The 110,356-nt window shown below is 72.0% G+C and carries 104 protein-coding genes, 1 tRNA gene and 1 pseudogene (1 of these 106 running past the window's edge); 48 read left to right on the forward strand and 58 right to left on the reverse strand.

Annotation, left to right across the window (positions count from 1 at the left end; translation table 11 throughout):
- The 4 genes from ACH4LD_RS03075 to ACH4LD_RS03090 form a co-directional block, all read right to left on the reverse strand.
- Positions 1 to 921: carboxyl transferase domain-containing protein (locus tag ACH4LD_RS03075; protein WP_398053409.1), on the reverse strand; the 921-nt coding region annotated here is incomplete at its 3' end.
- On the reverse strand, positions 914 to 2,398 hold the full coding sequence (locus ACH4LD_RS03080; protein ID WP_398053410.1) for an acyl-CoA synthetase: 1,485 nt from the start codon (positions 2,396 to 2,398) through the stop codon (positions 914 to 916). The genes ACH4LD_RS03080 and ACH4LD_RS03075, both read right to left, overlap by 8 nt.
- Positions 2,399 to 2,475: 77 nt before the next feature.
- Positions 2,476 to 3,081, reverse strand: coding sequence for an O-methyltransferase (locus ACH4LD_RS03085; RefSeq protein WP_398053411.1), 606 nt, complete (start codon positions 3,079 to 3,081; stop codon positions 2,476 to 2,478).
- A 10-nt stretch (positions 3,082 to 3,091) separates the two neighbouring features.
- Entirely contained in the window at positions 3,092 to 4,192 is a 1,101-nt protein-coding gene (locus tag ACH4LD_RS03090; protein WP_398053604.1) for a MerR family transcriptional regulator, read from the reverse strand.
- A gap of 145 nt (positions 4,193 to 4,337) precedes the next feature.
- Here ACH4LD_RS03090 and ACH4LD_RS03095 point away from each other — a divergent pair, with 145 nt between their 5' ends.
- Positions 4,338 to 5,240, forward strand: coding sequence for a RimK family alpha-L-glutamate ligase (locus tag ACH4LD_RS03095; protein WP_398053412.1), 903 nt, complete (start codon positions 4,338 to 4,340; stop codon positions 5,238 to 5,240).
- On the opposite strand, the gene ACH4LD_RS03100 is transcribed toward ACH4LD_RS03095, so the two are convergent.
- From ACH4LD_RS03100 to ACH4LD_RS03115, 4 genes are all read right to left on the reverse strand, one after another.
- A complete protein-coding gene (locus ACH4LD_RS03100; protein WP_398053413.1) occupies positions 5,227 to 6,279 on the reverse strand; it encodes a M12 family metallopeptidase in 1,053 nt (350 codons plus the stop codon). The genes ACH4LD_RS03095 and ACH4LD_RS03100 overlap by 14 nt on opposite strands.
- A 47-nt stretch (positions 6,280 to 6,326) precedes the next feature.
- On the reverse strand, positions 6,327 to 6,668 hold the full coding sequence (locus ACH4LD_RS03105) for a hypothetical protein (RefSeq protein ID WP_398053414.1): 342 nt from the start codon (positions 6,666 to 6,668) through the stop codon (positions 6,327 to 6,329).
- A 2-nt stretch (positions 6,669 to 6,670) separates the two neighbouring features.
- Complete coding sequence (locus tag ACH4LD_RS03110; RefSeq protein ID WP_398053415.1) at positions 6,671 to 6,934, reverse strand: hypothetical protein; 264 nt, start codon at positions 6,932 to 6,934, stop codon at positions 6,671 to 6,673.
- A 197-nt stretch (positions 6,935 to 7,131) separates the two neighbouring features.
- Entirely contained in the window at positions 7,132 to 7,689 is a 558-nt protein-coding gene (locus tag ACH4LD_RS03115; protein WP_398053416.1) for a hypothetical protein, read from the reverse strand.
- 140 nt (positions 7,690 to 7,829) lie between these two features.
- On the opposite strand from ACH4LD_RS03115, the gene ACH4LD_RS03120 reads away from it, so the two are divergent.
- Positions 7,830 to 8,603, forward strand: a complete 774-nt coding sequence (locus ACH4LD_RS03120) for an IclR family transcriptional regulator (RefSeq protein ID WP_398053417.1) — start codon at positions 7,830 to 7,832, stop codon at positions 8,601 to 8,603.
- On the forward strand, positions 8,600 to 9,445 hold the full coding sequence (locus ACH4LD_RS03125; protein ID WP_132783625.1) for an SMP-30/gluconolactonase/LRE family protein: 846 nt from the start codon (positions 8,600 to 8,602) through the stop codon (positions 9,443 to 9,445). The genes ACH4LD_RS03120 and ACH4LD_RS03125 overlap by 4 nt, the downstream gene beginning before the upstream one ends.
- Positions 9,446 to 9,667: 222 nt before the next feature.
- Here the strand turns inward: ACH4LD_RS03125 and ACH4LD_RS03130 are convergent, their stop codons facing one another.
- From ACH4LD_RS03130 to ACH4LD_RS03140, 3 genes are read right to left on the reverse strand one after another with little or no spacing between them, the layout of a single operon-like run.
- Positions 9,668 to 11,062 carry an FAD-dependent oxidoreductase gene (locus tag ACH4LD_RS03130; RefSeq protein ID WP_207928237.1) on the reverse strand — a complete coding sequence of 465 codons (1,395 nt, stop codon included), beginning with the start codon at positions 11,060 to 11,062 and terminating at the stop codon, positions 9,668 to 9,670.
- On the reverse strand, positions 11,055 to 12,284 hold the full coding sequence (locus ACH4LD_RS03135) for an MAB_1171c family putative transporter (protein WP_132783627.1): 1,230 nt from the start codon (positions 12,282 to 12,284) through the stop codon (positions 11,055 to 11,057). Before ACH4LD_RS03135 ends, ACH4LD_RS03130 begins: the two co-directional genes overlap by 8 nt.
- Positions 12,281 to 12,913, reverse strand: coding sequence for a toxin-antitoxin system, toxin component family protein (locus ACH4LD_RS03140; RefSeq protein ID WP_398053418.1), 633 nt, complete (start codon positions 12,911 to 12,913; stop codon positions 12,281 to 12,283). Before ACH4LD_RS03140 ends, ACH4LD_RS03135 begins: the two co-directional genes overlap by 4 nt.
- Before the next feature lie 218 nt (positions 12,914 to 13,131).
- Here ACH4LD_RS03140 and ACH4LD_RS03145 point away from each other — a divergent pair, with 218 nt between their 5' ends.
- Genes ACH4LD_RS03145 through ACH4LD_RS03160 form a run of 4 tightly spaced genes read left to right on the forward strand, consistent with a single transcriptional unit; the run spans position 13,132 to position 17,818 of the window.
- A complete protein-coding gene (locus ACH4LD_RS03145; protein WP_398053419.1) occupies positions 13,132 to 14,487 on the forward strand; it encodes an extracellular solute-binding protein in 1,356 nt (451 codons plus the stop codon).
- A complete protein-coding gene (locus tag ACH4LD_RS03150; protein ID WP_398053420.1) occupies positions 14,484 to 15,419 on the forward strand; it encodes a carbohydrate ABC transporter permease in 936 nt (311 codons plus the stop codon). The genes ACH4LD_RS03145 and ACH4LD_RS03150 overlap by 4 nt, the downstream gene beginning before the upstream one ends.
- Complete coding sequence (locus tag ACH4LD_RS03155; RefSeq protein ID WP_398053421.1) at positions 15,416 to 16,264, forward strand: carbohydrate ABC transporter permease; 849 nt, start codon at positions 15,416 to 15,418, stop codon at positions 16,262 to 16,264. Before ACH4LD_RS03150 ends, ACH4LD_RS03155 begins: the two co-directional genes overlap by 4 nt.
- A gap of 39 nt (positions 16,265 to 16,303) precedes the next feature.
- Complete coding sequence (locus ACH4LD_RS03160) at positions 16,304 to 17,818, forward strand: alpha-N-arabinofuranosidase (RefSeq protein WP_398053422.1); 1,515 nt, start codon at positions 16,304 to 16,306, stop codon at positions 17,816 to 17,818.
- Here ACH4LD_RS03160 and ACH4LD_RS03165 read toward each other — a convergent pair.
- A complete protein-coding gene (locus ACH4LD_RS03165; protein WP_398053423.1) occupies positions 17,805 to 20,759 on the reverse strand; it encodes a beta-galactosidase in 2,955 nt (984 codons plus the stop codon). The genes ACH4LD_RS03160 and ACH4LD_RS03165 overlap by 14 nt on opposite strands.
- Before the next feature lie 75 nt (positions 20,760 to 20,834).
- On the opposite strand from ACH4LD_RS03165, the gene ACH4LD_RS03170 reads away from it, so the two are divergent.
- From ACH4LD_RS03170 to ACH4LD_RS03180, 3 genes are all read left to right on the forward strand, one after another.
- Entirely contained in the window at positions 20,835 to 21,293 is a 459-nt protein-coding gene (locus ACH4LD_RS03170; protein ID WP_398053424.1) for an RrF2 family transcriptional regulator, read from the forward strand.
- Between the two features lie 69 nt (positions 21,294 to 21,362).
- Entirely contained in the window at positions 21,363 to 21,566 is a 204-nt protein-coding gene (locus tag ACH4LD_RS03175; RefSeq protein ID WP_132783634.1) for a hypothetical protein, read from the forward strand.
- Positions 21,567 to 21,818: 252 nt separating this feature from the next.
- Positions 21,819 to 22,469 (forward strand): DUF4360 domain-containing protein, encoded by a 651-nt coding sequence (locus tag ACH4LD_RS03180; RefSeq protein WP_398053425.1) that lies wholly within the window; start codon positions 21,819 to 21,821, stop codon positions 22,467 to 22,469.
- An 824-nt stretch (positions 22,470 to 23,293) separates the two neighbouring features.
- Here the strand turns inward: ACH4LD_RS03180 and ACH4LD_RS03185 are convergent.
- The 9 genes from ACH4LD_RS03185 to ACH4LD_RS03225 form a co-directional block, all read right to left on the reverse strand.
- Positions 23,294 to 23,746 (reverse strand): hypothetical protein, encoded by a 453-nt coding sequence (locus ACH4LD_RS03185; protein ID WP_398053426.1) that lies wholly within the window; start codon positions 23,744 to 23,746, stop codon positions 23,294 to 23,296.
- 31 nt (positions 23,747 to 23,777) lie between these two features.
- Entirely contained in the window at positions 23,778 to 25,526 is a 1,749-nt protein-coding gene (locus ACH4LD_RS03190; RefSeq protein ID WP_398053427.1) for a pyridoxal phosphate-dependent aminotransferase, read from the reverse strand.
- A gap of 102 nt (positions 25,527 to 25,628) precedes the next feature.
- Positions 25,629 to 26,789, reverse strand: a complete 1,161-nt coding sequence (locus ACH4LD_RS03195; RefSeq protein WP_398053428.1) for an aldose epimerase family protein — start codon at positions 26,787 to 26,789, stop codon at positions 25,629 to 25,631.
- Positions 26,790 to 26,814: 25 nt separating this feature from the next.
- Positions 26,815 to 28,059, reverse strand: coding sequence for a multiple monosaccharide ABC transporter permease (gene mmsB, locus ACH4LD_RS03200; RefSeq protein WP_132783638.1), 1,245 nt, complete (start codon positions 28,057 to 28,059; stop codon positions 26,815 to 26,817).
- Positions 28,056 to 29,606: a multiple monosaccharide ABC transporter ATP-binding protein gene (mmsA, locus tag ACH4LD_RS03205; RefSeq protein ID WP_398053429.1), complete on the reverse strand. Its 1,551-nt coding sequence runs from the start codon at positions 29,604 to 29,606 to the stop codon at positions 28,056 to 28,058. The genes mmsB and mmsA overlap by 4 nt, the downstream gene beginning before the upstream one ends.
- Positions 29,607 to 29,640: 34 nt before the next feature.
- Complete coding sequence (gene chvE / locus ACH4LD_RS03210; protein ID WP_398053430.1) at positions 29,641 to 30,750, reverse strand: multiple monosaccharide ABC transporter substrate-binding protein; 1,110 nt, start codon at positions 30,748 to 30,750, stop codon at positions 29,641 to 29,643.
- A gap of 37 nt (positions 30,751 to 30,787) precedes the next feature.
- Complete coding sequence (locus ACH4LD_RS03215) at positions 30,788 to 31,756, reverse strand: hypothetical protein (protein WP_103810893.1); 969 nt, start codon at positions 31,754 to 31,756, stop codon at positions 30,788 to 30,790.
- 122 nt (positions 31,757 to 31,878) lie between these two features.
- On the reverse strand, positions 31,879 to 32,883 hold the full coding sequence (locus tag ACH4LD_RS03220; RefSeq protein WP_398053431.1) for a zinc-binding dehydrogenase: 1,005 nt from the start codon (positions 32,881 to 32,883) through the stop codon (positions 31,879 to 31,881).
- Positions 32,880 to 34,043: a mandelate racemase/muconate lactonizing enzyme family protein gene (locus tag ACH4LD_RS03225; RefSeq protein ID WP_103810895.1), complete on the reverse strand. Its 1,164-nt coding sequence runs from the start codon at positions 34,041 to 34,043 to the stop codon at positions 32,880 to 32,882. The genes ACH4LD_RS03220 and ACH4LD_RS03225 overlap by 4 nt, the downstream gene beginning before the upstream one ends.
- A 200-nt stretch (positions 34,044 to 34,243) precedes the next feature.
- Between ACH4LD_RS03225 and ACH4LD_RS03230 the strand changes: the two genes are divergently transcribed.
- Both ACH4LD_RS03230 and ACH4LD_RS03235 read left to right on the forward strand, forming a co-directional pair.
- A complete protein-coding gene (locus ACH4LD_RS03230; RefSeq protein ID WP_398053432.1) occupies positions 34,244 to 35,131 on the forward strand; it encodes a hypothetical protein in 888 nt (295 codons plus the stop codon).
- A 229-nt stretch (positions 35,132 to 35,360) separates the two neighbouring features.
- Positions 35,361 to 36,518, forward strand: coding sequence for a serine hydrolase domain-containing protein (locus tag ACH4LD_RS03235; RefSeq protein ID WP_398053433.1), 1,158 nt, complete (start codon positions 35,361 to 35,363; stop codon positions 36,516 to 36,518).
- A gap of 90 nt (positions 36,519 to 36,608) precedes the next feature.
- Here ACH4LD_RS03235 and ACH4LD_RS03240 read toward each other — a convergent pair whose 3' ends face one another.
- The gene (locus ACH4LD_RS03240; protein ID WP_103810897.1) at positions 36,609 to 37,028 is read right to left on the reverse strand and encodes an organic hydroperoxide resistance protein; all 420 of its coding nucleotides are present in this window, start codon (positions 37,026 to 37,028) and stop codon (positions 36,609 to 36,611) included.
- Between the two features lie 137 nt (positions 37,029 to 37,165).
- Positions 37,166 to 38,164, reverse strand: a complete 999-nt coding sequence (locus tag ACH4LD_RS03245) for an NADP-dependent oxidoreductase (protein WP_103810898.1) — start codon at positions 38,162 to 38,164, stop codon at positions 37,166 to 37,168.
- A gap of 97 nt (positions 38,165 to 38,261) precedes the next feature.
- Here ACH4LD_RS03245 and ACH4LD_RS03250 point away from each other — a divergent pair, with 97 nt between their 5' ends.
- The 3 genes from ACH4LD_RS03250 (at position 38,262) to ACH4LD_RS03260 (ending at position 40,171) form a co-directional block, all read left to right on the forward strand.
- Complete coding sequence (locus tag ACH4LD_RS03250) at positions 38,262 to 38,699, forward strand: MarR family transcriptional regulator (protein ID WP_132783646.1); 438 nt, start codon at positions 38,262 to 38,264, stop codon at positions 38,697 to 38,699.
- 66 nt (positions 38,700 to 38,765) lie between these two features.
- Positions 38,766 to 39,560 carry an EI24 domain-containing protein gene (locus ACH4LD_RS03255; RefSeq protein WP_398053434.1) on the forward strand — a complete coding sequence of 265 codons (795 nt, stop codon included), beginning with the start codon at positions 38,766 to 38,768 and terminating at the stop codon, positions 39,558 to 39,560.
- The gene (locus tag ACH4LD_RS03260) at positions 39,557 to 40,171 is read left to right on the forward strand and encodes a LysE family translocator (protein WP_398053435.1); all 615 of its coding nucleotides are present in this window, start codon (positions 39,557 to 39,559) and stop codon (positions 40,169 to 40,171) included. The genes ACH4LD_RS03255 and ACH4LD_RS03260 overlap by 4 nt, the downstream gene beginning before the upstream one ends.
- Here the strand turns inward: ACH4LD_RS03260 and ACH4LD_RS03265 are convergent.
- Both ACH4LD_RS03265 and ACH4LD_RS03270 read right to left on the reverse strand, forming a co-directional pair.
- Entirely contained in the window at positions 40,143 to 41,384 is a 1,242-nt protein-coding gene (locus ACH4LD_RS03265) for a pyroglutamyl peptidase (RefSeq protein ID WP_398053436.1), read from the reverse strand. The genes ACH4LD_RS03260 and ACH4LD_RS03265 overlap by 29 nt on opposite strands.
- A 337-nt stretch (positions 41,385 to 41,721) precedes the next feature.
- A complete protein-coding gene (locus ACH4LD_RS03270) occupies positions 41,722 to 42,699 on the reverse strand; it encodes an aldose epimerase family protein (RefSeq protein ID WP_398053437.1) in 978 nt (325 codons plus the stop codon).
- A gap of 163 nt (positions 42,700 to 42,862) precedes the next feature.
- On the opposite strand from ACH4LD_RS03270, the gene ACH4LD_RS03275 reads away from it, so the two are divergent.
- The gene (locus ACH4LD_RS03275) at positions 42,863 to 43,033 is read left to right on the forward strand and encodes a hypothetical protein (RefSeq protein WP_398053438.1); all 171 of its coding nucleotides are present in this window, start codon (positions 42,863 to 42,865) and stop codon (positions 43,031 to 43,033) included.
- A gap of 41 nt (positions 43,034 to 43,074) precedes the next feature.
- On the opposite strand, the gene ACH4LD_RS03280 is transcribed toward ACH4LD_RS03275, so the two are convergent.
- Positions 43,075 to 43,959, reverse strand: a complete 885-nt coding sequence (locus ACH4LD_RS03280; protein ID WP_398053439.1) for an SGNH/GDSL hydrolase family protein — start codon at positions 43,957 to 43,959, stop codon at positions 43,075 to 43,077.
- A 256-nt stretch (positions 43,960 to 44,215) separates the two neighbouring features.
- On the opposite strand from ACH4LD_RS03280, the gene ACH4LD_RS03285 reads away from it, so the two are divergent.
- On the forward strand, positions 44,216 to 44,710 hold the full coding sequence (locus ACH4LD_RS03285; RefSeq protein ID WP_103810905.1) for a DUF3145 domain-containing protein: 495 nt from the start codon (positions 44,216 to 44,218) through the stop codon (positions 44,708 to 44,710).
- Positions 44,711 to 44,776: 66 nt separating this feature from the next.
- On the opposite strand, the gene fabF is transcribed toward ACH4LD_RS03285, so the two are convergent.
- From fabF to fasR, 5 genes are all read right to left on the reverse strand, one after another.
- Positions 44,777 to 46,039 (reverse strand): beta-ketoacyl-ACP synthase II, encoded by a 1,263-nt coding sequence (gene fabF, locus ACH4LD_RS03290; protein WP_132783652.1) that lies wholly within the window; start codon positions 46,037 to 46,039, stop codon positions 44,777 to 44,779.
- Between the two features lie 106 nt (positions 46,040 to 46,145).
- The gene (locus ACH4LD_RS03295; protein ID WP_014672482.1) at positions 46,146 to 46,394 is read right to left on the reverse strand and encodes an acyl carrier protein; all 249 of its coding nucleotides are present in this window, start codon (positions 46,392 to 46,394) and stop codon (positions 46,146 to 46,148) included.
- A gap of 82 nt (positions 46,395 to 46,476) precedes the next feature.
- The gene (locus ACH4LD_RS03300; RefSeq protein ID WP_132783653.1) at positions 46,477 to 47,508 is read right to left on the reverse strand and encodes a ketoacyl-ACP synthase III; all 1,032 of its coding nucleotides are present in this window, start codon (positions 47,506 to 47,508) and stop codon (positions 46,477 to 46,479) included.
- Positions 47,509 to 47,518: 10 nt separating this feature from the next.
- Positions 47,519 to 48,436, reverse strand: a complete 918-nt coding sequence (locus ACH4LD_RS03305; RefSeq protein ID WP_398053440.1) for an ACP S-malonyltransferase — start codon at positions 48,434 to 48,436, stop codon at positions 47,519 to 47,521.
- 89 nt (positions 48,437 to 48,525) lie between these two features.
- Positions 48,526 to 49,731: a fatty acid biosynthesis transcriptional regulator FasR gene (fasR, locus tag ACH4LD_RS03310; RefSeq protein ID WP_103810908.1), complete on the reverse strand. Its 1,206-nt coding sequence runs from the start codon at positions 49,729 to 49,731 to the stop codon at positions 48,526 to 48,528.
- A 188-nt stretch (positions 49,732 to 49,919) separates the two neighbouring features.
- Here fasR and ACH4LD_RS03315 point away from each other — a divergent pair, with 188 nt between their 5' ends.
- The gene (locus tag ACH4LD_RS03315; RefSeq protein ID WP_398053605.1) at positions 49,920 to 50,573 is read left to right on the forward strand and encodes a pirin family protein; all 654 of its coding nucleotides are present in this window, start codon (positions 49,920 to 49,922) and stop codon (positions 50,571 to 50,573) included.
- Here ACH4LD_RS03315 and ACH4LD_RS03320 read toward each other — a convergent pair.
- Positions 50,570 to 51,391, reverse strand: coding sequence for a serine hydrolase domain-containing protein (locus ACH4LD_RS03320; RefSeq protein ID WP_398053441.1), 822 nt, complete (start codon positions 51,389 to 51,391; stop codon positions 50,570 to 50,572). The genes ACH4LD_RS03315 and ACH4LD_RS03320 overlap by 4 nt on opposite strands.
- A 19-nt stretch (positions 51,392 to 51,410) precedes the next feature.
- Positions 51,411 to 51,887 carry a GNAT family N-acetyltransferase gene (locus tag ACH4LD_RS03325; protein ID WP_398053442.1) on the reverse strand — a complete coding sequence of 159 codons (477 nt, stop codon included), beginning with the start codon at positions 51,885 to 51,887 and terminating at the stop codon, positions 51,411 to 51,413.
- 96 nt (positions 51,888 to 51,983) lie between these two features.
- On the opposite strand from ACH4LD_RS03325, the gene ACH4LD_RS03330 reads away from it, so the two are divergent.
- Complete coding sequence (locus ACH4LD_RS03330) at positions 51,984 to 52,439, forward strand: MerR family transcriptional regulator (protein WP_132783656.1); 456 nt, start codon at positions 51,984 to 51,986, stop codon at positions 52,437 to 52,439.
- Here ACH4LD_RS03330 and ACH4LD_RS03335 read toward each other — a convergent pair whose 3' ends face one another.
- The 3 genes from ACH4LD_RS03335 to ACH4LD_RS03345 all read right to left on the reverse strand — a co-directional run bounded on the left by ACH4LD_RS03335 (position 52,440) and on the right by ACH4LD_RS03345 (position 55,323).
- Positions 52,440 to 53,288, reverse strand: coding sequence for a DUF4429 domain-containing protein (locus ACH4LD_RS03335; RefSeq protein ID WP_132783657.1), 849 nt, complete (start codon positions 53,286 to 53,288; stop codon positions 52,440 to 52,442). It abuts the gene before it with no gap.
- A 66-nt stretch (positions 53,289 to 53,354) separates the two neighbouring features.
- Positions 53,355 to 54,572 (reverse strand): alpha/beta hydrolase, encoded by a 1,218-nt coding sequence (locus ACH4LD_RS03340; RefSeq protein WP_398053443.1) that lies wholly within the window; start codon positions 54,570 to 54,572, stop codon positions 53,355 to 53,357.
- Positions 54,573 to 54,696: 124 nt separating this feature from the next.
- Positions 54,697 to 55,323, reverse strand: a complete 627-nt coding sequence (locus tag ACH4LD_RS03345) for a TetR family transcriptional regulator (protein WP_132783659.1) — start codon at positions 55,321 to 55,323, stop codon at positions 54,697 to 54,699.
- Positions 55,324 to 55,563: 240 nt separating this feature from the next.
- On the opposite strand from ACH4LD_RS03345, the gene ACH4LD_RS03350 reads away from it, so the two are divergent.
- Positions 55,564 to 57,051: an MFS transporter gene (locus ACH4LD_RS03350; protein WP_398053606.1), complete on the forward strand. Its 1,488-nt coding sequence runs from the start codon at positions 55,564 to 55,566 to the stop codon at positions 57,049 to 57,051.
- 239 nt (positions 57,052 to 57,290) lie between these two features.
- Positions 57,291 to 57,596: a small hydrophobic protein gene (locus ACH4LD_RS03355; RefSeq protein WP_103811047.1), complete on the forward strand. Its 306-nt coding sequence runs from the start codon at positions 57,291 to 57,293 to the stop codon at positions 57,594 to 57,596.
- Here ACH4LD_RS03355 and ACH4LD_RS03360 read toward each other — a convergent pair.
- Both ACH4LD_RS03360 and aceE read right to left on the reverse strand, forming a co-directional pair.
- Positions 57,593 to 58,414: a potassium channel family protein gene (locus ACH4LD_RS03360; protein WP_398053444.1), complete on the reverse strand. Its 822-nt coding sequence runs from the start codon at positions 58,412 to 58,414 to the stop codon at positions 57,593 to 57,595. The genes ACH4LD_RS03355 and ACH4LD_RS03360 overlap by 4 nt on opposite strands.
- Before the next feature lie 124 nt (positions 58,415 to 58,538).
- Complete coding sequence (gene aceE / locus ACH4LD_RS03365; protein WP_398053445.1) at positions 58,539 to 61,286, reverse strand: pyruvate dehydrogenase (acetyl-transferring), homodimeric type; 2,748 nt, start codon at positions 61,284 to 61,286, stop codon at positions 58,539 to 58,541.
- Between the two features lie 393 nt (positions 61,287 to 61,679).
- Between aceE and ACH4LD_RS03370 the strand changes: the two genes are divergently transcribed.
- The 6 genes from ACH4LD_RS03370 to ACH4LD_RS03395 all read left to right on the forward strand — a co-directional run bounded on the left by ACH4LD_RS03370 (position 61,680) and on the right by ACH4LD_RS03395 (position 66,151).
- A complete protein-coding gene (locus ACH4LD_RS03370) occupies positions 61,680 to 62,117 on the forward strand; it encodes a DUF3052 domain-containing protein (RefSeq protein WP_165951532.1) in 438 nt (145 codons plus the stop codon).
- A 128-nt stretch (positions 62,118 to 62,245) separates the two neighbouring features.
- Positions 62,246 to 62,704 (forward strand): peroxiredoxin, encoded by a 459-nt coding sequence (locus tag ACH4LD_RS03375; RefSeq protein WP_103810918.1) that lies wholly within the window; start codon positions 62,246 to 62,248, stop codon positions 62,702 to 62,704.
- Between the two features lie 138 nt (positions 62,705 to 62,842).
- Positions 62,843 to 63,418 carry a calcium homeostasis/redox stress adaptation protein gene (locus ACH4LD_RS03380; protein ID WP_132783663.1) on the forward strand — a complete coding sequence of 192 codons (576 nt, stop codon included), beginning with the start codon at positions 62,843 to 62,845 and terminating at the stop codon, positions 63,416 to 63,418.
- A gap of 112 nt (positions 63,419 to 63,530) precedes the next feature.
- Positions 63,531 to 64,109 (forward strand): TerD family protein, encoded by a 579-nt coding sequence (locus ACH4LD_RS03385; RefSeq protein WP_103810919.1) that lies wholly within the window; start codon positions 63,531 to 63,533, stop codon positions 64,107 to 64,109.
- Between the two features lie 76 nt (positions 64,110 to 64,185).
- On the forward strand, positions 64,186 to 65,325 hold the full coding sequence (locus ACH4LD_RS03390; RefSeq protein ID WP_132783664.1) for a DUF475 domain-containing protein: 1,140 nt from the start codon (positions 64,186 to 64,188) through the stop codon (positions 65,323 to 65,325).
- 88 nt (positions 65,326 to 65,413) lie between these two features.
- Positions 65,414 to 66,151: a Tellurium resistance gene (locus tag ACH4LD_RS03395; protein ID WP_398053446.1), complete on the forward strand. Its 738-nt coding sequence runs from the start codon at positions 65,414 to 65,416 to the stop codon at positions 66,149 to 66,151.
- A 68-nt stretch (positions 66,152 to 66,219) separates the two neighbouring features.
- On the opposite strand, the gene ACH4LD_RS03400 is transcribed toward ACH4LD_RS03395, so the two are convergent.
- Entirely contained in the window at positions 66,220 to 66,987 is a 768-nt protein-coding gene (locus ACH4LD_RS03400) for a TerD family protein (RefSeq protein ID WP_132783666.1), read from the reverse strand.
- A gap of 177 nt (positions 66,988 to 67,164) precedes the next feature.
- Here ACH4LD_RS03400 and ACH4LD_RS03405 point away from each other — a divergent pair, with 177 nt between their 5' ends.
- Genes ACH4LD_RS03405 through ACH4LD_RS03415 form a run of 3 tightly spaced genes read left to right on the forward strand, consistent with a single transcriptional unit; the run spans position 67,165 to position 71,672 of the window.
- A complete protein-coding gene (locus ACH4LD_RS03405; RefSeq protein ID WP_132783667.1) occupies positions 67,165 to 68,331 on the forward strand; it encodes an HpcH/HpaI aldolase/citrate lyase family protein in 1,167 nt (388 codons plus the stop codon).
- A gap of 27 nt (positions 68,332 to 68,358) precedes the next feature.
- Positions 68,359 to 70,857 (forward strand): phosphoribosyltransferase, encoded by a 2,499-nt coding sequence (locus tag ACH4LD_RS03410; protein WP_398053447.1) that lies wholly within the window; start codon positions 68,359 to 68,361, stop codon positions 70,855 to 70,857.
- Positions 70,857 to 71,672: an HAD family hydrolase gene (locus tag ACH4LD_RS03415; RefSeq protein WP_398053448.1), complete on the forward strand. Its 816-nt coding sequence runs from the start codon at positions 70,857 to 70,859 to the stop codon at positions 71,670 to 71,672. The genes ACH4LD_RS03410 and ACH4LD_RS03415 overlap by 1 nt, the downstream gene beginning before the upstream one ends.
- A gap of 103 nt (positions 71,673 to 71,775) precedes the next feature.
- On the opposite strand, the gene ACH4LD_RS03420 is transcribed toward ACH4LD_RS03415, so the two are convergent.
- Positions 71,776 to 72,003 (reverse strand): zinc ribbon domain-containing protein, encoded by a 228-nt coding sequence (locus tag ACH4LD_RS03420; RefSeq protein ID WP_103810926.1) that lies wholly within the window; start codon positions 72,001 to 72,003, stop codon positions 71,776 to 71,778.
- Between the two features lie 210 nt (positions 72,004 to 72,213).
- Between ACH4LD_RS03420 and ACH4LD_RS03425 the strand changes: the two genes are divergently transcribed.
- From ACH4LD_RS03425 to ACH4LD_RS03435, 3 genes are all read left to right on the forward strand, one after another.
- Positions 72,214 to 74,409, forward strand: coding sequence for a transglycosylase domain-containing protein (locus ACH4LD_RS03425; protein WP_398053607.1), 2,196 nt, complete (start codon positions 72,214 to 72,216; stop codon positions 74,407 to 74,409).
- A gap of 43 nt (positions 74,410 to 74,452) precedes the next feature.
- Positions 74,453 to 75,748 carry a hypothetical protein gene (locus tag ACH4LD_RS03430; protein WP_398053450.1) on the forward strand — a complete coding sequence of 432 codons (1,296 nt, stop codon included), beginning with the start codon at positions 74,453 to 74,455 and terminating at the stop codon, positions 75,746 to 75,748.
- Between the two features lie 187 nt (positions 75,749 to 75,935).
- Positions 75,936 to 77,039, forward strand: a complete 1,104-nt coding sequence (locus tag ACH4LD_RS03435; RefSeq protein WP_398053608.1) for an amidase domain-containing protein — start codon at positions 75,936 to 75,938, stop codon at positions 77,037 to 77,039.
- On the opposite strand, the gene ACH4LD_RS03440 is transcribed toward ACH4LD_RS03435, so the two are convergent.
- The 3 genes from ACH4LD_RS03440 to ACH4LD_RS03450 form a co-directional block, all read right to left on the reverse strand.
- On the reverse strand, positions 77,027 to 77,659 hold the full coding sequence (locus tag ACH4LD_RS03440) for a DUF4383 domain-containing protein (RefSeq protein ID WP_398053451.1): 633 nt from the start codon (positions 77,657 to 77,659) through the stop codon (positions 77,027 to 77,029). The two genes, ACH4LD_RS03435 and ACH4LD_RS03440, sit on opposite strands and share 13 nt — an antisense overlap.
- Before the next feature lie 79 nt (positions 77,660 to 77,738).
- Positions 77,739 to 79,133, reverse strand: coding sequence for a hypothetical protein (locus tag ACH4LD_RS03445; protein WP_398053452.1), 1,395 nt, complete (start codon positions 79,131 to 79,133; stop codon positions 77,739 to 77,741).
- A 74-nt stretch (positions 79,134 to 79,207) separates the two neighbouring features.
- A complete protein-coding gene (locus ACH4LD_RS03450; RefSeq protein WP_132783673.1) occupies positions 79,208 to 79,978 on the reverse strand; it encodes a DUF4097 family beta strand repeat-containing protein in 771 nt (256 codons plus the stop codon).
- Between the two features lie 200 nt (positions 79,979 to 80,178).
- Between ACH4LD_RS03450 and ACH4LD_RS03455 the strand changes: the two genes are divergently transcribed.
- Positions 80,179 to 80,250: transfer RNA gene (locus tag ACH4LD_RS03455), tRNA-Val, on the forward strand.
- Between the two features lie 46 nt (positions 80,251 to 80,296).
- Here the strand turns inward: ACH4LD_RS03455 and ACH4LD_RS03460 are convergent.
- Together ACH4LD_RS03460 and ACH4LD_RS03465 are read right to left on the reverse strand one after the other, a co-directional pair.
- Positions 80,297 to 80,638, reverse strand: coding sequence for a hypothetical protein (locus tag ACH4LD_RS03460; protein WP_132783674.1), 342 nt, complete (start codon positions 80,636 to 80,638; stop codon positions 80,297 to 80,299).
- A gap of 267 nt (positions 80,639 to 80,905) precedes the next feature.
- Entirely contained in the window at positions 80,906 to 81,805 is a 900-nt protein-coding gene (locus tag ACH4LD_RS03465) for a ketopantoate reductase family protein (protein WP_398053453.1), read from the reverse strand.
- Positions 81,806 to 81,896: 91 nt separating this feature from the next.
- Here ACH4LD_RS03465 and ACH4LD_RS03470 point away from each other — a divergent pair, with 91 nt between their 5' ends.
- The 3 genes from ACH4LD_RS03470 (at position 81,897) to ACH4LD_RS03480 (ending at position 83,804) form a co-directional block, all read left to right on the forward strand.
- A complete protein-coding gene (locus tag ACH4LD_RS03470) occupies positions 81,897 to 82,127 on the forward strand; it encodes a DUF2277 domain-containing protein (protein WP_398053454.1) in 231 nt (76 codons plus the stop codon).
- 475 nt (positions 82,128 to 82,602) lie between these two features.
- The gene (locus tag ACH4LD_RS03475; protein ID WP_398053455.1) at positions 82,603 to 83,058 is read left to right on the forward strand and encodes a DoxX family protein; all 456 of its coding nucleotides are present in this window, start codon (positions 82,603 to 82,605) and stop codon (positions 83,056 to 83,058) included.
- A 101-nt stretch (positions 83,059 to 83,159) separates the two neighbouring features.
- Positions 83,160 to 83,804 carry a DedA family protein gene (locus ACH4LD_RS03480; protein WP_103810935.1) on the forward strand — a complete coding sequence of 215 codons (645 nt, stop codon included), beginning with the start codon at positions 83,160 to 83,162 and terminating at the stop codon, positions 83,802 to 83,804.
- Between the two features lie 10 nt (positions 83,805 to 83,814).
- Here the strand turns inward: ACH4LD_RS03480 and ACH4LD_RS03485 are convergent, their stop codons facing one another.
- Positions 83,815 to 84,459 (reverse strand): HNH endonuclease family protein, encoded by a 645-nt coding sequence (locus ACH4LD_RS03485; RefSeq protein WP_398053456.1) that lies wholly within the window; start codon positions 84,457 to 84,459, stop codon positions 83,815 to 83,817.
- Positions 84,460 to 84,841: 382 nt separating this feature from the next.
- Between ACH4LD_RS03485 and ACH4LD_RS03490 the strand changes: the two genes are divergently transcribed.
- Positions 84,842 to 85,423 carry a TMEM165/GDT1 family protein gene (locus ACH4LD_RS03490; protein ID WP_030985911.1) on the forward strand — a complete coding sequence of 194 codons (582 nt, stop codon included), beginning with the start codon at positions 84,842 to 84,844 and terminating at the stop codon, positions 85,421 to 85,423.
- A 199-nt stretch (positions 85,424 to 85,622) separates the two neighbouring features.
- Positions 85,623 to 86,291 (forward strand): HAD family hydrolase, encoded by a 669-nt coding sequence (locus tag ACH4LD_RS03495; RefSeq protein ID WP_398053609.1) that lies wholly within the window; start codon positions 85,623 to 85,625, stop codon positions 86,289 to 86,291.
- Positions 86,292 to 86,673: 382 nt separating this feature from the next.
- Here ACH4LD_RS03495 and ACH4LD_RS03500 read toward each other — a convergent pair whose 3' ends face one another.
- Positions 86,674 to 87,573: a peptidoglycan-binding protein gene (locus tag ACH4LD_RS03500; RefSeq protein WP_398053457.1), complete on the reverse strand. Its 900-nt coding sequence runs from the start codon at positions 87,571 to 87,573 to the stop codon at positions 86,674 to 86,676.
- 128 nt (positions 87,574 to 87,701) lie between these two features.
- Here ACH4LD_RS03500 and ACH4LD_RS03505 point away from each other — a divergent pair, with 128 nt between their 5' ends.
- A complete protein-coding gene (locus ACH4LD_RS03505) occupies positions 87,702 to 89,762 on the forward strand; it encodes a DHA2 family efflux MFS transporter permease subunit (RefSeq protein ID WP_398053458.1) in 2,061 nt (686 codons plus the stop codon).
- A gap of 6 nt (positions 89,763 to 89,768) precedes the next feature.
- Here the strand turns inward: ACH4LD_RS03505 and ACH4LD_RS03510 are convergent, their stop codons facing one another.
- The gene (locus tag ACH4LD_RS03510; RefSeq protein ID WP_398053459.1) at positions 89,769 to 90,287 is read right to left on the reverse strand and encodes a GNAT family N-acetyltransferase; all 519 of its coding nucleotides are present in this window, start codon (positions 90,285 to 90,287) and stop codon (positions 89,769 to 89,771) included.
- Between the two features lie 137 nt (positions 90,288 to 90,424).
- Between ACH4LD_RS03510 and ACH4LD_RS03515 the strand changes: the two genes are divergently transcribed.
- On the forward strand, positions 90,425 to 91,105 hold the full coding sequence (locus tag ACH4LD_RS03515) for a hypothetical protein (RefSeq protein ID WP_398053460.1): 681 nt from the start codon (positions 90,425 to 90,427) through the stop codon (positions 91,103 to 91,105).
- A 5-nt stretch (positions 91,106 to 91,110) separates the two neighbouring features.
- On the forward strand, positions 91,111 to 92,247 hold the full coding sequence (locus tag ACH4LD_RS03520) for a hypothetical protein (protein WP_398053461.1): 1,137 nt from the start codon (positions 91,111 to 91,113) through the stop codon (positions 92,245 to 92,247).
- On the opposite strand, the gene ACH4LD_RS03525 is transcribed toward ACH4LD_RS03520, so the two are convergent.
- A complete protein-coding gene (locus tag ACH4LD_RS03525; RefSeq protein ID WP_398053462.1) occupies positions 92,236 to 92,676 on the reverse strand; it encodes a DUF1992 domain-containing protein in 441 nt (146 codons plus the stop codon). The two genes, ACH4LD_RS03520 and ACH4LD_RS03525, sit on opposite strands and share 12 nt — an antisense overlap.
- 111 nt (positions 92,677 to 92,787) lie before the next feature.
- On the opposite strand from ACH4LD_RS03525, the gene ACH4LD_RS03530 reads away from it, so the two are divergent.
- A complete protein-coding gene (locus tag ACH4LD_RS03530; RefSeq protein ID WP_398053463.1) occupies positions 92,788 to 93,180 on the forward strand; it encodes a hypothetical protein in 393 nt (130 codons plus the stop codon).
- Between the two features lie 28 nt (positions 93,181 to 93,208).
- Here ACH4LD_RS03530 and ACH4LD_RS03535 read toward each other — a convergent pair whose 3' ends face one another.
- Both ACH4LD_RS03535 and proP read right to left on the reverse strand, forming a co-directional pair.
- A complete protein-coding gene (locus ACH4LD_RS03535) occupies positions 93,209 to 93,880 on the reverse strand; it encodes an O-methyltransferase (protein WP_103810945.1) in 672 nt (223 codons plus the stop codon).
- A 174-nt stretch (positions 93,881 to 94,054) separates the two neighbouring features.
- The gene (proP, locus tag ACH4LD_RS03540; RefSeq protein ID WP_132783686.1) at positions 94,055 to 95,446 is read right to left on the reverse strand and encodes a glycine betaine/L-proline transporter ProP; all 1,392 of its coding nucleotides are present in this window, start codon (positions 95,444 to 95,446) and stop codon (positions 94,055 to 94,057) included.
- Positions 95,447 to 95,838: 392 nt separating this feature from the next.
- Here proP and ACH4LD_RS03545 point away from each other — a divergent pair, with 392 nt between their 5' ends.
- A complete protein-coding gene (locus tag ACH4LD_RS03545; protein WP_398053464.1) occupies positions 95,839 to 97,914 on the forward strand; it encodes a bifunctional glycosyltransferase 87/phosphatase PAP2 family protein in 2,076 nt (691 codons plus the stop codon).
- Between the two features lie 827 nt (positions 97,915 to 98,741).
- Here the strand turns inward: ACH4LD_RS03545 and ACH4LD_RS03550 are convergent.
- Positions 98,742 to 99,472: pseudogene (locus ACH4LD_RS03550) on the reverse strand (YoaK family protein).
- Between the two features lie 118 nt (positions 99,473 to 99,590).
- Here ACH4LD_RS03550 and ACH4LD_RS03555 point away from each other — a divergent pair.
- Positions 99,591 to 100,844 (forward strand): alpha/beta hydrolase, encoded by a 1,254-nt coding sequence (locus ACH4LD_RS03555; RefSeq protein WP_398053465.1) that lies wholly within the window; start codon positions 99,591 to 99,593, stop codon positions 100,842 to 100,844.
- A gap of 53 nt (positions 100,845 to 100,897) precedes the next feature.
- Here the strand turns inward: ACH4LD_RS03555 and ACH4LD_RS03560 are convergent, their stop codons facing one another.
- From ACH4LD_RS03560 to ACH4LD_RS03585, 6 genes are all read right to left on the reverse strand, one after another.
- On the reverse strand, positions 100,898 to 101,311 hold the full coding sequence (locus ACH4LD_RS03560; RefSeq protein WP_132783689.1) for a transglycosylase SLT domain-containing protein: 414 nt from the start codon (positions 101,309 to 101,311) through the stop codon (positions 100,898 to 100,900).
- A gap of 333 nt (positions 101,312 to 101,644) precedes the next feature.
- Positions 101,645 to 102,481, reverse strand: a complete 837-nt coding sequence (locus ACH4LD_RS03565; protein WP_398053466.1) for an ECF transporter S component — start codon at positions 102,479 to 102,481, stop codon at positions 101,645 to 101,647.
- Entirely contained in the window at positions 102,478 to 104,670 is a 2,193-nt protein-coding gene (locus ACH4LD_RS03570) for an ATP-binding cassette domain-containing protein (protein ID WP_398053467.1), read from the reverse strand. The genes ACH4LD_RS03565 and ACH4LD_RS03570 overlap by 4 nt, the downstream gene beginning before the upstream one ends.
- Positions 104,667 to 105,827 (reverse strand): energy-coupling factor transporter transmembrane component T, encoded by a 1,161-nt coding sequence (locus ACH4LD_RS03575; RefSeq protein WP_398053468.1) that lies wholly within the window; start codon positions 105,825 to 105,827, stop codon positions 104,667 to 104,669. Before ACH4LD_RS03575 ends, ACH4LD_RS03570 begins: the two co-directional genes overlap by 4 nt.
- The gene (locus ACH4LD_RS03580) at positions 105,814 to 106,461 is read right to left on the reverse strand and encodes an SCO2322 family protein (protein ID WP_398053469.1); all 648 of its coding nucleotides are present in this window, start codon (positions 106,459 to 106,461) and stop codon (positions 105,814 to 105,816) included. Before ACH4LD_RS03580 ends, ACH4LD_RS03575 begins: the two co-directional genes overlap by 14 nt.
- Complete coding sequence (locus ACH4LD_RS03585) at positions 106,458 to 107,660, reverse strand: prenyltransferase/squalene oxidase repeat-containing protein (RefSeq protein ID WP_398053470.1); 1,203 nt, start codon at positions 107,658 to 107,660, stop codon at positions 106,458 to 106,460. Before ACH4LD_RS03585 ends, ACH4LD_RS03580 begins: the two co-directional genes overlap by 4 nt.
- 884 nt (positions 107,661 to 108,544) lie before the next feature.
- Here ACH4LD_RS03585 and ACH4LD_RS03590 point away from each other — a divergent pair.
- The 3 genes in view from ACH4LD_RS03590 to ACH4LD_RS03600 are tightly spaced (each overlapping or abutting the next) and all read left to right on the forward strand, a layout consistent with a single transcriptional unit that may run on beyond the window.
- Positions 108,545 to 109,138, forward strand: a complete 594-nt coding sequence (locus ACH4LD_RS03590; RefSeq protein WP_132783695.1) for a helix-turn-helix transcriptional regulator — start codon at positions 108,545 to 108,547, stop codon at positions 109,136 to 109,138.
- Positions 109,131 to 109,760 carry a hypothetical protein gene (locus ACH4LD_RS03595; RefSeq protein ID WP_398053471.1) on the forward strand — a complete coding sequence of 210 codons (630 nt, stop codon included), beginning with the start codon at positions 109,131 to 109,133 and terminating at the stop codon, positions 109,758 to 109,760. The genes ACH4LD_RS03590 and ACH4LD_RS03595 overlap by 8 nt, the downstream gene beginning before the upstream one ends.
- Positions 109,760 to 110,356, forward strand: the beginning of a protein-coding gene (locus tag ACH4LD_RS03600) for an MAB_1171c family putative transporter (RefSeq protein ID WP_398053472.1). The gene runs 612 nt beyond the window's last position; 597 of the gene's 1,209 nt are visible here — the first part of the coding sequence; it begins with the start codon at positions 109,760 to 109,762; its stop codon lies off the right edge, out of view. Before ACH4LD_RS03595 ends, ACH4LD_RS03600 begins: the two co-directional genes overlap by 1 nt.

The following is a 110,356-nucleotide window of genomic DNA, read 5'->3' on the forward strand; positions in this document are numbered from 1 at the left end:
GGGCGCGGGGCTGGGCGCGTTGGCCCCGTGGGCGCTGGGCGCGTTGCCCCCGTGGGGCTCTGGGGTGGAGGCGGGCGCGGGCCACTGGGCGGATGCCGGGGCGGGCTCGGGTGGGGCGGGCTCGGTCCCCGGGACGGTCGCCGGGGTGGGGGCGGTGGGCGGTGCGGCGTCGGTCGGCGTGGCTCCCGGGGTGACTTCCGGCGTGACGCCCGCCGTGGCCCCCGCCGTGGTGTCCGCCTCCCGGCCGGCCAGCAGCCGCAGCCACCTCCCCAGCACCCCCTTCAGCTCGGCCGGCGCCACGATCGCGTCCGCCGAGCCCGCCGCGAGCTGGGACTCCGCCGTGTACGCGGACGGGTCGGCGCCGGGTGGGCGGACCCGGGAGCCGGCGAAGCCGACCTGGGCGCCGGGGAGGGCCAGGACGATGTCCGCGCCCGCGCCGAGGGTGGCCCAGCCGCCGCCGGTCGTCGGGTCCCGCAGGACCGCGATCTGCGGCAGCCCCGCCTCGCGGGTGAGCGTTGACTGCCGGGCCACCCGCTGGAGCTGGGTGAGCGCGAGCATGCCCTCCTGCATCCGGCTGCCCCCGGTCGCGATCAACGGCACGACGGGCAGCCGGTGTTCACGGGCATGTGTGTACGCCGCCTCCAGCCGGTCCCCGGTGCGCTCGCCCAGCGAGCCGCCCAGGAAGCCGAACTCGAAGGCGATCAGGACGGCCCGGGTCCCCTCGACGCGCGCCGTGCCGCAGACGACCGACTCCCGCTCGCCGGTGCGGGCGGCGGCGCGGGCGCGTGAGGCGTCGTAGCCCTGCCAGCCGAGGGGGCCGTCGTCCCGCTCCGACTGCCGTATCGGAACCGGCAGTTCACGGAAGCTGTGCGCGTCCGCGACCAGCGCGAGCATCTCCCGTGCCGAGAGCCGCTCAGGCATCGGCCAGGGCCCGCTTCATGATCTTCCCCATGTCGTTGCGGGGGAGCGCCTGGAGGTAGCGGACGACCCGGGGCCGCTTGTGCGGGGCCAGCCGCCGGGCCACGTGGTCCGCCAACTCCTCGGTTCCCGGCGGGGTTTCCGGGTCCGCCGGGACGATCCAGGCCACGATCCGCTCGCCCAGGTCGGCGTCCGGCTCCCCGGTGACCGCCGCCTCCCGCACCCCCGGGTGCTCCAGCAGCGCGTTCTCGATCTCACCGGCCCCGATCTTGTACCCCCCGCTCTTGATCAGGTCGGTGGCCTTGCGACCGACGATGCGGACATAGCCGTCGGGCTCGCGCACGGCCATGTCCCCGGTGCGGAACCAGCCGTCGGCGGTGAACGCGGCGGCGGTGGCGTCGGGCCGGTTCAGGTACTCGGTGAACAGGTTCGGGCCGCGCACCTGGATCTCCCCGACGCTCTCCCCGTCGTACGCGGTGATCTCCGTACCGTCCTCCTCCACCAGCCGCAGCTCCACGCCCGGCAGCGGCACCCCGACCGTCCCGGGCCGGGCCTCGCCGTCGGCCCGCACGGCGGTGTTCATGAGCGTCTCCGTCATGCCGTACCGCTCGATCACCCGGCGCCCGGTCGCCGCCGCGATCCGCTCGTGGTCGTGGACCGGCAGCGCCGCCGAGCCCGACACCAGCAGCCGGGCCCCGGCGAGCGCCTCGGCCAGCTCCGGGTCGCCGGGCAGCGCCTCCGCGATCCGGTGGTACATCGTCGGCACCCCGAACATCATGGTCGCGCCCGTGTTCAGCTCCCGGGCCACGCCTTCGGGGGAGAACCGCCCCAGGTGCCGTACCGAGCCGCCGCGCCGCAGCGGGCCCAGGACACCCAGCACCAGCCCGTGCACATGGAACAGCGGCAGCCCGTGCACCAGCACGTCGTCGCCGGTCCACCCCCAGGCGTCGGCGAGCGCGTCCAGGGTGGTGGCGAGGGCCCGGCGGGGGAGGACCGCGCCCTTGGGTGGACCGGTGGTGCCGGAGGTGTAGACGATCAGCGCCGGGTCGCCGTCCTGGGCGCGCTCCTGAGGGACGGCACCGGTGGCGGACGCGTCGACGTCGATCCGCGCCAAGTCGCCGAAGACCGGCGGCAGTTCCGTGCCGGGCGCGGCGAGCACGAGCGACGGCGCGCTGTCGGACAGGATGTGCGCCAGCTCCTTCTCGCCCGACTTCGGGTTGAGCGGCACCGCCGCCACCCCGGCGAGCAGCGCGCCGGTCACCGCGACGGCGGTCTCCAGCTCCGCGGTGGCCCACACGGCGACCCGGCCGGAGCCCTCGATCCGCGCGGCGAGGGCACCCGCGGCGCCCGCCAGCCCGCCGTACGTCAAGGTCCGTGGTCCGAACCGCAGGGCGACCCTCCCCCGGACGCCGTCCGGGGGGACCCCCATCTCGCTGCGCTCACCTGGACCGTCCGTCAGAGCGGGGAAGAGGGAGGACACGCGGCGCACTCCTTACTGTCGGACGGGGCCGACTGCACGGTCGGCGGGGCCGACTGCCGGGGACGACAGCACCCTTCCTACACCAGGACCCGCGTCCCGACGACCGCGCTCAGATCGGCCGCGAGCCGCAGCTCGACCGCCCGCAGCGCGGGATGGTCCAGCCAGTGCAGCCGGGCCCGGTCGACCCGGCCCTCGTGCAGCGGCGGCCATCCGGCCGCGGGCGTGAAGTCGTCCACGACGACCGTCCCGCCGGGCACCAGCAGCCGCTCCACGTCGGCGGGCGCGTCCCCGGGCGCCTTTCCCTGCCCGCCCCCGTCGAGGACGAGCAGGTCGAAGGGGCCGTACTCCGCGATCCGCCGCCAGTCGCCGGTCAGCACGGTGACCTCGGGGCGGCCGGTGAAGACCTCGGCGGCGCGCCGCGCCCGCTCCGGCTCCCGCTCGACGCTGACCAGCCGCACACCGGGGGCGGCCCCCGACGCGAGCCAGGCCAGGCCGACACCGAGCCCGGTGCCGGTCTCCCCGATCCGCAGCCGGGCGCCGCCCGCCAGCGTGTGCAGCAGGCGGCCCTGTTCGGGCCGGCATGAGAAGGGGAAGCCGTGCGCGCGGGCGGCGGCCAGGGCGTGCCGCACGAGCGGCGGCAGCCCGTCCGCACCGGTGTACGCGCCGGTACCGTCCTGTGCCATACGGCCAGTTCTAGCCGACGGGCACGGACGGGCGGGCGGCCGTCACCACATCGGCGACGACACAGCTGACGTTGTCGGGACCGCCCGCCGCGTTGGCCGCGCCGATCAGGGACCGTACGACGGCCTCCGGGGCGGACCCGGCGGCCAGCAGCTCCTTGATCAGCGCGTCGGGGACGACCCGGGTCAGCCCGTCCGAGCACACCAGGTACCGGTCCCCGTCCCGGGCCTCCCGCACCCGCAGATCCGGCTCCGGCGGCGCACCGGAGGTGCCCAGCGCCTTCAGCAGCAGGGCCCGCTGCGGATGGCTCTCGGCCTCCTCCTCCGTCAGCCGTCCCTCGTCGATCAGCGACTGGACCACGCTGTGGTCGTGAGTGATGCGGAACAGCTCGCCGTCCCGCAGCAGATACGCCCGCGAGTCCCCGATGTGCACGAGGGCCAGCTTCGACCCCGTCCACAGCAGCGCGGTCAGCGTCGTCCCGCTCTCCTCGCCGCCGTCCCCCGCGGCCCTCGCGAGGTCCTGTACGGCCTCGTTCGCCCCGCGCACCGCGTCCTCCAGCAGGTTCAGCACACTGCCGGCGGCCAGTTCCTCCTCCTCGTCCAGGAACCTCAGCGCCGCCACGGCGGCATGGCTCGCGGGCGCCCCCGCCGGGCCGCAGCCGTCGGCGACGGCGAGCAGCCTGCGGCCCGCGTACACCGTGTCCTGGTTGGCCGGGCGGACGTGCCCGCGGTCCGAACGCGCCGCGTAACGCAGTTCCAGCATGGTGGTGTGTCTCCCCCTCGACTCGCCGGTCAGCTCCTCGACGAGGAACGCGGCGAGGTCCCGCCGTACGGCCGTCTCCGCCTCCACCCGCGCCCAGTACGCCCGGATCTCCCGGGCCGCGTCCACCGCGTCCAGGGCGCACACCGCGCGGATCCTGGCCAGGGGCATGCCCAGGCGGCGCAGCCAGGCCACGAGCCGGGCCCGTTCCAGCTGGGCGAGGGCGTAGTAGCGGTAACCGGTGTCCGGGTCGACCCGGGCGGGCGGCAGCAGGTCCAGCTCGTCGTACAGGCGCAGTGCCTTCGGTGACAGCCGGCTCGCCTTCGCGAACGCCCCGATGGTCAGCAGTTCCATGCGCACCTCGCGCGTCTCGTCGTCCGCCACCGATGCTGGGGCTTGACCGAAGGGGAAGGTCAACGGGGCTGTCCCGGTTCCCACGGCGCTTGTTAGCCTCACAGCCGCACCGACCGTCGAACCCGCGTACGACAGGGAGTCCGCCGTGCCCCGCATAGCCCTCGCCACCTACGACCCCGGAGCCGAGCCGAGCAAGGACGCGGACCTGCCGGTGCTGGTGCGGGCGCTCGCGGACGCCGGTGCCCGGGCGGAGGCCCGGTGCTGGGACGACCCGGCGGTGGACTGGGGCGGGTACGACCTCGTCGTCATCCGCTCGACCTGGGACTACAGCTGGCGGGCCACGGAGTTCGCCGCCTGGGTGGACCGGGTCGGCGCGCTGACCCGGCTGGCCAACCCGGCCCCCGTGGTGCGCTGGAACGCCGACAAGCGCTACCTCGGGGAGCTGGCGGCGGCCGGTGTGCCCACCGTCCCCACCCGCTACCTCGCCCCCGGCGAGCCGGCCGGCCTGCCGACCGGACACGAGTTCGTGATCAAGCCGACCTCGGGCGCGGGCGCCCGGTTCGCCGCCCGCTACACGCCCGCCGAGCACGACACGGCGGTACGGCACCTGGCGCGGATGCACGCGGATGGCTTCACCGCGATGGTGCAGCCCTACATGCCGGGCATCGACGTGCGCGGTGAGCGGGCGCTGCAGTTCTTCGGCGGGCGGCTGCTGCATGCCAGCCGCAAGGGTGCCGTGCTCTCGCCCGGCACCCCGTACGACGCCGACAAGGTGGCCCACCCGGACCTGGAGCGCTGGCAGCCCACGGACGCCGAACTCGCCGTCGCCGAGAAGGCGTTGGCGGCCGTGCCCGGCGCGCCCGGGTTGCTGTACGCGCGCGTGGACCTGGTGGACGGCGAGGACGGCGAGCCCCGCCTGATGGAACTGGAGCTGGTGGAGCCGAACCTGTTCCTGTGGCTGCACCCGGACTCGCTGCCGCGCGTGACGGAGGCGATCCTCGCGGCGGCCGAGGACACGGCCCCGGGGCCGACGGTCACCAGTACATGACCGACGCGCCCCCCGCACCCCACGTGGAGTACATCCGGACGCGCAGGACGTAGCGGCGGTCCTTGAGGAGCTTGACCTCGAAACGGCCGTTGCGGTTCTCCCCGCTGTCGTCCTCACCGGTGACGTAACGCAGGTTCTCACCGCCCACGTCCTCGAACAGGACCATCAGCACATCGGCGTCGCCGAACGAGCCGAACTGGTATTTCTGGCTCTTCTCCGGGGTGACCTCGTAATCGGCCTGCTCACCCGAGGCGAGGTCGAGGACCGCCGACCGGAACGGCTTCAGCGCGTCCAGGTGCGGAGCCAGCGGTGGATACCAGGTGCGCACGTACTCCTTGTCGTGCTCGGACAGTCCCCGGGGGGAGGGAATTCCGTTCCGGTATGCTTCCGGCCGCTTGATGAGACCCGCCTCGAACCCGTAGTGCATGACGGACGACGGGTCCCACTGCGAACCGCTCACCTCGTCGGTGGAGAGTTTCCGGATGATGTTCTGGTAAGTCATCTCATGCGGCCAGAAGTTGGGCGGGCCGGCCATGTGCGCGTACACCGTCGGCTCGTCCCACTCGATGCCCGCGAACGGATTCTGGTGCTCGTGGGAGAAACCGATCGCGTGCCCTATCTCGTGCCGGACCGTGACCTTTCCATAGGGTGAGGTCGGGTCCCAGCCGAAGTTCATCGTGGGTTCCCCGGAACCGATGCCGAGACAGTCCGTTCCGACGTACGACCAGGACCCGTCGTCGGCGAAGGCGATCCGGATCTCGGATTCCGCGGGGTCGTCCTCGGGGCGGAACCGCAGTCCGATCCCGAGGTCCTCCCATTCCTGGAAGCCGTTGTGGACCTCGGTCAGCCACGCCTTCGGCACGCCGTTTCCGGCGCCGTCCAGGAACGAGTACCGCAGCTGGGTACCGTTCACCCACTTCGCCCGGTTGAGCAGTATCGCCCTGGTCCGGGGAAGGCTGAGGTCCGGGGGGAGTGCGGGTATTCTCTGCGGGGGCTGAGCGCAGTACCGCGCGGGGCCCTTGTCCTGCTCGGTGGCCATGACGACGCTCCTTGAGTCTGCTTCCACGGCGGGGCTTCAGCGAGGGCTCATATGTCCACGTTCACGCCACCGGGAAATGCGTACTGGTCGTGCGGGCGCATCGTCACCGTCTTCCACGCGCCGGTCGACCCGATATTCAAGCAGGAGTCGAACGGGTACAGATACGTGTAGACGGGACCGTAGCGGCCGCTCCATGTGTGACCGTCGTCGGACTCGGCGTACCAGTAGAAGAACTGCTGGTTGTTGGGCGCGATGAGAACCCGCTCGTAGGGCTTGATGCGCCACCAGCCCATGGTCCGGTAGTTCCCGTACTGCCCGCATGCCTGCGGGTCCCAGTACATTCCGGCCACCTGGATCGTCGAGGAATGACTGTTGCGGAAGTACGGCATGATCACTCTCCTCGCTGCCGAGCCGCCTCGATGTGCCGACGCCACCGTTCCGCGAGCGTGTCCTGCGGCACCTCCTCCTCCGGTACGACGGGAGGGGGCGGCACGGCCGCGGTGTCGGCGGTACCGGCCGCCGAACCCTCGTCCTCGTGGACCCTCGAATCGAGCCCGCTCCGGACGTCCTCCTCCGGGGCCTCCTGGAGCAGTTCGACACCCGGCTCGAAGGCCTGGAGCGGTGCCGGGACGCCCGACGGTTGATTGTTGGACATGCGAAACACCCCATCCCCTTTGATTGACCATTGAATGGGTGTGGTGATGAACCGTTGAACGAGCCATTTCTGACCCGGCGTGTGAATTCCGGGACAACGGAATTCCGCTACTTCCGATGCTGCTCCAGCTTTCGCAGCCCTGCATCCCGGGGAACGGGGGCAGCGTCAGAAAGCGCCGTGAACAAGGGAGTTGGTGCTCAGGTGAGGACGGCCGTCCGCTGGAGCAGCCCCCAGGTGAACTCGGCGACCACCTGCCGCCGTACGCCGTCGTGGTCGGGGGCGGCGAGCGCCAGTCCCCACCGGGTGGGGGCGGTGCCCTCCAGCGGACGGGCGGGGGCGAAGGCGCGGGCGGCCTCGTCCACCGTGCAGGACCACGGGGTCAGATCCTCCAGCGTGCGCAGCTGCGGCGCCGGCGCACCCGGCGCCCGCACCAGCCACGCGTTCCAGACCCCGCCGTCGGGTCCGACGAGCACCTCGAAGCGCAGGGCGGGCCAGAGCGGCAGGGCCCACCGCCGGGCCTCGCAGTCGACGTCGCCCAGCCGACGGGGCACCACGGACTCCGGTTCGCCGAGGACGGAGCGGTACCGGGCGGCCGCGCCCCGGGACCGGGGTGAGCGGACCATGGCCTGCCACCGCTTGTTGGCCTCCCGCATGTCCCCGACCGAGGCGCCCAGCCACCGCCGGGCGTCCTCCACGAGGTCCGGGTTGTGGTCGGCCATGCGGCGCAGCAGGACCAGCTGGAAGTCGAGATCCATGGTGTCCATGGTGCCCGTGACCACAGGTGTCGTTCCCGACCCATTGCCCGCGCCACCCACCATGACTAGCCTGTGTTCGTCATGCCGATCGTCTGTTGAAATCTCGAACGCAGACGCCAGACCAAGGGAGGGGGCCGGACGTGGGACGCCTCGTGCCTGCCGTGACCCGGGCTCTCGACATTCTTGAGCTGTTCCTCGACGGGGACGGGACGCTCTCCGCCCCCGACATCGTGCGCAAGCTCCAGCTGCCCCGCACCACCGTGCACGAGCTGGTCACCACGCTCGCCGCCCGGTCGTACATCGTGCCGGTGCCCGGCCAGCCCGGACGGTACCGGCTCGGGGTACGGCCGTACCAGCTCGGCAGCCGTTACGCCGAGCAGCTCGACCTCGCCGCCGAGGGCCAGCAGGTGGCCCGCTCCGTCGCCGAGACCTGCGACGAGACGGTGCACGTCGCCATCCTGGAGGGCACCGACGTCATCTACATCGCCAAGGTCGACTCCACGCACGCGGTCCGCATGGTCTCCGCCGCCGGCCGCCGGCTGCCCGCCCACTGCACCTCCGTCGGCAAGATGCTGCTGGCCTCGCTGCCCGAGCCGGAGCTGACCGCGCGGATCCCCGACGGGACCGAACTGGCCGCGATGACCCCGAACAGCATCACCGACCCGGCCGCCCTGCGCGAGGTCCTCGCGGACATCCGGCAGCGCGGGATCGCGGTGGAGAACCGCGAGTCCAACCCCGACGTCTCCTGCGTGGCCGCGCCGGTCCACGACCGCACCGGACAGGTCGTGGCCGCGCTGTCGATCTCCGTCCCGATGATCCGCTGGAGCGAAGAGCGCCGGGCCGAGCTGGAGCAACTGGCCGCGAAGGGCGCGGCGGAACTGTCGGAGCGGCTCGGCCACCGGAGCGCGGCATGACGGCGTACGAGGTCGCGGTGCGGGCGGAGGCCGCACTCGGCGAGGGACCCACCTGGGACCCGGCGACGGGCCGGCTGATCTGGCTGGACATCCTGGGCGCGCGGCTGCACACCTACGAGCCCTCCTCCGGCCGGCGCACGGTCCGGACGACACCGCAGCACGTCGGCGCGGCCAAGCCCCGGGCGGGTGGCGGCCTGGTGCTCAACCTGCGGGACGGCGTGGGCCTGCTGGACCCCGACGACACGTTCCGCTGGCTGCACCACGAGCCGGTCGCGGGGCGCCGCGCGAACGACGCGGCGGTGGCGCCCGACGGTTCGCTGTGGGCGGGCACGATGCGGTACGACGAGGCGCCCGGCGGGGGCACGCTGTCCCGGCTGACGGGGGACGGCGCCGTGCGCACCGTCCTGCCGGACGTCACGGTCAGCAACGGCACGGGCTGGAGCCCCGACGGCCGCCTGATGTACTACATCGACACCCCCACCCGGCGCGTCGACGTCTTCGACCACGACGCGGACGGCATCCGTGATCGCCGCACGCTCGTGGAGATCGAGGAGGGCGCGGGCTTCCCGGACGGGCTGACCGTCGACGCGGAGGGCTGTGTGTGGGTGGCGCTGTGGGACGGGGGAGCGGTCCGCCGCTACACGCCCGCCGGCGAGCTGGACCGGGTGATCACCTTGCCCACCCCCCGCACGACGGCCTGCGCGTTCGGTGGCCCCGCCCTGACCGACCTCTACATCACGACCGCCCGCACGGGCCTGCCGCCTTCCGACCCCCTGTCGGGCTCCCTGCTCGTGGTGCCCGACGCGGGACAGGGCCTGCCCCAACCGGCGTTCGAGGGCTGACCCCACCGGCGCGGCTCGGGGGTGGCCCGCGCGACCCGGCGCTGACGGGGTGCCGCCGCGCCCACCCGTGCCGCCCCAGCGGCACGACTGCCCGCGGCCACACCGGCCGGCAGCGGCCACGGCACCACACAACCGACGGAACCGCAGTTCCCCAGGGGCGCGGGGAACTGCGCGACCAGCCACCACGGACCCGCGGCCGGCGGACGGCGGAGCCCCCGCGCCCTACAACCCCGCAGACCGGCGCTCCTCAGAGGTCAGCGGCGGAGCCGTGAGCGCCGGCTTCAAAGGGCCCGCCACCGCCGCCACCACCACACTCGGCGCCAGCAACGCCTCCGCCCCCCGCTCCAGCGCCGTCACGTCCGTCACCCGCCGGGCCACGCGCCCGTTCCCCGTGGCGGTCCGCAGCAGACGGCCGACGTACGCGGCCAGCACCCGGTCCCGCAGCGTCGGCCCCTCCTCGGTCGCGCCCGGATAGAACACGTCCGCCCCGACGGCGAGATCCCATGCCGCCCGGACCGTCCGCCCGACCGCCTTCTGCGCCTCCCGGGCCAGTCCCCGGCTGCCCAGCCCCTGACGCCGTACCACGTCCCGCAGGGCCAGCGCCGATCGCGCGGCCACCGCCATGCCGTGCCCGTACACCGGGTTCAGCGCGCACACCGCGTCGCCGACGACCACGAAGTTCTCCGGCCACACCGGCATCCGCTCGAAGAAGTGGCGCCGGTTCGCCGTCGTCCGCGTGACCGCGACCTCGCCGAGCGGCTCCGCGCCCCCGCCCAGCAGCTCCCCGATCAGCGGATGCCGCAGCCCGTGACGGGCGTAGCGCTCGAACTCCTCGGCGCGGGACGGCGGTTCGTCACCGCGGCCCCCGAACAGCGTGACGATCCACCTGCCGTCCTCGACCGGCATCAGCACGCCCCCGCGCCCGGTCCCGGAACCCCGCGGATCGGGCTCGATGTTGACGACCGGGAAGCCGGCCCGGGCCGCCTCCGGCGCCCGGTACAGCCGGCTGGCGTACACCAGCCCGGAGTCGACCTCCCGCCGCTCGACGGCGGGCAGCCCCAGCCCGGTCAGCCAGCCCGCCGCCCGCGAACCGCGCCCGGTCGCGTCGACGACCAGGTCGGCCGTCAGCGTCCGCTCGGCGCTGTCGTGGGCGCGGATGCGCACCCCCGTCACCGCGCCGCCCGCGCCGGTGAGCCCCGTCGCCTCGGCCCGCTCCACCAGTGCGATCCGCTCGTCGGCCAGCACCAGCCCCCGCACCACCCAGTCCAGCAGATCCCGGCTCGCCGGCAGCATGAACGCGGACTCGGCCCAGCGCCGGTACCAGCCGTACGGGGACAGCGCCACCATGTCCGTCGTCATCGGCACCCGGCTCACCCCGGCCGCGCGCAACCGCCCGATAGCCCCCGGCAGCAGTTCCTCCAGCGCCCGCGCCCCGCCCGACCAGAGCTGATGCACATGCCGGGCCTGCGGCAGTCCCTTGCGGGGCGCGGGCCCGTCGGGCAGCGCGTCCCGCTCGACCACCGTCACCCGGGCGCCGCCGGCCGCCAGAGCACGGGCCGTGAGCAGGCCGGCGAGGGAGCCGCCGAGAACGACGGCGGTGGGTCTGTGCTCATTCATGAACGGCAACGCTCTCTGCTGGGACGGCCGCACGTGCGCGCACCGCCGCGATGTCGTCGGAACGGCGGAGGGCTCGGGAGACGGCCCCGATCTCCTGGAGCAGGTTCGTGGTGTCCGGCCCGGTGGCCGCCTCGGGCGGCTCCGGCGTACGGGCCTTGGTCTCGACGGCGTCGAGGATGCTCACCGCGGCCGCCAGCGCGCGGGCCCGCTCGGGCGGGTGGCCGAGGCCGAGCGCGGCGTCGTACGCGCGCCGGCCGAGCCCGGTGTCGATGTGCCGGGCCAGCGGCAGCAGCACGTCCCGGATGAACGTCTCGCGCCGGGTGAGCCGCAGTTCGGGCGTGGCGCGCAGCACGAACGGCACCCCTTCGCCGTTCGCGGTGCGCATCAGCTGGTACAGGGGCCGCAGGTCACGGTGGGCGAGCCGGACCCGCCAGCGGTCGTGCAGGTACTGGCCGGCGTGCGGCAGGATGAAGCCGACGGCGATGAGGATGGCGGAGAGCGCGGCCACGGGCGGGGCCAGATTGGTGCTCAGCCAGTCCAGGTCCTGGCCGAACCAGCGGGCGACGACGGCGATCAGCTTGACCGCGTCGAAGATCAGGTTCAGCACGTAGCCGGCGCCCAGCAGCTTCAGGCCCCAGCGCAGCCAGGCGTCCAGGCCCTCGGTGCGCACCCAGTTCCAGATGAGCCGGGAGGTGATCAGGCAGGCCACGGCGTGCGCGACGAGGTAGAGCAGGATCTCCTCGCGCATGAACGGGGTGGTCGCGTAGTGGGTGTCCAGGTCCCGCAGCCGCTCCTCGGGGGCGTCGGCGAGCAGGAACAGCACCCACAGGGCGACGATCACCCCCGAGTACACCGAGATCACCCAGCGCATGGCGCGGCGGGTGGCGGCCGAGCGGTCGGACAGGCCGTTGCGCCAGGTGATGATGAGCAGCAGACAGGAGCCGCAGAAAGCGGTGATCAGCGAATAGCACCAGGGCGCCGAGATGTTGGGCACGCCGGTCACCCGGTTGACCCAGGCGATGGTGGACGGGGTGCAGAACACGAACACCGCGCAGGCGAGCAGGAGCAGGCCGCCGACCGCGCGCAGCAGCGGGTCCCGCCACAGCCGGATGATGGTGGGCAGCTTGATCACCAGGGCGGCGGTGAGCACGGCCGTGGGGATCCAGAAGGAGATGTAGAACTCGTTCAGGAATCCCGAGGGATTCAGCGCCAGCCGGATCACCGGGCCGCTCCGCGACGCCCCCGGTATCCGAGGGAACGCTGCACCGGGTCGGGCGGGGTGGTGCGGGCCCCGCCGAGGTGGTCCCGGAACAGGGTGGCCAGGCGGTGTCCGAAGTCGTCGGCCTCGGCCTCGTCGGTCTCCCGGGAGCCGTCGCGGGCGGCCACGGTGAGGGCCGCCTCCCGCCAGCCGGGCGTGTCGGTGAGGGCGCGGGCGGCGGCGGCCCCGGCCAGATGGTGGTGCCGATGCCCGGCGTGCAGGTGCCACAGCTCGTGCCCGAGGATGACCAGTTGCTGCACGGCCTCGGCCCGCTCCTCCACGATGACCAGGTCGAAGTCGGCGAACTCGACCCACAGACCGGTGACTTCGAGCTCGTCCGGGAAGCGTTCGAAGCGCAGTTCCACCGGCCGGCCGGCCCGCAGCGCGCTCATCTCCTCGCACAGCGCCCGGCACAACGCCCGTGTGCCGTCGGGTGGTTCGGGCCGGGCGCGGACGGCGGCGGCGAGGTCGCCGGCCAGGGCGCGCATCGCCGAGCCGGGACCGGAGCGCCGTAGGCGGGCCGGGCCGGAGCGGGAGCGTCGCAGTCGTGAGGTCAGGCGTGCCGCCTGCTCCCGCGCGCCCCCGAAACTCATCTGTCTCCCTTCCCACCACCGGTTGCGGCTGGTCCGAGCGTACGCGCCTGGATGTGTCCGCGTCATGCGATCCGGCGACCGTTGTTCAACAAGGAACCATCTATGAGCTTGTGCCCGACCCATTGACGCGGAAGCGCTTCGAACCTACGGTCCCGTTCGAAGTTACGAGCGCCATCCGATATCTCGAACGGCGATACCTCGAACGGTAGGGGCAAGGTATGGGACAACCTGGCCTGAATCGCAGGCGACTTCTCGGCACGGCGGCCGGCCTGACGGCAGCCGCCGGCTTCGGCTTCGCCGCCCTCGGCAGCGGAGCCGACGCACTCGCCTCCAGCGCGCACACCCGGGTCCGCTACTGGAATCTCTTCAGCGGCGGCGACGGCTCCAACATGATCGCGATGCTGAACGCCTTCCGCGCGGCACACCCGGACATCGCGGTGAAGGACTCCACCCTCCAGTGGGGCAACCCCTTCTACACCAAGCTCGCCATGGCGGCCGCCGGCAACCGCGCACCCGACCTCGGCGTCATGCACATCGGCCGCGTCGCCGGCTTCTCGCCGGGCCGGCTCCTGGACGCCTGGGACGTCGGCCTGCTCGCCGAGTACGGCCTGCGCGAGCAGGACTACAACCCCCGGCTGTGGCAGCGCGGTGTCATCGACGGCAAGCTCTACGCCCTCCCGCTCGACGTCCACGTCCAGCTCTGCTTCTACCGCAAGGACGTCCTGAGGAAGGCGGGCCTGCTCGGCGCCGACGACCGGATCGTCCCGGTCACATCGGCCGACGACTGGTTCGGCGTGCTCAAGGAGGCCAGGAAGGCCACCAAGAAGGGGCTGCAGACCATCGGCCTGTGGATCAACGACCAGAACTTCCAGTGGTGGTTCTTCGTCGCCTTCTACACCCAGCTCGGCGGCACCTGGTTCGACGACGCGCGCACCGGGGTCACCTTCGACACGGACAAGGCCACCCAGGTCCTGGAGTTCCTCCGCCGGCACGTCACCGACGGATACGCGAACCCGGCCATGGGCTCCGTCAACGCCGAACAGTTCATCAACGGCGCCCCCTTCGCCTGGGAGGGCAACTGGTCCGTGCCGGTCTACACCGGCGCCGAACTCGACTACGGCGCGATCCCGCTGCCGCCCGTCTTCGGCAAGCAGGCCACGCACGCCGAGTCGCACGCCTTCGTGCTGCCGCACCAGTCCGACCGCGGCGGAGCCGCCGACGAGGCCGCCCACCGACTCGCCGCCTACGTCGTCACCCACGCCCGGCAGTGGGCGGCGGGCGGTCACATCCCCGCCCATCTGCCGACCCTGTCCACGCCCGCGTACCAGAAGCTGTACCCGCAGAACGAGTACGTGTCCGCCATGGACCACCAGGCCAACGAGCCGAAGGTGTGGTTCGCGGGCTCCACCGGCATCCTCGCCCAGCGCGTCGGACCGGTCGTCGTGTCCTCCACGATGGGCTCCACCAGGCCCGACGCGGCGGCCCGCCGGATGAAGAGCGAGCTGAGCACGCTGCTCGCGATGAAGAACCCCATGAACGGCAGGACCGCCGCGCAGGAAGGTGCGTCCGCATGACGACCGCCGACACCGTGTTCGCACCCCCACGGGCGAGGTCAGCCGCCGCCGGCGCCACCGTCCGCCGCAAGCAGGGCTTCCAGCACGGCGGCTGGTTCGTCGCCCCGTTCCTCGTCCTGTTCGCGCTCTTCGTGATCTGGCCGCTGCTGCGGGGCATCTACCTGAGCTTCACCGACGCCAACATCTCCGGCCAGGGCGAGAGCTTCATCGGCCTCGGCAACTACCGCGAGGCCCTCAAGGACCCGCTGATGTGGGACGCCCTCGGTCACAGCGCGTACTTCACGCTCCTGGTCGTGCCCTGCATCACGGTCCTCGCCTTCCTCCTGGCGATGCTCGCCCACCACATCGAGCGCGGCAAGTGGCTCTGGCGCCTGTGCTTCTTCGCGCCCTTCCTCCTGCCCTCCACCGTCGCGGGCAACCTCTGGCAGTGGCTGTTCAACCCCGGCACCGGAATGATCAACCACGTCTTCGGCGGCGACACACCCTGGCTGACCGACAAGTCGTACGCGATGCTCGCCATCGTCATCGAGACCCTGTGGTGGACGGTCGGCTTCAGCTTCCTGCTCTACCTCGCCGCGCTCCAGTCCATCCCCGGCCACCTCTACGAGGCCGCGAAGCTGGACGGCGCGAACGCCTGGCACCGCATGATCCACATCACCCTGCCGATGCTGCGCACCATCACCGGGCTCGTCATCGCCCTGCAGATCCTCGCCTCGCTCCAGGTCTTCGACCAGGCCGTCGTGATGATGGACTTCGGCCCCGGACCGGAGAACTCCACCCGCACCTTCGTCCAGTACACCCTCGAAGAGGGCTTCACCAGCTACCGCGTGGGCTACGCCTCCGCGATCTCCATCGTCTTCTTCGTGATCATCGCGGCTGTCGCCCTCGCGCGGATGTGGCTGCTGCGCAACCGTGAGGAGGCCGCCCGATGAGCGCGACCACCCAGCCGCGCAAGGCGTGGACCCCCAGCCAGATCGTCCTGACCCTGCTCGGCGCGGCCGTCTCCGCCGTCTTCCTCGCCCCGCTCGCCTGGGGCCTGTTCACCTCCCTGAAGTCGGAGACCGAAGCCGTCGAGGTGCCGCCGCACTGGCTGCCGGAGCACTGGACGGGCCAGGCGTGGAAGGCCCTCTTCGACACCGGCGACATCACCGACTGGTTCGTGAACTCCCTGGTCGTCTCGGTCTGCGTGACGACGATCGTCCTGCTGGTGAGCGCACTGGCCGGCTACGGCTTCGCCCGCACCGACTTCCGCGGCAAGGGCGTCCTGATGGGCCTCGTCATGGCGGGCCTGATGATCTCCCCGGCGGTCCTCGGGGTGCCCCTGTTCACCACGGTCCAGCAGATGGGCATGGTCGACACGTACTGGGGCATGATCCTGCCGCAGTGCGCGCCCGCCGCGATGGTCTACATCCTCTACAAGTTCTTCCAGGGCGTCCCGCGCGAACTGGAGGAGGCCGCCTTCATCGACGGCGCGGGCCGCTGGCGGGTCTTCTTCACCATCGTCGTCCCGCTCGCCCGCCCCTCCCTCGCCGCGGTCGGCATCTTCACCTTCATCGCCTCGTGGAACAACTTCCTGTGGCCCTACATGGTGACCAACAACCCCGACCTCATGACCATGCCGAACGGCATCGCGACCGTCATGAACTCCTACGGCATCCAGTGGGCCCAGCTGATGGCCGGCGGCCTCATGGCGGGACTGCCGCTGATCGTCGTCTTCGTCTTCTTCCAGCGCCAGATCGTGGCGGGCGTCGCCCACACCGGCCTGGCCGGCCAGTAGCCACAGTCCGCACACAAGCCACCCACCCCGGAAGGCACCATGCACCCCGCTCGCTTCACCCTCGACCCCGCCTTCACCATCGGCGCGGTCAGCCCCCGCCTCTTCGGCTCCTTCGTGGAACACCTCGGTCGCTGCGTCCACACCGGCATCTACGAACCGGACCACCCCGCGGCGGACGCCGACGGCCTCCGTACCGACGTACTGGACCTGGTCCGCGAACTCGGCGTCACCACCATCCGCTACCCGGGCGGCAACTTCGTGTCCGGGTACAAGTGGGAGGACTCCGTCGGCCCGGTGGAAGACCGCCCCCGCCGCCTGGACCTGGCCTGGCACTCCACCGAGACCAACCGCTTCGGCCTGTCCGAGTACATCGCGTTCCTGAAGAAGCTCGGTCCCCAGGCCGAACCCATGATGGCGGTGAACCTCGGGACGAGAGGCGTGGCGGAGGCCCTCGAACTCCAGGAGTACGCCAACCACCCCGGCGGCACCGCCCTCTCCGACCTGCGCGCCGCCCACGGCGACAAGGAGCCCTTCGGCATCAGGCTCTGGTGCCTCGGCAACGAGATGGACGGCCCCTGGCAGACCGGCCACAAGACGGCGGGGGAGTACGGACGGATCGCCGCCGAGACCGCCCGTGCCATGCGCCAGCAGGACCCGGACGTGGAACTGGTCGCCTGCGGCTCCTCCAGCCAGGCCATGCCCACCTTCGCCGAGTGGGAGGCGACCGTCCTCGCGGAGACCTACGACCTGGTCGACCACATCTCGCTGCACGCCTACTACGAGCCCGTCGACGGCGACCTGGACTCCTTCCTCGCCTCGGCCGTGGACATGGAGTCCTTCATCGAGAACGTGATCGCGACGGCCGACCACGTGGGCGCGAGACTGAAGTCCAAGAAGAAGATCAACCTCTCCTTCGACGAGTGGAACGTCTGGTACCTCTCGAAGTGGGAGGAGTACGCCAGGACCATCGACCGGTCCGACTGGCCCGAGGCGCCCCGCCTGCTGGAGGACAACTACAGCGTCACGGACGCGGTCGTCTTCGGCTCGCTCCTCATCGCGCTGCTCCGGCACGCCGACCGCGTCACCGTCGCCTGCCTCGCCCAGCTCGTCAACGTGATCGCCCCGATCATGACCGAGCCGGGCGGCCCGGCCTGGCGGCAGACGACGTTCTTCCCCTTCGCGCAGGCCGCGCGGTACGGCCGGGGCCAGGTGCTGGACGTCCGCGTGGACTCGCCGACGTACGAGACGAAGAAGTACGGCGAGACCGACCTGCTGCACGCCACCGCCGTCCGCGCGGACGACGGCACGGTCACCGTGTTCGCCGTCAACCGCGGCCGCACCGAGCCCCTGCCCCTGGAAGTGGCGCTGAACGGACTGGAACTGACCGCCGTCACCGAGCACAGCGCGCTCGCGGACGCCGACCCCGACGCCCGCAACACCCTCACCGACCCCGACCGCGTCACCCCGCACCCGGTCGAGGGCACCGTCCTGAGGGACGGCGCCCTCACCGCCGTACTGGAGCCGCTGTCCTGGAACGTGATCAGACTGGCGTGACCGGCACGCCGCCCGTCGCCCTGCCGAGCAGCGTCAGCCGCACCGACCCGGGGCCCGACAGCGTGGTGAACTCCGAGAGGACCGCCAGCGCGAGGGTGTTGGTGCCCCGGGTGCGCAGGATGCCGTTCGGCAGGACGAACGTGTGCTGCGGGCCGACGTTGTTGATGTACTGGCCCAGGTTCCAGCCGTTGAGGAAGATCTGCGCGCGGTAGGCGCGGTACGGGTCGTCGTCCAGGGTCAGGCCGACCGACGCGTCGATGTCGGCCGGCACCGACAGCCGGAACGTCGTCCGGTACCAGGTCACCCCCTGGTACCGCGCCGCGCGCGGGAAGGTCACCTTCTCCCAGTCGCCGTCCCGGAAGCCGGGCAGGTGCCAGCCCTCCCGCTCGCCGTACAGACCGCCGTTGTTCATCGGCCCGCGCACCTGGTCGGGAGCACCCGCCCCCTGGACGCGCCACCGCACCTTCGGCGACGCCCCCTTGAACGTGACCGCCGTCAGGCCCCGCGCCACCTTGTGGGTGTCCAGCGCCTTTCCGTCCTGGTCGTGCTGCATGCGCCGGACCAGGACCGACAGAACGTGCCGGCCGGGGGAGCGCAGCCGCTCACGCACCGGGAAGACCGCCGTCTGAGCCCAGCTGCCCTTGCGGATGGTCACGTCCTTGTCCGGCACCGGCATCCGGTGCGTGCCCAGCGGCTCGCCGTCCAGCCAGGCCATCAGCAGGCCCTGGGTGCCGGTGCTGTAGGCGAGCGAGACCTCCTCGACACCGGTGGTGCCGGTCAGTTCGCCCCGGTACCAGACGTCCCCGTAGTGGAAGCCGTAGTCGTCAGCGAAGAGGACCGGCTGTCCGTCCGGGACCGCCGTGGTGCTGTACGACGACGTCTTGTCGGCGACCTTCCACGACGAGTCGTCGAAGCTCGGGCCCGCCTCCGGGTTCTCCCTCCGCATCCGCCAGCCGCCCAGCTCGGGCAGCCGCACCTCGGGCACGTCCGGCAGCATCCCGGTGGTCAGCAGGCTGCCGGAGACCGTGGCCCTGGTGGGCAGCTTCCGCCCGTTCCAGACCAGGGTGTCGATCCCGCGCGGGCCCCACACCTCCATGCCCGTCCGCTCGGTGACGTCACCCGTCAGATGGACCTCCGAGCCACGCAGCTCCGCGTGCCGCAGCAGCGCCGGGCCGTAGACGAGGAGGGTCCCGGACGGGGTGTCGTACGGGAAGAGGCGTACGGCGGTGGCGTCGTCGGCGAAGAGCAGCAGCAGCGGGGTGTCCGTCTCGCCCTTCCGCACCAGCACCCGGGTCAGCCCGTCCTGGCCGAGGGGGGCGTTCACATGGAGTTCGTTCCGGTCGTAGGCCCAGCCGGCCTCCGGGTCCAGCCGCTGCACGGAGGGCTCTTCCGGGCACTTCAGCACCAGCTCGGCCATCTCCTCGCTGCGCCCGGCGAACACGGCGATGTCCTGCCGGCCCACCGTCAGGACCGTCATGGGCGCGACGGTGGCGTACTTCAGGGTCCGCCTGCCCAGCGGCAGCCCGGTGGTGAGCAGCTTGGCGTCCTTGCCGGGCACGGTGACCGGCAGCCTGCCGGCGTCGGTGGGCAGTTCGGTGGTCACCGGATCGGTGCCGTCGTTGCGGGCGACGTACACATGGGTGCCGGTGTCCGGGTTGGTCAGGTGGTACACCTTCAGCCCGTCGGCCGTCACGTCCGCCGCCCGGTCCAGCTTGGCGAAGTCGGGCACGCGCTGGAGCAGATGGCCGAGCTGGTGCATCGGCGCGATCTTGTCCGTGACGTTCCGGCCCTCGTCGATGGCGGCGCCGTAGTCGTACGACGTGTAGACGACCGGCGCGGGCAGCCAGCCCCACGACGTCCCCCCGAACGTCATGTACACGTTGTGCAGGGTGAGCCCGTTGGCGAGGTTGGTCAGATAGAACCGCCGCTCGTACGCGGCGTCCCGGGTGCGCCGCGACTCGGCGTACCCCTTGCCGTCGAACCACGCCCCACCCCAGGGATCGAACCAGCCGCCCCCGAACTCCGGCACGAAACCGGGCGTGGTGGGGGAGGCGGTGGCCCCGCCCCTCGCCCCGCCGGGCCCGTAGTGCCCCCAGTCCGGCGGAGTCTGCGACGGCGACGGATACCCGTCGAAACCGTACAGCCAGCCGCCCCGCTCCCCACCGGTGTCGAAGGACCCCGGGACCCAGTACCCGTTCCGCCCCTTGTCGTTGTGGAACAACGGAACGTCGATCCCGTCGGCACGCACCTTCCGGTACAGGTGGGACATGTAGTTCCGCCCGGTGGCCTCGTCCACATGGGCGTCGTACTCGTTCTCGATCTGGTACAGCAGGACCGTGCCGTCGCCCTGCGTGAACAGGTGCCGGCGGGCGATCCGGTTCACCTGGGTCAGCCACTCGTCCACGTGCGCCAGGTAGGCCGGATCGTCGGTCCGGGCCGTGCCCCTGGTCGCCGTCAGCCACCCGGGGAAACCCCCGCCGTCCACCTCGGCGTTGATGTAGGGACCGGGGCGCAGGATGACGTACAGCCCCGTCTCGGCGGCCGTCCTCAGGAACAGGTCCAGGTCCCGGACACCGCTGAAGTCGTACACGCCGGGCGCGGGGGAGTGGTAGTTCCACGCCACGTAGATGCTCACGGCGTTGTACCCGTGCGCCCGCATCTTCTGCAGCACGTCCCGCCACAGGGACGGGCTCGGCAGCCGGAACGGGTGCATCTCGCCGGACCACACCACCAGCCGGCGCCCGTCCACGAGCAGCGAGTACCGGTCGTACCCGATGGTGTGCCGCTCGCCGTCGGCGCGCGGCGGCAGCGGCGTCGGACCGGTCGGCGCACTGCTCCCCGCGTACGCGGAGGGCGCCCCGGGGCCGCCGCTGCCGCCCAGGGCGAGACCGAGCGCGGCGGAGCCGGCCAGGGCACTGAAGGTACGTCTGCTGAGCGCCAAGGTGGATCCTCCCGGGCGATCTTACGGGGGCGCGGTCCGGCCATTCTCCCCACGGACACGCCCCACAATGGACCCATGAGGATCTCGGCACGGGCGGATTACGCGGTACGGGCGGTACTGGAGCTGGCCGTACGGCAGGGTAACGGCCCGGTGAAGGCAGAAGAAATCGCCGCCGTGCAGGAGATCCCGCACAAGTTCCTGGAAGGCATTCTCGGCGACCTCCGCCGGGCCGGGATCGTCGACAGCCGGCGCGGCGGGGGCGGCGGCTACCGGCTGGCCCGGGAGGCGGCCTCGATCACCGTGGCCGACGTCATCCGGGCGGTCGACGGCCCGATCGTGTCGGTACGCGGCGAACGCCCGACGGGCCTGTCCTACACCGGCACCGCCCAGCCGCTGCTGCCCCTGTGGATCGCCCTGCGCGCCAACGTCCGCCGCGTCCTGGAGGGCGTCACCCTCGCCGACCTCGCGGCCGACGCCCTTCCCGAGCCGGTCCGCGCCCTGGCGGCGGAACCGGCGGCCTGGGAGAACCCGTAAGGCGCAACGCCGTCCCCCGGCCGGCGCACCGGCGGGTTTCCCTCGCAGGCGTACGTCGTTAGGGCGGGCATGACCAAGAAACTCGCCTGTGTCACCGTCCTGACGGCCGCCCTCCTGGCATGCGCCGCCACCGCCGAAGCCACCCCGCGCCCCGCGCCGTCCACCGGTGTCCCCGGCGCCGCCCTCCTCGACGGCGTCCTCGGCTCCCTGGAGATCGGCCACCCGGTCACGTCCCTCAGGACGATCCTCCCCACGGGCGTCCGGGGCCAGTGAACGACACGGCCCACGTGTGAGCGCCCGGACCACCGGGCGCCCGCTCACGGCGAGGAGGACGTGAAAACCCCGGTGTGAATGGCCGGAGTTGACTCTCCCGGCGCCGGGCGGGGCTCCCTACGCTACCCACGCCTCCACGCTCCGTTCACAATGAACACACAGCTCCTTCAAACTTGAACGACTGAACGGCTGAACGACCCGGAGTGGATGGGCGGGAGGCACACACCCCCCACTCGACAACCGGGAGAAACCATGGCTGGTGGAGTCCTGCTGAGCGGCGCCGTGGCCGCTCTCCTCACCACCGCACTGCCCGCCCAGAGCCCCGACTCCGTCTTCGACGACCCGCCCCCGGACAAGATCGTCATCGACGTGGCGACGGTCAACGGCTCGGGCTGCCCCGCCGGTACGGCCGCCGTGGCGGTCTCGCCGGACAACACCGCCTTCACGGTGACCTACAGCGCCTACCTGGCCCAGGCCGGCGGCAACTCGGACCCCACGGCCTTCCGCAGGAACTGCCAGCTCAACCTGGTGGTCCACGTCCCGCAGGGCTTCACCTACGCGATAGCCAGCGCCGACTACCGGGGCTTCGCCTCGCTCCAACGGGGCGCCACGGGCACGCAGAAGGCGTCGTACTACTTCCAGGGCTCGTCGAACACCGTGCCCCGGACCCACCCGTTCAACGGCCCCTACAACGACGACTGGCAGGCCACCGACTCGACCGACTGGGCCCAACTGGTCTGGGCGCCCTGCGGTGTGCTGCGCAACTTCAACATCAACACCGAGCTGCGCGTGAACGCGGGCACCACGGCCGCCGACAAGGTCAGCTTCATGACGATGGACTCGACGGACGGGGACATCAGTACGGTGTACCACTTGGCCTGGAAGGAATGCCCGACCCCCTGACCGGGACCGGGACTCGCTCCGGTGAACGCCGGCTGAGCCGATCGCGGTCGACTGATCCCCGGCCGCCCGCTTCTTCACCAGTGTCGTGCTTCCGCGACCCGAGTAAAGGGCGCGTTCCGCGTCGGCTGACGCCGATGGCCCTCCGGGCCACCCTTGACTCGGCCCGCTCCAGCACGAGGGAGAAGCGAGCGGGCGCCCGGTGGAAACTGGCCGCCCCACCGGCAACGGGCCCCGAGGCCCACTGGGCACGCATCGTCGGCCGGGGTGCGCGGGGGCGCCTCGCCTGCACGCCGGGAGGGTTCGGCGGCTTGCGGTGAGTGGGCGGGGGCGGGGTGGCTCCTGGCCTGGTGTCCCCTCTGCCCCACCAGCCCCCCTAGTCACACCGGTTCGGTGATTGGCGGATTTGGGCCACCCCCACCGACCGCCCATCCCCCTGACCTGCCCCTTCACCTCGACCCCTTGGCACAAATCTGCCAATCACGGTGTGAAGGGCCCGCCACCCCGGGGAGCCGGCCCTCCCGCCACCCACCGCTCGCCGCCGAACCGGCCCGGCGTGCAGGCGAGACGCGACCGCGTACCCCTCCCGACGGCGCGCACCCAGCCGACGCCACCGCTGTTTCGGGCCGCTCGCTCGCTTCTTCCCCGGGCTGGAGCGAGGTGTGTCAAGGGTGGCCCGGAGGGCCATCGCCGAAGGCGACGCGCAGCGCCCTTGACTCACCTCGCGGAAGCCCGACACTGACCGGGAAGCGAGCGGACCGACAGTCACTTCCCGGCGAGGGTGGCGCGCCGCCGACCTCCCCCGCCCCGGCGGAGTAGCCCGCAGGTCACGTACTGAGCGCGGGAATCAGGGAGGGGTGGGCACCGAGGTCCCTGACCCCCTCGCGGACCGCATCCGTGAACCGCGTCAGCTCAGCCAGCAGTACCTCCCAGGGGACCGGCGCCGTCCAGTCGTCCGGTTCGAAGACCGAGCCGACCCGCCAGCCGTCGCCGGTCTCCTCGATCCGTACCGTGCCAAGCTCCTCGAAGGACATCGACTCAAAACGGAACCCCTCCCGCTCCTGCCGTTCCCGGTTCCGCTCCAGCCAGGTGATCAGAGCGCGTGCCAGTTCGGCGACCGGGAAGCCCTCCACCGCGCACACCGTCCGCTCGCCGTCCCGGACGACGAGTTCCGCTTCGAGGTCCACCAGCAGGACGTGCACGGGTGCCGTCGCGGGCTCCATGCCCCGCCTGGGCAGGTCGGAGGTGTTCAGGTTCTCGTATGCGACAGTCACCGGCATCGGGCGAACCTATCAAGCGCCCGGAGCGGTGTCAGACGGCCGCTTGGCCCGCCCCCGCCGCGTTCGGCCAGCTCTGTGCGTTGGGCCAGCCCGTCGCGGGCGCCGGGGTCAGGCCGGCGGCGGGCGCGGGGGCCGTCATCCCGCGGACCTGGGCTGCGGTGAGCCCGCCCCGGGCCGGAACGCCGGGCGGGGTGGGGGCGACGGCCGCGGCGGGCGCGAGAGGCACGGGCGCGGGGGCCGGTACGGGTGCAGGGCCCACCGGTGCCGGTACGGGCGCGGGCGCCACCGGCGCCGGTACGGGAGCCGGCACCGGGGTGGGAGTCGGCGGTACGGGAGCCTGTACCGGGTTGGGAGCCGCCGGTACAGGCGCCGGTGCGGGCATCACGGCCGCCGCCGGAGCCACCGCCGGAGCCGCCACCGATGCGGGCACCGGGGCCGCCGGAGCCCCCACCGGAGCCGCTGATGCTGCCGCCGGCATCGGCATCCCGCCGCCGGCCGGTGCCACGGCGGCGGGGAGCGGCATGCCGGTGCCGGCGGCCGGTGCGGGGCCGGACGCGGTGAGCCGCATCCCGGCCCCGTTGGTCTCGCTGACCAGCCGGTCGACCGCCGCCGTACCCGAGCTGTAGCTGGTCCCGGTGCCCAGCTCGGGTACGGCGGCTCCCCTCCTGGACCCGTAGAGCACCTGCTCCAGGCCGGACACCAGGCGACGCACGTCGACCTGGGGGCGCACCACGAGCCGCAGGAAGCGGCTGGAGGATCCGATCTTGTTGCCGCACTCGCGGACCAGGATCCGGTGCTCGGTGAGCATCCGGTCCCGTACCACCGTGCCCTCGGCGCCGACGGGCAGCCGTACGAAGAGGAAGTTGCCCTGGGAGGGGTAGACGGTGAGGCCGGGGAGCGCGGAGAGGTGGCTGGCCATCTCCAGGCGGTCGCGGCGGACCTGCTGGAGGCTCTGCGCGTACTCGGCGCCGTGCTCCTTCAGCATGAACACCACGTGCTCGGCGAAGGAGTTGAGGTTCCACTTCGGCAGCATGGAGCGGACCTTGCCCGCGAGCGCCGGGTTGGCGACGAGGTAGCCGAAGCGGATGCCGTGCAGGCCGAAGTTCTTGCCGAGGCTGCGCAGGACGATCACGTTGGGGCGGAGCATGGCCTCCTGGACGACGCTCGGCTCGGCCTCCGCGTCGGCGAACTCCAGGAAGGACTCGTCCACGATCACCAGATCGAGGTCCGCCATGGCGTCCATGAACTGCACGATCTGCCGGCGGCGCAGATAGCCGCCGTCGGGGTTGTTGGGGTTGCAGATCACGGCCACCCGGGTGCCGCGGGCACGGATGAACTCGGCGTACTGGCCGAGGTCCAGGGCGAAGTCGTTCGCCTCCTGGAGCGGGAACATGTCGACCCGCTTGCCGGTCTCCATCGGCTGGTCGGTCCAGCGGCCGAAGGTGGGGACCGGTATCGCGAGGGACTCGCGGACCAGCAGGTGGTCGATCCAGGTGATCAGCTCGGTCGAGCCGTTGCCCATCGCCACGCACTGCGGCGGGAGCTGGAGCAGGTCGCACAGCTCCGCCGTGATGGTGTCGGCGCTGCTGGGGTAGTACGTGACGATCTCGCGCAGCCGGCCCGCCATCTCCTCGAACATGGCGGGCGTCGGGAAGTACGGATTGCACGGAATGCAGAAGTCCACCGGGCCGGTCCCGTCGCCGCCCTCCCGCGTCAGCGCCGCCATGGAGGGGCTGTGCGCGGCGGTGCCGCGGAACAACGAGGTGACGTTGCCGGCCAAGGGAACCTCCGTCGAAGGGTGGCCCGTGCGGGGGAGCACGGGCCACCCTCCGATACGGAGGAGACGGCAGTGGCGTTCAACTCACCGGCGGTGTGAGCCGGTTCACGCCCCGAAGGTGTGGAGGGTCGACGTCCGGTACGTCTGCCCCGGTCGCAGCACCGTCGACGGGAAGTTCGCGTGGTTCGGCGAGTCCGGGAAGTGCTGCGTCTCCAGGCACAGGGCGTCGCCCTGCCGGTAGGTGCGGCCGCCGGTGCCGGTGAGCGTCCCGTCGAGGAAGTTGCCGGAGTAGAACTGCAGCCCCGGCTGGTCGGTGGCGATCTTCAGGGTGCGGCCGGAGCGCGGGTCGCGCAGGGTGGCGACGTGCTCCGGCTTCGCCGTGATCCCCTTGTCCAGCACCCAGTTGTGGTCGTACCCCTTGGCCTGCACCTGCTGCTCGTGGCCCGCCCGGACGTCCCGGCCGATGGGCTTGGCGTGCCGGAAGTCGAACGGGGTGCCCGCGACCTTGGCCAGCTCGCCGGTGGGGATCAGGCCGGAGTCGGTCGGGGTGTACCGGGAGGCGGCGATCGTGAGTTCGTGGTCCTCGATCGTGCCGCTGCCCTCGCCGGCCAGGTTCCAGTAGACGTGGCTGGTGAGGTTGACGACGGTGGCCTTGTCGGTGGTGGCCGCGTAGTCGATGCGCCAGTCACCGTGCCGGGTGAGGGTGTACGTCACCGTCGTCCGCAGCGTGCCCGGATAGCCCATCTCGCCGTCGACGCTCGTGTAGTGCAGGAGCAGTCCGACGTCGGAGCCCTTGGTGAACGGCTCGACGTGCCACACGTGCTTGTCGAAGCCCTTGGCCCCGCCGTGCAGGCTGTTGACGCCGTCGTTCACGGAGAGCTGGTACGCCGTGCCGTCCAGCGTGAACTGCCCCTTGCCGATGCGGTTGCCGTACCGGCCGATCAGGGCGCCGAAGTACGGGCTCTTCGCCACGTAGTCGGCGATGTCGTCGAAGCCGGCCACGACGTTGGCGTACCGGCCGTGCCGGTCGGGCAGCTCCAGGGTCTGGACGATGCCGCCGTAGGACAGCACCTTCATCCGGGTGCCGCCGTTCTCCAGCGACCAGCGGTACACCTTCGTGCCGTCGGCGAGCGTGCCGAAGAGTTCCTTCACCGGCTTCCGGCCTCCTGAACCGGTGGTGGCCTGGGCGCTGCCCGTGCCGAGGGTGGTGGCGGCGAGACCCGCCGCGGCTGCTCCCGCGATGACCGTGCGTCTGTTCAGTTCCATAGGTGCGGCTCCGTTTTCTGGGCGCTTACGAACCGGACTTGCGCTTGTTCCACACGTCGAACCCGACCGCCACCAGCAGGGCGAGGCCCTTGATGACCTGCTGCCAGTCGGTGCCGACGCTGAGGAGGTTCATGCCGTTGTTCAGCACGCCGAGGACGAGACCGCCGATGATGGCGCCGAGGACGGTGCCGACACCGCCGCTCATGGACGCGCCACCGATGAACGAGGAGGCGATGGCCTCCAGTTCGAAGTTGACGCCCGCCTTCGGCGAGGCCGCGTTCAGCCGGGCGGCGACCACCAGACCCGCCAGGGCCGCGAGCACGCCCATGTTCAGGAAGACGTAGAAGGTGACCTTCTTGTCCTTCACGCCGGACAGCTTGGCCGCCGGCAGGTTGCCGCCGATCGCGTAGATGTGCCGGCCGAAGACCGCGTTGCGCATGACGTAGCCGTAGCCGACGACCAGCGCGCCGAGGATGATCAGCACGATCGGGGCGCCCTTGTAGCTGGCGAGCAGCAGGGTGACGACGAGGATCGCGGCGACCAGGGCGGTCAGTTTGAGCAGGAACAGCCGGGTCGGCAGCACGTCCAGGGAGAACTCCTGCTGGCGGCGGCGGTCCCGGAACTCCTGCCACACCACGGCCGCGATCAGGACGATCCCGAGCAGCAGCGTGAGGTTGTGGTAGTTGGTGTTCGGGCCGACCTCGGGCAGGAAGCCGTTGCCGAGCTTCTGCAGACCGTCCGGGAAGGGGCCGAGGGTCTGGCCCTTGAGCAGGATCTCGGTGAGGCCGCGGAAGAGGAGCATCCCGGCGAGGGTGACGATGAAGGACGGTATGCCGAGATAGGCGATCAGATAGCCCTGGACCGAGCCGGCGACCGCGCCGACCACCAGGCACAGCACCAGCGCGATGGGCCAGGAGACCCCGTGCTGCACGGTCAGTACGGCCGCGAAGGCGCCGACGAACGCGGTGAGCGAGCCGACCGACAGGTCGATGTGCCCGGCGATGATCACCAGCATCATGCCGATCGCGAGGATCAGGATGTAGCTGTTCTGCAGCACCAGGTTGGAGACGTTGCGCGGCAGCAGCAGGTCCCCGTCGGTCCAGATCGCGAAGAGGACCACGATCAGGCCGAGCGCGATCAGCATGCCGTACTGGCGCATGTTGCGGCGCAGACCGGCCAGCACCAGGCCGAGCAGTCCCCCGTCGGCAGCCGGTCCGCTCCTGCCCGGCGGCGCGGGGGCCGGGCTCTTGGCGGTCACATCCGTGCTCATCGCGTTACCTCTTTGTCCTTCGTCATATGGCGCATCAGCACTTCCTGCGTGGCCTCGGCCCGCGGCACCTCACCGGTCAGCCGCCCGGCGGCCATCGTGTAGATGCGGTCGCACATGCCGAGCAGCTCGGGCAGCTCGGAGGAGATGAAGACGACCGCCTTGCCCTGGGCGGCGAGCTGGTCGATGACCGTGTAGATCTCGTACTTGGCGCCCACGTCGATGCCGCGGGTCGGTTCGTCGAGGATCAGCACGTCGGGACCCGCGAAGATCCACTTGCTGAGGACGACCTTCTGCTGGTTGCCGCCGGAGAGCTTGCCCACCGGCTCGAAGACCGTGGGCGCCTTGATGTTCATGGACTTCCGGAAGCCCTCGGCGACCTGCCGTTCCTCGTGCTCGTCCACCACGCCCCGCTTGGCGACCTTGTCCAGCGCGGTCAGCGAGATGTTCCGGTTGATGGTGTCGATGAGGTTCAGGCCGTAGTGCTTGCGGTCCTCGGTGACGTACGCGATGCCGTGCCCGATCGCCTCCGCCACGGTCTTCGTACGGATCTCCGTGCCGTCCTTCAGGACCGTGCCGGCCGCGTACCGGCCGTAGGTCCGCCCGAAGACGCTCATCGCGAGTTCGGTGCGGCCCGCGCCCATCAGGCCCGCGATGCCGACGATCTCGCCGCGGCGCACGCTCAGGGACACGTCGTCCACGACCTTGCGCTGCTGGTCGATCGGGTGGAACACGGTCCAGCCGCGGATCTCCAGCGCCGGCGCCGCGCCCTCCTCCGGCTGGTGCGGGGTGCGTTCGGGGAAGCGGTGGTCGAGGTCGCGGCCGACCATGCCGGCGATGATCCGCTCCTCGGTCGTCTCCGGTGCCTTCACATCGAGGGTCTCGATGGACCGCCCGTCCCGGATGATCGTCACCGAGTCGGCGACCTTGCGGATCTCGTTGAGCTTGTGGGAGATGATGATTGAGGTGATGCCCTGGTTCTTCAGCTCCAGGATCAGATCGAGGAGCTTGTCGCTGTCCTCGTCGTTCAGGGCCGCCGTCGGCTCGTCCAGGATCAGCAGCTTCACCTGCTTGGACAGCGCCTTGGCGATCTCCACCAGCTGCTGCTTGCCCACGCCGATGTCGGCGACCCGGGTCTCCGGGTGCTCGTCCAGGCCGACCCGGCGCAGCAGCGCGGTGGCGTGGCGCAGCGTCTCGCGCCAGTTGATGAGCCCGCGCGTGGCGTGCTCGTTGCCGAGGAAGAGGTTCTCCGCGATGGTCAGGTGCGGCACCAGCGCCAGTTCCTGGTGGATGATGACGATGCCGTGCTGCTCGCTCGCCCGGATGTCCTTGAACTGGCAGGTCTCCGACTCGAAGAGGATGTCCCCCTCGTAACTGCCGTACGGATGTACACCGGAGAGCACCTTCATCAGGGTGGACTTGCCGGCGCCGTTCTCCCCGCAGATGGCGTGGACCTCGCCCTGCCGGACGGTCAGGCTGACGTCCGACAGCGCTTTGACACCGGGAAAGGTCTTGACGATCGAGCGCATTTCCAGGACGGGTCCCGCCATGGTCGTGCCTTCCAATCCGTAGGAAATGGGCGGGTTACTTGAGGTCGGCCTCGGTGTAGTAACCGCCGTCGACCAGCACCTGCTTGTAGTTGCTCTTGTCGACGCTCACCGGCTGGAGCAGGTAGGCGGGCACGACCTTCGTCCCGTTGTCGTACGTCTTGGTGTCGTTGACCTCGGGCTTCTTGCCCTTCAGGGAGTCGTCCATCATCGTGGCGGCGACCTCGGCGAGCTTGCGGAGGTCCTTGTAGACGGTCTGCGTCTGCTGACCGGCGATGATCGACTTCACCGAGGCCAGCTCGGCGTCCTGGCCGGTGATGACCGGCAGCGGCTTGCTGCCCGAGCCGTAGCCGTCCGACTTGAGCGCGGACAGGATGCCGATGGAGATGCCGTCGTAGGGCGAGAGGACCGCGTCGACCCGGCCGCTCTTGTAAGCCGAGGTGAGGACGTCCTCCATGCGCTTCTGCGCGGTGGTGCCGTCCCAGCGCAGGGTGACGACCTGGTTCAGCTTCGTCTGCCCGGACTTGACCACGAGCTGCTTCTTGTCGATGTACGGCTGGAGGACGCTCATGGCGCCGCCGAAGAAGTACTTGGTGTTGTTGTCGTCGTTGGAGCCCGCGAACAGCTCGATGTTGAACGGGCCCTTCTTGCCCTTGGTCAGCCCGAGCTTGTCGACGATGTACTGGCCCTGGAGCTTGCCGACCTTCTCGTTGTCGAACGAGGCGTAGTAGTCGACGTTCTTGGTGCCGAGGATCAGCCGGTCGTAGGAGACGACCGGGATGTGCGCGTCCGCGGCCTCCTGGAGGACGTGGTCCAGGGACTTGTTGTCGATCGCCGCGATGATCAGACCCTTGACGCCCTGCGTGATCAGGTTCTCGATCTGCGAGACCTGGGTCTCCGGGTCGTCCTCGCCGTAGACCAGCTTGGTCTTGTAGCCCTTGGCCTGGAGGTCCTTGACGACGTTCTTGCCGTCGGAGATCCAGCGCTCGGAGGACTTGGTCGGCATGGCGATGCCGATGGTGGCGCCCTTGACGTCGCCCGACTTCTCCTTGCTGCCGCCCTCGCCGCTCTGACCGCAGGCGGTGAGGGTGAGGGCGAGCGAGGCGGCTCCGGCTATCGCGGCGAGTGCGGCTCTGCGGTTGCGCATGGGGATCAGTCCTTGTTCTTCTCGTCGTTGAGAGGGGTCACGCGGTGGTCGGGAAGCGGTGGAGCGTCCCCGGCAGACGCGAGCCGAGCGGCGCCATGTCGCCGTCCGCGCCGTGCCGGGCGAGCAGGTCCAGGGCGAGCCGGCCGCGCCGCACCCGCTCCCGGGCGGTGTCCAGGGTCACGTCCCGCAGATGGGTGCCCCACGGGTAGATGCCGGGGGCCTTGGACAGACCGAACTTCAGGTAGAGCGGTGCGCCGCGCCGGATCAGCTCGGCGACCTCGTACATCCGGACGTAGCCGCCGAGGTCGTCGGGGGCCTCGATGTACATGTCCATGGGGGCGGCGGAGACCCGGCGGATCTCGGTGAGGTGGTCCAGCGTCAGATCGCTGGGCACGTTGACGGAGTCGGCGCCGAGCCGCTCGTAGACGGCGTACGAGGCCGGGTTGACCGGGCCGATGAGCGCCGAGACCTTCAGCGTGGTGTCGGCCGGGATGATCCCGGCCTGGCGGGCCCTGTGCAGGGTCCACAGCACGCCCTCGTCGGCGACCAGCAGACACTTGACGCCCAGTTCGGTGGCCCGGACGGCGTCCTCGACGCAGCCGGCGACGGCGTCGTGGCCCCGGGCGCGCAGTCCGGCCCCCCGCGAGTCGGACCGCACCGAGCCGCCGATGTCCCAGGTGCCGCGCGGGCCGGTGAACAGGCAGAGCTCGATGTCGCGCTCGTCGGTGGCGTCGACCATCTCGGTGATCTCGGCGTCGGAGAGCATCCACACGCCGCTGCCCTGGCTGATCCGGTGGATCGGCACATCGAGGCGCGAGGCCTCCTTCAGGACGACCGCCAGCGCTTCGGGACCCTCGCACGAGGGGATCTCGGTGCGCCAGCGACCGCCGCCCGGGAAGGTGTGGGTGGAGGCGTCGGCGGGGTCGAGGGCGGGCGCGCCGAGGCCGAGTGCGGCGAGCACCTGCTCGCCGGGCCTGCGGGCTGCCGGGGCGGAAGCGTCGGTCACAAGCTGTCCTTAGGGTGCTGAGTGTTCGGTATGTCGGACAAGGTTCGCGGCTCTGGGCGTGAGGAAGCGCTGGGTGTACGCCGGTCAGGGCGCCGTCAGGTCACGCCGTGACCGGCGTACGGTCAGGGGCGGAGCAGCACCTTGCCCACCTTGGGATCGCCGGCCCCCACGAGCTCGATGGCCTGCGGGAACTCGGTCAGCGGCAACTCGTGGGTGACCAGCGGCAGCGGGTCCAGCAGCCCGGCCCCGAAGACCCGCACGGTGTGCGACCAGGCCTCCGGCGGCGCCCCGAAGACGGTGTGCACCTCCAGCTGCCGTACGACGAGGTCGGTCGGGTCGAGCCCGTCCGCGCCCGGCGCCGGGATCCCGGTGAGGACCAGCCGCCCGCCGCGCCGCAGCAGCGCGGCGGCGGTGCGCGCGGCGGACGCCGACCCGGCGGTCTCGATCACCACGTCGAAGTCGTCGGGCAGTTCCTGGTCCTTCAGCCGGAAGTCGCTCGCCCCGAACCGCCGGGACAGCGCCTTCCGGTCGTTCCGCGTGCCCACGACGAGCAGTTCCGCCGGCGAGACCGCCTTCAGGAACTGCACGGCGAACATGCCCAGCGTGCCCGTGCCGACCACCGCGACCCGCTCGCCCGGCTGGGCGTTCGCCTTCAGCGCGGCGGCCGCGATGCAGGCGGCCGGCTCCAGCAGGGCGGCGGCGGTGAGGTCGGTGTCGTCCGGGAGGACGTGCAGCAGCCGCGCCGGCAGGGTCAGCGTGCCGGCCATGGCACCCGGCTGGGTGAAGCCGGTCTCCTCGTACCCGGCCGAGCACAGCGTGGTCTCGCCCGCGTGACAGCGCTCGCACACCTGGCAGTTGCGGAAGCCCTCGCCGACGACCTTGCGGCCGACGAGCGAGCCGGGTACCCCGGCACCCACCGCCGTGACCGTCCCCGACCACTCGTGTCCGGGCGTGAGCGGATACCGCACGTACCCTTCCGGCCGGTTGCCCTGGTACACCTCGCGGTCGCTGCCGCAGATGCCGGCCGCGTGCACCGCGACCAGCGCCTCGCCGGGACCGGGCTGCCGGGGCGTGTGGGCCTCGACCCGGTGCACCCCCGGCGCCTCGATCAGGACCTGGGAGCTCACTTCGTGCCCTTCGGCTTGCGCTGCTCCCAGCCCTCGGCCCACAGGTCGAACCGCGCCTGCTGCTGCGGGAACTCGGCCGCCGCGTCGACGTCCAGCTCGACACCGAGACCGGGTGCGTCGGAGAGGTGGAAGCAGCCGTCCTCCGGGTTCACCTGCGGCGCGCCCTTGACCACCTTCTTGATCTCCGCGTCCGCGAAGTCGTTGAAGTGCTCAAGGATCTTGAAGTTCGGGGAGGTGAAGCCGACCTGGAGGGAGGCGGCGGTGAGCACCGAACCGCCCACGTTGTGCGGGGCGACCAGCATGTAGTGCGTCTCGGCGGTGGCGGCCAGCTTCCGGGTCTCCCAGATGCCGCCGATGTGGCCGACGTCGGGCTGGATGATGTCCACCGCCTGGCTGTCGAACAGCTCGCGGAACTCGATCCGGTCGTGGATGCGCTCACCGGTGGCGACCGGCATGTCCACCTTGGCCGCGACCTTCTCCAGCGCCTTCAGGTTCTCCGGCGGCACCGGCTCCTCCAGCCAGGCCGGCTTGAAGGGCGCCATCTCCTTGGCCAGCCGGACGGCGGTGGCGGGGGAGAAGCGGCCGTGCATCTCCAGCATCAGCTCCGCCTCCGGGCCGATCGCGTCCCGCACGGCCTCGATGAGCGAGACCGCGTACAGGGTCTCCTGGTGGTCCAGCTCGAAGTGCCCGGTGCCGAAGGGGTCGATCTTGAGCGCCTTGTAGCCGCGCTCCATGACCCCCTGCGCCGCCTTGTGGTACGCCTCCGGGGTCCGCTCGGTCGTGTACCAGCCGTTGGCGTACGCCTTGACCTTGTCAGTCACCTTCCCGCCGAGCAGCTGCCACACCGGCACGCCCAGTGCCTTGCCCTTGATGTCCCAGCAGGCCATCTCGACCACCGCGATGCCGGACATGACGATCTCACCGGCCCGGCCGTAGTCGCCGTACTTCATCCGGCGCACGAGGTCCTCGACAGCGAACGGGTCCGATCCGAGAATGTGGTTGGCCTCGGCCTCCCGCAGATAGCCGATCAGCGCGTCGGTGTGCCCGAGCATCCGGGTCTCGCCGACTCCCGTGATGCCCTCGTCGGTGTGCACCTGGACGTAGGTCAGGTTGCGCCACGGCGTGCCGACCACGTGCGTGCTGATTCCGGTGATGCGCACGGCAGTTGCCCCTCAGCTGTTCGAGATTTCGTCACACGTTCGAAATGTTGGCGTGACAGTAAGGACGGTCCGGCAGGGGTGTCAATGGGTCGAACAGGTAACGGTTTCGGCAAGGCTTTCGAGGACTCTTTCGACTCGCACCAAACCTTTACAACGACGCCTGGAACCGGAACCGCGCGGACTTCTAGTCTTCCCGCGTCATGAACTACTGCATCCCGTGCCGACGGCACCTCAACGGCGCCCTGGCCTGCCCGGGGTGCGGAACGCCCGCCGACCGGCTCCAGGCCCCCACGGCCGCGCCGGCGACGCACGCGCGCGGGCACGAGCACGGGTACGGGCACACCCCCACGACGTACGAGCAGCCGTACGAGCCGTGGTCCGGGGAGCCGTACGAGCAGCCGCACGAAGAGGCGCACGACGGTCCGGACGCCCCCGGGGAGCCGGAGCGGACGGAAGAACCGGAACCGGCGCGGGCGGAGGCCGGCGAAGCGGGCGGGGCGGAGGCCGGCGACGCCGACGACGGGCTCGCCCCGGCCGGACGGCGGGCCGGGGACGGGGCCGAGGGTAGCCGCCGCGACCGCAAGGCCGCCGCGCACCGCCGCAGACGCCGCCGTACCGTGCTGGTCGCCGCCGGGTTCGTCCTCGCTGCGGGCGGGCTCAGTCTCGCGGAACTGGGCACGGACGCGCCCTTCTCGCCCTTCTCCAGCGACGCCCCGGCCCCGGCCGGGGACACCTCGGCGGACGGCGGCGCGGCCACCGTCGCACCGGACCGCACCGCCGACCCGATAGGCGCCACGTCCGGTGCCACCCCGCGCGCGGGCGAGTCCGCCTCCCCCGGCGCCTCCTCCTCCGCCTCCGCTTCCGCGTCGGAGTCCCCGAAGGACAAGGATTCCGCTTCCCCCTCCGCCACGGACACCGGCACGGCGCAACAGTCGGCCTCGACGGGCTCCGCTGCGACCTCGACGACCCCGGCCGCCCCGCCACCCAGCCAGTCCGCCACCCCGACCGCCGCCCCGACGACCTCCGCGCCCACACCCGAGCCGTCGCCCACCAAGACCTGCGACCGCTTCCTGTGGTGGTGCACCTGAGGGCGCCCGCCCGCGTCCGGCTCCATCCGTGTGCACGTGAAGCACACACCGGCGCACCCCCGCCACCCCGCGCCATCGGCCATCCGGGCTATCCGTGACACCCCCCGGCCCTCACGGGGGTTGAGTCGAACAGGCACGTCTCGCCGTACCGGTCTTCGGAACGCCCGATGTCAGGGAAGGGCGTTGTGCCGAGGGGGAGCAGCGAGCAGCGTTCGGTCGAGGAGAGCGGATGACGCAGGAGATCACCGTCCAGGGCACGGTCGCCGAGGGCTTCGAGCCGGTGCGCGAGGAGTTCGCCGCCCTCGTCGCCGGGGAACGGGAGGACTACGAGGGCCAGTTGTGCGCATACGTCCACGGACGGCGGGTCGTGGACCTGTGGGCCGGTGCGGGAGTGACGGGTGACTCGCTGTACGCCGTCCACTCGGCCACGAAGGGCGCGGCCCATCTGGTGGCGGCGCTGCTCGTGCAGGACGGCACGCTGGAGCTGGACCGCAAAGTCACCTACTACTGGCCGGAGTTCGCCGCCGAGGGCAAGGGCGCGCTGACGCTGCGGGACCTGCTGGCGCACCGCGCGGGGCTGGTCGGCACCGACACCGGCTTCAGCCCCGCCGAGCTGGCCGACGACCGGATGATCGCCGAACGCCTCGCGGACCAGCGGCCGTTCTGGCGGCCGGGCACGGCGTTCGGCTACCACGCGCTGGTCATCGGCGCGCTGACCGGCGAGGTCGTCCGCCGGGCGACGGGACGTACGCTCCAGGAGGTGTACGAGGAGCGGGTCCGCGCTCCCCATGGCCTGGACCTCCACCTGGGTCTGCCCGAGGCGCACGAGCCGCGCTTCCGCACGGTCCTGCCGATGCTGCCGACGCCCGCTCAGCGGGCGCAGCTCGACGCCGTGCCGACCGGCCCGCACACCCTCGCGTCGATCGCGTTCAACCGGCACGGCGCGGAGCCCACCGACCTGGAGGGCCTGCCGAACGAGCGGCTGATCCGCGCCCAGGGGCCCGCCTCGGTGGGCGGGACCGGCTCGGCACGTGGTCTCGCGGGCATGTACGCGGCGATGATCAGCGAGGTGGACGGCAGGACCCCGCTGCTGAAGGGGGACACACTGGCGGAGTTCGCCCAGATCCACTCCACGGGGTACGACCTGGTGACCCGCGCCCACGAGTCCTTCGGCCTCGGCTTCCAGGCGACCGCCGACACCTGGCACCCGTTCCTGGGCGCGGGCACGCTCGGCCACAGCGGCGCAGGCGGCGTCCAGGCCTTCGCGGACCCGCACGCGGGCATCGCCTACGGCTACACCAGGCGCAGGTTCGCGTTCCCGGGCGGCGCGGCCCCGGAGAACGACAGACTGGCGGCGGCGGTGCACAGGGCAGCACTGGCCGGCTGAGGAGTACAGCACCCGGCAGGCGCCCCCGCCATCACAGCAGCCGCACCCCACGTCCAAGGATGCGGCTGCCGATGTATGGAACGACGGAGGTCAGACCAGCGTCACGCTGATGTTCCCGCGAGTCGCCTTCGAGTAGGGGCACACCTGGTGGGCCTTCTCCAGCAGCTCCCGCGCGGTGGCCGCGTCGACGTTCGGGATGCTCGCCGAGATCTCCACGATGATCCCGAACCCCTCGTCGTTCCTGCCGATGCCGACCCTGGCCGTGACGGTGGACCCGGACACGTCGGCGCCCTCCTGGCGGGCGACGACCCCCAGCGCCCCCTGGAAGCACGCGCTGTAACCGGCGGCGAACAGCTGCTCCGGGTTGGTCCCGGACCCGCTGCCGCCCATCTCCTTCGGCGGGTTGACGACGACGTCGAGTCGGCCGTCGTCCGTGGCGACCCGCCCGTCGCGGCCGTTCTCGGCGGTGGCGACGGCGGTGTACAGGACGTCGGACTGCGTGATGGGCATGCGGTTTCTTCCTCCTCGGTCCGCCGCGACTCGCGCCCACGATCGCGACGGATTTCGGAAAGAAGCTACCGCATGCCGGAAATCCGGGGAAGGCTGGGGCGAAACCCCGGGAAGGCCGGAGCGAGACCGCGGGAAGGTCAGAGCTTGACGACCATCTTGCCGATGTTGTCGCCGCGCAGGACCCCGAGGAACGCCTCCAGGTTGTTCTCGATGCCCTCGACCACGGTCTCCCGGTACTTCAGCGCGCCCGAGGCGACCCACGGGCCGACCTCCTGGACGAACTGCGGCTGGAGGTCGTAGTGGTCGCCGACCAGGAAGCCCTCGATCCGGCCGCGGGTCTGGATCAGGCGGGCCAGGTTCTTCGGGCCGGGTGCGGGCTCGGTGTTGTTGTAGACCGAGATCATGCCGCAGACGGCGATCCGGCCGCCCTGGTTGAGGGAGCCGATCGCGGCCTCCAGGTGGTCCCCGCCGACGTTGTCGAAGTAGACGTCGATGCCGTCGGGCGCCGCCTCGCGCAGCTGCTCGGCGACCGGGCCGTTCTTGTAGTTGAACGCGGCGTCGAAGCCGTACTCGTCCACGAGCAGCTTGACCTTCTCGTCGGACCCGGCCGACCCGATGACCCGCGAGGCGCCCTTGAGCTTGGCGATCTGGCCCACCTGGCTGCCCACGGCCCCCGCGGCGCCCGACACGAACACGCTGTCGCCCTCCTTGAAGGAGGCGGTGCGCAGCAGGCCGGCGTACGCGGTCAGACCGGTCATGCCGAGGACGCCCAGGTACGTCGACAGGGGCGCGGCCTCCGGGTCGACCTTCACGGCGTTCTTCGCGTCCACGGCCGCGTACTCGCGCCAGCCGAAGAAGTGCAGAACGTGGTCGCCGGCGGAGATGCCCTCGGCGCGGGACTCGATCACCTCGCCGACCGCGCCGCCCTGCATGACCTTGCCCAGCTCGAAGGGGGCGACGTAGGACTTGGCGGCGCTCATCCTGCCGCGCATGTACGGGTCGACGGAGAGGTACTTGTTCCGCACCAGCACCTGACCCTCGCCCGGGGTCGGGACCGGCGCCTCGACGAGGGCGAAGTCCTCGGGCTTCGGCCAGCCGACGGGTCGGCTGAGCAGGTGCCACTCGCGGTTGATCATGACGGAGCCTTTCGTGTCACGGCATTTACTTCAGTACCTGAAACAACCATGCCCCTGAATATTTCATGATGTCAAGTAACCGGGTATCCTGGCGGGTATGCCCACACCGTCGAAGACCCACCGCCCCGACCCCCTCACCATGGAAGTGGTCGAGCTGATAGGTGACGTCGTGGCCCGCTTCTACGCGGACTACGAGGAGGCGGCGGGCGAGCACACGCTGACCGGCCCGCAGGCCAGGCTGCTCAGCCTGCTCTCGCTGGAACCGCTGCCCATGCGCAAGCTGGCCCAGAAGCTCAAGTGCGAGCCGTCGAACGTCACCGGGATCGTGGACCGGCTGGAGTCCCGCGGCCTGGTGGAGCGCCGCCCCGACCCGGCCGACCGCCGGGTCAAGGTCGCCGCCGCCACCGAGGAGGGCCGCAGGGTGGCCCGGGACCTGCGCGAGGGCCTGCACTTCGCCCGTGAGCCGCTCGCCGCGCTCACCGACGACCAGCGCCGCTCCCTGCGCGACCTGCTCCGGCGCATGCTGGACGCCTGATACCCCGGCCGGCCCGGCTGTCACCGGCCGCCCACGCCGTCACACCGAGCCAGTAGAGTCCTCGCCATGCGCGATCTTGGGGTGGGCTTCGGGTATCTGCTGAAGGGCCAGCGCTGGGTGGCCCGGCACGGGCGGAGCTACGGCTTCGGGCTGCTGCCCGGACTGATCACGCTGGTGCTGTACGCCGCCGCGCTGGTCGCGCTGGCCATATGGGGCGCGGACGCGGTCACCTGGGCGACCCCGTTCGCGGACGACTGGTCCAGCCCCTGGCAGGGCCTGTTCCGCGGTTTCCTCACGGCCGTCCTCTTCGCCCTCGGCCTGCTGCTGGCCGTGCTGACGTTCACCGCCGTCACCCTGCTGGTCGGCCAGCCCTTCTACGAGAACCTGTCGGAGAAGGTCGACGCCGACGTCTCGCCCGACGGCACCGCCCCGCGGTCGGACCTGCCGCTCTGGCGCGAGCTGTGGATCTCCGCCCGGGACAGCCTGCGCGTCCTTGTGCGGGCCGGTCTGTGGGGCGTCCTGCTCTTCGCCCTCGGTTTCCTGCCGTTCGTCGGGCAGACCGTCGTCCCCGTGATCGGCTTCTTCGTCACCGGCTTCTTCCTCACCGAGGAACTGGCCGCCGTGGCGATGCAGCGCCGGGGTGTCGACCTGCGCGCCCGGCTCACCCTGTTCCGCTCCCGCAAGAGCCTGGTCTGGGGCTTCGGCACACCCCTGGGCCTGGCCTTCCTGGTCCCGTTCGTCGCGGTGTTCCTGATGCCGGGCGCCGTCGCGGGCGCCACGCTCCTCGCCCGCGACCTGCTGGGCGAGGAGACCCGCGAGGACGGCGCCGGCCGGCCCGAAGCGGAGGACGTCCCCCTGTGACCGAGATTCTCGCCGTAGCCGTCATCACCGTTCTGGCCGTCATCGCCCCCGGCGCCGACTTCGCGATGATCGTCCGCAACAGCTATCTGTACGGCCGCCGCACCGGACTGCTCGCCGCCACCGGGGTCGCCGCGGGGGTGCTGGTCCACGTCACCTACACCATGCTCGGCGTGGGCCTGCTGATCGCCTCCTCCACCTTCCTGTTCACGGTCATCAAGCTGATCGGCGCCGCCTACCTCGTCCTCGTCGGCGTCCGCACCTTCCGCGCGCGCGGCGAGGTGACGGTGGATCTGGAGCACAAGGCGGAGCTGACCCCGCTCGCCGCGCTGCGCACCGGCTTCCTCACCAACGTCCTCAACCCCAAGACGACCCTGTTCGTCGTCTCCACGTTCGCCCAGGTCGTCAGTCCCGGTACACCGGTCTACCGGCAGGTGGGCTACGGCCTGTTCATGTCGCTGGCCCACCTGCTGTGGTTCGGCGTGGTCGCGCTGTTCTTCTCGCAGGAGCGGATGCGCACGCTGATGCTCCGGGCCCAGAAGGTCCTCAACAAGGTCATCGGGTCCGTCCTGGCCGGTCTCGGCGTCAGCCTGGCCTTCGCTCCGTCGCACTGACGGACACGGCGACGATCGACCGGACCTGCGCGATGATGTCCAGCCGGTTGCGCACGAACTCCGGGTCGGTCACCTCGGTGGTGTTCCCGGCCCCGAACTGCAGCACGGGGGTGTGCACATGCCCGCCCGGCAGCGTGTCGTGCAGCCCGAGCCGGTCGCGCAGCAGGGTGGCCCGGTAGGCGATCTCGTTGGAGAGGTAGTCACCGCCGGCCCCGGCACGGGCGGTGGAGCCGGGGGTCGGCCCGTCCGGCCGTACGACGGGCGTGGTGCCGCCGGCCGGGATCTCGGTCACCTCCGTGTGGTCGTACACGGGGAAGCGGCCCGTCCGCGCGGCCACGACGGCGGTGTACGGCAGCGTGGTGCCCGTCCACTGCGGCTGCGACGCCGGGTCCGTGACCGGGATGGTTCCGGTCCGGCCGACGTTGTCGTTGTCGGCGAAGCCGCCCCGCCAGGCGCCGTTGGTGCGCTCGACGTCGAACCGGCCGACCCGGCCCTGGCTCACGGTCGTGAACAGGTCCACCTTCGGCAGATACGGCCGCAGCGTCCGCTCCACCGTGCCCTCGGCGAAGTCCTGCCAGCGCACCGGGAACACGGCCGTCTCGACGCGCGCCGGTCCCTGCGCCGTCTCGACGACCGTGCCGTCCAGCGCGAGCGCCGTCGCCCCGGAGGGGTTGGAGGTGCGGATGTCCCGGTCGAGCGTGAAGGGGTCGAACCCGGTGAGCAGGACGCGCCGCAGGTGCCCCTTCCCCGGGTAGCGGATGTCGGTCTGCCCGCGCGAGGTCCGCTCCAGCTCGTCCAGGAGCGCGTCCCGTTGCCCGTCCGTGAGCCCGAACTCCGGATCCCATGTGCGCACGTCCCGGGTCATCCCCAGCCGGGCCCAGTACAGCGGCCGGTCGTCGTCCCGGCTCAGATCACCGCCGGCCGGCCCCCGCCCCTGCGCCCGCCGCACGGCCCGCCGCCACAGCGCGGACCCCTCGCGCACGACGATGCGGCGGGCCTGTGCGTAGGAGTGCGCCCGGTGCAGAGCGCGGCCGAACTCCGGTGCCGCGTCGGCGAATCCGGAGCGCCGGAGGATCTCCTGCGGCACGGCCCTGTCGAGCCGCTGTTCCTCGGCGGTGGGGGAGGGCGGGGTGGCGGCGGACGCCGTGGTCGCGGGCGCGGACAGGCCGGCCAGCAGGGCCAGCCCGAGGAGGCCGATACGTATACGGGTCAAGTGAGTTCGGGTCCTTCCGTCGCTGTGGGGCGCGTGGTGCGGTGGGACGGCCGCAGTATCGCGTGACGGAAGTGACCCGCGCCATGGTGCGTGCGATCCCGTCGGCGGTCTCCCGCGCCGCGCCCCCCAGGTCCGGGACGAGACCGCGCGGACGTCGGCAAGTGTGAAGGGTTCGTACGAGATCTCCGCCGGACGCTCGATCGAGGGCCGCCACGTCATCACGACGATTAACGTCTGATCCGGGACAAGTCCCCCGCCGGGGACGCGTCCCTCCCGCGCAGCCCCGGTCCGGGAACCTGACCCCTGGACCGGGGCTACACGGCACCCCGGCGAGGGGCTACCGGCCCCGGACGCCGAAGCCGTACACCGTCTCGGAACGGAAGACCTCGCCGGGCCGCAGCACCGTGCTCGGGAAGTCCGGCCGGTTGGGGGAGTCCGGGAAGTGCTGTGTCTCCAGGGCGATCCCGGCGCCGGGGCCGAGCGGCCCGGACAGATGGTCGGCGGTGTACAGCTGAAGGCCCGGCTCGGTCGTGGCCACCGTCAGGGTCCGCCCGGACGCCGGGTCGTGCAGCTCGGCCACCTCCTCCGCCGCCTCGGTCACACCCTTGTCCAGGACGAAGTTGTGGTCGTACCCGGAGCCGGTCCTGCGGGCCGTACGGAAGTCGAAACGGGAGCCGGTCACGTCCGCCGGCGCGCCGGCCGGGATCAGGTCCGCGTCCACCGGCGTGTACCGGGACGCGGCCAGCCGCAGCTCGTGCCCGCCCGCGTCACCGGAACCGCCCAGGTTCCAGTACGTGTGACTGGTCAGGTTGACCACCGTCGGCGCGTCCGTGACCGCCTCGTAGGCGATCCGCAGCGCGCCCGACGCGTCGAGCGTGTACGTCACCGCCACCTCCAGCCGCCCAGGGAAGCCCTCCTCGCCGTGCGGGCTGACCCGGCTGAGGCGGACGCCGTGCTCGACCGGCGCCACCTCCCACACGCGCTTGTCGAACCCGCGTTCACCGCCGTGCAGCGAGTTCGGGCCGTTGTTGCGGGCCAGCGCGTACGTCAGGCCGTCCAGCGGGAACCGGCCGCCCGCGATCCGGTTCGCGTACCGGCCGATCACGGCACCCAGATACGGCTCAGGATGCGCCAGATAGCCGTCGAGGTCGGGGAAGCCCAGCGCCACGTCCGCCGTCCGCCCGGCGCCGTCCGGGACCTCCACGGACTGCACGATCCCGCCGTACGACAGCACCCGCACCCGCACCCCGCCGCGCTCCAGCGTCCACCGGTGCACCGCCGTGCCGTCGGGGAGTGTGCCGAAAAGTTCGTTCATGTGGAAAACCCTAGTAGTGCCGCCGGAAGCCGGATCCGCCGCGGGTGACGGTCCACCGCGTGTGCCCCACCGGCACTTGACGGGCTGTCGTGTGTCTGGTGGTGTTTCCCTTCACCCCGCTCGCTGTCGGGGCGGACGAGGACTCATCACGCGCGGGGGACGCATGAGTGATCGCGAGCTGTGGGCGAGTACGGGCCTGCTGGCCACATTCCTGGGCTTCGTCGTGTCGGTCTTCGTCGGCCCTCCGGCCTGGTTCCTGGGCATCCTGTTCGCCGCACTGGCCGTGAGCGTACTGATCATCTGGACCGAGCAGAAGAAGCGCGGCCACCGCTGAAGCCGCACCGCCTGTTCGGCCCGCTCACCGAACGGGGCCGGTCACGGATTTCTCGCCGTGATCCTTCGGTAAGCGATCTCCGCGAGCCGCGCCTGACCGTCCTTGCTGGGGTGGAACCAGTCCCAGTGGCTGAGCTGGTCCGTGCCGAAGCGGTAGTCGTACACCGCGTCGTCGTCGAAGCGGCAGCGGCGGTCCTTGGCGCAGACCTCCTTCAGCACCTGGTTGTACTCCACCACCCGCTGCTGCACGGAGTCCCGGCGCAGCATCGCCGCGCTGGTCAGATCGTCCGCGTCGCCCAGCATCGACGGGCAGATGCCCAGCTTCCACACCTGCTTGCCCAGCGGGTTCGTCCGGCCCTCCGACCACAGCCGCTTCAGATTCGGCACGCTCGCCACGTACACCTGCGTCTTCGGCAGCGCCGAGCGCAGCGTGCGCAGCGCCTCCTCGAAGTCCGCGCGGAAGTCGGCCGGCGGGGTCATCGCCGACGCCGAGGCCCGGCAGGCGTCGTTCGCCCCCACCATCACCGTCACCAACTGCGGGCCGCGGGAGACCGCCTGCTCCATCTGCCCGGGCAGGTCCGCCATCCGGGCGCCCGTCACCGCGTAGTTCCAGCTGCGCTCCGCCGCCCCCGTCACGCCCAGCAGCCGCACCGCCAGGCTGTCCACCTTGGCGTCGCTGCCCGTCGCCCACGACACCTCCGGGCAGTCCGACAGCACTGTGCACGCGTCGAAGCCGCGCGTGATGGAGTCGCCCACCGCGGCGATCGAGTCCGGGCTGCGGTCCCACACCGGGGGCCGGACCGTGCGCGCCTTGGTGCCCGCCGGGGCCGGCGCGCTCCCCGGCCCGTCGTCACATCCGGCGGCGCCCAGCAGCACGGCCGCCACGACGGCGAGAACGGCCCGTACACGGTGGCTTCGCTTCCGCATCCCTGCTGTTCCCCTCGTTCGACGGTAGGCACTCCCTCCCCTGACAACGTGCGAGGGTTCCCGGCCCGGCGCCCCGGGAACGGCGCACCCCCGCACAAGCGTCCCCCCGGGTGAATGGCGGCGGTTTCCTGGCACCGGGACCGACCGTACGTCACACTCCTTGCCTCGCCGCAGGGTAGCCTCGCCATCAACGCGGCCGTCGCGCCACTGCCGCCCAGCCAGTCCGCAAGATGTCCCGCTCTGCCCGGAGGTTCCGGTGACGACACGTGGAGTTCTGTACGTGCACTCCGCGCCGCGCGCGCTGTGCCCGCACGTCGAGTGGGCCGTCGCCGGGGTGCTCGGCACGCGCGTCAACCTCGACTGGATCCGGCAGCCCGCGGCCCCCGGCACCTGGCGCTCGGAGTTCTCCTGGCAGGGCCAGGCCGGCACCGCCTCCAAACTCGCCTCGGCGCTGCGCGGCTGGCACCTGCTGCGCTTCGAGGTCACCGCCGAGCCCTGCGCGACCGCCGAGGGCGAGCGCTACAGCTGCACCCCCGACCTCGGCATCTTCCACGCCGTCACCGGCATCCACGGCGACATCCTGATCCCCGAGGACCGCCTGCGCGCCGCGCTGACGCGGTCCAGGCAGGGGGAGACCGACCTGGAGGCGGAGATCGCCAAGCTCCTGGGCAAGCCCTGGGACGACGAACTGGAGCCCTTCCGCTACGCCGGCGAGGGCGCCCCGGTCCGCTGGCTGCACCAAGTGGTGTGACGCGCGCACGGACCGGACATGACTGAAGGGCCCTCACCTGCTGGTGAGGGCCCTTCGTCGTGTTTCTCAGATCGTCCGGAACGCCAGGACCACGTTGTGCCCGCCGAAGCCGAACGAGTCGTTCAGCGCGGCGATACGGCCCTCGGGCAGAGCCCGCGCCTCACCGACGACCACGTCCGCGTTGACCTCGGGGTCGAGGTTGTCCACGTTGATGGTCGGCGGCGCCGTGCGGTTCACCAGCGCCAGGATCGACGCCACGGTCTCCACCCCACCGGCACCGCCCAGCAGATGACCGGTCATCGACTTGGTCGCGGAGATCGCCATGTGGTCGACGTCGTCGCCGAACACCTTCCGCAGCGCCTTGATCTCGGCCACGTCACCCTGCGGCGTCGAGGTGGCGTGCGCGTTCACGTGCACGATCTCGGCCGGCTTCAGGTCCGTGTTGTCCAGCAGGTTCTGCAGCGCGTGCGCGATCCCGTTGCCCGACGGCTCGGGCTGCGTGATGTGGTGCGCGTCGGCGGAGATGCCCTGCCCGACCGCCTCGGCGTAGATCCGGGCGCCGCGGGCCTTGGCGTGCTCCTCGGACTCCAGGACGATCACACCGGCGCCCTCGCCGAGCACGAAGCCGTCGCGGCCGGCGTCGTAGGGACGCGAGGCGCCCTGCGGGTCGTCGTTGTTCTTGGACATCGCCATCATGTTGCCGAACGCGGCGATGGGCAGCGGGTGGATGGCGGCCTCGGTACCACCGGCCACGACCACGTCCGCACGCCCGGTGCGGATCATCTCGATCGCGTACCCGATGGCCTCCGCGCCCGAGGCGCAGGCCGAGACCGGGGTGTGCACACCGGCGCGGGCACCCAGCTCGATACCGACGTTGGCCGCCGGGGAGTTGGGCATCAGCATCGGCACGGTGTGCGGGGAGACGCGGCGTACGCCCTTCTCCCTGAGGATGTCGTACTGGTCCAGCAGGGTCGTCACGCCGCCGATGCCGGAGGCGATGACCGCGCCGAGACGGTCGGGGTTGATGGACGAGTCCTCACCGGCCTTGGCGGTGAAGCCGGCGTCCTTCCAGGCCTCCTGAGCGGCGATCAGCGCGAACTGCGCGGACCGGTCCAGCTTGCGGGCCTGCGGGCGGGGGATGATCTCGCCCGGTTCGACGGCGATCTGCGCGGCGATCCGCACCGGCAGCTGAGCCGCCCACTCCTTCTCCAGCAGGCTGACGCCGGACGTACCGGCGACGAGGGCCTCCCAGGTCGAGGCTGCGTCGCCACCCAGCGGTGTGGTTGCGCCGATACCGGTGACGACCACGGTGTGATTGGTCGGGCTCACGGGAATTCTTTCTCCAACGGATACGGGAGGACTACCCCCGCGTCTGCGGGGATTACGGCGCCACCGCCGGGTGGCGGGGCTAGCAGCCTGCGGCCTACCGGGTGGCTCAGGCCTGGTGCTTGAGGATGTACTCGGTCGCGTCGCCGACGGTCTTGAGGTTCTTGACGTCCTCGTCCGGGATCTTCACGTCGAAGCGCTCCTCGGCGGCGACGACGACCTCGACCATGGACAGCGAGTCGACGTCCAGGTCGTCGGTGAAGGACTTGTCCAGCTGGACGTCCTCGGTGGGGATCCCGGCGATCTCGTTCACGATCTCGGCGAGACCCGCGACGATCTCTTCCTGAGTGGCGGCCATGTCAGGCGCTCCTTCTTCGATAATCCAGACGGTTTGTGGCAGTTGTCCCCCCTGCCGGATCACATGATCCGGCACGGAGTGCCTAGGGGAGGGTAACGACCGTGGCGGCGTAGACGAGACCCGCCCCGAATCCGATGACGAGCGCGGTGTCGCCGCTCTTCGCCTCCCCGGTCGCCAGGAGCCGCTCCATCGCGAGCGGGATCGAGGCGGCCGAGGTGTTGCCGGTGGTGCGGATGTCACGGGCGACCGTGACGTGCTCCGGCAGCTTCAGTGTCTTCACCATCGAGTCGATGATCCGCACATTGGCCTGGTGCGGGATGAAGACGTCCAGGTCGTCCGCGGTGATTCCGGCCGCGTCCAGCGCCTGCTGGGCGACCTTCGCCATCTCGAACACGGCCCAGCGGAACACCGCCTGGCCCTCCTGCGTGATCGCAGGGAACTTGATGTTGCCCTGGCTGTCCAGGGGCAGCTGGGAGACGTCACCGACGGCGAACCGGTCCCAGGTGACGGTCTGCTTGATGGTCTCGGACTTGTCGCCCTCGGAGCCCCACACGGTCGGGCCGATCGCCGGCTCGTTCGAGGGGCCGACCACGACCGCGCCGGCGCCGTCACCGAACAGGAACGCGGTCGCGCGGTCCTCCAGGTCGGTCAGGTCGCTCAGCCGCTCCACGCCGATCACGAGGACGTAGTCGGCGGAACCTTCCACCACCATGCCCTTGGCGAGCGTGAGGCCGTAGCCGAAGCCCGCGCAGCCGGCCGAGATGTCGAAGGCGGCGGCCTTGTCCGTGCCCAGCTTGTCGGCGATCTCGGTGGCGATGGCCGGGGTCTGGCTGAAGTGCGACACGGTCGAGACGACCACCGCGCCGATCTGCTCGGCGTCGATGCCGGCGTCCGCGATGGCCTTCCCGGAGGCCTCGATCGCCATCGCGGCCACGGTCTCCTCCGGGCCCGCCCAGTGCCGGGTCTCGATGCCGGAGCGGGAGCGGATCCACTCGTCGGACGAGTCGATCTTCTCCAGGATCACCTCGTTGGGCACGACCCGGGTCGGCCGGTAGCCGCCGACACCGAGGATGCGCGCATACGGGGCACCCTTGCTGGGCTTGATCTTCGCCATGTACGGCTCCTTAGGCACCGGCGTGCTCTGCGAGGAGAGCGCGGGCCGCGTCGAGGTCGTCGGGGGTCTTCAGGGCCAGCGTCGCGACACCGGGCAGGGCCCGCTTGGCCAGGCCGGTCAGCGTGCCGCCCGGGCACACCTCGACGAGCGCGGTGACGCCCAGCTCCTTGAACGTCTCCATGCACAGGTCCCAGCGCACGGGGTTGGCGACCTGGCCGACCAGCCGCTCCAGCACCTCGGCACCGGACGCGACGGCCCGGCCGTCCTTGTTGGAGACGTAGGGAACCTTGGGGTCGGCCGGCGACAGCGCCGCCGCGGCCTTGGCCAGCGTCTCGACCGCGGGCGCCATGTGCCGGGTGTGGAAGGCGCCGGCCACCTTCAGCGGGATGACCTTGCGCACGCCCTCGGGCTTGTCCTCGGCCAGCGCGGCGAGCTGCTCCAGCGTGCCGGCGGCGACGATCTGGCCCGCGCCGTTGATGTTCGCCGGGGTCAGGCCCAGCTTCTCCAGGTGCGCGACGGAGGTCTCCGGGTCGCCGCCGAGCAGCGCCGCCATGCCGGTCTCGGTGACGGCGGCGGCGTCGGCCATCGCCAGACCCCGCTTGCGGACGAGGCCGAGGGCGGCCGTGTCGTCCAGGACACCGGCGAAGGCGGCGGCGGTGATCTCACCGACGCTGTGCCCGGCGACCGCGCCGGCGTTGATGTCACCGAGTGCCGCGGCGGACAGGATGCCGGCGGCCACGAGCAGTGGCTGGGCCACCGCGGTGTCGCGGATGGCGTCGGCGTCGGCCTGGGTGCCGTAGTGCACCAGGTCCAGTCCGATGGCGTCCGACCAGGCGGCGACGCGGTCGGCGGCACCGGGCAGTTCGAGCCAGGGGGTCAGGAAGCCGGGCGTCTGAGCGCCCTGGCCGGGAGCGACGAGTACGAGCACTCTCACACTCTCTCTTGGGGACGGCCACGGCCGCCCGTGAGGACAGGGACGAAGAACACGAAGGGCTTTTGTGGGCCTCCGACAAAACCCTATGCCTGGGTTTCAGCGTCGGCCAGACGCCCCAGGATGAGCGCGATCCGTAGTGTGAACGCGGATCGTACATCCGAAGGCGACCATCCGGTGACGTCAGTCACACGTCGGAGCCGGTAGCGCACGGTGTTCGGGTGAACGAAGAGCATCCTCGCCGCGCCTTCCAGGCTGCTCGCCTGCTCCAGGTACACACTCAGTGTTTCCAGGAGAGCCGAGCCCGCCTCCTCCAGCGGTCTGTAGATCTCCTCCACCAGCTGTTCGCGGGCGCTCGGATCACCCGCGATGGCCCGCTCCGGCAGCAGGTCGTCCGCCAGCACCGGACGCGGCGCGTCCTGCCAGGCGGAACAGGCCTTCAGCCCTGCGGCGGCGGCCTGCGCGGACCGGGTGGCGGCCAGCAGATCGGGTACCACGGGCCCCGCGACGACCGGCCCGGCGGCGAACGGCCCGATCAGCGACTTGGCCACGGCGAGCGGATTGGCGCTGCCACCGGCGACGACGACCAGCCGGTCGCCGAGCACCCCGGTGAGCACCTGGAGCTTGGCGTGCCGGGCGGCCCGCCGGATGGCCTCCACCGTCAGCTCGCTGTCCCCGTCCGGCGCGGTCCCGAGGACGACGCACACGTGCTCGGGCGAGTTCCAGCCCAGCGCGGCGGCCCGGCTGACGGCCCCCTCGTCCGCCTCCCCGCTCAGCACCGCGTTCACGACCAGCGACTCCAGCCGTGCGTCCCAGGCACCCCGTGCCTCGGCGGCCTGGGCGTACACCTGGGCGGTGGCGAAGGCGATCTCTCGGGCGTACACGAGCAGCGCCTCACGCAGCACGCTCTCGTCGCCCGGCGCCGCCACCTCGTCGATGGCGGACTCCATGACCTCGATGGTGGTCCGCACCATCTCCACGGTCTGCCGCAGCGTGATGGCCCGGGTCAGTTCACGCGGCGCGGTCCCGAAGACGTCCGTGGAGATCGCCTGGGGCGCGTCCGGGTGCCGGAACCACTCGGTGAACGCCGCGATGCCCGCCTGGGCGACGAGGCCGATCCAGGAACGGTTCTCCGGGGGCATGGCCCGGTACCACGGCAGGGTCTCGTCCATGCGCGCGATGGCCTGCGCGGCCAGGCTCCCGGAGGACTTCTCCAGTCGCTTCAGGGTCGCGGCGTGCTGATGGACGTCGTGGGCTGCGGGATCGCCGTTGTGGGATTCGGGTTCGGGCACGGGGACAAGACTGCCTTATCGGGCCGGGCCCGTGCGCCGCCGGGGCTGGCTTGACGGCTCGGTCGCGTCCGGGGGCGCCTCAGCCCCCTCCGGCTCCCCCGCGGCCGACGCGTGGGGACGGTGGGCGTCGGTGGGCCCTTGCCCTGGGTCGGGTCCTGTGTGCCGGGCCCGGCTACCGTGGTGCCGTGATGGACGTACGGCGCGCCGGTGAGCGCTATCGCGGAGGGGATCCCGGGGCCGGGATCGACACCCGGCACGCCTTCTCCTTCGGCCCGCACTACGACCCGGACAACCTCCGCTTCGGCGCGGTGATCGCCTGCAACGAGGAACGGCTCGCGCCCGGCGCCGGCTTCGACGAACACCCGCACAGCCACACCGAGATCGTCACGTGGGTGGTGGCGGGCGAGCTGACCCACCGTGACTCCACGGGCCATGAGACACGGGTCCGGTCCGGGGACGTGCAGCACCTCAGCGCGGCGGCGGGCGTACGGCACGTCGAGCGCAACGACGGGGACGTCCCCCTGACCTTCGTGCAGATGTGGCTGGCGCCGCGCGAGCCCGGCGGCGACCCCTCCTACGACCTCGTCCCCGGCATCGCCGACTCCACGCCGTACGCGGTGCCGGCGGCGGGCGCGATGCTCCACGTGCGCCGCCTGGAGCCCGGCGAGCGGACCGCCGTCCCGGACGCGGCGTACGTGTACGCGCACGTGGTGCGGGGCGAGGTCCGGCTGGCGGGGGAGGAACTGGGCCCCGGCGATGCGGCGAGGATCACAGGGGCGGAGGGCCTGGAGGCGGTGGCGGTCACGCCGGCGGAGCTGTTGCTGTGGGAGATGACGGCCTAGCCGCGCAGCTCCGCGAGCACCGCGTCCGTGAAGGCCGGCCACGCCTCGATCGCCCAGGGGCCGAACGCCCGGTCCGTCAGGGCGACCCCGGCGAGCCCGGCATCCGGGTCGATCCACAGGAACGTACCGGACTGCCCGAAATGCCCGAAGGTGCGGGGTGAGGACGAACTCCCCGTCCAGTGCGGGGACTTCCCGTCGCGGATCTCGAAGCCCAGCCCCCAGTCGTTCGGGTTCTGGTGGCCGTACCCCGGCAGGACCCCCTTCGTCCCCGGGTACTGCACGGTCATCGCCGCCGCCACCGTCCGCGCGTCCAGCAGCCTCGGCGCCTGCACCTCCGCCGCGAACTGCAGCAGGTCCCCGACCGTGGACACCCCGTCCTTCGCCGGCGACCCCTCCAACGACGTCGACGTCATCCCCAGCGGCTCCAGCACCGCCTGCCGCAGGTACTCCGCGAACGGGATGTCCGTCGCCTTGGCGATGTGGTCCCCGAGCTGTTCGAACCCGGCGTTGGAGTACAGCCGCCGCTCCCCGGGCGGGGCCGTCACCCGGTGCTCGTCGAAGGCGAGTCCGGAGGTGTGGGCGAGCAGGTGACGGACCGTCGACCCGGGAGGCCCGGCGGGCTCGTCCAGCTCGATCGCGCCCTCCTCGTAGGCGACGAGCGCCGCGTAGGCCGCCAGCGGCTTGGTGACGGAGGCCAGCGGGAAGCGGTGCCCGACGGGACCGTGCGTCCCGAGGACGGTCCCGTCGGCTCGTACGACGCCCGCCGCGGCGGTGGGGACGGGCCAGTTCTCGATCAGCGCCAGGCTCTGCAACGACATGCCTCCGAGCCTATGCGGCTCACAGCAGCAGCCGCATCGACGGGTCGGGGTCCCGCGTGAAGCCGAGGGAGGTGTACAGCGGCTCGGCCTCCGGCGAGGCGTTCAGCAGCACGTGCCCGGCACCCCGCGCCCGGAACCAGCCCAGCAGCTCCTCCATGCACGCGCGCGCGTACCCCCGCCGCCGGGCGTCCGGGTCGGTCGCCACGCTGAAGACGTGCCCGACCCGCCCCCGGGGATTCCCGGCCTTGCCGATGCGGTACTCCACCGTCCCCGCCACCAGCGCGGCCAGCGCCCCCGGCCGGCCGGGATGCTCCACGACGAACGCGGCGAAGTCCCCGTCGCGCTCGGCGAGCCGCTCCCGCAGCGCCGGCAGCGACTCCGCGTGCCACTCCGTCGGCCCGGAACCTCCCGCGCTCCACAGGGAGTCGATCATCACCTGGCGCAGTCGCAACACTTCGGCGGCGTCCTCGGGCCGGGCCCGGCGTACAAGACTCATGGGCCGCACGCTAGCCAGCCGCCCCGGGTGCCGTCCCATGGATTTCTCGACGGACCCGCTTGCTTGGAGTGCACTCCAAGGCCATAGCGTGGGGGCATGACGGTGATGCAGACCACGCCAGCGGCCACCGAGCAAGCCACCCCCGCCGACATCTGCTCCGCCCCGCCCCGGCGGCACCCCCGCCCCGACGGCCAGGACCGCTACACGATCAGCGAGGTCGTCGCTTTCACCGGCCTCACCGCGCACACGCTGCGCTGGTACGAGCGGATCGGGCTGATGCCGCACGTGGACCGCTCGCACACCGGCCAGCGCCGCTACAGCAACCGCGACCTGGACTGGCTGGACTTCGTGACCAAGCTCCGTCTGACCGGCATGCCGGTGGCGGACATGGTGCGCTACGCGGAACTCGTCAGGGAGGGCGACCACACCTTCGCGGAACGCCGTCAACTGCTGGAGTCGACCCGCAGGGACGTCCTGTCCAGGATCGCGGAACTCCACGACACCCTGGGCGTCCTGGACAGGAAGATCAGCTTCTACGGCCGCGAGCGGTAGCTACAGCTCGGCCAGCAGCTCGGCCTTCTTGGAGGAGAACTCCTCGTCGGTGACCAGCCCCGCCTGATGCAGCTCCCCGAGATGCCGGATCCGCTCGGCGATGTCGGCGGGGTCACGCCGGGCCGGGGCCGGTACGGCGGCCACCGGCCCACGCGCGCGCACCGCCGCCAGCACGGCCGCGGCGAACGGCAGTGACTCGTGCACCGGCCCGTACCCCAGGCCGAACACCACCGACGCCGGATCCTGGTCCGGCTGCGCGGAACGGGCGGAGCCCGGATCGCGGGGCACCAGCCGCAGATGCCCGTCGAAGATCTCCGGCGAGCGCCACTCCACCCCGCTCAGGGAGGCCACCGGGAAGCTCTGGTCGCCGGCCTTCCACTTCGCCGACGACGCCCCGGTCCAGGACCAGCGGAACTGCACGGACGTCCCGTCGAAGGACGCCTTGCCGTCGTACGCCTTGAACTGCAGCGGCGCCTCGGGCGCCGCCACCAGGTGCCGTTCGGCGGGCCCCGACTCGGTCAGCAGGCCCTTCAGCTCGTCGGCGTAGTACTCGGCGAGGGTCTCCCGCTCGGCCGGCAGCACCAGCCGGTAGGGGTCGGAACCCTCCTTCAACTGGCCGTCGGCCGCCTCCATCAGCGGATCGGCGCCCGGACGTGGCGTCAGGCGCAGGACGACCGTGCCGCGCTTGCCCGGGGCGAGGGTCACGCCCTCGACCGCGGACAGCGGGACCCGGCGCTCGCCGAGCGCCTGGAACAGCTTCGGTGTTCGAATCCCCCGTTCGTAACGGATGAGCACGGAGTCGGACTCGAACTCCCAGACGGCATGAAAACCCGCCAGTACGTCACCCATGCGGCTCATCGTATGCGGCACGTGCTCCTCCGTCGCCACCCGCGCAGACCGCACTTCCTGCTGTTTCTACGCGCGTCCGGCCGTCACCGTGCCGGACAGACCGGACCGGCACGCATCGTTCTCCCGTGCGCACGTCACCGCGTCGTACGCGCCCACGCCGATGTCGGCGAGGTTGCGCAGGCTGTCCGTGCCGGGCTGGAAGTAACCGCTGTGCCCCTCGGCGTCCCGGGCCGACAGCACCCGCGCGCCGAACGCCGAGGAGACCGGGTCGGCGCCGTGACCGAGGCCGCCCAGCTCCAGGTACGGGACATCCTGCACCCAGTCACTGGCGTCCCGCATGGCCCACACCCGGGCCGTCGTGCCCAGGTGGGAGGCCTTGGCGACGCGCATGCCGGGGCTCGCGGCCACCGCTATGTCGGCGACCCGGCGGGGCATGCCGTGTGCGGCGACCCCGCAGACCACCGAGCCGTAGCTGTGACAGAACATCGACACCGGGGCCCGGCCGGGCAGCGCGCTCAGCAGCGCGTTCAGCCGTACGGCCCCCTCCTCGGCGCGCAGTCCGGTGGCCGCGTCCACCCCGAGCCCGTCGGGGGAGGTGTAGTCGGCCCAGGCGATCACGGCCGTACGGGTCCGCGGGCTCGCCTCGCGCTCGGCCGCGTACAGGGCCTTGGCCATGCCGACCGGGGCGCTGTACTTGCGGTTCGTCCGCTGGAAGGTGAGCAGGTCGGTGTCGACGCCGGGGACGACGACCGAGATCCGCTGCGCCGTGGAGAGGTCGCCGAAGACCTCGGCGACCCGGCCCGAGCCCTCGGGGTCGAAGGCGAGGATGTGCCGGCCGGGGTTCAGCAGGGACGTGTAGCGGTCCATCCGGCGGGCCGCGTCCTGCTGGCCCGCCGTGCTGAGCCGGCTGTCGTGCACACGCTTGCGCTCGACCTCGCGGGCCTGCGCCAGCGCGACGCGGTTGGCCCGGTAGCGCAGGGAGACGGGCGCGCCGTTCATGTTGCCGACCGCCAGCGGATAGCGGTGGGCGAGACGGCCGCGGTCGTGCGGGGTGAGCGAGGCGAAGAAACGGGCCAGCCGGGACGGCGCGGCCTCGGGGTCCGGCAGGCTCAGGCCGTGGAGGCGGCCGTGCTCCCACTTGGTGAGCGAGGCCTGGAGAGCTGTCGACTCCCGGTGACTGCGCAGGGCGGTCCAGCCGGTGGTCGCGAGCATCACGAACACGACGGCCAGCGCCAGCAGTGCGCGCCAGACGTTCCATTGCGGGGAGGTGTCGAAGGAAGTCACTGGGAGGACACACTAGGAGAACGGGAGGGTCTCGCGGTAACGGAGTGACAGGGATCACGTTTCGGCAGTAACCGAACAGGGGTGGCGATACGCCGGAGGCGGTTCCGGCGATACGCCGGCGGTCTCAGGCGCTGCGCCAGTTGCCCGTGAGCGCCGAACCCACCTGATCGAGGTACGCCGCGCTGAGCGTGCGGAGCGCTTCCGGGTCGAAGTCCTCACGCACGCAGCACTGCCGTTCGGTGACCCGTATCACCGCGGCGAAGACGGCCACCGCCAGCCGGGGGCGTGGATCGGTGTCCACGTCGACGCCCTCCCGCTCGGCCAGCAGGCGGGCGATCGTCTCCTCGGTCGCCGCCGACCGGCGCAGATGGGCGGCGAGCAGCGCGGGCGTCGACTCGATCGTCCGGTACATGCGCAGGTACAGCTCGACCGGGACGATCGACTCGACGGTCTCGCGTATCGCGTCCCAGCCCTCCAGGAACGCCTGCCGCAGGGCCTTCATCGGCGCCTCGTGCGGCGGACGCGCGCGGACGGCCGCCACGAAGGCCGCCTCCGTGATGTTCTGCACCGTGAAGGCCACCTCCTCCTTGCCCGCGAAGTAGCGGAAGAAGGTGCGCTGCGAGACGTCGACGGCCTCGGCGATCTCGTCGACGGTCGTGTGCTCGTACCCCTGGGTGGTGAACAGTTCGAGAGCGGCCCGCAGCAGCGATTCCCGTGTACGCCGCTTCTTGCGCTCGCGCAGCGTCTCCATGGCCTCTCTCCTGTGCGTGTCCGCTGACCAGCCTATGCGCCGATGTCGTGTCAGTAACCGACGAGTGAATTGGTTTGTCAACTGTCAGCGACTGTCACTAGCCTGAGAAGTATGACTAGTCAGACCACCGTTGACGCGACGGGGCCGGGGGACAAGGCACCGGCAGCCCCGGGGCCCGCGCCGGCCCAGGGCCTGCGCGGCCACCCGTGGCTCACTCTCCTCACCGTCGCCGTAGGGGTCATGATGGTGGCCCTCGACGGCACCATCGTGGCCATCGCCAACCCGGCCATCCGCGACGACCTCAACGCGTCCTTCGCCGACGTGCAGTGGGTGTCCAACGCCTACTTCCTCGCCCTCGCGGTCACGCTGATCACCGCGGGCAAGCTCGGTGACCGCTTCGGCCACCGGCAGACCTTCCTCATCGGTGTGACCGGCTTCGCCGCCGCGTCCGGTGCCATCGGGCTGTCCGGCAGCATCGCCGCCGTCGTCACCTTCCGGGTCTTCCAGGGCCTGTTCGGCGCGCTGCTGATGCCGGCCGCGCTCGGCGTGCTGCGGGCCACCTTCCCGGCCGAGAAGCTGAACATGGCCATCGGTGTGTGGGGCATGGTGATCGGCGCGTCCACGGCGGGCGGCCCGATCCTCGGCGGTGTCCTCGTCGAGCACGTCAACTGGCAGTCGGTCTTCTTCATCAACGTGCCGGTCGGTGCCCTCGCGCTGCTCCTCGGCACCATGATCCTGCTCGACCACCGCGCCGAGAACGCCCCGCGCTCCTTCGACCTCCTCGGCATCGCCCTGCTGTCGGGCGCGATGTTCTGCCTGGTCTGGGCGCTGATCAAAGCCCCGACCTGGGGCTGGGGCGACGGCAAGACCTGGCTGTTCATGGTCGTGTCCGTGGCGCTCTTCGCCCTCTTCGCCTTCTGGGAGACGAAGGTCGCCGAACCGCTGATCCCGCTGGGCCTGTTCCGCTCGGTGGCACTGTCGGCGGGTGTCGTCCTGATGGTCCTGATGGCCATCGCCTTCCTGGGCGGCCTGTTCTTCGTGACGTTCTATCTGCAGAACGTCCACGGGATGAGCCCCGTCAAGGCCGGCCTGCACCTGCTGCCGCTCACCGGCATGATGATCGTCGGCTCGCCGCTGGCCGGCACCGCGATCACCAAGCTCGGCCCGCGCGTCCCGCTGGCCTTCGGCATGGCCGTGACCGCGGTCGCGCTGTACGGCATGTCGACGCTGGAGCCCGACACCGGCAGCGGTCTGATGTCCCTCTGGTTCGCGCTGCTCGGCCTGGGCCTCGCACCGGTCATGGTCGGCGCCACCGAGGTCATCGTCGGCAACGCCCCCCTGGAGCTGTCCGGTGTGGCCGGCGGTCTCCAGCAGGCGGCCATGCAGATCGGCAGCAGCCTCGGTACGGCGGTGCTGGGCGCGGTGATGGCCTCTAAGGTCGACCGCGACCTGCCGGGCAACTGGGCGGACGCGGGGCTGCCGAAGCTGACCCCGGATCAGCTCGACAAGGCCTCCGAGGCGGTCCAGGTGGGCGTGGCCCCGGTGACGAAGGGCATGCCGGAGCCGGTCGCCGCGAAGATCACCGCTGTCGCCCACGACACCTTCATCTCCGGTATGAGCCTCGCCTCCCTGGTCGCGGCCGGCGTGGCGCTGGTCGCCGTCCTCGTCGCGCTGTTCACCAAGCGGGGCGCCAACGCGGAGGCGGGCGCGGGCGTGGGCCACATCTGAGCCCGGGTTCTTCGTCTCCCTCCCGGCGGAGTTCCCCTATCAGGGTGACTCCGCTAAAGATCGCTCGCCCCCGGCACGCGCCACAGGTCACAGTGGGTCAAGCCCTCCGCAGGACATGGGAGGACGCCGGGCCGCGGCGCGCGCTGCTGGAGGGGGGCAGCGCGCGCACGTCTGCCGACGCGGAACCGGGGTACCCGCACACCGAAGCCGAACTGTCCATTCACGTCAAGGAGTTGATGATGGCGGGCTTCGGGCGAGGAACGAGCGGGTACCCCCGGTCACGCGGCCGCACGTGGCAGCGGACCGGGCCGGACCGTGCGACGCTCGGGATCATCGGCACGATCTGTGCGGTGGCCGGATTTTTCGCACTGGGCATCGTCCTGGGCCCGGTGGCGATGTTCTGCGGCTGGCAGTCGATGGGCCGCAAGTGGTCCAACGACGGCAACGTCCCCGCACTGGTCGCCCTGATCCTGGGCGCGATCGACACGTTGCTCGCCATCATCGCCCTGGCGGGCGCGGCGACGTGGGGCCACGGGCTCCTCTAGCCGACACTGTCCCGCCGCGGGGCCGTGGGCGCGTTGGCGGCCGCGGGCACGTCGTGGCCGCTCGCGCGGTTCTCCACGCCCCCTTCGGGACGCTTGAGTTCGGCCAACCGGGCCACCTCCGCCCGCAGCAGCCGTACCTCTTCGGCCAGGGCGGAGATGGCCTCTGTCTGCCGCCGCTCCTCCACGTCGTCCTTCTCGAACCGCGAGATGAACCACGCGGCGATGTTCGCGGTGACGACACCGAGCAGCGCGATCCCCGACAGCATCAGCCCGACGGCGATCATCCGTCCGAGGCCGGTCGTCGGCGCGTGGTCGCCGTACCCCACGGTCGTCATCGTCGTGAACGACCACCACACGGCGTCACCCAGTGTCCGGATGTTCCCGTCCGGCGCCTCCCGCTCCACGGACAGCACCGCGAGCGACCCGAACATCAGCAGGCCGACCACGGCCCCGACGACATAGGTGGTCAGCCGGATCTGCGGAGCCATCCGTGCCCGCCGGCCGACCAGCAGCAGCGTGGACACCAGCCGCAGCAGCCGTAGCGGTTGCAGGACCGGCAGGACCACCGCGCACAGGTCGGGCCAGTGCTGTCGTACGAAGTCCCGCCGGTGCGGGGCGAGGGCCAGCCGGACCAGATAGTCGAGGGCGAACGCCGCCCACACCACCCACTCGACACCCGTGCACACGGCCGTCAGGGAGTGACCGGCGGAGTCGTCCACGATCGGCACCGCGTACGCCACGGCGAACGCCACCGCGAGCGCCAGCAACGGCCGCTGGGTACGCCCCTCCCACCGAGCCTGCGCCGACAGCTGATCCATGTCGGCAATCGTAAAGAAACCGTAAGGCCACCGCGCCCCCGAAGGGGCGCGGGGAACCGCGCGATCAACCCCACCCGACCCGCAGCTCCCCACGACCCTTGTCGGCCGAAGCCGAGGGCACCGGCTACGCGTCGCCGCCCGCCGCCCCCGGATCCGCCGCCGAGACGTCCAGCAGCTGGTAGCGGTCGATGGCCTGCTTGAGCACGGAGCGGTCGACCTTGCCCTCGCGGGCCAGCTCGGTCAGTACCGCCACCACGATCGACTGGGCGTCGATGTGGAAGAAGCGGCGCGCCGCGCCCCGGGTGTCGGCGAAGCCGAAGCCGTCGGCGCCCAGGGACTGGTACGTGCCGGGCACCCAGCGCGCGATCTGGTCCGGAACCGATCGCATCCAGTCGGACACGGCCACGAACGGGCCTTCGGCGCCACTGAGCTTCCGTGTCACGTAGGGCACCCGCTGCTCCTCCTCCGGATGCAGCAGGTTGTGCTCCTCGCACTCCACGGCCTCGCGGCGCAGCTCGTTCCAGGAGGTCGCGGACCACACGTCGGCCCGGACGTTCCACTCCTCGCCGAGGAGCCGCTGCGCCTCCAGGGCCCACGGGACCGCCACGCCCGACGCCATGATCTGCGCCGGCACGGAGCCGCCCGTGCCCTCCTTGAGCTTGTGGACGCCCTTGACGATGCCCTCGACGTCCACGCCCGCCGGCTCGGCCGGATGCTGGATGGGCTCGTTGTAGACGGTGAGGTAGTAGAAGACGTCCTCGCCGTGCGGGTGCTCGGCCGAGCTGCCGTACATCCGGCGCAGACCGTCCTGCACGATGTGCGCGATCTCGTACGCGTACGCCGGGTCGTAGGCCACGCAGGCCGGGTTGGTGGAGGCCAGGAGCTGGGAGTGGCCGTCCGCGTGCTGGAGGCCCTCGCCGGTCAGGGTCGTACGACCGGCGGTCGCACCCAGGACGAATCCGCGTGCCAGCTGGTCGGCCATCTGCCAGAACTGGTCGCCCGTGCGCTGGAAACCGAACATCGAGTAGAAGACGTACACCGGGATCAGCGGCTCGCCGTGCGTGGCGTACGCCGAGCCCGCCGCGATGAGTGACGCCGTGCAGCCCGCCTCGGAGATGCCGTCGTGCAGCATCTGGCCGGTCGGCGACTCCTTGTAGGCCAGGAGCAGCTCGCGGTCGACCGACTCGTACTGCTGGCCGAGCGGGTTGTAGATCTTCGCGCTCGGGAAGAAGGAGTCCATGCCGAACGTGCGGTACTCGTCCGGGGCGATCAGCACGAACCGCTTGCCGATCTCCTTGTCCCGCATGAGGTCCTTGAGGAGGCGCACAAAGGCCATGGTCGTCGCGATGGACTGCTGGCCCGTGCCCTTCTTCACGGTCGCGTACGCCTTGTCGTCCGGCAGGGCGAGCGGCTGGGAGCGGACGATGCGGGTCGGGACGTAACCGCCGAGGCCCTTGCGGCGGTCGTGCATGTACTGGATCTCCTCCGAGTTCCGGCCCGGGTGGTAGTACGGCGGCAGGCCGGACTCCAGCTCCTTGTCGGAGATCGGCAGGTGCAGACGGTCCCGGAAGCGCTTGAGGTCGTCGACCGTCAGCTTCTTCATCTGGTGCGTGGCGTTGCGGCCCTCGAAGTTCGGGCCCAGCGTCCAGCCCTTGATCGTCTTGGCCAGGATGACCGTCGGCTGTCCCCTGTGCTCCTTGGCCGCCTTGAACGCCGCGTAGATCTTGCGGTGGTCATGGCCGCCGCGGCCGAGGTGCAGGATCTGCTCGTCGGTCATGTTCTCGACCATCGCGCGCAGACGCAGGTCGTCACCGAAGAAGTGCTCGCGGATGTACGCGCCGGACTCGGTGGCGTACGTCTGGAACTGGCCGTCCGGCGTGATGTTCATCTTGTTGACCAGCACGCCGTCCCGGTCCTGCGCCAGCAGCGGGTCCCAGGTGCGGTCCCAGATCAGCTTGATCACGTTCCAGCCGGCGCCCCGGAAGACCGACTCCAGCTCCTGGATGATCTTGCCGTTGCCGCGGACGGGGCCGTCCAGCCGCTGGAGGTTGCAGTTGACCACGAAGGTCAGGTTGTCCAGGCCCTCGCGGGCGGCCAGAGTGAGCTGGCCGAGCGACTCCGGCTCGTCCATCTCGCCGTCACCGAGGAACGCCCACACGTGCGACCGGGAGGTGTCGGCGATCCCGCGCGCCTGCATGTAGCGGTTCATCCGCGCCTGGTAGATCGCGCCGAGCGGGCCGAGGCCCATGGAGACCGTCGGGAACTCCCAGAAGTCCGGCATCGAGCGCGGGTGCGGGTAGCTGGACAGCCCGTTCGGGTACTTCGACTTCTCCTGCCGGAAGCCGTCGAGCTGCTCCTCGCTGAGCCGGTCGAGCATGTACGCGCGCGCGTAGATGCCGGGGGAGGCGTGGCCCTGGAAGAAGACCTGGTCGCCGCCGTCGCCCTCGTCCTTGCCGCGGAAGAAGTGGTTGAAGCCGACGTCGTACAGCGAGGCGGAGGAGGCGAAGGTGGCGATGTGGCCGCCGACGCCGATGCCCGGGCGCTGGGCGCGCGAGACCATCACGGCCGCGTTCCAGCGGGTCGCGTTCAGGATCTTGCGCTCGATCTCCTCGTTGCCCGGGAAGAACGGCTCGCTCTTGGTGGGGATCGTGTTGACGTAGTCCGTGCTGCGCATCTCGGGCACGGCCACCCGCCTCTCGCGGGCGCGCTCGATCAGACGCAGCATGAGATAGCGGGCCCGCTCCCGGCCGCGCTCGTCGACGGCGGCGTCCAGGGAGTCGAGCCACTCCTGGGTCTCTTCGGGATCGAAGTCAGGAACCTGACTCGGAAGGCCGCCAATGATGATCGGATTGCGATCGGATCCGGAAGCCACGCTGTTCCTTACCTGTCAGAGGGCCAGTTGTTGCACCTGCCTACACCGTCCCCATCGTGTACCTCGGGAAGGCGTACGTCATCCGCACCGTCATCTGCACCGGTCAAAACGCAACGATACGCCCGGGGTGTGACGTGCTTGGCATAGTTGTTCGAGTGACGTAACCCTGGATGATTCCGAACGTGACAAACCGGGCACACCGGCGTGATGTGGGTCGCGCGGAATCGAGATACGGTGCTGGGAGTTGCGGCGACACGGCCGGGATCGTCACCGTTTCGGCGGTCCCGACGGCCGGGTACTTGCGCGATCCGCCCCGCCCGTGTGGACTACGGCCAATGCTTCGCGCACGCGCGTGGCTGAGATACTTACCAAGACATGATCAGGAGGCAACCCGTGAGCGCGACCGCGGACCACGCGGAGGAGCGGACGAACCCTGCCGCCAGGCTGGGGTTCCAGCCCGGGCAGGTGGTCCAGGAGATCGGCTACGACGACGACGTCGATCAGGAGCTCCGCGAGGCCATCGAGGAAACCATCGCAGGCGACCTCATGGACGAGGACTACGACGACGTGGCCGACGCCGTTGTGCTGTGGTTCCGTGACGACGACGGCGACCTGACGGATGCGCTGGTGGATGCCACCACGTACATCGAAGAGGGCGGCGCGATCCTGCTCCTCACGCCGAAGACCGGCCGTTCGGGGTACGTGGAGCCGAGCGACATCCAGGACGCCGCCACGACGGCCGGCCTGACCGCGTCGAAGAGCGTCAGCGTCGGCAAGGACTGGAGCGGCAGCCGGCTGGCGACGCCGAAGGCGGCCAAGTCCAAGAGGTGACCGTCCTCGGACGCCGGACGGGCTGGACATCGCGCCAGCCCGTCCGGGAGTCCCCGGTGGCCGCTGCGTAGGGTGGAGCCGAGCGTCCGCGCTCCCACCCGAACAGCCCACCGAAGGGAAGCACGACGATGGCGATCCAGGTCGGCGACAAGGCGCCCGACTTCGAGCTGAAGGACAACCACGGCCGGACCGTGAAGCTCTCGGACTTCCGCGGCGACAAGAACGTGGTCCTGCTCTTCTACCCCTTCGCCTTCACCGGCGTGTGCACCGGCGAGCTGTGCGAGCTGCGCGACAACCTGCCGAAGTTCCAGGACCGCGACACCCAGCTGCTCGCCGTCTCGAACGACTCCATCCACACCCTGCGCGTCTTCGCCGAGCAGGAGGGCCTGGAGTACCCCCTGCTGAGCGACTTCTGGCCGCACGGCAACGTCTCGCGCGCGTACGGCGTCTTCGACGAGGACAAGGGCTGCGCCGTCCGGGGCACCTTCGTCATCGACAAGGAGGGCGTCGTGCGGTGGACCGTGGTCAACGGCCTGCCGGACGCCCGCGACCTGAACGACTACGTGAAGGCGCTCGACACCCTGTGAGGGGACCGCGAGCGACACCTGTGATTCTCCGGGTCCAGGGTCTGCGGGGCGCGGGAACCCGTCACTAGGATCGGCACGTTGATCCCATATCCGTAGCACGACGGGGCTCCCCGCCCCTGAACACCACATGGAGGACCCGTGGGAGTCAGCCTCAGCAAGGGCGGCAACGTATCGCTGACGAAGGAGGCCCCGGGCCTGACCGCCGTCATCGTCGGCCTGGGGTGGGACGTGCGCACGACGACCGGCACGGACTTCGACCTCGACGCGAGCGCGCTGCTGCTGAACAACTCCGGCAAGGTCGCGAGCGACCAGCACTTCGTCTTCTTCAACAACCTCAAGAGCCCCGACGGCTCCGTCGAGCACACCGGTGACAACCTCACCGGTGAGGGCGAGGGTGACGACGAACAGATCAAGGTCAACCTGGCCGGTGTCCCGGCCGACATCGAAAAGATCGTGTTCCCGGTGTCGATCTACGACGCCGAGAACCGCCAGCAGTCCTTCGGCCAGGTCCGCAACGCCTTCATCCGCGTCGTGAACCAGGCCGGCGGGCAGGAGATCGCCCGGTACGACCTCAGCGAGGACGCCTCCACCGAGACCGCCATGGTCTTCGGTGAGCTGTACCGGCACGGCGCGGAGTGGAAGTTCCGCGCCATCGGCCAGGGCTATGCGTCGGGCCTGCGCGGCATCGCGCAGGACTTCGGCGTCAACGTCTGACACGAAGGACGTCCGAGGCCGCACAGCCCGTGAGACCGGCGCCGCTCCGTTTAGGGGCGGCGCCGGACGCGCAGGACAACCAGGGAAGCACCACCAGGGGAGGACCAGCATCATGGGTGTCACGCTCGCCAAGGGGGGCAACGTCTCCCTGTCCAAGGCCGCACCGAACCTCACGAACGTCATGATCGGACTCGGCTGGGACGCGCGGTCCACCACCGGCGCCCCCTTCGACCTGGACGCCAGCGCGCTGCTGTGCGGGGCCGGCAACCGGGTGCTGGGTGACGACTGGTTCGTCTTCTACAACCAGCTCACCAGCCCCGACGGCTCCGTGGAGCACACCGGTGACAACCTCACCGGTGAGGGCGAGGGCGACGACGAGTCGATCCTGGTGGACCTCGCCAAGGTGCCGCCGCAGTGCGAGAAGATCATCTTCCCCGTCTCGATCCACATGGCGGACGAGCGCGGGCAGACCTTCGGCCAGGTCTCCAACGCCTTCATCCGCGTCGTCAACCAGGCCGACGGCCAGGAACTGGCCCGCTACGACCTCAGCGAGGACGCCTCCACCGAGACCGCCATGATCTTCGGCGAGCTCTACCGCTATCAGGGCGAGTGGAAGTTCCGAGCGGTGGGTCAGGGGTACGCGTCGGGCCTGCGGGGCATCGCTCTAGACTTCGGAGTCAACGTTTCGTAAAAATCGGTACGACTCAGGGGAGACCCTCCCCCGGACTCCGTCCGGGAGGTGCCCCCAACACACGATGGGGTAGCCAGTGCTTCTGAAAACCTTCGGCTGGTCGTTCGCGGTCACCGCGCTCGGTCTGGTCGCGGCGGCCTTCTACGGGGGGTGGACCGCCTTCGGCATCGTGGCGATCCTGGCCATCCTGGAGATCTCGCTGTCCTTCGACAACGCGGTGGTCAACGCCGGAATCCTGAAGAAGATGAACGCCTTCTGGCAGAAGATCTTCCTCACGGTCGGTGTCCTCATCGCCGTCTTCGGCATGCGGCTGGTCTTCCCCGTCGTCATCGTCGCGATCAGCGCCAAGATGGGCCCGATCGAGGCCGTCGACCTGGCGCTCAACAACAAGGACCGCTACCAGCAGCTGGTCACCGACGCCCACCCGGCGATCGCCGCGTTCGGTGGCATGTTCCTGCTGATGATCTTCCTCGACTTCATCTTCGAGGAGCGGGACATCCAGTGGCTGCGCTGGATCGAGCGGCCCCTGGCCAAGCTCGGCAAGGTCGACATGCTGTCGGTCTGCATCGCCCTGATCGTCCTGCTGATCACGTCGTTCACCTTCGCCGCCCACGCCCACCAGCACGGCGGCGCCCATGTGGACAAGGCGCAGACGGTCCTGATCGCCGGTATCGCCGGCCTGATCACCTACATGGTCGTCGGCGGCCTCTCCGGCTACTTCGAGGACAAGCTGGAGGCGGAGGAGGAGCGCGAGCACGAGGAGGAGGAAGAGGCAGCCCGCAGCGGCAAGCAGAAGCCCGCGATCGTCCTGGCCGGCCAGGCCGCGTTCTTCATGTTCCTCTACCTGGAGGTCCTGGACGCGTCCTTCTCCTTCGACGGTGTGATCGGCGCCTTCGCCATCACCAACGACATCGTCCTGATGGCCCTCGGCCTGGGCATCGGCGCCATGTACGTCCGGTCGCTGACGGTCTACCTGGTCCGCCAGGGCACCCTCGACGACTACGTCTACCTGGAGCACGGCGCCCACTACGCCATCGGCGCCCTCGCGGTGCTCCTCCTGGTCACCATCCAGCACGAGATCAACGAGGTCATCACCGGTCTCGTCGGCGTCGTCCTGATCGCGGCGTCCTTCTTCTCCTCCGTCCGCCGCAACCGGGCCCTGGCCGCGGCGGGCGAGGGCAGCGACGAGAAGGCCGAGGTCTCCTCCGGGGTGTGACACCCCGGACGGTGAGGAACGCTCTGAGCGGGGCGGCGGGCACGGCCGGCCGCCCCGCCGGCGTCACAACGGGTACCTGGGGGCGGGAATGGGCTTCTTCGACGGACTGCTGGGCGGGCGCGCCGCCGACTTCGACTCGGGCAACGCGTCGACCAACGCCATAGAACTGACCAGGCGGCACCAGACGGTGTCCCTCACCAAGCAGGAAGCGGCCACCGGCCACCTGCGCGTCAACCTCTCCTGGCGGATGCGGACCTCCGACTTCGACGGAGCCCAGCGCACCAGCCTGTTCCGGCACCCCTTCAGGGCCCTGAAGCCGCCGGAGGTCCTCGGCCACGGCCAGAGCATGGTCAACGTCGACCTGGACCTCGGCTGCCTGTACGAACTGGCCGACGGCACGAAGGGGGTCGTACAACCCCTCGGCGGCTACCTCGGCGACGTCAACGCACCGCCGTACATCAAACTCAGCGGGGACGACCGGTTCGGCTCGGCGTCCGGGGAGACGATGTACGTCAACCTCGACCACCGGGACGCCCTCAAGCGACTGCTGGTCTTCGTCTACATCTACGACCAGACCCCCGCCTTCGACCGTACGCACGCCATCGTCACCCTGTACCCCAGCAACGGCCCCCGCATCGAGATAGGCCTGGACGAACGCCACCCCCAGGCCCGCTCCTGCGCCGTGGTCATGATCGAGAACGTCAAGGGCGAACTGATCGTCCGCCGCGAGGTGAAGTTCGTCTACGGCTTCCAGGGCGAACTGGACCGCCTCTACGGCTGGGGCCTGCAGTGGGGCAGGGGCTTCAAGACGAAGGTGGACAGGTGACCACCGTCCGCTTCCGGGGCTGACCACCGCCCGCTCCCCGGGCCGACCACCGCCCGCCTCCGGGCTGGCTACCGCCCTAGGAACTGCGGCCCCTGTGGCGGCAGCCGGAAGTAGGGGTCCCCCGCCACGGCCGCCGGCGCCGACATCGGCTGCGGATAGCCGTACGCGGGCGGCTGTGCCGGGACGGCGGCGGTCGGCGGTGCCGGAACCGAGGCCGTCGGCGGTGCCGGGACCGCGGCCGTCGGCTGCTCCGGTGGCAACGGCTGGGACGAGGCCGGTTCCTCCTCCATCTCGGACTCGTCCACCGAGATCCCGAAGTCCGTGGCGAGCCCCTTCAGCCCGTTCGAATACCCCTCACCCAGCGCCCGGAACTTCCAGCCCTCCCCGCGCCGGTACAGCTCACCGCAGATCAGCGCCGTCTCCGCGCCGGTCTCCGGCTTGATCTCGAACCGGGCCAGCGGCTCCCCGTCGGCGACCGCCGCGTCGTACAGCAGGATGCACAGCGCCGGCACCTGGTCGAAGGCGACCCCGTCCGCGGAGGCGACCAGCAGGATCCGGCCGACCCCCGGCTCCACCCCGGCCAGGTCGGCCTGGATCGTGTCCGTCAGCCCCTCGGCGATCCGCTTCTTGCCGAGCCGCCACACCTTCCCGGAGGGGTGCCGGGGCTGGTTGTAGAAGACGAAGTCCTCGTCGGAGCGCACACGGCCGCCCGGGCCCAGCAGCAGCGCCGAGGCGTCCACGTCCGGGACGCCCTGCCCGGGCGTCCAGCGCAGCACGGCGCGCACCGTGGTGGCCTCCAGCGGGACGTTCGACCCTTTCAGCATCGCGTGCGTCATGCGGTCATCCTGCCCTCTCGGTCCTGGTCACGACAATGCGGGGGGGCGGCGCCGCCGACATGGGCGAGTTACCGGAAATTCATGCCCACAGGGAACCCCGGACATGGATCCCTACGTACTATTACCGGCCACCCTTTACCGAACCCAGAGGCCCGGCTCGCGCCCTGAGGGAGTCCTATGCGTCATTTCGGGCACATCGCCCCCGAGGTGCGGCAGCGCCTCTTCCACCAGGAGCCGTGCGCGTTCACCGCCGACTCCCCGGCCCGGCTGCTCTCCGCGGCCCTGGGCGCCACGCTGTACAGCCCGGCCACCCGGCCCCGGCTCGCCGACGACATCGTCAAACAGGCCGGCAACGGCGTGGTCTCGATGGTGCTGTGCCTGGAGGACTCGATCGACGACGCGGACGTCGAGCCGGGTGAGGAGAACCTCGTCCGGCAGTTCGCCGAGCTCGCCGCACGGCCCGGGGTGGAGCCGCCCCTGCTGTTCATCCGGGTGCGCACCCCCGAGCAGATACCGGACCTGGTCCGCCGCCTCGGCCCCGCCGTGCGCCTGCTGTCCGGGTTCGTGCTGCCCAAGTTCACCGAGGAACGCGGCATCCCCTTCCTGGAGGCCCTGACCGCGGCCGAGAACAGCAGCGGCCGGCGGCTCTTCGCCATGCCCGTCCTGGAGTCCCCCGAGCTGCTCTACCGCGAGTCCCGGGTGGACACCCTGGAGGGCATCTCCCGCGCGGTCGGCAAGTACCGCGACCGGGTGCTGGCCCTCCGCCTCGGCGTGACCGACTTCTGCTCCTCCTACGGCCTGCGCCGCGCCCCCGACATGACCGCCTACGACGTCCAGATCGTCGCCTCCGTGATCGCCGACGTCGTGAACATGCTCGGCCGCGCCGACGGCACCGGCTTCACCGTCACCGGCCCGGTCTGGGAGTACTTCCGTCTCTCCGAACGCATGTTCAAGCCGCAGTTGAGGCAGAGCCCCTTCCTGGAGGTGCAGGCCGTCTCACTGCGCGAGAAGCTGATCGAACACGCCATGGACGGACTGCTCCGGGAGATCTCCCTCGACCAGGCCAACGGCCTGCTCGGCAAGACCTGCATCCACCCGTCCCACGTCCTGCCCGTGCACGCGCTCTCCGTGGTCAGCCACGAGGAGTTCAGCGACGCCCAGGACATCCTGCGGCCGGAACGCGGCGGCGGGGGTGTACTCCGGTCGGCCTACACGAACAAGATGAACGAAGTGAAACCGCACCGCGCCTGGGCCGAGCGGACCCTGTTGCGCGCCGAGGTGTTCGGCGTCGCCAACGAGGACGTCGGCTTCGTGGAACTGCTCGCCGCCGGCATACCCGGCTGAACCTTTCTTCACCTCTCCAAGGAACGCATGAACAACGCAGTGAACGACGCGGTCTGGTCCGGCAGCTGGGTCGCCGAGCGACTCGGGGTCGGGCTCGTGGGCGACGACGACCTTCCGGCGCTGCTCGGGCTCGCGCTGCGGCGCAACCCCAAGCGGGCGCACCTGCTGGTCTCCAACGTCCTCGGCAAGCACGTACCGCAGTCGCCGGCCGTGGTGTACGAGTACGGCCTCCACCTGGGCCGACGGGCGGCCGCGCTGCTCGGCGAGGAAGGGGCCGGTGCCGTCGTCCTCGGCTACGCGGAGACGGCGACGGGGCTGGGGCACGCGGTCGCCGACGGGCTCGGCGCGGTGCCGTACCTGCACTCCACGCGACGGCCGGTTCCCGGGGTCGCGCCGGCGGGCGGCTTCGAGGAGTCGCACTCGCACGCCACCTCGCACCTGCTGCTGCCGGAAGACCCCGCCCTGCTGGCCGGGGACGGGCCGCTGGTGCTGGTGGACGATGAGTTCTCCACCGGTAACACCGTGCTGAACACCATGCGTGACCTGCACGAGCGGTACCCGCGCGAGCGGTATGTGGTGGTCGCTCTGGTCGACATGCGGTCGGCTGAGGACTCCGCGCGACTGGAGCGGTTCGCGCGGGAGACCGGGGCCCGGGTCGACGTGATCGCCGCCGCGTCCGGGACCGTACGGCTGCCCGAGGGGGTGCTGGAGAGGGGGCAGCGGCTGGTCGCGGAACGCGAGTCCGCCGGGTGCGGGGCCGTCGTGGCCGCTCGCGCCCGTACGGCGGAGCCGCGGGACGTCTCGCCCCGCGCCCCTGGAGGGGTGCCACGGCCAGGGCCGGTCACCAGGGTCGACCTGCACTGGCCTCAAGGTCTCCCCGACGGCGGCCGGCACGGTTTCACCCCCGCCCACCGGGCCCGGCTCGACGCGGCGCTGCCCGCCTTGGCCGGGCGGATACGCGAGGCGCTGCCCGTCGGCGCCCGGCGCGTTCTGGTGCTCGGCTTCGAGGAGCTCATGTACGCGCCGCTGCGGCTCGCCCGCGAGCTGGAGCAGGCGGTGGACGCCGAGGTGCGGTTCTCCACCACCACCCGGTCGCCCGTGCTCGCGGTCGACGACCCCGGCTACGCGATCCGCAGCCGCCTGGTCTTCCCGGCCCACGACGACCCGGCCGACGGGCCCGGTGAGCGGTACGCCTACAACGTGGCCGGCGCCGGCTTCGACGCCGTCGTCGCCGTGGTCGACTCCGTCGCCGACACCCCCGCCCTGCACGCGCCCGACGGCCTGCTGGCCGCCCTCGCCGCGCACGTCCCGCACGTCCTGCTCGCAGTCGTCCCCTCCTACGTTCCGCACGCTCCCGAAAGGCCGGCCATGCTGCCCGAGCCCCTCCGCGGCCCCGCGTTCTCCTCGTACGCGCCGGAGGAGGTCGGCTGGCTGCTCCAGGACCTCTCCGACGTGACCCTGGAGGCGCCGACGGAGGAGCGCGAGGAGGCCATCCAGCGCGGCGGCGCGCACTACGCCGAGTCGCTGCCGGTGGAGTACCAGCCCAGCGCCCAGTACCAGGAGCTGTTCCACGCGGCCCTGGACGCGTCCGCCGCCCGCCTCGCGCAGGCCGTCGGAGTCGTGACCGAGGCCGTCCTCACCGAGCGCTCGCCCCGCCCGGTGCTGGTCTCCCTGGCCCGCGCCGGCACCCCCGTCGGCATCCTGATGCGCCGCTGGGCCCGGTTCCGGCACGGCCTCGACCTGCCGCACTACGCCGTGTCGATCGTGCGCGGCCGGGGCATCGACGCCAACGCGCTGCGCTGGCTGGCCGACCGTCACGACCCCCGGGACGTCGTGTTCGTCGACGGCTGGACCGGCAAGGGCGCGATCACGCGCGAACTCGCGGAGGCGATCGAGGAGTTCGAGCGGAAGGAGGGCGTCACCGGGTTCGACCCGGAGATCGCGGTCCTCGCCGATCCCGGCTCCTGCGTACGCACCTACGGCACCCGCGAGGACTTCCTCATCCCCTCCGCGTGCCTCAACTCGACCGTCTCCGGGCTGATCTCCCGTACGGTGCTGCGCGCCGACCTGGTCGGCCCGCACGACTTCCACGGCGCCAAGTTCTACCGGGAACTCGCGGGCGCGGACGTCTCCGTGGCCTTCCTCGACGCCGTCGCCGCCCGCTTCCCCGAGGTGGCCGACGGCGTGGACGGCGCGGTGAAGGAGCTCCTGGCCACGGACCGCACCCCGACCTGGGCGGGCTGGCGGGCGGTCGAGCGGATCAGCGAGGAGTACGGCATCCACGACGTCAACCTCGTCAAGCCGGGCGTCGGCGAGACCACCCGGGTGCTGCTGCGCCGGGTGCCGTGGAAGATTCTCGCGCGGGCGGGGGCGGGCGCGGACCTGGACCACGTGCGGCTCCTCGCCCAGCAGCGCGGGGTGCCGGTGGAGGAGGTGGACGACCTGCCGTACACCTGCGTCGGGCTGATCCACCCCCGGTACACGCGGGGCGCCACCGGCGCCGACGGCAAGGCGGTGAACGTCTGATGCCGGTGCTGGTGGCGAGCGACCTGGACCGTACGCTGATCTACTCCTCGGCGGCCCTCGCGCTGACCATGCCGGACCCGCGGGCGCCCCGGCTGCTGTGCGTGGAGGTGCACGAGGCCAAGCCGCTGTCCTACATGACCGAGACCGCGGCCCAGTTGCTGACCGACCTCGGCGACACGGCCGTGTTCGTGCCGACGACGACCCGGACGCGCAAGCAGTACCAGCGGATCAACCTGCCGGGCCCGCCGCCGGCGTACGCGATCTGCGCCAACGGCGGCCATCTGCTGGTCGACGGGGTCACCGACGCCGACTGGCACGCGGGTGTCCAGGCCCGGCTCGCCGACGAGTGCGCGCCGCTGGCGGAGGTCAGCGAGCATCTGCTGCGCTCCGCCGACCCGGTGTGGGTGCGCAAGCACCGGATCGCCGAGGACCTGTTCGCGTACCTCGTGGTGGAACGCGAACTGCTGCCCGGGGACTGGGTGAAGGAGCTCGCGGTGTGGGCGGAGAACCGGGGCTGGACGGTGTCCCTGCAGGGCCGCAAGATCTACGCCGTACCGAAGCCGCTCACCAAGAGCGCGGCCGTCCGCGAGGTGGCCCGGCGCACCGGCGCGGAGCTGACGCTGGCCGCCGGTGACTCCCTGCTCGACGCCGACCTGCTGCTGGCCGCCGACCGGGGCTGGCGCCCCGGCCACGGCGAACTGGCCGACACCGACTGGACGGCCCCGCAGATCAACGCCCTGCCGGAACGCGGCGTCCTGGCGGGGGAGCGGATCCTGCGGGAGTTCTTGAAGGCGACCCGCACGGCGGCACCCTAGGGGCACAGGCCTGTATCGATGTGCGGCTCCGCCGCGTGGGCGCGACAAGCCGCGACGGCGCCGCACCCGCGGGGACGGCACCAGGCGGCACCCCCGCAGGCGGCTACCCGCAGCATCCGCCCCCGCAGCACCCGCCCCCGCCGGCCCTCGGCGAGGGCGCGGGTGCGGGCGCGGACGTGTTGTTCGACACGCCCACCGCCACCGTCGACAGCAGCTTCACCGTGTCGTCGTGCCCCGCGGGGCACGACGCGGGGGCGGCCGACTGCGCCATGGGCCGGTTGAGTTCGAACGTGTCGCCGCAGGTCCGGCAGCGGTACTCGTAACGAGGCATGGCCCCAGGTTAGCCGCCCGGGCCCGGCCATGGGCGTCTCAAAATTTCATGAGCGTTGCTTTCTATCCGGCACATGTGCAGGGCATTCGAAAACGTTACTGATAATTTGTGAACGCCGTTGCGAGGATGCTCAGCTCACCCGCGCGAGCGAGACCGAGTGCGGAGGGAGACGCAGGCGTGACCGATGCGTCGCAGGGGGAGGACGGCCCCATGGGGGGTGGCCGTGGCGAGAAGCCGTTGGACGCCGATGAGACGCTGCATCTGAGAGTGGACGCCCTCAGGGCGGACCAGACCATGCAGTTGCGCGTGCCCCCGCCACCGGAGCCGCCCGCTCCGGGCGGCGGCCGGGCCGAACGCCGGCGTGACGCGCGCTCCGCCGGACGAGGGCGCGGCGCGCCCGTGAGCGCGGCCCTGGGCGCCGTCGCCCGGCTGCTCGGCCCGCTGACCCCGTACGCGCGCCGGATAGCCCCCTACGCGCGCCGCCTGAAGCCGGTGTACCCGCGCCCCGGGCGCACCGGCTGGCGCCGCTGGATACCCTCCTGGCGCCAGTGGCTCGGCGCCACCCTGACGTCGTTCGGTCTGCTCAGCGCGTTCCTCGTCACGGCGTACGCGATGACGGACATACCGGAGAACCTCAACTCGTACGCCACCCAGCAGGACAACGTCTACTTCTGGTCGGACGGCACGCCCATGGCCCGCACGGGCTGGGTGCAGCGGCAGGCGATGCCGCTGAAGGACATCCCCCCGGACGTCCGCTGGGCGGTGCTCGCGGCGGAGAACGAGAGTTTCTACTCGGACCCGGGCATATCCGCCAGAGGTATCACCCGCGCGGTGTTCCGCACGCTGGGACAGGGGGACACCGAGGGCGGATCGACCATTACCCAGCAATACGTCAAGAATGTCTATCTGACCCAGAACCAGACCATCAGCCGCAAATTCACCGAGGCGATGATCGCCCTCAAACTGGACAACAGGATGAGCAAGGACCAGATCCTGGAGGGCTATCTCAACACGAGCTGGTTCGGCCGCGGCAGCTACGGCATCCAGCGCGCCGCCCAGGCGTACTACGGCAAGGACGTCGGCAAGCTCAACGCCTCCGAGGCGGCCATGCTCGCCGGGCTGCTCAAGGGCGCCGGCCTGTACGACCCGACGCTCAGCAAGGCCAACCACGCGCGGGCCGTCGAGCGCTGGTCCTGGATCCTCGACCGCATGGTCAAGATCGGCAAGCTGTCGCCGCAGGAACGGGCGGAGTACACCAGGTTCCCCGAGCCGCTGAAGAGCAACCCGCTGTACAACACGGGTGCGCAGAGCGACTACCTGGTGGAGCTGGCCTCGCAGTACGCCAAGAAGGCCGGACACCTGACGGACAAGCAGTTCGACCTGGGTGGCTACCAGATCTACACGACCTTCGACCGCAAGCGGGAGAAGGCGCTCACCGACGCCGTCACCAAGGCCCGCAAGCAGGCCAGGCGGGACAACCCGGCGGCGGCGAAGAACGGTCACTACGGCGCCGCATCGGTGGCCGCCGACGGCCGGATCCTCGCCGTCTACGGCGGCCCCGACCACCGTACCCAGGGCTACAACGAGTCCAACGCGACCACCGTCCCGGCCGGCACCGCGTTCACGCCGTTCGTCTACGCCGCCGGGCTCGAACACGGCGTGCACAAGACGCGCGGCGGACCCGCCACCCCCGTCACCCCGGACAGCGTCTACGACGGCGACGACGGCGTGCCCGTCACCACCCCCGAGGGGCCGTACTGGGACCGCAGCGGCAAGAAGGTCGCCGCGCACAACGACGGCGGCGCCTCGTACGGGGACATCAGCCTGCGCGAGGCCATGGCCCGGTCCGTGAACACGCCGTTCATGCAGCTCGGCATGGACACCGGCCTGGACAAGGTGCGCCAGACCGCCGTGGCGTCCGGGCTGCTGTCCTCCAGCATCGGCCCCCAGGTCCCGGCCCTGTCGATGGGGAACTCCACGCCCAGCGCCATCCGGATGGCCGGCGGCTACGCCACCTTCGCCGCCGGCGGCAACCACACCGAGCCGTACTCGGTGGGCCGGATCACCCGCAACGGTTCCCCGGTCGCCCTGTCCACCCCGCGCCCGAAGCGCGCGGTCGGCGCCAAGGTGGCCGAGGAGGTCACGGAGGCGCTCACCGACTCCTTCCGCACCGCCCATCCCGAGGCGGCGGCCGGCCGGTCCGGGCTGTCCGGGAAGGCCGGCACGACCGAGAAGGACACCGCCGCCTGGTTCGTCGGCACGGCCGACTCCGTGTCCACCGCGATCGTCGTCTACCGGATCGACCTGGCCAAGTCCCTGGAGCCACTGCCGCTCAAGGGTCTGGCCGGCACGTCCGCCCACAGCGTCCCGTATGCCCTCTGGTCGGCAGCGACGGGTCTCGGCTGAGCCGGGGCCCGTACACCCTCCCCTTCCGCAGAATGAGCCGCGCATGCCCCGCAAGATGTCGTCGTCAGGCCGCCGTCGCGCCCCCCGCAGCCGCAGTGCGCCCCGCGCCACCCGGCCGCAGGTGCTGACGCTGGCCGCCCTCCTCGTCGTCGCCTCGCTGGTCGCCGGGTTCCTGGCGCTGTCCGGCACGGACGGCAACAGCACACCGGCCGCCGCGGCCGGCAAGAGACAGAAGAGCGCGCCGAAGGCCAGCCCGACACCGGAGTGGGACGGCAGGACCAAGGTGCTCGGGGACGGCTCCACCTCCTACACCGGGCCGCAGAAGGGCCAGTTGAAGCCGGTGCCGCTCAAGCCCGGTGAGAAGCCGCCGCAGTTCGTCGTCTTCTCCTGGGACGGCGCGCTGGAGGGCAGCGACCACCTGTTCTCGCACTACCGGGAGCTGGCCAAGGAGTACGACGCCCACATGACCTTCTTCCTCACCGGCATCTACCTGCTGCCCAAGAGCAAGAAGTCCCTGTACCACGGCCCCATGCACTCCCCGGGCGACGCCGCCATCGACTACGCCACCGACGACCACATCCGCAGCACCGTGGAGCAGCTCGGCAAGGCGTACGAGGACGGCAACGAGATCGGCACCCACTTCAACGGCCACTTCTGCGGGGCCAAGGGCGGCGGCGACTGGAGCGTCGAGGAGTGGAAGAGCGAGATCGACCAGTTCTACTCCTTCGTGGAGCACTGGAAGACCAACACCGGCTTCAAGGACCTCGCGCCGCTGCCCTTCGACTTCAGGAAGGAGGTCACCGGCGGCCGGGCGCCCTGCCTGGAGGGCCAGCCGAACCTGCTGAAGGCCATGAAGAGCTACGGCTGGCGCTACGACGCCAGTTCGCCGGGTGACTTCCAGATATGGCCGTCGAAGAAGAACGGCATATGGGACTTCCCGCTGCAGATGCTGCCGTACGAGAGCGGCAAGTTCCAGGGGCTGTCCATGGACTTCAACTTCCTGTACAACCAGTCCGAGGGTGAGACCCAGGGTGATTCGGCCAAGTTCCCCCAGTGGGAACAGCAGACCGTCGAGTCCTACATGGCCGGCTTCAACCGGGTGTACTACGGCAGCCGGGCCCCGCTGTTCATCGGCAACCACTTCGAGGACTGGAACGGTGGCATCTACATGAAGGCCATCGACCAGGTGGTCAAGAACGTCTGCACCAAGAAGGGCGTCAAGTGCGTGTCCTTCAAGGAGCTGGCCGACTGGCTCGACGCGCAGAAGCCGCAGACCCTGGCCGCCCTGCGCAGCCTCGACCCGGCCCAGTCCCCGGACTGGTCCACGGTCGTCAAGTGACGGGCGTGCGCCGGGGATTCCACTTGTGCAACCCCCTTCACATCCGACGCACACGGCGTGCGAAGATGCCCCTCGCCCGGTAGGTGTACCGGCGTAGAGGGGAACATCATTGAAATCTAGAAGACTGAGCCGTGGGCGGCGCCGCACGGCCATAGTCACCGCCGCGGCAGCCTCGGTGGTCGCCGGCGTGGCCCTGGTGCCCAACTGGAGCGCCGGTGCGGCGGTGACCGACGACCCGACGGTGGACGCGGCGACCAAGGCGACCTTCCAGCGGCTGGCCGACGCGGTCTTCACCGACCGCACGCAGGCCCTGGTGGAGGGCGCCGGAAAGGCGGAGACCCGGCACACGTCCGGCTTCTCCGGTTCCGTCCGCCTGTCCGGCGGGCAGACCCGCCAGGAGAAGTCCGCGCTGGACGAGCTGCGCGACCGCCGCGGCCGACTGGCCCGGCTGGGCGAGACGTACCGCGCGGGCAGCACCAAGGTCACGCTCGACGCGACCCAGGTGAAGGGCCGGCACGCCAAGGTCGCCGTCACCGAGACCACGACGCTGACCTACGACAAGGCCACCGCCAAGGGGCCGAAGTCGACCGGCTTCCAGGCCCATCACGAGCTGACCTTCCAGGCGGACCGGCACGGCACCTGGCAGCTCACCGGCATCCGGGACACCGACGACGGCTACCTCGCGGTCAACCAGGTCGCCAAGCCCGCCGTCACCTCGGTGAAGACCGCCACCGCGGACGACGGCCCGCCCTCCGCGGCCCGCGCCGCCACCACCTGGCCCGCACCGGTCAACAAGAAGGACTTCTCCGCGACCGGCTACGACTACAAGGCCATGGTCGCGTACGCGCAGAAGTACTGGAACAAGTACAACCCGGCCTACCCGGACTTCAACGGGCAGGGGGCCGGCGGCGACTGCACCAACTTCGTCAGCCAGGTCCTGAAGGCCGGCGGCTGGAAGCACGTGCCCGGCTACACGTACGACTGGAAGAAGTGGTTCGGCACCGCCGACATCCAGTCGGACTCGTTCGTCGGCGTCAACGAGTTCTCCTGGTTCGCCCTGTCCTCGAAGCGGGCCACCAGCCTCGCCAACGTCTACCAGATGGACCTCGGCGACGTGCTGCAGATGGACTTCAACCGGGACGGGTCCAAGGACCACTCGATGATCGTCACGTACCGGGACAGCCGGGGCGTGCCGTACGTGAGCTACCACTCGACCAACACGTACAACCGGTCGGTGGCCAGCCTCGTCGCCTCGTACCCGAACGCGGCGTTCTACGCCTACAGGACCTGACCCGGTCCTGGCTGCCGCGGGCCCCGCTGCTCCTGCGCCTCCCGCTGCTCGTCCCGCGGACGCCGCTCCTGCCGCGTCAGCTGCTCGGGCGGCGTCCGCTGTTCCTGCGGAGGGGCGTCCGGGTGGCGGGCCCGCCAGTAGGGGTTGTCGTGGGGCAGGTTGTGACCGACTCGGCCGTACATGCCGAAGGTCATCAGCAGCAGGCCCACGATGAAGCTGAAGAACACGTTCTGGATCTTGAACGCCAGGAAGTTGCTGGCGGTGTCCAGCAGGCCGAGGAACAGGAAGCCGTTCAGCAGGAACAGCACGCCGAGGACCATGTTCAGGGTCGACGCGAAGTTCCCGCCGATCGCCATGCCGGCCAGCAGCACCGCGCCGATGACGATCGACAGCACACTCAGCGCGCCGTTGGAGTTCAGCCCGGCGACCGTGTTGCCGCCCGTGCTGAAGAAGCCGATCTGGTCGATCAGGCCGAGAATGCCGAAGGCGACCAGGAATCCGCCGATGAGGCCGGCACCGATCCGGTAGACCTGGTTGAGCCGGTGGTCGACGGGCAGATGGTCGTCCAGCCGGGGCCGTCGTTCCTCGGCCTTCCTCGTGTGCACCGCGTGTGTGGCCATGTCCGCCTCCCTCGGGCGCTAGCGGAGGCCATCCGTCCTCTTAATATCCGCTGCCGCACAGCACCCGGCAACACGCACGTCAGTGCCCGGCGCCGCGCTCCTCGCGGATCTGCGCCACCACCCGCGCCACCGTCTGCCGCACCCCTTCCGTCTCTGTGAGGAAGTGCCAGTAGTCCGGGTGCCGTCCCTCCAGCGTGCCGATCGCCCGCTCCAGCCGGGCCACCGCGTCGTCCAGCGGCCGGGCGTGCCGCGGATCGGGGGTCGAACGGCCCGTCATGGCCAGCCGCTGGGCGTCCCGGATCGCGAACCGGGTCCGCTCGATCTCCGCCTGCGGATCCTTCTGCACCGCGTTCAGCCTGCCCAGCCGGTCACCGGCCGCCGACACCGCCTCGTCGGTGGCGTTCAGCAGGGCCCGCACGGTCGACAGCAGTGCGGTCGCGTCCGCCCAGCGCTGGGCGTCCCGCGCCGCCTGCGCCTCCCGGAGCTTCAGTTCGGCCTGCCGCACGTTCTCCGCGGCCTGCTCCGGCACCTGCTGGAGGTCCTGCCAGCAGGCGGCGGTGAAGCGGCGGCGCAGCTCGCTCAGCACCGGCTCCACCTGCCCGGCCCGGGTGGTCAGCGCCTGGGCCCTGGTGCGCAGGCTGACCAGCCGGTGGTCGATCTCGGCCGCCCGCTCCGGCAGCCGCTCCGCCTCCGCCGCGATCGCCCCGGCCTCCCGCTGCACCCGCTCGGCGCGCTCCAGCGTCGCTTGCACACCGTGCCGCCCGGCGCCCTGGTTCAGCTTGGTCAGCTCCGGTGACAGGGCCGCCAGCCGCGCGGCCAGCTCGTCGGCCCGCAGGTTCCGCTCCCGTACGGCGTCCAGGGCGTTGCTCGCCGCCAGCAGCGACTGCCGGGCCCGCTCCACGGCGGGCGCCAGCCGGGCCAGCTGCGTCTCCGCCTTGCCCAGCAGCGGCTCCAGCGAGCTCGCGAACCGGTCCAGCTCCTGCCGGACCCGGTCGAGCTCGTCCTTGGCCGCGGTCAGCTCGGCCCGCGCCCGCGCCGCCGTGCCGGCCTCCAGATCGTCCCGGTCCAGGTCGTGGGCGTCCACGGCCTGGATGTAACTCCGGCTGACCTCGTCGATCCGGCGCCCGAGTGCCTCGAAGTCGGACACGGCCCGCCGGGCGGCGGGGGAGTCGTCCACCGCCGAGATGGTCTCCACCGAGATCCGCAGGTCCCGCTGCGCGGTGTCGAGTTCGTAGAACGCCGTCGCCGCCGCGTCCTTCGCGGCCTGCGCGTCGGCCCGGTGGCTCTCCGCCCGCCCGCCGAACCAGCGCCGGGTGCCGCCGCCGGCGAACGAGACGGGCAGCGCGAGCGCGGCCAGCACCGGCAGGCCGAGCAGAGTGAGGGCGTCGCGCAGCGGGGAGGGGCCGCGCCGGGCGCGTGCGGTGGACGGCGGCGGGTACGGCTGGCTGGCTGGCGTGCCCGGTGTCGCCGTCACATCCCTCTCCCGTGCTGTGGTTCGCCCTGGGTGGTGTCATTCTCCCACCCGTTGAAGACGAACACACGGGCCGGTCAGTTCGCCGTGCGCACCGTGACTTTCCCGTCCTGGGTGTGCGCCGACACCCGGTGCGGGCTGCTGTCGTCGCGGGGCACGGACACGGTCACCGACCCGTCGTCGGCCCCCGCCGACACCCGGTACGCGCCCTTGGGCAGGCCCACCGTCACCGACCCGTCGTCACTGCGGACGTCGACCAGGTCCGGCGGGCCGGTCAGCTCGACGTCCACGGAGCCGTCGCCGGTGGCGGCCCGCACCCGGCGCGAGGAGACCACCGCGCGCACCGATCCGTCGTCGGCCCGCAGGTCCAGCGGGCCGCTGGTGTCGGTGACGCGCACGGCGCCGTCGTCGACGTGGATGCTGACCGCGTCCCGGAACCCGGAGGCCCGCACGGCGCCGTCCTCGTTCACGACCTCGACGCCGACCCCGCGCGGCACCTCGATCCGGTGCCGGGCCGAGCAGTCGGCGATGATCCCGGAGCAGTGCACCCGCAGCACGAGCCGGTCGCCGTCCATGGACCACCGCGCCTCGGGTTCGCCGCCGGCGACCACGGACCCCTCGAACCAGCGGGTCACCTCGACCGTGCCGGCCTTCTGCCCCCGTGCGGCGACGATCTCCAGCGCCGAGTCGTCGGAGTCGACGGTGAGGGTACGGCCGTGCAGCGCGAAGGACCGGTGATCCGGGTGTGTGTCGTCGCCGGCGGAGGCGCCACACGCGGTGAGCCCCGCGAGGAGCGCACCGGCGAGCACGGCCGGCCGGGCAGCGCGGAACGAAAGCGAACGGACCATGTGATGTCTCCCCCTGAACCGGCTCGTACCGGTCTGGTCCGGCGCGCGGGACCGGGCGCCGGAGTACTGCGGTCTGCGCCGACGCTAGGGCCCGCGTCCCGGTCCGACGATCCGGCGGCCTCCCGGAACGGGGTGGGGTTAACCCCCCTGTCGGGTTTGCAGGGCAGCCGCTCGGGCAAGGTAGGCTGTCGACCTGTCCCGGGTGCGTAGCTCAGGGGTAGAGCGCCTGCCTTACAAGCAGGATGTCGGCGGTTCGAAACCGTCCGCGCCCACCGGTCCGGCCCCTCGGAGCAGTCTCCGAGGGGCCGTTTCCTTGCCCTATTCCTCCTCCGCCGGCGTCTCGTGGGCGTGCTTCAGCCGGGAGCGGGCGTCCATGCGGTCCGCCGCCGCCACCTCGGCCCAGAAGCGGTGCGTGCTGACGAAGACCGCGAGTTCGTGCTCGCGCCGCCGCAGCTTCTCCACCTCGGCCTGCTCGTCCTCCGTCCAGCCGGGGGACGCGGGCCGCTCCACCTTGCGCCAGCCGGTGTCGTCGCTGAAGCCGTCCATCGGCTCGACCGACCAGGGCAGCCGCTTGAGCAGGGCCGACAGCTCGGCCCGGACCTGATGCAGCTCCTCCTGACCGGCGAGGAGGTCACTGGGGAATTCATAGGTCGTAGCCACGCGGCAATGCTACGCCTGTTCGATTTACGGGGGCGAGGCTGTCCGTGGGGTCAGAGGGAAGGTTCAGCCGAACGGGTGGCGCGGGGCGGCGGCGTCCGGCGTGTCCTGCCGGTCACCGGGGGACGCGAGGGCACGGCGATGACCGCAGGGGCGCCACCGGGGGCGAGTCGCCGCCCGGTTCCCCGAACACCGCGCCGTGGGCGAGCGAGTGATCGCCGACCCCCGGTCCCGGGCGTGCCCCGGCGGGGCCGGGGCGTCGGCGCCGGGTCAGTGGCCGGAGTCCCGCAGCGCCCGGACCAGCCGTGCGGTCACCGGCACCGGTACCCCGTGCCGCTCGGCCGCGCGCAGCAACGCCCCGCCGATGGCGTCCAGTTCCAGCGGCCGGCCCGCCTCGGCGTCGCGCTGCATGGACGACTTGGCGGCGGGCGGGAACGCGTCGTACCGGGCCAGGGCCTGGGCCGGGTCGGCCGGGGCGCCGCAGGCACGGCTGACCGCGGCGGTCTCCGCGACCAGGGCCTCCAGCTCGTCCCGGTGACGGCTGCGGACCACCCCGAGCGGGACGCCGTACCGGGTGGTGAGCAGGGCGAACGGGGCGAGGAACACCATCTTGGCCCACAGGGCCGCCGTCTCGTCGCCGGCCACGCGGGCGGTCGTACCGCAGGCATGGAGGTGGGCGGCCAGCGCGTCGAGCCGGGCGCGGGGTACGGCGTCCCCGGCCAGGTCGATCTCCGTGAAGGGGCTGCCGTGCTCGATCACGCCCGGGGCGACCCGGGTGGACTCCACGCGGATCACGGCCGGGGCGACCAGGTTGGGACGGTAGCGGGCGCGCAGGGTCGCGGGGTGTTCGACGCCGTTGAGCAGCGGTACGGCCAGGGCGTCACCCAGGACGGCGGGCGGGACCCGGGTCAGGGCGGCTTCGAGCGCGGTGTGCTTCACGGTGATCAGGCACGCGTCCACCGGCTCGCGCAGCTCGGTGTCCGCGTCGACGGCGGCCGTGAAGTCGCCGAACTGCGCGCTGCGGACCGTGATGCCGGTACGGCGCAGGGTGTCGGCCGTGGCCTCACCGGCCAGGCAGATCACGCGGTGCCCTGAGCGGGACAGCAGGGCGGCGAGCAGGCCGCCGGTGCCGCCGGGGCCGAGGACGGCCACGGTGAGCGGTTGCGTCATGAAGTTGTCCTCTCGACGGTCGGCCCCGGGGTCGGTGGCCGCCTTCGCGCAGATCATCGCAGGGCACGGCGGGCTGCGCGAGACTGGGCTCATGTGCCGGAGCATCAAGACGCTGCGTCCGCCCGTGCTGCCCGGTGAGGCCACGGACGAGGACATCCACGCGGCCGCGTTGCAGTACGTACGCAAGATCTCGGGCTTCCGCGCCCCCGCCGCCCACAACCGCGAGGCTTTTGACAAGGCGGTGCAAGCGGTGGCGCAGGCCACGGCGGAGCTGCTCGGGGAGCTGGAGGTACGGGGGCAGTCGGCGCGGCGAGGAGGCTAGCGCCGGAAGGGGTCCGCGGGTCCGGCACGGTGCCGGACCCGCCTGTCGGCGTACTCGGCATGTGACCACTCTCATAGCGGCGCGGCCCCGGAACCCGGTCTGCGGCGCACCGCCGGGGCGCCGCTCGTGAGGGGGATGCCGGCCGCGCGCCGTGGATGGTTATGAGACAGGTGCGGCTGGGCGTGAGGAGGTGGCCTATTTGTCTGACGTGTCGTCAAAGGTGCGCAGGTGTAGGGATGTTGACTCCTGGGAAGCTCGCGGAAGACGGGCGCCCCGTGACCGCTGCGGGTGCCGCGCCGGGCGCGGTGCGCCGGCGCCGGGCCGCGAGCGGAGGCACCGTCATGGCCAAATGTTGAACTTGCAAGCATTGATAAGGCACCCCTAACCTGGGCTCCCGTTCGGTACCGCCGCCCCCACGACCGGCCTTCCTCGTCCCCGGCCGGCCCGACCGACACCGAAGAGGAGAGATCCCCTCATGTCCGCACGTCTCGATTCCGCTCAGCCCTATGTCATCGGGCTCTTCCGCATCGTCCTCGGCCTGCTCTTCGCGGTGCACGGAGCCGCCTCCCTGTTCGGCGTCCTCGGCGGCGCCGCCGGCAGCGACGGCGGCACCATCGCGGCCGGCACCTGGCCCGGCTGGTACGCGGCCGTGATCCAGCTCGTCGCCGGCGGCCTGGTGCTGCTCGGCCTCGGCACCCGCGGTGCCGCGCTGATCGCCTCCGGCTCGATGGCGTACGCCTACTTCGACGTCCACCAGCAGGCCGCCCTGTGGCCGATACAGAACGGCGGCGAGCTGCCGGCGCTGTTCTGCTGGGCGTTCCTGCTGCTCGTCTTCACCGGCTCCGGCGCCTTCGGCCTGGACCGGCTCCTCGTCCGCCGCGCGGCGGAGGACGGCGAGCGGGCGCCGGAGCAGTCGCCGGTCGCCGCCTGACGGTCCGGCCGGTGTGCCGTACGGCGGCCCACCCGTGAACCGTCTGTGATCGTCCCGCGGACCCCTCGCGAACCTCCTGTCACACCCCCGGCGTACGCTGTATGGCTGTCAACGGGGGAGTGACGGGAGTCGTGGTGTTCGAGAGCGTGGGGTCGCTGGCGGCCGGGCCGTGGATCTATGCCGTGGTGGCCCTGTCGGTCCTGCTCGACGTGTTCCTGCCCGTCCTGCCCAGCGGCGTGCTCGTCATCACGGCCGGCACGGCGGCGGCGGCCGGTTCGGGCGCGGCGGGGCAGGTCCCGCACGAGGTGCCGGACATCCTGGCCCTGATCCTGTCCGCCGCGACCGCCTCCGTCCTCGGCGACCTGGTGGCGTACCGGCTGGCCTGGCGCGGCGGGGAGCGGCTGGACCGGGCGATAGCGCGTTCCCGGCGGCTGACCACCGCGCAGGAACGTCTCGGTGACGCCCTGGCCCGGGGCGGCGGCGCGCTGGTCGTCCTCGCCCGCTTCGCCCCCGCCGGCCGCTCGGTCGTCTCCTTCTGCGCCGGTGCCGCCCACCGCCGCGTCCGCGACTTCCTGCCCTGGTCCGCCCTGGCCGGCCTGTCCTGGGCCGCCTACAGCGTGGCCCTCGGCTATTACGGCGCCCAGTGGCTGGGCGCGACCTGGCTGGCCACGGGCGTCTCGGTGGCGGCCCTGTTCGGCGCGGGGGCGGCGGCGGCCTTCCTGATGCGCCGCCGCCCCGTCTCCTGAGCGGCCCGGCTCAGCAGCCGGCCAGGTAGTCCGTCAGCGCGCTCTTCTCGGCGGAGTCGACCGACAGGTCGTAGTAGTACTTCACCTGCACCCACGCCCGCACGTACGTGCACAGGTACGCCGACCGGGACGGCACCCACGTGGCCGGGTCCTGGTCGCCCTTGGCCTGGTTGACGTTGTCGGTGACGGCGATCAGCTGGGGCCGGGTCAGGTCGTTCGCGAACGCCTGCCGCTGCGCGGTCGTCCACTTGCTCGCGCCGGAGTCCCACGCCTCGGCCAGCGGCACGAGGTGGTCGATGTCGAGGTCGGAGGCGGCGGTCCAGGTGGCGCCGTCGTAGGGGGAGTACCAGCTTCCGCTGGTCGCGGCGCAGGAGGAGTCGGTCACGACGTTGGAGCCGTCCCGCTTGAGGACCGTCTCGCGGGTGTTGCAGGCGCCGCTGATGGTGATCCAGTGCGGGAAGAGATCGCGGCTGTAGCCGGTGCGGTTCTCGGTGGCCACGGTGAGCTGGGAGAGGTAGCTGCGGGCGGTGGCGCCGCTGACCGGCGTGGGGAGGGCCGCGGAGGCGCTCGGGGAGTTGAACAGGGCGACGGAGGCTATCAGGGCGGTGAGGGCCGCGAGTATGCTCGTCCGTCGACGCGCGTAGAACTTCGGCATGCGTGAACTCCCTTGTGGGGTGGCGGTGTTGGGGCACGAGCGAGGGAATGCTCGCGGGGCGGTGTTGCCGGGGGGTGAGCGCTCGGTAAGAAGTTAGTGACGTGTACATGTCACGACAAGGTTGACGGCGGAACTTTCACATCCCTTACGATGGGGAGCGCAGAAGGGGAGTAGCTCTTCGCCGGACCGTCGACATACTGCTCAGCGAGCCTGAGCCGGCGCCCGGAGGCGGACCGCGATCCATCGGGCCCGCCAGCGAGACCTTCGGCAAGCAGTGCACGTCCGCGCCCCCCGGCGCGGGCGCCGAGTGTGCTGCCGTGCCGAGGTGTCATCGCGTGACGTACCGCACTCTCGGCGGGGCAGCCCGACCGATTGAGGAATCTTGATCAGCATCACCGTGACGGCGCTCGTCTTCGGCGTCATCTTCCTCGCCGAACTGCCGGACAAGACCGCGCTCGCCGGCCTCGTCCTCGGCACCCGCTACCGCGCCTCGTACGTCTTCGCGGGCGTCGCCGCCGCCTTCCTGCTGCACGTCGTGCTCGCCGTCGCGGCCGGCAGCGTGCTCACTCTGCTGCCGCAGCAGATCGTGCACGCCCTCACCGGCGTCCTCTTCCTCGGCGGGGCCGCGATGCTCCTGCTGAAGAAGGGCGAGGAGGAGGAAGAGGTCAAGAAGCCCGCCGACCAGTCGTTCTGGAAGGTCGCGGGGACCGGCTTCATGCTCATCCTGGTCGCCGAGTTCGGTGACCTCACCCAGATCATGACCGCCAACCTGGCCGCCCGCTACGACGACCCGATCTCCGTCGGCCTCGGCGCGGTGCTGGGCCTGTGGGCCGTCGCCGGACTCGGCATCGTCGGCGGCAAGGCCCTGATGAAGCGGGTGCCGCTGCGGCTGATCACGCAGATCGCGGCGCTGCTGATGCTGGCACTCGGCGTGTGGAGCCTGTGGGAGGCCGTGAGCGGCTGACCGGGACGGCCCGGCTGCGCGGCCGGCCCCGGGCGAACACAGGGTGAACGCTCGCAGGGGGTGGTGGCGGGACGCGGGGAGGTTTTGTACCGTGGAGGAACAAAGTGGCTCCCGCCCGTTTTCCCTGACCGGCGGGCGGGGCCGCCTTGTCCCACCCGACGTCCACCCGACACGGGTCTTCTCGTTCCTGGAGCTGCCGATGCCGGCCACCGCCACGCCCGCCGTCCTCACCGCCCGCGCCCTCCTGCTCGACATGGACGGCACCCTCGTCAACTCGGACGCCGTGGTCGAGCGCATCTGGCGGCGCTGGGCCGAGCGGCACGGGCTGGACGGCGACGAGGTGATGAAGGTCGTGCACGGCCGGCAGGGCCACGCCTCCATGGCCCTCCTCCTCCCCGGCCGGCCGGTCGAGCAGAACCTCGCCGACAACGCCCGGATGCTCGCGGAGGAGACCGCCGACACCGACGGTGTGATCGAGATCCCCGGCGCGCGTGCCTTCCTCTCCTCGCTGGCGGGCCTTCCGCACGCCCTGGTGACCTCCGCCGACGTCGCCCTGTCCACCGCCCGCATGAACGCCGCCGGGCTGCCCCTGCCGGCCGTCCGCGTCACCGCCGAGTCGGTCGGCGCGAGCAAGCCGGACCCCGAGGGCTTCCTGAAGGGCGCCGCCGAACTGGGCGTCGACCCGGCCGACTGCGTCGTCTTCGAGGACTCCGGCGCGGGCATCACGGCGGGGCGCTCCGCGGGGATGCGCGTGGTGGGGGTCGGGCCGCGCGCGGTGTTCCACGAGCCGGACGTGGCGGTGCGGGATCTCACGCAGGTGCGGGTCGAGGCGGTGGCCGGCGGGGAGATCCGGCTCCACATCGGCTGACGGACCGGCTCCACGGCCGGGTCTGGTTTCGAGGTCCGGTTCGACGGCCTGGTCTGGTTTCGCCGGGCCGGTCTGGTTTCGCGGTCCGGTTCGACGGCCTGGTTCCAGGGTCCGGTGCCGGGGCCTGGATTCAGGGTCCGGTTTCACGGTCCGGTTCCGCTTTCACATCTCGATTTCGCGGCCCGTTTCACGGCTCGATTCCGCGGCCTGGTTGCACGGCTAGGTCCCACGGCTCGCTTCCACGGCCCGGCCCCACCGTCCGGTCACGCGTGCCCGTGCGGCGGGAAGGCGCTCGGCCGCGAGCCGCAGCCGAGCGCGGTCCGGTCGCACGCCCGTGCGGCGGAGCCGCGCAGCCGTTCCGCCCCGGGCCCCTTCGGGGGCGCTACGGCTCCGTCGTCTCCGACTCCAGGCTTCTGCGCGTCGCCGGGCCGTACGTTCCCAGGTCGTCGCCCGTGATGCCCCGGGCCAGCTGGTAGTTGCGCACCGCGTCCTCCACCGGGCGGGTGAAGGTGCCGTTGACCTGGTCGCCGTAGAGGTTCAGCTGACGCAGGCGCTGCTGGAGCTCGGTGACCTCCGGGCCCGTGTCGCCGCGTCGCAGGACCGGTGGCGCGGAGGGCGTGGTGCCCGGGGTGCCCGAAGGCGTCGTGGACGGGGTCGGTGAGGCGGCGGAGCGGGAAGCGCTCGCGGAGGCCGTCGCGGTCGGGGACGGCGGGGCGGAGCCCCGCGACGGGCTCGCGTCGGCCGTCGCCGAGGGGGAGGACAGCGGTGGACGCGGGGTGACCGGGGGTGCCGGGGCCGGCGCCGAGGACGGTGCCCGTGTCGTCGTCCCCGGGATGCTCTCCCGGACCTCCTGAACCACCTGGTCCCGGGCCGGCGCCCGGTACGAGAACAGCGCGAAACCGGCCACCGCGACGACAGCCGCCCCCGCGCCCCCGGCGGCCAGCAGCACCGTACGACGGGAGCGGCGCCGGGGCGGGCCGGCCTCGGGTTCGTCCGGGGGCGCGTCCGGCTCCGCCCCCGCGCCGAGCGCTGCGGGCGGCTGCGGCTGCGGCTGCGGTGCGGTCGCGGAGGGTGGCGCGGGCGGGGGCTCCTCCGGGGCCGGCCGCATCTCCACGTACGGCCGTATCCGCAGCGGGTCGAAGTCCTCCGCCGCTGCCGCCTCGGCCGTGCGGGTCTCGCGCAGGGCCTCGGACGCGCGCGTCGTGCAGTCGCACGACGGCGTGTTGTACGCCCCCCTCGGCGTCCCGCACTCCGGGCACGTGGTGCCCCGCTCTCCCGTCACGCGTGTGTCCCCTCCCCTCGGGAACTCCAGAGATTATGCGGATTTTCTCCAGATCCGCAGCACTCGGCAGGCCATAAGTGGTGACACCGATCACCATGGAGAAGACGCACCGACCCCCGGGAGGTCCCATGGCCCTGGAGACGCACGGCACGGCGAAGGGCGTGAGCAGCGGCGAACACGTTCCGGGCAGCGTGCTGGTGCCGATCGGTGCGCTGCTGCTGGGGCTCCTGCTCGCCGCGCTCGACCAGACCATCGTGTCGACCGCGCTGCCGACGATCGTGAGCGACCTCGGTGGCCTGGAGCACCTCTCCTGGGTCGTCACCGCTTATCTGCTGGCCTCGACGGCCGCGACCCCGCTGTGGGGCAAGCTCGGTGACCAGTACGGCCGCAAGCGACTGTTCCAGACGGCCATCGTGATCTTCCTGGTCGGGTCGGCGCTGTGCGGCATGGCGCGGGACATGCCCCAGCTCATCGCCTTCCGGGCGGTGCAGGGCCTGGGCGGCGGCGGGCTGATGGTGCTGTCCATGGCGATCGTGGGCGACCTCGTGCCGCCGCGCGAACGGGGGCGCTACCAGGGCCTGTTCGGCGCCGTCTTCGGCACGACCAGCGTGCTGGGGCCGCTGCTCGGCGGGCTGTTCACCGAACACCTCAGCTGGCGCTGGGTGTTCTACGTCAACCTGCCCGTCGGCGTGGTCGCGCTCGCCGTGATCGCCACCGCCCTGCGCATCCCGCGCCGCACCGCCCACCATGTCATCGACTACCTGGGGACCTTCCTGATCGCCGCCGTCGCCACCTGCCTGGTGCTGGTCGCCTCCCTCGGCGGCACCACTTGGCCCTGGGGCTCGGCGCAGATCATCGGGCTCGCCGTCCTGGGCGTCGTCCTCGCCGTGGCGTTCGTCGCCGTCGAGCGCCGGGCCGCCGAACCGGTGCTGCCGCTGAAGCTGTTCCGCATCCGCACCTTCACCCTGGCCGCCGTCATCAGCTTCATCGTCGGCTTCGCCATGTTCGGCGCGCTGACCTACCTGCCGACCTTCCTCCAGGTCGTCCACGGCGTCTCCCCGACCCTGTCCGGCGTCCACATGCTGCCGATGGTGTTCGGCCTGCTGCTGTCGTCCACCCTCTCCGGGCAGATCGTCAGCCGCACCGGCCGCTGGAAGGTGTTCCCGATCGTCGGCACCGCCGTCACCACCCTCGGCCTGCTGCTCCTGCACCGGCTCGACGAGCACAGCTCGACCGCCGTGATGAGCGTCTGCTTCTTCGTCTTCGGCACCGGCCTCGGCCTCGTCATGCAGGTCCTGGTGCTCATCGTGCAGAACGCCGTCTCCTACGAGGACCTCGGCGTCGCCACCTCCGGCGCCACCTTCTTCCGCTCCATCGGCGCCTCCTTCGGCGTGGCCATCTTCGGCACCGTCTTCGCTAGCCGCCTCGGCGACAAGCTCACCGACGCCTTCCGGGGCGTACACCTGCCGCCCGGCGCCACCCCCGGCGCCCTGAAGGCCGACCCCCGGGGCATCGCCGCCCTGCCGCCCCCGCTGCGCCCGGCCGCCCTGCACGCGTACGCGTCCGCCATCACGGACGTGTTCCTCTACGCCGCGCCCGTCGCCCTCCTGGGCTTCCTGCTCGCCTGGCTGCTGAAGGAGGACCGGCTGCGCGGCTCGGTCACCGCGCCCGACGCCTCCGAGACGATCCCGCCCAACCCGGTCCAGCGCTCCTCCTACGACGAGGTGTGCCGCGCCCTGTCCGTGCTCGGCACCAGGGAGGGCCGCCGCGAGATCTACCAGAAGATCACCGAACGCGCCGGGTACGACCTGCTGCCCGCCGCGAGCTGGATGCTGCTGCGCATCCGCCGCTACGGCTCCGTCGAACCGGCGGTGCTCGCCGAGCGCAGCCCGGTCCCGCTCAAGGCCGTCATGGCCGCCGCCCGCCAGGTCGAGGAACGGCGGCTCGCCGAGCGCCGGGGCCTCGACCTGGTCCTCACCGACGCCGGCCGCGAGGTCGCCGAACGGCTCGCCACGGCCCGCGAGGAGTCCCTGGCCGCACTGCTCGGCGACTGGTGGCAGCCCGGCCGCTCGACCGACCTCACCGAGCTGGTCCGCGACCTCACCGGTGAACTCTGCGGCGCCGAGCGTGAACGCCCGCACAACGGCACGGTGACGAAGATCAGTAACGCCCGCACAACGGCACGGTGACGAGCATCAGTTGACGGCCCCCGCCGGCAGCAGCTCCTTGCGGAACCAGTGTTCGGCGTACCGGTCGGTGTTGTGCGGGGCGGTCTCCGTGTAGCCGAGGCGGGCGTACAGGGCGCGGGCCTCGACCAGGTCGCCGCGGGTGTCGAGGACGATCCGCCGGGCGCCGAGAGCACGGGCGGCCTCCTCGGCGGCGGCCACGAGCAGCGGGGCCCCGCCCCGGCCGCGCAGCTCCGGCAGCACGAACACCCGGGTCAGCTCGGCCGTGCCGGGGTCCAGCAGCCGTACGCCCGCCGAACCGGCCGGTGTGCCCCCGTACCGCCCGACGAGCAACTGCCCGTGCGGGGGCGCGAGGTCGGCACCGCTGTGGGCCGCGACCTCCCGCTCCAGCTCCTCCGGGTCGGTGCGACGCCCCTCGTGCAGCAGGTACCAGCGGTCGCTGACCTCCGTGTAGTACGCCCGCCACAGCGCGGCGGCGGCCGGGGAGTCGTACGGCTCCGGAGCGATCGTCCACGTCATGCCGGCCATTGTCGGGAGCCGCCCCGCCCCCTCCGCAACCGGATATGGCGGGACCGAACCGGCGGCGGGGAGCCGTTTGTGGGCGAACTTCCGGGTCACCCGAAGGGAGAACCGGCCAGCGGGGCCGGTCCGACCGGAAGGCAACCATGTCCACAGGCCTGATCATTCTGTTGATCGTGATCGCGGCGGTCGTGGTCCTCGGCGCCGTCGCCCTGACCGTGCGGGGCCGCACCCGGCACGGCGGTCCGAACCTGAAGCGGCGCTTCGGGCCCGAGTACGAGCGGACCGTGGCCCTGCACGACGGGGACACCCAAGCCGCCGAACGGGAGCTGACCGAGCGCCTCGAACGCCACGGTGACCTGCGGGAACGGCCGCTGGACGGCGCCGAGCGGCAGCGGTACGCGGACCGCTGGACGGCCGTGCAGGAACACTTCGTCGACTCGCCCCGGCAGGCGGTGGCCGAGGCCGACCTCCTCATCGGAGAACTCGCCGCCGCGCGCGGCTACCCCGACGGCGGACGGTACGAGGAGCAACTCGCCGCGCTGTCCGTGCACCACGCCGACCACGTCGACGGCTACCGGCAGGTGCACCGCGTGGCCCACGCGGCCGCCGGCGCCGGAGGGGACGGGACCGGCGCGGGAACCGAGGAACTGCGCTCGGCGCTGCTCGGCGCCCGCGCCCTCTTCGAGGACCTGACCAGCGCCGAGTCCGGCCGGCACCGGGCCCCCGCCGGCACGGACCGCTCGACGCCTCCCGCCGCGACCCGCTCCCACGCCCGCTCCCACACGCCGTGGGCTCTGCACCGGAGCCGACCGAAGGAGAGCTGAACGCCATGACGGACAGGACGAGCGGCTCCGGCGGCGACCGGCACCGCCCGCAACGTCTCTCACGCGGGGACGAGTGGACGCCGGAGCAGGAGTCGGAACAGAGGGACGAATGGGCACCGGGCGACGCGGCCCCCGGCCGCCGGACCCCGAGAAGGCCCCTGACGGAGGAACGCCTGCCCGGCGAACCGGGAGCACGCGGGAGCGGAGGCGGCCCGGCTCCGGGCGCGGGGCCGGGTGGCGCCGGCCGCCCGTCGGGTGAGGGCACGAGCGGCCGGCTGCGGGGCGCCGACGCGAGTGGCCGGGTGCCGGAGGGGAGCACGGGCGGCCGGTCACGGGACGAGGGCCGGAGCGGCCGGCTGCCGGGCTCGGCCGGTCCCGGCCGGGAAGGACTGACCGGGGACGACCGTGCCCCGGAGGACACGCTCCAGCCGCCCCCGGGCCCGGCGGGCGTGCCCGAGCGGGGAGCGTCCGAGGACATCGAGCCGGCCCCGGGCCCGGTGGGGAGCCCCGCCTCCCAGGGACCCGGTTCCCGCGAGCACGACCCGCGCCACGGTTCCGAGGGGCTGCGGCCCGGCACGGAGGAACTGGGCCCGGGGACACCCGGTACGGAGGGGCGAGCGTCGCAGACGTACAGCGGACGGGACAGGGACGCCGGTGGTCCGGAGTGGGCCGGGGAGGAGGAAGGCGTGATGCCGGACAACGGGCTCGGGGCTCCGTCCGTCGGTGAGGTCAGCGGGCGCGAGGCCCGGATGACCGAGGCACGGGCGGCGGACACCTGGCCGACGGCGCCGGGCGGCACGGCCGCACCCGGCAGCGGCGCCGCCGGGACGGCCGCCGGCGCACCCTCCGGCACCGGCGCACCGCTGCTGCCGCACGAGGAGACGGAGCAGTGGGAGCGGCGGCTGCGCGAGGTGGTCGCCGGGTTCGTGGACGAGCCCCGGCAGGCCGTCGAACAGGCCGACCGGACGCTGGAGGAGATCGCCGCGCGGTTCACCGAGGCCGTCACGCGCCGCCGCCGTACCCTGCGGATGTCCTGGGAGGGCACCGAGGGCCGCGGCCCCGGCGCCGAGACCGACACCGAGCAACTCCGACTCGCCCTGCGCGACTACCGGGAGCTGGCCGGGCGGCTGCTAAACGGCTGAGCCCGCCACGCCCCCGTCACCTTTGGCGGCAGCCCTGCGCTGCCGCCATTCGCGTACGACCTCCTCGACGTCGTACGGCTTCTTCCCCAGCGGCGGGCCGGGCGGCGGCTTGAACATCATGTCCTTGATCCGGACGTTGACGTCCTCGATGATCTTCCGGGCGATCCGCTCCGAGGGAGCCGCGTACGCCGCCTCCAGCGCGTCCTCCGCCTCCTTGCGCAGTGCCAGCGCGGGCGGCAGCACGGCCAGCCCCTCACGGACCAGCTTCCGCTTGACCCACCACAGTTCGTCGTACGTGGAGTCGACCTCCGTGGGCAGCGGCGCCCCCGCTCCCGGCAACCGGTCGAACTCCCCGCGCCCCTGAGCGTCGCGGATCTGCTTGTCCACCCAGGACTCGAACGGGACCCCCGGTGGCTTTCGCTCGGTCATGGACCCATTGTGCCGGACGCGACCCCGCCGGGCGTTTTATCATGCGGCGGCGGTACGGCACTGCGCCCGCCGCGACCAAGCCACCGCACAGGACGTCTCAGGGGGAACCTCGTGCTCGAACTCACCATGGCCACCGTCTCCGGGGCGGACGCGGGCGCCACCGCCGGCATGACGATGGCCGAGGCGCCCAGCGAGCCCGGTGCCGTGCTGCGGATCGGCCGGGACGGGGCGGCGTGCCGGCTGGTCACCCCCGACGACTGGCTGTTCGTCTCCCGCGTCCACCTGGAGTTCCTGTGCGGCCCGGACGGCGCCTGGCAGCTCACCTGGCTGCGCGGCTCCCAGCCCGACCCGGCCTCCGAGGTCCGGCTCAGCGTCGGGGAGTACGCCCAGCCCCTCGGCTACGGCGCGACCGTCCCGCTGCCGCACGGCGGGTCCGGCGAGATCGTCATCCAGGACCGCACCGCGCCGCGCAGCGTCAACGTCGGCTTCTACCACGACCTCTGAGCCGGCAGGACACACGGACCGAGTGGCCTCAGCCGAGCACCCGCGCCAGCGCGAACCCGTCGTACCCCTTGCTGCCGACCGTCTGGATCGCCGTACCGGTCAACCGGGGGTGGCCGGCGATCAGTTCGAGCGCCGCACGGGTGCCGACCACGTCCGGCTCGGTGCTGCCCGCGTCGGCCACCCGGCCGCCGCGCACCACGTTGTCCAGGACGATCAGGCTGCCCGCGCGAGTGAGCCGCAGCGCCCACTCCACGTAGTGCGGGTTGTTGGCCTTGTCCGCGTCGATGAAGACCAGGTCGAAGGGGGCCGGGTTCTCGTCGGCGAGCTTGGGCAGCGACTCCAGGGCCGGGCCCACCCGCACCTCCGCGATCCGGTCCAGGCCCGCCCGGGCGATGTTCCGGACGGCCACCTCCGCGTGCTTGGCGCTGTACTCCAGCGAGATCAGCCTGCCGTCCTCGGGCAGCGCGCGGGCCAGCCAGATCGTGCTGTACCCGGCGAGCGTGCCGATCTCCAGGATGTGCCGGGCCCCCTGGAGCTCGGCGAGCAGCCGGAGGAACTTGCCCTGCGCCGCCGTGACGGCGATGGCGGGCAGCCCGGCCGCGTCACTGTCGCGCAGCGCCGCGCGCAGCACCTCGTCGTCCGGTGAGAGCGTGTTGATGAAGTAGTCGTCGACGTCGTCCCAGACCTGCGACCCGCTCATAGCCCCAGCTGCCTTTCCCGAGTGTCCTCCCTCGATGATCGCAGCAGAGGGCCCGGATGGGTACGACTGCCCGCGGGGCATGGCGGCGCGAGCGCCCCGCGGGGGCGCGGGCTGCCGCACGACCGGCCGCGACGGAGTCGCACCCGGGGGACGGCCCGCACCCCCGCGGCGCGCTCAGCGACCTTCCACGGACGGCGCGGAACCCGGCAGCGGACGCCCCGCCGACTCCGACATCCGCCACACGGCGACACCGCCCACGACAGCCGCGGCCATCATGTAGTACGCGGGCATCATCATGTTCCCGGTCGCCCCGATCAGCGCGGTCACGACCAGCGGAGTCGTACCGCCGAACAGCGACACGGACACGTTGAACCCGATCGACAGGGACCCGTACCGCACGCGCGTCGGGAACAGGGCGGGCAGCGCGGCCGGCATGGCCGCCGTGAAGCACACCAGGAGCAGACCCAGCGCGCCCATGCCCAGCCCCACGGCGAGCAGGCTTCCCTCGCGGATCAGCAGCAGCGCCGGGACGGACAGGAACAGGAAGCCCGCGCAGCCCGCCGCGATCACCGGCCGGCGGCCGACCCGGTCGGTCAGCGCGCCCACGAACGGCTGCACGATCATCATCAGGGCCATCACACCGAGCACGACCAGCAGCCCGTGCGTCTCGTCGTACTTCAGCTCACTGGTGAGGTAGCTCGGCATGTACGACAGCAGCATGTAGTCGGTGACGTTGAAGACCAGGACCAGGCCCATGCACAGCAGCAGCGACTTCCACTGGCCGGTGATCATCTCGCGCAGCGGCACCTTCGGCCGGGCCGCCTCCGCCTTCTCGACCTCCGCCGCGAACGCCGGGGTCTCCTCCAGCCGCATCCGCAGGTACAGGCCGATGATGCCCATCGGGCCCGCGATCAGGAACGGGATGCGCCAGCCCCACGAGGTGAGGTCGTCCGAGGACAGCAGAGCGGTCATGAGCGTGACCAGACCCGCGCCGCCGATGTAACCGGCGAGCGTGCCGAACTCCAGCCAGCTGCCGAGGAAGCCGCGCTTCCTGTCCGGCGCGTACTCGGCGATGAAGGTCGTCGCGCCCGCGTACTCACCGCCGGTGGAGAAGCCCTGCACCAGACGGGCGGCGAGCAGCAGGAGCGGCGCGCCGACGCCGATCGTCGCGTACGACGGGATCAGGCCGATCGCGAACGTACCCGCCGCCATCATGATCATCGTGACCGCGAGGACCTTCTGCCGGCCCACGCGGTCGCCGAGCGGGCCGAAGACCATGCCGCCGAGCGGACGGACCAGGAAGGCCGCCGCGAAGGCGCCGAACGTCGACAGCAACTGCGCGGTCGGGTTGCCGGACGGGAAGAAGACCTTGCCCAGGGTGACTGCGATGTAGCTGTAGACGCCGAAGTCGAACCACTCCATCGCGTTGCCGAGCGCCGCCGCCTTCACGGCGCGCTTGACGAGCGCGGGATCGGTGACGGTGACGTCACGGGCGGTACGGGCCTGGGCGGCCCGCCGCGACTTGAGGGGCGGGGTGACGGCTGAGGCGGTGGTAGCGGTCGCCAAAACGGGGCTCGCCTACCTTTCGACGGGGACAGGGACGGACCCGGACGGCGACGGTGACGTACGGCGGGCCGAAAATCGACCATAGGCGGAGTTCCGCACCTTACGTCCCGCATGCGTATCGATGCACAGTGCAGCTAAACGCCGCATACGCAGGTACGTCTGCCCCCTCACGCGGGGCCATGCCGGCGGCTCGGTGTGATCCTTCTCGCGCCCGCCGCCCGCAACCGACCACCCCCCGGACTATGGTCTTTCGGACAAAAGGAGACCGACGTCAGGTGAATCGGGGGTTGCCTGCGTCCCTCTCCGGGGGGTCTGCGAGGCTCAGAAGGAGCGCAGAGGGGAACCCGGCGCGCACCGGCGGCCGGGACGACGGGGCGGGAGGCCGACGAGGCGTGGCGAACGTGGAGCACAGCGGGCGACCGGCGGACGTCTTCGGAAGAGCGGCGGTCGGAGCGCGGCTGCGCGCGACCCGGCTCGCCCTGTGGGCGGTGGTCGCGATCCTCGCCGTACGGCAGATGGCCGTCGTCCTGACCACCCCCAGCGGCGAACGCCTCACCGACCTGGAGACCTGGGTCGGCCCCGAAGGCGTCCTGCACGTGAACGGCTCGATCTACGACTCGACGCGGTTCACCGGCACCCCCTTCGGCGGCCTGGTCCTCAAACCGCTCACGCGGTCGGCCGAGGCCGCGCTCGGCTGGGGCTGGACCTTCGGCACCCTGCTGCTCGTCGTCGCCCTCGGCCTGGTCGCCGCCCGCGCGCTGCCCCAGCCCATCAGCCGGCGCACCTCACTCCTGGCCGCGCCGGTCGCCATCAGCCTGCTCATGCTGTCGCTGCCGGTCCGCAACACCCTGTGGCTCGGGCAGACCAGCATCATCCCGGTCCTGCTCGTCCTGCTCGGCTGCTTCACCGTACGCGGGCAACGCGCGAGCGGCCTGTGCACGGGCCTGGCCGCCGCCCTCCAGCCGACCGTCCTGCTCTTCATCCCGCTGCTGTGGTTCACCGGCCGCCGCCGGGCCGCCCTCACCACGGCCGGCACCTTCGCCGCCTGCACCGCGCTCGCCTGGGCCGCGCTGCCGCACGACTCCCGTACCTACTGGGTGCACCACATGGCCGGCGCCGGCCTCGGCGGCAAGGCCGACGCCCTCGCCAACCAGTCCCTGCACGGCGCCCTGCTCCGCCTCGGCCTGACGGGCACCTCGGAGACAGCCCTCTTCCTCCTCCTCGGCGCCGGCGTCGCCGTCCTCGCCCTGCGCCGCGCGGTCCGCTACGCCCACGACGGCCAGCTCCTCCTCGCCGTCGCCGTCACCGGCTGCGCCGCCGTCGCCGTGTCCCCGACCACCTGGCAGCACCAGCTGCTGTGGGTGCTGCTCGCGGTGGTCGGCCGGGTCGGCAAGCGGACCTCCGACCGTTACGTCTGGCCGGTCGCGGTCGTCCTCGTCACCACCCTGCCGGCGCAGATGATGCTGCCGCACATGCCGGTGGTGTACCCGCTGCGGGACAACCTGGTCCTGCTCGCGGCCCTGGCCGCCGCCACGGCCGTCCCCTTCCTGTCCCGCACGTCGCCCTACTACCAGACCCCGATACCGGCGGAGTACGCCCCGCCGGCCCCGGCCCGCTTCCGCCGCGTCCCGCTGCTGCCCTTCCTGCGCCGGGTGCTCACCCGTCCCAACCTCCTCCTGGAGCTGCTCCTCCTCCGCGTCACGTACGCGGCCTACCAGCAGGTACGGCTGGCGGCGACGGGCGGCAGCAACTCCGAGGGGCGGGCTGAGGCCGAGCAGCACGGCCATCTGATCCTCGACATCGAACGCTTCCTCCACATCGACATCGAGCACGCGGTCAACCACGCCGTGGTGAAGATCGACTGGCTGCGGGACTTCTTCGACTTCTACTACGAGTCCTTCCACTTCGTCGTCCCGCTGACCGTCCTCGCCGTCCTGTACTGGCGCCGCCCGGTCGACTACCGCTGGGCCCGCGCGTCCCTCGGCTTCGCCACGCTGCTCGCCCTGGTCGGCTTCTGGCTGTTCCCGCTGGCCCCGCCGCGCCTGATGCCCACGCTCGGCATCATCGACACCGTCCACGGCGTCCAGGACTTCTCCAAGCCGGACTACGGCACCCTGACCGCCCTCACCAACCAGTACGCCGCGATGCCGTCGCTGCACTTCGGCTGGTCCCTGTGGTGCGGGGTGGTGATCGCGGTGATCGCCCCGAAGTGGTGGATGAAGGCGCTGGGCCTCCTGCACCCCCTCTTCACCGTCTCGGCCATCATCGCCACCGGCAACCACTGGGTCCTGGACGCGGTAGGGGGCGCGGTGGTGGTGACAGCGGGCTTCGGCCTGTCCTACGCCTTCCAGGGACCTCGCGCGAGGGGGCGGACGGGGGTCCGGGGGGAGGGCGCCGGGGCCGGGGCTGGGGCTGGTGCCGGGGCTGGGGCTGGGGAGGTCGGGTGTGTGGACGTCGGCGGGAAGTGACTGTCGGGCCGCTCGCTTCCCGGTCAGGGTCGGGCTTCCGCGAGGTGAGTAAAGGGCGCTGCGCGTCGCCTTCGGCGATGGCCCTCCGGGCCACCCTTGACACACCTCGCTCCAGCCCGGGGAAGAAGCGAGCGAGCGGCCCGAAACAGCGGTGGCGTCGGCTGGGTGCGCGCCGTCGGGAGGGGTACGCGGTGGCGTCTCGCCTGCACGCCGGGCCGGTTCGGCGGCGAGCGGTGGGTGGCGGGAGGGCCGGCTCCCCGGGGTGGCGGGCTCTTCACACCGTGATTGGCAGATTTGTGCCAAGGGGTCGAGGTGAAGGGGCAGGTCAGGGGGCTGGGTGCTCGGTGGGGGTGGCCCAAATACGCCAATCACCGAACCTGTGTGACCTGGGGGGCTCGTGGGGCAGAGGGGACACCAGGCCAGGAGCCACCCCCCCCCCGCCCACCCACCGCAAGCCGCCGAACCCTCCCGGCGTGCAGGCAAGGCGCCCCCGCGCCCCCCCCGGCCGACGATGCGTGCCCAGTTGGGCTCGGGGCCCGTTGCCGGTGGGGCGGCCAGTTTCCACCGGGCGCCCGCTCGCTTCTCCCTCGTGCTGGAGCGGGCCGAGTCAAGGGTGGCCCGGAGGGCCATCGGCGTCAGCCGACGCGGAACGCGCCCTTTACTCGGGTCGCGGAGGCACGACACTGGCCAAGAAGCGGGCGGCCGAACAGCAACCATTTCAGCCCGCGTCCGAGTGCAGCGCCCCCCGTCCGAGTGCAGCGCCCGGCTCAAGGAACTCCGGGCAGCGCCGGGTGGCGGGACCAGCCGCGGGGTCGTCGTTCGCCGTGTCATTCCCGGCCCGAGGCCGCCATCGCCAGGGCGCCCGACGCCAGTGCCGCCAGCAGCAGGGGATGCCCAGGCCGTGGTGCAGGACCAGCCAGGCGCCCAGGCAGGCACCGCCGGCCATCGCGAGCACCGAGGCCGCTCGGCGCAGGGTGCGGTGTTGAGTGGCGTCACCTAGGCGGGACTCGGAGGCCAGGCCGGTCAGGGTCATCGTCACGACGGTGGTGGTCACCAGGTCGGGCACCTGGAACTTGCGTACCGTCGCGGTGCGCAGGCCCATCGCGAAGGCCGTGAGGCCGATCAGGGCGTCCCGGGTCCCGGCGGTGTCCGGCCGGGCGAAGGCCACGGCCGCCGCCACCGCGACCAGCACCGCCTCCACCGCCAGGGCCAGCCGGGCCGAGCGGCGGCGGGAGCCCCGGCCGTATCGGCCCGCCACCCGGCCGCCGGTCACCGCGCCCAGCAGGAAGCAGACGAGGGACATGACCGCGTGGCGCACGGAGAAGCCGGGGACGCCCGCCGCCGCGAAGCCGAGGATGACCACGCTGCCGGTCACATTGGCCGTGAAGACCCGGCCCAGGCCCAGGAAGCTGACGGCGTCGATCAGGCCGCTGACCACGGTCAGTGCCAGCAGTACGGCCACCAGCCGCAGTCCGCGCGTCTCCGGGTCCGGTACCGGTACCGGTACCGGTACCGGTACCGGTACCGGTGGCGTCGGCGGCGGCGGCGGCGTCGTCATCGTTCCTCCGAGGGGACGGAAGGTGGAAAGAAGTCCACCCGGCGCGCGAAAGAAGTCCACCCGAGGACGGGGGGCTCTCGGATGTCCGGGCGCAGCGTGCGTCCGTAGCGTTCGGGACATGACTCAGGACACGCGCAACACGGTGGAAAAGCAGCCCGGTCGGCCCATCCGCAAGGGCCCGGCGGTCACCCTGGGTGCCCTGGCGCTCGTCGGGGTCGCCGGGGTGGCGCCGGGGGTTCCCGGCGCCGACGGACAGCGCTCCGGTGAGCGTGGGGAGGTCGTGTCCGTCGTACCGGTCGCCGCGCACAGCCGTGCGGAGGTCGCCCGGGCGCTGCGCGCGGAGCACATCGGTGCCGTCCCGGTGCGCTACGGCGTACTCGCCTACCGGGTGACGTACCGCACGGTGGACCCGCAGGGCCGGCCGACCACCGCCACCGGTCTGCTCACCGTCCCGTCCGGTGGCGGGAACCGCCTCGGGCTCGTCTCCGACACGCACGGCACCATGGCCAACCGGTCCTACGCGCCCTCCGTGGCCGAGGCCGCGCGGACGCGGTCGTACCTCTTCGCCGCCACGGGGCGCGCGGTGGCCGCGCCCGACTACCTGGGCCTGGGGGAGGGGCCCGGTCGGCACCCCTACATGGACACCCGGTCCGCGGTCACGGCCTCGGTGGACATGCTGCACGCGACCCGGACGGCGGCCGGGCTGCTGGGTCGCTCACTGACCGGGGACCTGTACGTGACCGGGTTCTCCCAGGGCGGGCAGGTGGCGATGGCGCTGGCCCGGGCGGTGCAGGGCGGGGACGCGGCCGGGTTGCGGCTGAAGGCCGTCGCGCCGGTGGCGGGGCCGTACGACCTTGAGGGCACCGAGGAGCCGGCGCTGACCGACGGCCGGGTCAACAACGTGAGCGGGGTGTTCTATCTCTCCTACTTCCTCGTTGCCCAGAACCGCCTGCACCCCATCTACAAGGACCCCGCCGAGGTGTTCCGGCAGCCGTACGCCGGGCGGGTCGAGCGGCTCTTCGACGGGCGGCACAAGGACGAGGACATCGTGCGTCAGCTCGCCCCGACCGTCCGGCAGTTGCTCACCGACCGCTTCTACCGGCAGCTCCGTGAGCCCACCGGCGGGCTGCTCACGGCCCTGCGCGCCAACGGCCACGCCTGCGACTGGAAGCCCGAGGTGCCGGTACGGCTGTACGCGGGCGACCGCGACACGGACGTACCGATCGGCAACGCCCGGACATGCGCGCGCACCCTCGCCCAGCGGGGGGCGAGGGTGCGGGTGCTGGAGGTGGGCCCGGTCGACCACTTCGGGTCGGACCGGGCCGCGGTGGCCGGCATCGCGCGCTGGTTCAGCGGGGGCGCGGCTCGGTGAGGGGCGGCGGGACGGCCGTTGGCAGGGGGCCGGGCGGCCCGGTGCCAGGTGGCTCAGTACCAGCCGTTGGCCTGCCAGAAGCTCCAGGCCTTGGCCGGGCTGCCGTAGCGGGAGTTCATGTAGTCCAGGCCCCACTTGATCTGGGTGGCCGGGTTGGTCTTCCAGTCGGCGCCGGCCGAGGACATCTTCGAGGCCGGCAGGGCCTGGACGAGGCCGTAGGCGCCGGACGAGCTGTTGGTGGCGGCGGGGTTCCAGCCGCTCTCGTGCTCGACGATCTTGCTGAAGGCGTTGAACTGCGCGGCGTCCGGGATCATCTGGTGCGCGATCGCCTGGGCGGAGGAGGCCGACGTGGTGGCGGCCTGGGCGGGCGCCGCGGTCAGAGCCATACCGGCGGTGGCGGCGGCCACGGCGGCGGTGGTGAGGACCTTCTTCGGGGAAGCGATGCGGCGGATGAAGGAGACGGACACGAAGAACCTCTTGCGTCGGGGACGGGGGATCGCCTGCACGGGAAGGACCACGTGGTGCGGTCTCGTGCGGCGGCGCCGCGGCCCGGGTGGGCTCGTGGCGCCTGGCGACGTCGTCCAGAGAAACAGGCCCGGAACCCGTCCGCAATAACCCCTTTTACTAGTTGTGGCCGGATCGGCGGCAAACGTCTGCTCTGTGATCTGGGTCGCAAAGCGCAGGTCAGAAGGGGTGCAGGAGAGGGCGTATCGGACAAACGGGACTACGGCCCCGGGTCGTAGGTGACGTGCGTCATGTGGGGTGCTTCACCGGACCGCTCACGTCCCGGAGGCGAGCCCTCACCCAGCGGGACCGTCGAATGTGACCGCGGTCTCGAAAGCGGCCCGTCGCGTGGCCCGGCGCAGCGCCCGCAGCACCGCCGGACCGAGGACGGCGGTCAGCACCACCGTGCACAGCGCCCGGCCCAGGTCCCAGCCGAGCGAGGTGGCCAGGCAGTACGCGACGAAGTGGGCCAGGTTCTCGGCGACCGGAGCGTCGCCGTGGAAGGAGATGTTCGAGGCCGCCGCGTCCAGGAAGGGCCAGCCGGCCAGGTTCATGCACGTGCCGTAGGCGAAGGCGGCGAGGAAGCCGTAGCCGGCGAGCAGCAGCAGCTCGCCACGGCCGCGCAGCCGGACCGGCCCGGGCAGCAGGCCCGCACCCATCGTGAACCAGCCCATCGCCAGCATCTGGAACGGCAGCCACGGCCCGACCCCGCCCGTGAGCAGCGCGGACGCGAACATCGTCACCGAGCCCAGCGCGAAGCCGAAGCCCGGTCCGAGCACCCGTCCGCTGAGCACCATCAGGAAGAACATGGGCTCCAGCCCCGCCGTACCCGCGCCGATCGGCCGCAGCGCCGCGCCCGTCGCGGCCAGCACGCCCAGCATGGCCACGGCCTTCGGCCCGAGATCCGACTCCGAGATCGTCGCCGCGACCACCGCCACCAGCAGTACCAGCAGGCCGGAGAAGAGCCAGGGCGCGTCCTGCGCGTGCGCGTTGAGCTGGGAGGCGGGCGGGGCGAGGAAGGGCCAGCCGAAGGCGACCACGCCGACCGCGCTGGTCAGCGCCAGTGCGGCGAGCGAGCGGGGGCCGAGGCGGACGGCGCGCGTCCGTGCGGCGGTACGGGTGCCATGACTCATGTCAGCGCCTCCCGCACCTGGGCCACCGTCAGCCACTGCTGCGGGGCCAGAATCTTGGTCACCTGCGGTGCGAAGGACGGGGAGGACACCACGATCTCGGCCGTCGGCCCGTCGGCGATCACCTCTCCCTCGGCGAGCAGCACCACCCGGTGGGCCAGCTCGGCGGCCAGCTCCACGTCATGCGTGGCCAGCACGATCGCGTGCCCCTCGGCCGCCAGGTCGCGCAGTACGGCGACCAGACGGGCCTTGGCCGCGTAGTCCAGGCCGCGCGTCGGCTCGTCGAGGAGGAGCAGCGGCGGGCGGGCGGTCAGGACCACGGCCAGCGCGAGCGCCAGGCGCTGGCCCTCCGACAGATCCCGGGGGTGGCTGTCGTCCGCCACACCCGGCAGCAGCTCGGACACCAGGGCGCGGCAGGTGCCGGGCGCGGCGGCAGCGTCCCGGTCGGCCGCCGCGCACTCGGCCGCGACCGTGTCCGCGTACAGCAGGTCGCGCGGTTCCTGGGGGACGAGACCGACCCGGCGCACGAGGTCCCGCGGCGGGGTGCGGTGCGGAACGGCGCCGTCCACGTCCACGGTCCCCGAGCTGGGCGTCACCAGGCCGACGAGCGAACCGAGGAGGGTGGACTTGCCGGCGCCGTTGCGGCCCATGAGCGCGATGGTCTCGCCGGGGGCGACGGTCAGGTCGATGTCCTGGAGGGCCTGGACGTGGTCCCGGCGGACGGAGAGGGCGCGGGTCTCCGCGAGGTGCCGCCGCGGGGCTTCCCGGGCGGGGGCGGGGCGGCGACGGAAGAAGGAGCGGCGGGCGGGGGTGCCGGGTGCCCGGCGCGGGGGCCGCCCGGCGGCGGGCGTTGCCTGCCCGCGCGGACGCGGTACCGCCGCAGAGCCCACCCGCGCCACCCCAGCGACACGACTACCCGCGGCCACGACACCGGAGGCGCCCGAGGCCGGGGCGGCGGAGGCGCCTGTGGCTGCGGCGGTGGTGTCTCGGTCCGCAGCCGCGTCGGCTGGACCGTCAGAGGCCCCGGCGGCGGTGCCCGCGGCCGGGGCGGAGGTGCGACGGTCCGCGGCCACGTCGGTGGGGGTGTTTTCGGCCGGGGTGGCGGTGTGGCCGGTCGTGGCTGCGGGGTCGGGATCGCCCGAGGCCGGGGCGGCGGAGGCGCCTGTGGCTGCGGCGGTGGTGTCTCGGTCCGCAGCCGCGTCGGCTGGACCGTCAGCGGCCCCGGCGGCGGTGCCCGCGGCCGGGGCGGTGGTGCGACGGTCCGCGGCCACGTCGGTGGGGGTGTTTTCGGCCGGGGTGGCGGTGTGGCCGGTCGTGGCTGCGGCGGCGGCGGTGTTCATGGGTGGGGCGGCAGGGGCGTTCGCCGGTGCCGTCGCGTCGGAGAGGCGGGTGCGCAGGGTGGGGGCCTGGCGGCGGGCGTCCCGGACCGTCAGGGGGAGGGGGGACCAGCCGGCCAGGCGGCCCAGGGCCACCACCGGGGGGTAGACCGGGGACACGGCCATCACCTCGGCCGGGGGACCGGTGACCGGGGCGGCGCCGGGGGCCGGGAGCAGCACGACCCGGTCGGCGTACTGGATGACCCGTTCCAGGCGGTGCTCGGCCATCAGGACCGTCGTCCCCAGGTCGTGCACCAGCCGTTGCAGCACGGCCAGCACCTCCTCGGCGGCGGCCGGGTCCAGCGCCGAGGTCGGCTCGTCCAGGACCAGCACCCGGGGGTGCGGGGTGAGGACCGAGCCGATCGCGACCCGCTGCCGCTGTCCGCCGGACAGCGTGGCGATCGGCCGGCCGCGCAGTCCGGCGAGGCCCAGCAGGTCGAGGGTCTCCTCCACCCGGCGCCGCATCACCGCCGGGGCGAGCCCCAGGGACTCCATGCCGTAGGCGAGTTCGTCCTCCACGGTGTCCGTCACGAAGTGCGCGAGCGGATCCTGGCCCACCGTGCCGACCACGTCGGCGAGTTGACGCGGCGGGTGGGTACGGGTGTCCCGGCCGGCCACCGTCACGCGACCGCGCAGGGTGCCCCCGGTGAAGTGCGGGACCAGCCCGCTCACCGCGCCCAGCACGGTGGACTTGCCGACCCCGGACGGACCGGCGAGCAGCACCAGTTCACCCTCGGGCACCTCGAAGTCGACGCCGGTGACGGCGGGCCGCGCCGCCCCCTCGTACGTCACGCTGACATCCTCGAAGCGGATCACGACGACTCCCTCGGGACGACGAAGGCGGGCAGCAGGGCGAGCAGGACGGCCACGGCGGGCCAGAGGGGAAGCGTGGGTGCGACGAGGGGCACGACCCCGGGGTGCAGCGCCCGTGGATCGTCGACGGAGGCGAGCGTGAGCAGCACGGCCACCGCTGCGCCCGAGCCCGTGACCAGCCAGGCGCGCGGCCCCCACGGGTCCGGTCGGTACCGGGTGCGCGGGGAACGCCGGCCGCCCAGCCGCAGCCCGGCGAGCGCGGCGACGACTCCGGCGAGCAGCAGGGGAAGCCCGTACGCACCCCCCGCCGCGGTCAGCAGCCCGTACGTGCCCGCGCACACGCCGAGCAGGCCGCCGAGGGTGAGCGCGGCCGTCGTACGGCGGACCGGGGCGGGAACCTCGGCGGTACGGCCGTAGCCGCGGGACTCCATCGCGGCGGCGAGCGCGACCGAGCGCTCCAACGCGCCCTCCAGGACCGGCAGTCCGACCTGGAGCAGGCCCCGTACGCCCCGGTCCGGACGGCCGCGCAGCCGGCGGGCGGCGCGCAGCCGCTGCACGTCGGCGATCAGATGGGGCGCGAAGGTGAGGGCGACGACCACGGCCACGCCCGTCTCGTACAGCGCACCGGGCAGGGACTTGAGGAGGCGGGTGGGGCTGGCGAGGGCGTTCGCGGCACCGACGCAGATGAGGAGGGTGGCGAGCTTCAGTCCGTCGTACGCGGCGAAGACGACCGCCTCGGCGGTGACCCGGCCGCCCAGCCGGATGCCCTGCGCCCAGTGCGGGAGCGGGACTTCGGGGAGCGTCAGGAGGACGTGCGTGCCGGGGATGGGGGAGCCGAGCGCCACCGCGAACAGCACGCGGAGGACGAGGACGGCGAGGGCGAGCCGGGCGAAGGCCGTGTAGGAGCGGGCCCAGGGGGCGGGGGAGCGGTGGGTCGCCACGACGTAGGCGGAGGCGGATATGAGGAGGGCGAGGAGCAGGGGATTGGTGGTACGGGTGGCGGCGACACCGAGGGACACGGCCCACAGCCACCAGGCCCCGGGGTGCAGGGCGGCGCGGTGCGAGCGCCCCGGAGGAGTGCTGGGCGCCGTCCGCTGCGCGGCCACTGCCGCGTGCGCGCGCCCGGACCCGCACGACCGCTTCGGCTCACCCGGACTCATCGCGCCGCCGACGTGCCTGCCACACCGCCGCCCCCGCCAGGAGGGCGACCACGCCCGCGCCGATCGGCAGACCCAGCGAGGGCCCGCCGCCGCTTCCGCCGCCGGCCTCGCCCGAAGTCCGCTTCTCCCCGGCGGAGACCTGCTCCCCGCACCCCTCCTCCGGGTACCCGGCGATGGCGCACAGCAGGGCGTTGGTGTCGTACCGGAGCGGTTTCGCCACGGCGGCCAGCGCGTCCGCGGTGGTCGCGTCGGACGGCACCCGCGCGCACGCCGTACGGCGCGCCGGCGGTGTCCCGCCGGACGGCGCGTCCGACCGCGTGCCGAAGTCGAGGACGAGGGCCACCCGCTTCGTGCCCGGCCGGGCCGGCGTACCGGCGCAGATCGTGTCGAAGTCCGCCGTACCGCGCGGCCGGCTGGCGTCCGCCGAGTCCGCGCTCACCGCGAACCGGAAGCCCTGGACCGCGCCGTCGTCGGGGCGGACGAAGGCCGGGCCCTGGGCGGCGTACGTCCAGTGGCCGCCGGTGCGCTCCCAGAAGGACCAGTAGCGGTAGCCGGTGGCGCCGGCCGGTCCGGCGGAGCCGAGGAGCAGCAGCGCGGCGGCGAGCACCGGCAGGGTACGGCGGACGGCGGTCACGGCTGCTGCTTCTTCCGGCCGCTGAGCAGGAAGCCGATGCCGATGCCGGCGACGAGGCCGACGCCGACGATCCACCACACGCCCGTGCCGGAGTCGTCGTCGGACTTCTCCTCGTGCTCGGCGGCGGAGTCCATGCGCGGGGCGGGGCCGAGCGCGTTGAGGGAACGGACCAGGCTGGTGCCGCCGAAGTCGCCCGGCTGCTGCCCGAGCGCGTGGGCGGCGAGGATCAGCTGGGCGTACGCGGCCGGGCCGTTCTGGGTCGCCCACGGGCCGGCGTTCTTCTCCAGCCAGGCGTAGGCCTTCTTGGCCGGCTCGGTCCGGCCGTCCGCGGCGAGCGCGACGACGGCGTCGGCGGTGTTGCCGAAGTCGGGCTGGTCCTCGGCGCCGGGCAGGGCGGACTTGAGGTGGCCTGTCCTGGCGACGGCCGCGGCCAGGTAGACGCCGGCGTTGTCGGCGACCTGGGTGCGGTTACCGGCCTTGACGCAGGTGTCGTGTGCCGGGGCCTTGCCGGCCCGCGCCACGAAGCCCTTGCCGAGGGCGCCCAGGAGGCCGGCCGCCGTCGCGTCCGCGTTGGGGAGCAGCTTGCCCTTCTTGTCCGCCTGGTAGGCGAGAGCGCCGCCGCCGTCCTGGTCGCAGGGGATGGACCAGGCGGGCAGGGCGTCGTAGGCGGACTTGCCGGACTTCCGTACGTCCACCGGGTCGGTGCCGGCCGCGGTCAGCGCGCCGATGACGACGGAGGTGGAGTTGGTGTCGCTGGGGCCGCCGGGGTAGTAGCCCCAGCCGCCGTCCTCGTTCTGCGCGGACTTCAGCCAGTCCACGGCCTTGCCGACGGCGATGCCGTGGCCGTCGGTCGCGGCGAGGGCCTGGACGGCGGCGGCCGTGCTGTTGGTGTCGGCCTTGACCTTGTCGTCGCACGGCTCGGCGGGGGCGGCGCGGAAGGCGGCGAAGGAGCCGTTCGCGCACTGCTGACCGGTGAGCCAGTCCACGGCCGCGGTGGCCGGCCGGTAGCCGAGGGTCCGCTGGGCGAGCAGCGTCAGCGACTGCCGCCACACGCCGTCGTACGTCGGGTCTCCCTTGCCGTAGAGCCCGGACGGGACCGTCACCTTCGGCGACGGGGACGGTTCGGCGGCCGTGGCGGGCGCGGCGGCGGCCAGCACGCCTACGGCGGCGAGAGCCGCGGCACTGCGGCGGACGTTCATGGTCGGCGACTGCCTCTCCTGCGGGGAGCCGGGCAGCGCACGGGTGACACCCCGGGCGGCTCGGCTCCGTAGACCTCGACGGTGCCGTGCGCGGCGGGCCGCCGACGCACGCGAGCCGGTCAACGTCCCGTCCGGGGCGGTCCGGCTCACCGCCTCGCTGGCGGCACACGGATGGGGGTGCCCCCGGGCGCGAGCGCAGCCGGGAACCGGGGAGGATCAGCGCCGGAATTGCACCGGCTTCCCCCCGTACGGGTGTGATGACGACCCGCGCCACTTTACCGGCCGCCTCGCACGGGCCGAGGGGTGGCCGTGCGCACACGGAGCTGGTGACGGGGGTCACGGCCGGACCGGGCCGGGGGCACGCGGCCACCGGGTCCGAGGCGCAGGTCGGTCCAGGGGCGGATCGCGGCCGGGCGGGCGCACCGGACGGCGGCCCGCTGCCGGTGGGGGGCCACGGTGAGGAGGCGGGGGTGTCGGCGGTCAGGCGCAGGGTGACGGCACCGGTGCCGCAGCAGCCGTGACGGTGGGTCGGCGTATGCCGGCGTCGTCCCGTAGGGCAGGCCCGGTAAGCCGAGTCGGGCCGTGAGCCGCGTCGCGACACCCGGACCCGACGAGGGAGGCGCTGCACCACCGAGGGCCGGACGCCCCCGGGGTGAAGGCGGGCGCGGAGGCGCCCCGGGTGCCGCTCCCCCATAGGCGGCACCCGGGGCGGGTCGGAATCTTGCTCTCCGTGCGGTGATCCTCACCCACCGCGCCCCTAACTGTCAACGATAGCTGCCTAATTAGGCAGGGAGCGTTGTCACATCTGGTCGCCGAACGGGCGAACCGGTAGCCTCGCCGTCAGCCCAGCCGCCGAACGGACGACACGCCCAGGGGGGACCTCGGTGAGTGACGCGTACGCCTCGCTGGCCGATGTCCTGGACCGGCTGGGCGAGTTGACCGGCCGGCCCGGTCGGCTGCCGGAGGCCCTGGACGTGGCCGGCCTCTCCCACCGCACGGGCATCCCCGTCGGCGTCGTCGTCGACCTGCTCTCCGGCGGCCGGGCCCCCGAGACCTCCCTGGCCGAACGCGTTCGCCAGCGACTGGACTTCATCCGGGAGACCCGGCGCCGCCCGGACGGCAAGCGGTACTCGCTGGACGAGCTGGCGAGGATCGCCGGAACCAGCCGCCAGTGGCTCAGCGAGTGGCGCAAGAGCGGGATGCCGAGCCTGGAACACGCCGACCGGCTGCGCCGGTTCTTCGGTCTGCCCGCGGGCTTCTTCACGGCGGACGAGCCGGAGGCGCTGCACGAGGCGCTGCAACCGGTGCTGCAGAGCCTGGAGGCGGAGGCGGACCCGCTGCTGCGGCTGCGCGAGAGCGGGCTGGTACGACTGGCCGCCCGGGCCCCGCAGATGAACGCCCGGCAGCTCGCCACCCTCGCCGACCTCGCCGAGATGATCATCGCCTCCGAGCGGGCGGAGGACGCCGGGCGTGCGTGAACCGAGCGCCAGGGCCCCGAAGCCGGTGCCGTACCCGCGGTCGGCACCTCTGGCGAAGCACTTCAGGTCCCCGAGGCGCTTCCTCGACCGGCTCGTGCGCGACACCGTCCGCACCCTCACCCCGCCGACCGGCCCGGAGGCGTTCCTGCACGCGCTGTGCGCCACGCTCAGCCCGCGGCTCGACCGCCCGGTCCGGCTGAAGTTCGTCGCCTTCCCGCCGGGCCTGGACGTCTCCGGGATCACCCTCGCCCGGGACGAGGACTACATCGTCGTGGTCGAGGACCGGGCCCCGGACCCGCACAAGTTCGTCATCGCCGGGCACGAGATCGGGCACATCCACTACGGCACGCTGGACGTGCACTACCCGTCCGGCCTGCCCGCCGCCGCCCGCCGGCTGCTCTCCCGCGCCGACGACGACGTCCCCTGGGACCGGGTGGTCGCCATGGCCACCCGCTCGCCCGCCGCGGCGGCGGCCGGGGCCGAGTGGGAGGCCGAGGAGTGCGGGCTGCGCCTCGCCGCGAAGTTCTCCAAGGTCGTGGGGCCCGGCGCGGCCGGCCGGATGACCCAGGACACCCTCACCGACCGGCTGTCGTCCTCGCTGGGCAACATCGGCGGGCCCTGATGCGCTGGGACATCGCCGGTTCCTTCGCCGCCTACGCCGTCCCGGCCGCCCTGCTCGCCGTCGCCTTCGTGATCAAACTGCCGCTGCTGCGGCGCGCCTGGCAGGACCCGATCCTGCGGGCCACCGCCCTGCTGCTCGGCATCGGCGCGGTCTGTTTCGCCTCGCTGCCTCCGGCCAACCTGCACCGCATCAACGTACTCACCGGAATCCCCAACTTCGCGGGGCTCTGGGTCTATTCGCTGCTGACCGCGTACTGCGGTGCCTGCCTGTGGCTCATCATCACCTGGCGGGAGCCGCCGTCAGCCGTGCGCCGCCGGCGCACCCGGCTGGTCCGGGTGGCGTACACCGTCATCATCGTCGGCCTGTGGACGACGTTCCTGCTCGGCGACCACCGGGCGGAGCGCACGCGCGACCTCGACACGTACTACGCCGGCACGCCCTGGATGCGCGAGTTCGTGCTGCTCTACCTCGTCGCCCACCTGGTCTCCGCGCTGGTCGCGGCGGGCATGCTGTGGGCCTGGTACCGGGAGGTCGAGGACACCTGGCTGCGCCGCGCGGTGATCTTCCTCCAGGTGGCCTACGCACTCGGGCTCGTC

It is taken from the genome of Streptomyces sp. NPDC017676, assembly GCF_044329325.1.
Lineage (GTDB): Bacteria > Actinomycetota > Actinomycetes > Streptomycetales > Streptomycetaceae > Streptomyces.

What these genes read in the sequence shown, in the direction of transcription:
- ACH4LD_RS03085 (WP_398053411.1), bottom strand. Translation starts at nt 3,081, where the DNA reads ATGGCACAGGACGGTACCGGCGCGTACACCGGTGCGGACGGGCTGCCG.
- ACH4LD_RS03090 (WP_398053604.1), bottom strand. Translation starts at nt 4,192, where the DNA reads ATGGAACTGCTGACCATCGGGGCGTTCGCGAAGGCGAGCCGGCTGTCA.
- ACH4LD_RS03100 (WP_398053413.1), bottom strand. Translation starts at nt 6,279, where the DNA reads ATGGCCACCGAGCAGGACAAGGGCCCCGCGCGGTACTGCGCTCAGCCC.
- ACH4LD_RS03105 (WP_398053414.1), bottom strand. Translation starts at nt 6,668, where the DNA reads ATGCCGTACTTCCGCAACAGTCATTCCTCGACGATCCAGGTGGCCGGA.
- ACH4LD_RS03110 (WP_398053415.1), bottom strand. Translation starts at nt 6,934, where the DNA reads ATGTCCAACAATCAACCGTCGGGCGTCCCGGCACCGCTCCAGGCCTTC.
- ACH4LD_RS03115 (WP_398053416.1), bottom strand. Translation starts at nt 7,689, where the DNA reads ATGGATCTCGACTTCCAGCTGGTCCTGCTGCGCCGCATGGCCGACCAC.
- ACH4LD_RS03125 (WP_132783625.1), top strand. Translation starts at nt 8,600, where the DNA reads ATGACGGCGTACGAGGTCGCGGTGCGGGCGGAGGCCGCACTCGGCGAG.
- ACH4LD_RS03130 (WP_207928237.1), bottom strand. Translation starts at nt 11,062, where the DNA reads ATGAATGAGCACAGACCCACCGCCGTCGTTCTCGGCGGCTCCCTCGCC.
- ACH4LD_RS03140 (WP_398053418.1), bottom strand. Translation starts at nt 12,913, where the DNA reads ATGAGTTTCGGGGGCGCGCGGGAGCAGGCGGCACGCCTGACCTCACGA.
- ACH4LD_RS03145 (WP_398053419.1), top strand. Translation starts at nt 13,132, where the DNA reads ATGGGACAACCTGGCCTGAATCGCAGGCGACTTCTCGGCACGGCGGCC.
- ACH4LD_RS03150 (WP_398053420.1), top strand. Translation starts at nt 14,484, where the DNA reads ATGACGACCGCCGACACCGTGTTCGCACCCCCACGGGCGAGGTCAGCC.
- ACH4LD_RS03155 (WP_398053421.1), top strand. Translation starts at nt 15,416, where the DNA reads ATGAGCGCGACCACCCAGCCGCGCAAGGCGTGGACCCCCAGCCAGATC.
- ACH4LD_RS03160 (WP_398053422.1), top strand. Translation starts at nt 16,304, where the DNA reads ATGCACCCCGCTCGCTTCACCCTCGACCCCGCCTTCACCATCGGCGCG.
- ACH4LD_RS03170 (WP_398053424.1), top strand. Translation starts at nt 20,835, where the DNA reads ATGAGGATCTCGGCACGGGCGGATTACGCGGTACGGGCGGTACTGGAG.
- ACH4LD_RS03175 (WP_132783634.1), top strand. Translation starts at nt 21,363, where the DNA reads ATGACCAAGAAACTCGCCTGTGTCACCGTCCTGACGGCCGCCCTCCTG.
- ACH4LD_RS03180 (WP_398053425.1), top strand. Translation starts at nt 21,819, where the DNA reads ATGGCTGGTGGAGTCCTGCTGAGCGGCGCCGTGGCCGCTCTCCTCACC.
- ACH4LD_RS03185 (WP_398053426.1), bottom strand. Translation starts at nt 23,746, where the DNA reads ATGCCGGTGACTGTCGCATACGAGAACCTGAACACCTCCGACCTGCCC.
- ACH4LD_RS03195 (WP_398053428.1), bottom strand. Translation starts at nt 26,789, where the DNA reads ATGGAACTGAACAGACGCACGGTCATCGCGGGAGCAGCCGCGGCGGGT.
- mmsB (WP_132783638.1), bottom strand. Translation starts at nt 28,059, where the DNA reads ATGAGCACGGATGTGACCGCCAAGAGCCCGGCCCCCGCGCCGCCGGGC.
- mmsA (WP_398053429.1), bottom strand. Translation starts at nt 29,606, where the DNA reads ATGGCGGGACCCGTCCTGGAAATGCGCTCGATCGTCAAGACCTTTCCC.
- chvE (WP_398053430.1), bottom strand. Translation starts at nt 30,750, where the DNA reads ATGCGCAACCGCAGAGCCGCACTCGCCGCGATAGCCGGAGCCGCCTCG.
- ACH4LD_RS03230 (WP_398053432.1), top strand. Translation starts at nt 34,244, where the DNA reads ATGAACTACTGCATCCCGTGCCGACGGCACCTCAACGGCGCCCTGGCC.
- ACH4LD_RS03235 (WP_398053433.1), top strand. Translation starts at nt 35,361, where the DNA reads ATGACGCAGGAGATCACCGTCCAGGGCACGGTCGCCGAGGGCTTCGAG.
- ACH4LD_RS03240 (WP_103810897.1), bottom strand. Translation starts at nt 37,028, where the DNA reads ATGCCCATCACGCAGTCCGACGTCCTGTACACCGCCGTCGCCACCGCC.
- ACH4LD_RS03245 (WP_103810898.1), bottom strand. Translation starts at nt 38,164, where the DNA reads ATGATCAACCGCGAGTGGCACCTGCTCAGCCGACCCGTCGGCTGGCCG.
- ACH4LD_RS03250 (WP_132783646.1), top strand. Translation starts at nt 38,262, where the DNA reads ATGCCCACACCGTCGAAGACCCACCGCCCCGACCCCCTCACCATGGAA.
- ACH4LD_RS03255 (WP_398053434.1), top strand. Translation starts at nt 38,766, where the DNA reads ATGCGCGATCTTGGGGTGGGCTTCGGGTATCTGCTGAAGGGCCAGCGC.
- ACH4LD_RS03270 (WP_398053437.1), bottom strand. Translation starts at nt 42,699, where the DNA reads ATGAACGAACTTTTCGGCACACTCCCCGACGGCACGGCGGTGCACCGG.
- ACH4LD_RS03275 (WP_398053438.1), top strand. Translation starts at nt 42,863, where the DNA reads ATGAGTGATCGCGAGCTGTGGGCGAGTACGGGCCTGCTGGCCACATTC.
- ACH4LD_RS03280 (WP_398053439.1), bottom strand. Translation starts at nt 43,959, where the DNA reads ATGCGGAAGCGAAGCCACCGTGTACGGGCCGTTCTCGCCGTCGTGGCG.
- ACH4LD_RS03295 (WP_014672482.1), bottom strand. Translation starts at nt 46,394, where the DNA reads ATGGCCGCCACTCAGGAAGAGATCGTCGCGGGTCTCGCCGAGATCGTG.
- ACH4LD_RS03300 (WP_132783653.1), bottom strand. Translation starts at nt 47,508, where the DNA reads ATGGCGAAGATCAAGCCCAGCAAGGGTGCCCCGTATGCGCGCATCCTC.
- ACH4LD_RS03315 (WP_398053605.1), top strand. Translation starts at nt 49,920, where the DNA reads ATGGACGTACGGCGCGCCGGTGAGCGCTATCGCGGAGGGGATCCCGGG.
- ACH4LD_RS03320 (WP_398053441.1), bottom strand. Translation starts at nt 51,391, where the DNA reads ATGTCGTTGCAGAGCCTGGCGCTGATCGAGAACTGGCCCGTCCCCACC.
- ACH4LD_RS03325 (WP_398053442.1), bottom strand. Translation starts at nt 51,887, where the DNA reads ATGAGTCTTGTACGCCGGGCCCGGCCCGAGGACGCCGCCGAAGTGTTG.
- ACH4LD_RS03330 (WP_132783656.1), top strand. Translation starts at nt 51,984, where the DNA reads ATGACGGTGATGCAGACCACGCCAGCGGCCACCGAGCAAGCCACCCCC.
- ACH4LD_RS03335 (WP_132783657.1), bottom strand. Translation starts at nt 53,288, where the DNA reads ATGGGTGACGTACTGGCGGGTTTTCATGCCGTCTGGGAGTTCGAGTCC.
- ACH4LD_RS03345 (WP_132783659.1), bottom strand. Translation starts at nt 55,323, where the DNA reads ATGGAGACGCTGCGCGAGCGCAAGAAGCGGCGTACACGGGAATCGCTG.
- ACH4LD_RS03350 (WP_398053606.1), top strand. Translation starts at nt 55,564, where the DNA reads ATGATGGTGGCCCTCGACGGCACCATCGTGGCCATCGCCAACCCGGCC.
- ACH4LD_RS03355 (WP_103811047.1), top strand. Translation starts at nt 57,291, where the DNA reads ATGGCGGGCTTCGGGCGAGGAACGAGCGGGTACCCCCGGTCACGCGGC.
- ACH4LD_RS03360 (WP_398053444.1), bottom strand. Translation starts at nt 58,414, where the DNA reads ATGGATCAGCTGTCGGCGCAGGCTCGGTGGGAGGGGCGTACCCAGCGG.
- ACH4LD_RS03375 (WP_103810918.1), top strand. Translation starts at nt 62,246, where the DNA reads ATGGCGATCCAGGTCGGCGACAAGGCGCCCGACTTCGAGCTGAAGGAC.
- ACH4LD_RS03385 (WP_103810919.1), top strand. Translation starts at nt 63,531, where the DNA reads ATGGGTGTCACGCTCGCCAAGGGGGGCAACGTCTCCCTGTCCAAGGCC.
- ACH4LD_RS03395 (WP_398053446.1), top strand. Translation starts at nt 65,414, where the DNA reads ATGGGCTTCTTCGACGGACTGCTGGGCGGGCGCGCCGCCGACTTCGAC.
- ACH4LD_RS03400 (WP_132783666.1), bottom strand. Translation starts at nt 66,987, where the DNA reads ATGACGCACGCGATGCTGAAAGGGTCGAACGTCCCGCTGGAGGCCACC.
- ACH4LD_RS03405 (WP_132783667.1), top strand. Translation starts at nt 67,165, where the DNA reads ATGCGTCATTTCGGGCACATCGCCCCCGAGGTGCGGCAGCGCCTCTTC.
- ACH4LD_RS03410 (WP_398053447.1), top strand. Translation starts at nt 68,359, where the DNA reads ATGAACAACGCAGTGAACGACGCGGTCTGGTCCGGCAGCTGGGTCGCC.
- ACH4LD_RS03415 (WP_398053448.1), top strand. Translation starts at nt 70,857, where the DNA reads ATGCCGGTGCTGGTGGCGAGCGACCTGGACCGTACGCTGATCTACTCC.
- ACH4LD_RS03420 (WP_103810926.1), bottom strand. Translation starts at nt 72,003, where the DNA reads ATGCCTCGTTACGAGTACCGCTGCCGGACCTGCGGCGACACGTTCGAA.
- ACH4LD_RS03425 (WP_398053607.1), top strand. Translation starts at nt 72,214, where the DNA reads ATGGGGGGTGGCCGTGGCGAGAAGCCGTTGGACGCCGATGAGACGCTG.
- ACH4LD_RS03430 (WP_398053450.1), top strand. Translation starts at nt 74,453, where the DNA reads ATGCCCCGCAAGATGTCGTCGTCAGGCCGCCGTCGCGCCCCCCGCAGC.
- ACH4LD_RS03440 (WP_398053451.1), bottom strand. Translation starts at nt 77,659, where the DNA reads ATGGCCACACACGCGGTGCACACGAGGAAGGCCGAGGAACGACGGCCC.
- ACH4LD_RS03450 (WP_132783673.1), bottom strand. Translation starts at nt 79,978, where the DNA reads ATGGTCCGTTCGCTTTCGTTCCGCGCTGCCCGGCCGGCCGTGCTCGCC.
- ACH4LD_RS03465 (WP_398053453.1), bottom strand. Translation starts at nt 81,805, where the DNA reads ATGACGCAACCGCTCACCGTGGCCGTCCTCGGCCCCGGCGGCACCGGC.
- ACH4LD_RS03470 (WP_398053454.1), top strand. Translation starts at nt 81,897, where the DNA reads ATGTGCCGGAGCATCAAGACGCTGCGTCCGCCCGTGCTGCCCGGTGAG.
- ACH4LD_RS03475 (WP_398053455.1), top strand. Translation starts at nt 82,603, where the DNA reads ATGTCCGCACGTCTCGATTCCGCTCAGCCCTATGTCATCGGGCTCTTC.
- ACH4LD_RS03480 (WP_103810935.1), top strand. Translation starts at nt 83,160, where the DNA reads ATGGCTGTCAACGGGGGAGTGACGGGAGTCGTGGTGTTCGAGAGCGTG.
- ACH4LD_RS03485 (WP_398053456.1), bottom strand. Translation starts at nt 84,459, where the DNA reads ATGCCGAAGTTCTACGCGCGTCGACGGACGAGCATACTCGCGGCCCTC.
- ACH4LD_RS03495 (WP_398053609.1), top strand. Translation starts at nt 85,623, where the DNA reads ATGCCGGCCACCGCCACGCCCGCCGTCCTCACCGCCCGCGCCCTCCTG.
- ACH4LD_RS03505 (WP_398053458.1), top strand. Translation starts at nt 87,702, where the DNA reads ATGGCCCTGGAGACGCACGGCACGGCGAAGGGCGTGAGCAGCGGCGAA.
- ACH4LD_RS03510 (WP_398053459.1), bottom strand. Translation starts at nt 90,287, where the DNA reads ATGGCCGGCATGACGTGGACGATCGCTCCGGAGCCGTACGACTCCCCG.
- ACH4LD_RS03515 (WP_398053460.1), top strand. Translation starts at nt 90,425, where the DNA reads ATGTCCACAGGCCTGATCATTCTGTTGATCGTGATCGCGGCGGTCGTG.
- ACH4LD_RS03520 (WP_398053461.1), top strand. Translation starts at nt 91,111, where the DNA reads ATGACGGACAGGACGAGCGGCTCCGGCGGCGACCGGCACCGCCCGCAA.
- ACH4LD_RS03525 (WP_398053462.1), bottom strand. Translation starts at nt 92,676, where the DNA reads ATGACCGAGCGAAAGCCACCGGGGGTCCCGTTCGAGTCCTGGGTGGAC.
- ACH4LD_RS03535 (WP_103810945.1), bottom strand. Translation starts at nt 93,880, where the DNA reads ATGAGCGGGTCGCAGGTCTGGGACGACGTCGACGACTACTTCATCAAC.
- ACH4LD_RS03555 (WP_398053465.1), top strand. Translation starts at nt 99,591, where the DNA reads ATGACTCAGGACACGCGCAACACGGTGGAAAAGCAGCCCGGTCGGCCC.
- ACH4LD_RS03565 (WP_398053466.1), bottom strand. Translation starts at nt 102,481, where the DNA reads ATGAGTCATGGCACCCGTACCGCCGCACGGACGCGCGCCGTCCGCCTC.
- ACH4LD_RS03575 (WP_398053468.1), bottom strand. Translation starts at nt 105,827, where the DNA reads ATGAGTCCGGGTGAGCCGAAGCGGTCGTGCGGGTCCGGGCGCGCGCAC.
- ACH4LD_RS03585 (WP_398053470.1), bottom strand. Translation starts at nt 107,660, where the DNA reads ATGAACGTCCGCCGCAGTGCCGCGGCTCTCGCCGCCGTAGGCGTGCTG.